General features: G+C 44.4%; 89 protein-coding genes, 3 tRNA genes and 2 pseudogenes (1 of these 94 cut by a window edge). 40 read left to right on the top strand and 54 right to left on the bottom strand.

All coding sequences use genetic code 11. The features are described 5' to 3' along the window. The 3 genes in view from lipB to H3S83_RS06820 are tightly spaced (at most 10 nt apart) and all read left to right on the top strand, a layout consistent with a single transcriptional unit that may run on beyond the window. On the top strand, positions 1-219 hold the 3' portion of the coding sequence (gene lipB / locus H3S83_RS06830; protein ID WP_370541341.1) for a lipoyl(octanoyl) transferase LipB. The gene continues 516 nt to the left of window position 1, outside the view; 219 of the gene's 735 nt are visible here — the last part of the coding sequence; its start codon lies off the left edge, out of view; the stop codon is at positions 217-219. 10 nt (positions 220-229) lie between these two features. Continuing rightward, on the top strand, positions 230-1,780 hold the full coding sequence (locus H3S83_RS06825; protein WP_198239254.1) for a glucosyltransferase domain-containing protein: 1,551 nt from the start codon (positions 230-232) through the stop codon (positions 1,778-1,780). Then, a complete protein-coding gene (locus tag H3S83_RS06820) occupies positions 1,752-2,216 on the top strand; it encodes a GtrA family protein (RefSeq protein ID WP_198224649.1) in 465 nt (154 codons plus the stop codon). Before H3S83_RS06825 ends, H3S83_RS06820 begins: the two co-directional genes overlap by 29 nt. Before the next feature lie 14 nt (positions 2,217-2,230). On the opposite strand, the gene H3S83_RS06815 is transcribed toward H3S83_RS06820, so the two are convergent. Both H3S83_RS06815 and H3S83_RS06810 read right to left on the bottom strand, forming a co-directional pair. Continuing rightward, positions 2,231-3,130 (bottom strand): ChbG/HpnK family deacetylase, encoded by a 900-nt coding sequence (locus tag H3S83_RS06815; RefSeq protein ID WP_198239253.1) that lies wholly within the window; start codon positions 3,128-3,130, stop codon positions 2,231-2,233. Next, positions 3,127-4,086, bottom strand: a complete 960-nt coding sequence (locus tag H3S83_RS06810) for a glycosyltransferase family 2 protein (protein ID WP_077971434.1) — start codon at positions 4,084-4,086, stop codon at positions 3,127-3,129. The genes H3S83_RS06815 and H3S83_RS06810 overlap by 4 nt, the downstream gene beginning before the upstream one ends. Positions 4,087-4,410: 324 nt before the next feature. On the opposite strand from H3S83_RS06810, the pseudogene parE reads away from it, so the two are divergent. Beyond that, positions 4,411-6,339 (top strand): annotated as a pseudogene (gene parE / locus H3S83_RS06805) (DNA topoisomerase IV subunit B); the annotation flags it as partial. Positions 6,340-6,866: 527 nt separating this feature from the next. On the opposite strand, the gene recJ reads toward parE, so the two are convergent. Further along, positions 6,867-8,651: a single-stranded-DNA-specific exonuclease RecJ gene (gene recJ / locus H3S83_RS06800; protein ID WP_198239251.1), complete on the bottom strand. Its 1,785-nt coding sequence runs from the start codon at positions 8,649-8,651 to the stop codon at positions 6,867-6,869. Positions 8,652-8,822: 171 nt separating this feature from the next. Beyond that, positions 8,823-10,106, bottom strand: a complete 1,284-nt coding sequence (locus tag H3S83_RS06795; RefSeq protein WP_198239250.1) for an O-acetylhomoserine aminocarboxypropyltransferase — start codon at positions 10,104-10,106, stop codon at positions 8,823-8,825. A gap of 1,483 nt (positions 10,107-11,589) precedes the next feature. Between H3S83_RS06795 and rplM the strand changes: the two genes are divergently transcribed. Further along, the gene (rplM, locus tag H3S83_RS06790) at positions 11,590-12,054 is read left to right on the top strand and encodes a 50S ribosomal protein L13 (protein ID WP_198212777.1); all 465 of its coding nucleotides are present in this window, start codon (positions 11,590-11,592) and stop codon (positions 12,052-12,054) included. A 2-nt stretch (positions 12,055-12,056) separates the two neighbouring features. After that, complete coding sequence (rpsI, locus tag H3S83_RS06785) at positions 12,057-12,545, top strand: 30S ribosomal protein S9 (RefSeq protein ID WP_075870719.1); 489 nt, start codon at positions 12,057-12,059, stop codon at positions 12,543-12,545. Positions 12,546-12,629: 84 nt separating this feature from the next. On the opposite strand, the gene H3S83_RS06780 is transcribed toward rpsI, so the two are convergent. Continuing rightward, positions 12,630-12,995: a response regulator gene (locus H3S83_RS06780; RefSeq protein WP_198239249.1), complete on the bottom strand. Its 366-nt coding sequence runs from the start codon at positions 12,993-12,995 to the stop codon at positions 12,630-12,632. A gap of 74 nt (positions 12,996-13,069) precedes the next feature. Here H3S83_RS06780 and H3S83_RS06775 point away from each other — a divergent pair, with 74 nt between their 5' ends. Both H3S83_RS06775 and H3S83_RS06770 read left to right on the top strand, forming a co-directional pair. After that, on the top strand, positions 13,070-13,363 hold the full coding sequence (locus tag H3S83_RS06775) for a DUF3572 domain-containing protein (RefSeq protein WP_198232085.1): 294 nt from the start codon (positions 13,070-13,072) through the stop codon (positions 13,361-13,363). Next, complete coding sequence (locus H3S83_RS06770; RefSeq protein ID WP_198239248.1) at positions 13,354-14,673, top strand: DNA polymerase IV; 1,320 nt, start codon at positions 13,354-13,356, stop codon at positions 14,671-14,673. Before H3S83_RS06775 ends, H3S83_RS06770 begins: the two co-directional genes overlap by 10 nt. Positions 14,674-14,995: 322 nt before the next feature. Here the strand turns inward: H3S83_RS06770 and H3S83_RS06765 are convergent, their stop codons facing one another. The 6 genes from H3S83_RS06765 to H3S83_RS06740 all read right to left on the bottom strand — a co-directional run bounded on the left by H3S83_RS06765 (position 14,996) and on the right by H3S83_RS06740 (position 21,581). Next, positions 14,996-15,400 carry an SUF system Fe-S cluster assembly protein gene (locus tag H3S83_RS06765; protein ID WP_198238186.1) on the bottom strand — a complete coding sequence of 135 codons (405 nt, stop codon included), beginning with the start codon at positions 15,398-15,400 and terminating at the stop codon, positions 14,996-14,998. Beyond that, positions 15,393-16,637, bottom strand: coding sequence for a cysteine desulfurase (locus H3S83_RS06760; protein ID WP_370541340.1), 1,245 nt, complete (start codon positions 16,635-16,637; stop codon positions 15,393-15,395). The genes H3S83_RS06765 and H3S83_RS06760 overlap by 8 nt, the downstream gene beginning before the upstream one ends. Positions 16,638-16,646: 9 nt before the next feature. After that, positions 16,647-17,927, bottom strand: coding sequence for a Fe-S cluster assembly protein SufD (sufD, locus tag H3S83_RS06755; protein ID WP_198239247.1), 1,281 nt, complete (start codon positions 17,925-17,927; stop codon positions 16,647-16,649). Next, positions 17,920-18,693: a Fe-S cluster assembly ATPase SufC gene (gene sufC / locus H3S83_RS06750; protein ID WP_198239246.1), complete on the bottom strand. Its 774-nt coding sequence runs from the start codon at positions 18,691-18,693 to the stop codon at positions 17,920-17,922. The genes sufD and sufC overlap by 8 nt, the downstream gene beginning before the upstream one ends. A 58-nt stretch (positions 18,694-18,751) precedes the next feature. Continuing rightward, entirely contained in the window at positions 18,752-20,263 is a 1,512-nt protein-coding gene (gene sufB, locus H3S83_RS06745) for a Fe-S cluster assembly protein SufB (RefSeq protein WP_198238183.1), read from the bottom strand. Positions 20,264-20,435: 172 nt separating this feature from the next. Then, entirely contained in the window at positions 20,436-21,581 is a 1,146-nt protein-coding gene (locus H3S83_RS06740; protein WP_198239245.1) for a cysteine desulfurase family protein, read from the bottom strand. A 181-nt stretch (positions 21,582-21,762) separates the two neighbouring features. Between H3S83_RS06740 and H3S83_RS06735 the strand changes: the two genes are divergently transcribed. After that, positions 21,763-22,437, top strand: a complete 675-nt coding sequence (locus tag H3S83_RS06735; protein WP_077971403.1) for an alpha/beta hydrolase — start codon at positions 21,763-21,765, stop codon at positions 22,435-22,437. Between the two features lie 222 nt (positions 22,438-22,659). Here H3S83_RS06735 and H3S83_RS06730 read toward each other — a convergent pair whose 3' ends face one another. Further along, positions 22,660-23,817, bottom strand: a complete 1,158-nt coding sequence (locus tag H3S83_RS06730) for an anhydro-N-acetylmuramic acid kinase (RefSeq protein ID WP_198239244.1) — start codon at positions 23,815-23,817, stop codon at positions 22,660-22,662. A 111-nt stretch (positions 23,818-23,928) separates the two neighbouring features. Here H3S83_RS06730 and tyrS point away from each other — a divergent pair, with 111 nt between their 5' ends. Next, positions 23,929-25,182, top strand: a complete 1,254-nt coding sequence (gene tyrS, locus H3S83_RS06725; protein ID WP_198239243.1) for a tyrosine--tRNA ligase — start codon at positions 23,929-23,931, stop codon at positions 25,180-25,182. A 367-nt stretch (positions 25,183-25,549) separates the two neighbouring features. Here the strand turns inward: tyrS and H3S83_RS06720 are convergent, their stop codons facing one another. After that, positions 25,550-28,975, bottom strand: coding sequence for a DUF3971 domain-containing protein (locus tag H3S83_RS06720; RefSeq protein ID WP_198239242.1), 3,426 nt, complete (start codon positions 28,973-28,975; stop codon positions 25,550-25,552). 144 nt (positions 28,976-29,119) lie between these two features. Between H3S83_RS06720 and bcp the strand changes: the two genes are divergently transcribed. Together bcp and H3S83_RS06710 are read left to right on the top strand one after the other, a co-directional pair. Beyond that, entirely contained in the window at positions 29,120-29,590 is a 471-nt protein-coding gene (bcp, locus tag H3S83_RS06715; RefSeq protein WP_077971396.1) for a thioredoxin-dependent thiol peroxidase, read from the top strand. A 70-nt stretch (positions 29,591-29,660) separates the two neighbouring features. After that, positions 29,661-29,882, top strand: a complete 222-nt coding sequence (locus H3S83_RS06710) for a hypothetical protein (protein ID WP_078039477.1) — start codon at positions 29,661-29,663, stop codon at positions 29,880-29,882. A gap of 186 nt (positions 29,883-30,068) precedes the next feature. Here the strand turns inward: H3S83_RS06710 and prfB are convergent. The 4 genes from prfB to H3S83_RS11575 form a co-directional block, all read right to left on the bottom strand. Then, positions 30,069-31,197 (bottom strand): peptide chain release factor 2 gene (gene prfB, locus H3S83_RS06705; RefSeq protein ID WP_149867424.1). Its coding sequence is split into 2 segments (ribosomal slippage): positions 30,069-31,127 and positions 31,129-31,197, totalling 1,128 coding nucleotides; the frame shifts between segments, so codons are not numbered across the junction. Positions 31,198-31,355: 158 nt separating this feature from the next. Beyond that, on the bottom strand, positions 31,356-33,827 hold the full coding sequence (locus H3S83_RS06700; RefSeq protein ID WP_198239241.1) for a penicillin-binding protein 1A: 2,472 nt from the start codon (positions 33,825-33,827) through the stop codon (positions 31,356-31,358). Between the two features lie 166 nt (positions 33,828-33,993). Further along, the gene (locus H3S83_RS06695; protein WP_198239240.1) at positions 33,994-35,232 is read right to left on the bottom strand and encodes an N-acetylmuramoyl-L-alanine amidase; all 1,239 of its coding nucleotides are present in this window, start codon (positions 35,230-35,232) and stop codon (positions 33,994-33,996) included. Between the two features lie 48 nt (positions 35,233-35,280). Then, positions 35,281-35,403: a hypothetical protein gene (locus H3S83_RS11575; protein ID WP_255520569.1), complete on the bottom strand. Its 123-nt coding sequence runs from the start codon at positions 35,401-35,403 to the stop codon at positions 35,281-35,283. 480 nt (positions 35,404-35,883) lie between these two features. On the opposite strand from H3S83_RS11575, the gene H3S83_RS06690 reads away from it, so the two are divergent. Both H3S83_RS06690 and H3S83_RS06685 read left to right on the top strand, forming a co-directional pair. Further along, positions 35,884-38,625 (top strand): Rne/Rng family ribonuclease, encoded by a 2,742-nt coding sequence (locus tag H3S83_RS06690; protein ID WP_198239239.1) that lies wholly within the window; start codon positions 35,884-35,886, stop codon positions 38,623-38,625. Positions 38,626-39,608: 983 nt separating this feature from the next. After that, positions 39,609-40,382 (top strand): hypothetical protein, encoded by a 774-nt coding sequence (locus tag H3S83_RS06685; protein ID WP_198239238.1) that lies wholly within the window; start codon positions 39,609-39,611, stop codon positions 40,380-40,382. Between the two features lie 340 nt (positions 40,383-40,722). Here the strand turns inward: H3S83_RS06685 and H3S83_RS06680 are convergent. Together H3S83_RS06680 and H3S83_RS06675 are read right to left on the bottom strand one after the other, a co-directional pair. After that, positions 40,723-40,799 (bottom strand) — tRNA-Arg (locus H3S83_RS06680). Between the two features lie 715 nt (positions 40,800-41,514). Beyond that, entirely contained in the window at positions 41,515-41,898 is a 384-nt protein-coding gene (locus H3S83_RS06675; protein WP_198239237.1) for a DUF1090 domain-containing protein, read from the bottom strand. A 185-nt stretch (positions 41,899-42,083) separates the two neighbouring features. Between H3S83_RS06675 and H3S83_RS06670 the strand changes: the two genes are divergently transcribed. Beyond that, positions 42,084-42,908, top strand: coding sequence for an NAD kinase (locus H3S83_RS06670; protein ID WP_198225748.1), 825 nt, complete (start codon positions 42,084-42,086; stop codon positions 42,906-42,908). A gap of 153 nt (positions 42,909-43,061) precedes the next feature. Next, positions 43,062-44,205 (top strand): annotated as a pseudogene (locus H3S83_RS06665) (DEAD/DEAH box helicase); the annotation flags it as partial. Positions 44,206-44,687: 482 nt separating this feature from the next. Here the strand turns inward: H3S83_RS06665 and gltX (H3S83_RS06660) are convergent. From gltX (H3S83_RS06660) to rpiA, 7 genes are all read right to left on the bottom strand, one after another. Continuing rightward, positions 44,688-46,058: a glutamate--tRNA ligase gene (gltX, locus tag H3S83_RS06660; RefSeq protein ID WP_198234239.1), complete on the bottom strand. Its 1,371-nt coding sequence runs from the start codon at positions 46,056-46,058 to the stop codon at positions 44,688-44,690. A gap of 9 nt (positions 46,059-46,067) precedes the next feature. Further along, positions 46,068-47,744 carry an NAD+ synthase gene (locus H3S83_RS06655; protein ID WP_198239236.1) on the bottom strand — a complete coding sequence of 559 codons (1,677 nt, stop codon included), beginning with the start codon at positions 47,742-47,744 and terminating at the stop codon, positions 46,068-46,070. A gap of 44 nt (positions 47,745-47,788) precedes the next feature. Beyond that, the gene (locus H3S83_RS06650; protein ID WP_198224692.1) at positions 47,789-48,142 is read right to left on the bottom strand and encodes a diacylglycerol kinase; all 354 of its coding nucleotides are present in this window, start codon (positions 48,140-48,142) and stop codon (positions 47,789-47,791) included. Positions 48,143-48,188: 46 nt separating this feature from the next. Next, the gene (locus tag H3S83_RS06645) at positions 48,189-49,562 is read right to left on the bottom strand and encodes a class II 3-deoxy-7-phosphoheptulonate synthase (RefSeq protein ID WP_198225749.1); all 1,374 of its coding nucleotides are present in this window, start codon (positions 49,560-49,562) and stop codon (positions 48,189-48,191) included. A 200-nt stretch (positions 49,563-49,762) separates the two neighbouring features. Further along, positions 49,763-51,151, bottom strand: coding sequence for a glutathione-disulfide reductase (gene gor, locus H3S83_RS06640; protein ID WP_198239235.1), 1,389 nt, complete (start codon positions 51,149-51,151; stop codon positions 49,763-49,765). 177 nt (positions 51,152-51,328) lie between these two features. Next, complete coding sequence (locus tag H3S83_RS06635; RefSeq protein WP_077971336.1) at positions 51,329-51,910, bottom strand: DUF2059 domain-containing protein; 582 nt, start codon at positions 51,908-51,910, stop codon at positions 51,329-51,331. Between the two features lie 83 nt (positions 51,911-51,993). Further along, on the bottom strand, positions 51,994-52,698 hold the full coding sequence (gene rpiA / locus H3S83_RS06630; RefSeq protein ID WP_198239234.1) for a ribose-5-phosphate isomerase RpiA: 705 nt from the start codon (positions 52,696-52,698) through the stop codon (positions 51,994-51,996). Positions 52,699-52,927: 229 nt separating this feature from the next. Here rpiA and H3S83_RS11475 point away from each other — a divergent pair, with 229 nt between their 5' ends. Together H3S83_RS11475 and bfr are read left to right on the top strand one after the other, a co-directional pair. Then, positions 52,928-53,242, top strand: a complete 315-nt coding sequence (locus H3S83_RS11475) for a (2Fe-2S)-binding protein (RefSeq protein ID WP_077971333.1) — start codon at positions 52,928-52,930, stop codon at positions 53,240-53,242. Continuing rightward, positions 53,208-53,702 carry a bacterioferritin gene (bfr, locus tag H3S83_RS06625; protein WP_077971331.1) on the top strand — a complete coding sequence of 165 codons (495 nt, stop codon included), beginning with the start codon at positions 53,208-53,210 and terminating at the stop codon, positions 53,700-53,702. Before H3S83_RS11475 ends, bfr begins: the two co-directional genes overlap by 35 nt. Before the next feature lie 533 nt (positions 53,703-54,235). Here the strand turns inward: bfr and H3S83_RS06620 are convergent. Beyond that, positions 54,236-56,431: a ComEC/Rec2 family competence protein gene (locus H3S83_RS06620; protein ID WP_198239233.1), complete on the bottom strand. Its 2,196-nt coding sequence runs from the start codon at positions 56,429-56,431 to the stop codon at positions 54,236-54,238. A 222-nt stretch (positions 56,432-56,653) separates the two neighbouring features. Here H3S83_RS06620 and gltX (H3S83_RS06615) point away from each other — a divergent pair, with 222 nt between their 5' ends. Further along, positions 56,654-58,075: a glutamate--tRNA ligase gene (gltX, locus tag H3S83_RS06615; RefSeq protein WP_198239232.1), complete on the top strand. Its 1,422-nt coding sequence runs from the start codon at positions 56,654-56,656 to the stop codon at positions 58,073-58,075. Between the two features lie 348 nt (positions 58,076-58,423). Then, positions 58,424-59,716 (top strand): citrate synthase, encoded by a 1,293-nt coding sequence (gene gltA, locus H3S83_RS06610; RefSeq protein ID WP_077971323.1) that lies wholly within the window; start codon positions 58,424-58,426, stop codon positions 59,714-59,716. A gap of 305 nt (positions 59,717-60,021) precedes the next feature. On the opposite strand, the gene H3S83_RS06605 is transcribed toward gltA, so the two are convergent. Further along, positions 60,022-60,789 carry a glucose 1-dehydrogenase gene (locus H3S83_RS06605; protein WP_198234248.1) on the bottom strand — a complete coding sequence of 256 codons (768 nt, stop codon included), beginning with the start codon at positions 60,787-60,789 and terminating at the stop codon, positions 60,022-60,024. A 77-nt stretch (positions 60,790-60,866) separates the two neighbouring features. Beyond that, on the bottom strand, positions 60,867-61,988 hold the full coding sequence (locus H3S83_RS06600) for an ATP-dependent RecD-like DNA helicase (RefSeq protein ID WP_078039465.1): 1,122 nt from the start codon (positions 61,986-61,988) through the stop codon (positions 60,867-60,869). A gap of 86 nt (positions 61,989-62,074) precedes the next feature. Here H3S83_RS06600 and H3S83_RS06595 point away from each other — a divergent pair, with 86 nt between their 5' ends. Beyond that, entirely contained in the window at positions 62,075-63,148 is a 1,074-nt protein-coding gene (locus H3S83_RS06595; RefSeq protein WP_198239231.1) for a nitronate monooxygenase family protein, read from the top strand. Between the two features lie 73 nt (positions 63,149-63,221). On the opposite strand, the gene ilvN is transcribed toward H3S83_RS06595, so the two are convergent. From ilvN to cbiE, 8 genes are all read right to left on the bottom strand, one after another. After that, on the bottom strand, positions 63,222-63,794 hold the full coding sequence (gene ilvN, locus H3S83_RS06590) for an acetolactate synthase small subunit (protein ID WP_077971318.1): 573 nt from the start codon (positions 63,792-63,794) through the stop codon (positions 63,222-63,224). Between the two features lie 11 nt (positions 63,795-63,805). Further along, positions 63,806-65,605, bottom strand: a complete 1,800-nt coding sequence (locus H3S83_RS06585) for an acetolactate synthase 3 large subunit (protein ID WP_198239230.1) — start codon at positions 65,603-65,605, stop codon at positions 63,806-63,808. Positions 65,606-66,240: 635 nt separating this feature from the next. Then, a complete protein-coding gene (locus tag H3S83_RS06580; RefSeq protein WP_077971316.1) occupies positions 66,241-67,056 on the bottom strand; it encodes a methyltransferase domain-containing protein in 816 nt (271 codons plus the stop codon). Then, the gene (locus H3S83_RS06575; RefSeq protein ID WP_078039461.1) at positions 67,040-68,023 is read right to left on the bottom strand and encodes a bile acid:sodium symporter family protein; all 984 of its coding nucleotides are present in this window, start codon (positions 68,021-68,023) and stop codon (positions 67,040-67,042) included. The genes H3S83_RS06580 and H3S83_RS06575 overlap by 17 nt, the downstream gene beginning before the upstream one ends. A 69-nt stretch (positions 68,024-68,092) precedes the next feature. Next, entirely contained in the window at positions 68,093-68,635 is a 543-nt protein-coding gene (locus H3S83_RS06570) for a gamma carbonic anhydrase family protein (protein ID WP_198239229.1), read from the bottom strand. Positions 68,636-68,664: 29 nt separating this feature from the next. Further along, complete coding sequence (hflX, locus tag H3S83_RS06565; RefSeq protein WP_198239228.1) at positions 68,665-70,014, bottom strand: GTPase HflX; 1,350 nt, start codon at positions 70,012-70,014, stop codon at positions 68,665-68,667. A gap of 190 nt (positions 70,015-70,204) precedes the next feature. Then, a complete protein-coding gene (hfq, locus tag H3S83_RS06560) occupies positions 70,205-70,447 on the bottom strand; it encodes an RNA chaperone Hfq (protein WP_077973529.1) in 243 nt (80 codons plus the stop codon). A 128-nt stretch (positions 70,448-70,575) separates the two neighbouring features. Continuing rightward, a complete protein-coding gene (cbiE, locus tag H3S83_RS06555; protein WP_198239227.1) occupies positions 70,576-71,790 on the bottom strand; it encodes a precorrin-6y C5,15-methyltransferase (decarboxylating) subunit CbiE in 1,215 nt (404 codons plus the stop codon). 71 nt (positions 71,791-71,861) lie between these two features. On the opposite strand from cbiE, the gene cobG reads away from it, so the two are divergent. From cobG to cobJ, 4 genes are read left to right on the top strand one after another with little or no spacing between them, the layout of a single operon-like run. After that, positions 71,862-73,229, top strand: a complete 1,368-nt coding sequence (gene cobG / locus H3S83_RS06550) for a precorrin-3B synthase (RefSeq protein WP_198239226.1) — start codon at positions 71,862-71,864, stop codon at positions 73,227-73,229. Between the two features lie 27 nt (positions 73,230-73,256). Further along, positions 73,257-73,883, top strand: a complete 627-nt coding sequence (locus tag H3S83_RS06545; RefSeq protein ID WP_198239225.1) for a precorrin-8X methylmutase — start codon at positions 73,257-73,259, stop codon at positions 73,881-73,883. Then, on the top strand, positions 73,880-74,620 hold the full coding sequence (locus tag H3S83_RS06540) for a precorrin-2 C(20)-methyltransferase (protein ID WP_198238165.1): 741 nt from the start codon (positions 73,880-73,882) through the stop codon (positions 74,618-74,620). The genes H3S83_RS06545 and H3S83_RS06540 overlap by 4 nt, the downstream gene beginning before the upstream one ends. 23 nt (positions 74,621-74,643) lie before the next feature. After that, a complete protein-coding gene (gene cobJ, locus H3S83_RS06535; protein ID WP_198239224.1) occupies positions 74,644-76,047 on the top strand; it encodes a precorrin-3B C(17)-methyltransferase in 1,404 nt (467 codons plus the stop codon). A gap of 60 nt (positions 76,048-76,107) precedes the next feature. Here the strand turns inward: cobJ and H3S83_RS11685 are convergent, their stop codons facing one another. The 3 genes from H3S83_RS11685 to folP form a co-directional block, all read right to left on the bottom strand. Beyond that, on the bottom strand, positions 76,108-76,650 hold the full coding sequence (locus H3S83_RS11685; protein WP_198239223.1) for a hypothetical protein: 543 nt from the start codon (positions 76,648-76,650) through the stop codon (positions 76,108-76,110). A 108-nt stretch (positions 76,651-76,758) separates the two neighbouring features. After that, positions 76,759-77,295, bottom strand: coding sequence for a 2-amino-4-hydroxy-6-hydroxymethyldihydropteridine diphosphokinase (folK, locus tag H3S83_RS06525; protein ID WP_198239222.1), 537 nt, complete (start codon positions 77,293-77,295; stop codon positions 76,759-76,761). Further along, positions 77,286-78,122: a dihydropteroate synthase gene (gene folP, locus H3S83_RS06520; protein ID WP_198239221.1), complete on the bottom strand. Its 837-nt coding sequence runs from the start codon at positions 78,120-78,122 to the stop codon at positions 77,286-77,288. Before folP ends, folK begins: the two co-directional genes overlap by 10 nt. A 105-nt stretch (positions 78,123-78,227) precedes the next feature. Here folP and H3S83_RS06515 point away from each other — a divergent pair, with 105 nt between their 5' ends. After that, on the top strand, positions 78,228-78,854 hold the full coding sequence (locus H3S83_RS06515; protein WP_198239220.1) for a DUF922 domain-containing Zn-dependent protease: 627 nt from the start codon (positions 78,228-78,230) through the stop codon (positions 78,852-78,854). 3 nt (positions 78,855-78,857) lie between these two features. On the opposite strand, the gene H3S83_RS06510 is transcribed toward H3S83_RS06515, so the two are convergent. After that, positions 78,858-79,172 carry a 2Fe-2S iron-sulfur cluster-binding protein gene (locus H3S83_RS06510; protein WP_370541365.1) on the bottom strand — a complete coding sequence of 105 codons (315 nt, stop codon included), beginning with the start codon at positions 79,170-79,172 and terminating at the stop codon, positions 78,858-78,860. Between the two features lie 210 nt (positions 79,173-79,382). Between H3S83_RS06510 and H3S83_RS06505 the strand changes: the two genes are divergently transcribed. Further along, positions 79,383-84,404, top strand: a complete 5,022-nt coding sequence (locus tag H3S83_RS06505) for a hypothetical protein (protein ID WP_198239218.1) — start codon at positions 79,383-79,385, stop codon at positions 84,402-84,404. 1,359 nt (positions 84,405-85,763) lie between these two features. On the opposite strand, the gene H3S83_RS06500 is transcribed toward H3S83_RS06505, so the two are convergent. The 4 genes from H3S83_RS06500 to H3S83_RS06485 are packed head-to-tail and all read right to left on the bottom strand — an operon-like array spanning position 85,764 to position 89,360. After that, positions 85,764-86,375 carry an ABC-type transport auxiliary lipoprotein family protein gene (locus H3S83_RS06500; RefSeq protein ID WP_198239217.1) on the bottom strand — a complete coding sequence of 204 codons (612 nt, stop codon included), beginning with the start codon at positions 86,373-86,375 and terminating at the stop codon, positions 85,764-85,766. After that, the gene (locus H3S83_RS06495; RefSeq protein ID WP_077971287.1) at positions 86,372-87,337 is read right to left on the bottom strand and encodes an MlaD family protein; all 966 of its coding nucleotides are present in this window, start codon (positions 87,335-87,337) and stop codon (positions 86,372-86,374) included. Before H3S83_RS06495 ends, H3S83_RS06500 begins: the two co-directional genes overlap by 4 nt. Position 87,338: 1 nt before the next feature. Then, complete coding sequence (locus H3S83_RS06490; protein WP_077971285.1) at positions 87,339-88,178, bottom strand: ABC transporter ATP-binding protein; 840 nt, start codon at positions 88,176-88,178, stop codon at positions 87,339-87,341. Between the two features lie 12 nt (positions 88,179-88,190). Continuing rightward, the gene (locus H3S83_RS06485) at positions 88,191-89,360 is read right to left on the bottom strand and encodes an ABC transporter permease (protein WP_198239216.1); all 1,170 of its coding nucleotides are present in this window, start codon (positions 89,358-89,360) and stop codon (positions 88,191-88,193) included. Between the two features lie 265 nt (positions 89,361-89,625). On the opposite strand from H3S83_RS06485, the gene H3S83_RS06480 reads away from it, so the two are divergent. From H3S83_RS06480 to H3S83_RS06450, 7 genes are all read left to right on the top strand, one after another. After that, the gene (locus H3S83_RS06480; RefSeq protein WP_077971284.1) at positions 89,626-90,405 is read left to right on the top strand and encodes an SDR family oxidoreductase; all 780 of its coding nucleotides are present in this window, start codon (positions 89,626-89,628) and stop codon (positions 90,403-90,405) included. 16 nt (positions 90,406-90,421) lie between these two features. Continuing rightward, positions 90,422-92,743: an NADP-dependent malic enzyme gene (locus H3S83_RS06475; RefSeq protein ID WP_198239215.1), complete on the top strand. Its 2,322-nt coding sequence runs from the start codon at positions 90,422-90,424 to the stop codon at positions 92,741-92,743. A gap of 228 nt (positions 92,744-92,971) precedes the next feature. Continuing rightward, complete coding sequence (locus tag H3S83_RS06470) at positions 92,972-93,256, top strand: acyl carrier protein (RefSeq protein ID WP_077971280.1); 285 nt, start codon at positions 92,972-92,974, stop codon at positions 93,254-93,256. Positions 93,257-93,265: 9 nt separating this feature from the next. Next, positions 93,266-94,459, top strand: coding sequence for a beta-ketoacyl-ACP synthase (locus H3S83_RS06465; RefSeq protein ID WP_198239214.1), 1,194 nt, complete (start codon positions 93,266-93,268; stop codon positions 94,457-94,459). Between the two features lie 10 nt (positions 94,460-94,469). Further along, on the top strand, positions 94,470-95,747 hold the full coding sequence (locus H3S83_RS06460; protein WP_198224743.1) for a beta-ketoacyl-ACP synthase: 1,278 nt from the start codon (positions 94,470-94,472) through the stop codon (positions 95,745-95,747). Positions 95,748-95,798: 51 nt separating this feature from the next. Further along, positions 95,799-96,827 carry a zinc-binding dehydrogenase gene (locus tag H3S83_RS06455; protein WP_078039447.1) on the top strand — a complete coding sequence of 343 codons (1,029 nt, stop codon included), beginning with the start codon at positions 95,799-95,801 and terminating at the stop codon, positions 96,825-96,827. Beyond that, a complete protein-coding gene (locus H3S83_RS06450) occupies positions 96,827-97,759 on the top strand; it encodes a lipid A biosynthesis lauroyl acyltransferase (protein ID WP_370541339.1) in 933 nt (310 codons plus the stop codon). Before H3S83_RS06455 ends, H3S83_RS06450 begins: the two co-directional genes overlap by 1 nt. 755 nt (positions 97,760-98,514) lie before the next feature. Here the strand turns inward: H3S83_RS06450 and H3S83_RS06445 are convergent. Both H3S83_RS06445 and galE read right to left on the bottom strand, forming a co-directional pair. Next, positions 98,515-98,724, bottom strand: a complete 210-nt coding sequence (locus tag H3S83_RS06445; protein ID WP_078039445.1) for a molybdopterin-binding protein — start codon at positions 98,722-98,724, stop codon at positions 98,515-98,517. A 26-nt stretch (positions 98,725-98,750) separates the two neighbouring features. Continuing rightward, positions 98,751-99,758 carry a UDP-glucose 4-epimerase GalE gene (galE, locus tag H3S83_RS06440; RefSeq protein ID WP_077971267.1) on the bottom strand — a complete coding sequence of 336 codons (1,008 nt, stop codon included), beginning with the start codon at positions 99,756-99,758 and terminating at the stop codon, positions 98,751-98,753. Positions 99,759-99,874: 116 nt separating this feature from the next. Here galE and mazG point away from each other — a divergent pair, with 116 nt between their 5' ends. Further along, a complete protein-coding gene (gene mazG / locus H3S83_RS06435; protein ID WP_198239212.1) occupies positions 99,875-100,720 on the top strand; it encodes a nucleoside triphosphate pyrophosphohydrolase in 846 nt (281 codons plus the stop codon). 190 nt (positions 100,721-100,910) lie between these two features. On the opposite strand, the gene H3S83_RS06430 is transcribed toward mazG, so the two are convergent. Next, positions 100,911-101,282: an iron-sulfur cluster assembly accessory protein gene (locus tag H3S83_RS06430; protein WP_198239211.1), complete on the bottom strand. Its 372-nt coding sequence runs from the start codon at positions 101,280-101,282 to the stop codon at positions 100,911-100,913. A gap of 174 nt (positions 101,283-101,456) precedes the next feature. Between H3S83_RS06430 and H3S83_RS06425 the strand changes: the two genes are divergently transcribed. Further along, entirely contained in the window at positions 101,457-101,855 is a 399-nt protein-coding gene (locus H3S83_RS06425; protein WP_198239210.1) for a cytochrome c family protein, read from the top strand. A gap of 451 nt (positions 101,856-102,306) precedes the next feature. Beyond that, positions 102,307-102,383 (top strand) — tRNA-Pro (locus tag H3S83_RS06420). 283 nt (positions 102,384-102,666) lie between these two features. On the opposite strand, the gene H3S83_RS06415 is transcribed toward H3S83_RS06420, so the two are convergent. The 3 genes from H3S83_RS06415 to H3S83_RS06405 all read right to left on the bottom strand — a co-directional run bounded on the left by H3S83_RS06415 (position 102,667) and on the right by H3S83_RS06405 (position 109,864). After that, positions 102,667-104,121, bottom strand: coding sequence for a glutamate synthase subunit beta (locus H3S83_RS06415; protein WP_078039441.1), 1,455 nt, complete (start codon positions 104,119-104,121; stop codon positions 102,667-102,669). A gap of 46 nt (positions 104,122-104,167) precedes the next feature. Next, on the bottom strand, positions 104,168-108,895 hold the full coding sequence (gltB, locus tag H3S83_RS06410; RefSeq protein WP_198239209.1) for a glutamate synthase large subunit: 4,728 nt from the start codon (positions 108,893-108,895) through the stop codon (positions 104,168-104,170). 480 nt (positions 108,896-109,375) lie between these two features. Then, positions 109,376-109,864 (bottom strand): Hsp20 family protein, encoded by a 489-nt coding sequence (locus H3S83_RS06405; protein WP_077971255.1) that lies wholly within the window; start codon positions 109,862-109,864, stop codon positions 109,376-109,378. 405 nt (positions 109,865-110,269) lie between these two features. Here H3S83_RS06405 and H3S83_RS06400 point away from each other — a divergent pair, with 405 nt between their 5' ends. Continuing rightward, complete coding sequence (locus H3S83_RS06400) at positions 110,270-111,211, top strand: alpha/beta fold hydrolase (protein WP_198239208.1); 942 nt, start codon at positions 110,270-110,272, stop codon at positions 111,209-111,211. On the opposite strand, the gene hisN is transcribed toward H3S83_RS06400, so the two are convergent. Next, on the bottom strand, positions 111,201-111,986 hold the full coding sequence (gene hisN, locus H3S83_RS06395) for a histidinol-phosphatase (RefSeq protein WP_198239207.1): 786 nt from the start codon (positions 111,984-111,986) through the stop codon (positions 111,201-111,203). The genes H3S83_RS06400 and hisN overlap by 11 nt on opposite strands. 217 nt (positions 111,987-112,203) lie before the next feature. Further along, on the bottom strand, positions 112,204-113,115 hold the full coding sequence (locus H3S83_RS06390; protein WP_246741719.1) for an N-formylglutamate amidohydrolase: 912 nt from the start codon (positions 113,113-113,115) through the stop codon (positions 112,204-112,206). 164 nt (positions 113,116-113,279) lie between these two features. Between H3S83_RS06390 and cpdR the strand changes: the two genes are divergently transcribed. Further along, a complete protein-coding gene (gene cpdR / locus H3S83_RS06385; RefSeq protein WP_075870787.1) occupies positions 113,280-113,642 on the top strand; it encodes a cell cycle two-component system response regulator CpdR in 363 nt (120 codons plus the stop codon). Between the two features lie 102 nt (positions 113,643-113,744). Beyond that, positions 113,745-113,819, top strand: a tRNA-Val gene (locus H3S83_RS06380). A gap of 968 nt (positions 113,820-114,787) precedes the next feature. Here the strand turns inward: H3S83_RS06380 and H3S83_RS06375 are convergent. After that, positions 114,788-115,294, bottom strand: coding sequence for a MerR family transcriptional regulator (locus H3S83_RS06375; RefSeq protein ID WP_077971252.1), 507 nt, complete (start codon positions 115,292-115,294; stop codon positions 114,788-114,790). Positions 115,295-115,343: the final 49 nt, after the last annotated feature.

Here is a 115,343-nt window from a genome sequence, read left to right as displayed (position 1 = left end):
GGTATTCGTTTACGTAAATGGGTTAGTTTTCATGGAATTGCTCTCAATGTGGAGCCGGATTTATCGCATTATAGTGGTATAGTTCCGTGCGGAATATCCGACCATGGAGTAACCAGTTTGGTTGATCTCGGCTTGCCTGTCACGATGGCGGATGTTGACGTTGTCCTTAAAAAAACTTTTGAAAAAATATTTGGCCCAACACGTTCTCTAAACCATTAGGTTCGAAATTATGATCTGCGACAATACAGACCAAAAAAAGTTTTTAATTACCACCTCTATTGCTACTGTTTTATTTTATTTCCCACTTGTCATCGGGAGCTATTACTACCGTGATGATTTTGAACGTCTTATCTCACAAAAACCGGGATGGGGCGAATTAGGAAGACCATTCGCAGATATACTCGCATATTTTCTTTCGGCTGACTGGCAGTGGGTGCCCGACTCGTCACCCTTTTTCCTGTTGGTTGCTTTGTTTCTAACAATAATCTCAACATGTTTGAGTTTAAAAATACGTGCGATCCCGTTCAATGCGACAACCGCAGTTCTGGTCGTTACCTATCTTTTTAATCCTTTTCTTTTGTCGGCTTTTTTCTATCGTTTCGATTGCGTCATTATGGCGATGGGCGTTGCCTGTGGTCTGCTGGGATGGGCCTACTACAATCAATCGAAACTAAAATCAGCGTTATTGTGCTTTGTTTCAATGGGATTTTACCAATCCTATATTAACATGTTTATTGTTCTTATCGTAATCGAAGCATTATATGCGATTTATAGCGGAAAACCCGTCTATTCCACTGTAAAATTTTTAATCAAAGCATTCGTTTTCGCTGCCTGTATTTGTATCGCTACCTATTTCTTCGACAAATTGTTCATTAATGAATACGCGACCGGAAAAAGCCAGTTTATTTTTCTCGGTGAAAAAGGTGTTTGGAAATATTTTGCAGTTATGATGGAAAACGTTTTTTCTCGTTATTTCGGTTTTCTATCCACTACCGGTAAAATATTGTATTCAGTGTCTATCTGTCTGGCATTTATCCAAATTCAGCTTCACTTTTATAGACATACAAACTTTGATCATCCGGTTTTGAGAGCCACGATTTGTTCAATTGTTTTTTTATTCATGTTACCCATTTCACTCGGTGTATTATACGGAATTGTTGGCGATGGCGTTATTCCCCCGAGAGTTATGCCAGCATCAATTTTCTTTTCTGTGTTGATCGTTTTTCTGCTATCCCGGTTTATCACGGTTTTCCAGCAACCTGAGCTCGTTGAAAAAATCGGAACATTTGCCAATACAAAATTAATTTGGGTGACTTTACTCCTCTTGCTTCTATGCCCGCTTGTGTTCAGTTATATCGTCAACAGCGCAACCCGAATTCAGAATGATTTAAACCGTTTTTATCTGCAACGCATTGCAACTTCCCTGGAACGCTATCCTGCTGATAAACCTGCTGTGATCATCGGCGGATTAGGAAAATCACTATTTGTTGCACAGACAACGGAAAGAATGCGGCTCGTTGCCGCTATAATTCCTTTTGCCAATTCCTGGGAGCTTTCATCTGAGTTAAAAGAGTTCGGTTATAATAACATAATCAATCTGTCGGATACGCCGAAGGCTCATGAATTGTTAACACAACTATGTGCTAACCGCGCTTTACCGGATACAACCACCCCTTATTACAGGATATTCGATTTAGGAGATTATCTGTTTATATCTCTAGGGAAAAAAAATATGTGCCTTGGGCATTATAATGACAATTACACCGCCGAGACAAAATAATTGGAGGACGGCAATAGCTGTCCGTAGTATCAAATTCTACCAAAGACATAAGACGATTCTGTGGTTTGTATGTTCGGGTGCAATCGCCTTTTGGATTGATTTTTTGACATTCTGGATTTTGCAAACCGCGGGGTTAAACCTTTGGCTCGCACGAGCAGCAGCTTTTATTATTGCTGCTACCTTCACTTGGGTCTTCAACACCAAAATATCATTTCGCGGACGTGAAGCACGTTTTAAGAACCTGAAAGGCTGGTGTACCTATATTGCATTGGCTACAATCGGCGGCAGTTTTAATTATTGCGCAAGTATGGCTGTCATAAAGAGCGTTAGCGAAGTTAATCCTGTAACTATGTTTCTAGCTGTTGCAGCCGGATCTATTGCGGGGTTGTTTGCCAATTTTTTTCTCAATCACATCGTTTTTTTTAAGAAATTATGAAAGTAATTAACAATTTAATTGCTCACATCTACGAAAACAGCGTTATGATTTTTCATAATTTGGATGAGTTCGTCAGATAACAACAGGTCGAGTTCCTCTAGCCGTTCCTGAGTTATGTGAGCCGAGCGATAAAGGCTATCCTTATAAAAACTACCCTCGGAAAAGCCTTCAACAACGGGATGTATCATTATTTCGATTGTTGCATCTTTCCCACCGGCTTGGCGTGATATCATTGCCAAACTTCTATCGATATCGTCCAAAGTTAGCCGGCAACTCGCGGTCGCCCCCAAAAAGAAATCGGCTGTCTCAAGATGATATTGTTGGGCCAAAGTTTTCATATCATTTGCCCACCACCCCAGCAATTGCCGCCGCAAATTACCTTTCATATTTTCAATTGAAAAAGGACTATAGCGATATCCGATTTCATAAGGGGTGCGAATGTAGCAAACAGAATATTTATTCAGGAGCTTTTCGATAACCCCTTTTAACGGCGGTAAAGTATGGATATGTAAATGCCCATCAATCCTTATCTGCTTATTGTCAAAATGCTTGTAAACGGACTCGATCTGGCAACAGAATTCGTTAAAAATCCACTCCTGAAGCAACTTTGTTTTTGGCGAAAACCATAGTTTTCTCAACAAGCCTCCCAAAGATAAACAAAAGAAGTCATCGTCAGTTGTTAATCCGAATTCGCTTCCTCCCTCCGTCAAGGCTTTTCCTTCCAGAAGGTTGAGATGTGCGTTTATGAAAACATCGCCCGCCTCGTTCAGTGCGTTGTAACTTACCTGATCTTCACCTCCAGCGAGAACACTTGTCGCTTGAAGTCTTCCCTCTTTTACTGAAGTGATAATGGCATTCGAACAAGATGCGTTCAGTGCAAAATCATCCGCATTCATAAGGCAATATAGCGTCATTCTTCAATTTTTCTTTTTTTTGGGCCGTATTCTGCGTCCACACCAATTTGATCACTAATGAGATAACGCGGACGATTTTTGACCTCGTAAAATATTTGGCGCACATAGGCTGAAAGAACGCAAAAACAGGAGAGAATTGCCACGCCTGTTATAAGCACAACCAAAATCAAAGTAGAAAACCCGCCAACCGACTTTCCCATAATTTTAGAAATTAAGGCTTCTCCACCAATCACCGTTGCAAAGATCATGAAGAGAAATGTTAAAAGCCAGATAACAATTAATGGTTTTGCTGAAAAACCCGTTAGAGAATCCACTGCCAGTCTAATTTTTTTCCAAAATGAATAACTACTTTTTCCATTTTGTCGATCAGCTGGTATGAATGAAAGGCTTTTTTGCTTGAAACCAATCCATTGAACAACTCCACGATAAAAAAAGAGTTTTTCTGGCAAAGCGTTCAGCGCAGTGACGACTTTGCGGTCCAGAAGTATAAAATCGCAAGATCCATCGATATCATTTTCAGTAATCCAATGGAAAATTTTATAAAAAAACTTGGCTGCCAACCGGTTGAAAAACGATTCTTTCTGACGCTCCTGTTTTACCGCTAAAACAATCTCAGCCCCCTCTTCCCAAAATTTGAGCATCGATTCCATCAATTCTGGGGGGTGTTGCAAATCACAATCAATCGTAATCACTACATCGCTATCAGCCAATGAAAGGCCGGCAGCAATGGCGGCTTCTTTCCCGAAGTTTTTGGCCAAACGTATGCCTAAAAGTTTGAAATTTTCCGGAACAATTTCTTTTAAGCTTGACCAGCTATTATCTTTTGAACCGTCATCAACCATTATGATCGTCAAATCATAATCCAGACCGGCAAAAACATGCGCAACTTTTTCAACAAACAGTTGAAGACCGCGTCCTTCATTATAAAATGGGCTTATCACAGAAACTGTTGTCATTGCTCTATTCCGGAAATATTATAGCCGTGTATATCCTTTCGCACGAATTGATCACAAAGAAAAGTGTCGCGAACATAACACGAACATTCTCGCTTTTTTTCGTTAAATGTGTAAAAATCATACGAATCGCATGAACTGACCTTCTGTTAATTATTGGATATATAATCGGGACCGATGGACGAGAAACATAATGACCTTTTTGGCAACTTGCAAAGCCAAACCGAAACCGTAAAAGAACTTGTCGATTCACCTTCGAAAATCGCAAATTCGGGTAAAAAAGATAGGCAAACTTCGAAGTCTCTGAATATCACCACCGACGCCGAAGATAGCTATGATGCGTCTTCGATTCGTGTGTTGGAAGGTCTCGAGCCTGTGCGTTTGCGGCCCGGTATGTATATTGGCGGCACAGATAGCAAAGCGCTCCATCATTTGTTTGCCGAAGTTATCGATAATTCAATGGATGAAGCCGTCGCCGGTTACGCCAATTTCATCGATGTCACGCTGGATAATGAAGGTTACCTCACAGTTACTGATAACGGGCGCGGCATACCGGTTGAAAACCATCCGCAAATGCCAGACAAATCGACACTCGAAGTCATTATGACCCAGCTTCATTCTGGCGGCAAATTCGACGGAAAAGCTTATGAAACGTCGGGGGGCTTGCATGGTGTCGGTATATCGGTCGTTAATGCTTTATCCGATGATATGGAAGTTGAAGTAGCACGTGGACGTCGACTTTACCGCCAGCGTTTTTCACGTGGAATTCCGCAAACAGGGCTTGAGGATTTAGGCGAAGTTCATAATCGTCGCGGCACGCGCGTGCGTTTTCACCCCGATGCAGAAATATTTGGTCCAAAAGCCGCTTTTGACCCCGAATTGATATATAAAATGGCACGTTCCAAGGCCTATCTCTTCGGTGGTGTCGAAATCCGTTGGAATTGCGCTCCGGAAAAGCTCGTAGGGAAAAATGATATCCCCGAAAAAGCTGTTTTTCATTTTCCGGGTGGCTTGAAAGATTTTTTAAGTTCATCCCTCAATGGAGAATACCAAGTTACTTCCGATATTTTTGCAGGGAAAACTGAGCAACGCGGTGGCCATGGCTCGGTTGAATGGGCCATTACATGGTATGGTGGTGACGGCTTTGTTCATTCTTATTGCAACACCATCCCTACCGGTGAAGGCGGAACACATGAAGCCGGTTTGAGACAGGCGCTGTTGCGGGGATTAAGAGCCTATGCCGAGTTAATCGGTAATAAACGTGCATCGGTCATTACGACAGATGATGTTATGATATCTGCTGCCGTTATGCTTTCTGTGTTTATTCGAGAACCGGAATTTGTCGGGCAGACCAAAGACCGTTTAGCAACAGCGGAAGCACAAAAGATTGTTGAAAACGCTATTCGCGACCCCTTTGATCACTGGCTAGCCAATTCGCCACAAGAAGCGACCAAACTTCTTGATTGGGTTGTGGATAGAGCCGAAGAACGGCTCAAAAGACGTCAGGAAAAAGATGTAAGTCGTAAAACAGCGGTTCGCAAATTGCGCCTTCCCGGAAAGCTTGCAGATTGTACACATAATTCTGCTGCCGGAGCCGAGCTGTTCCTTGTGGAAGGTGATTCTGCAGGAGGTTCGGCGAAACAGGCACGCAATCGCGCGACACAAGCTGTTTTGCCGTTACGGGGAAAAATCCTGAATGTTGCCAGTGCCGGTCGCGATAAGCTCAGCAATAATCAGATTATTTCCGATCTCATTTTGGCACTGGGATGCGGTACCCACTCGAAATACAAAGAAAGCGACCTGCGTTATGATCGTATCATCATCATGACAGATGCGGACGTCGATGGCGCGCATATCGCGTCTTTGCTGATTACCTTTTTTTATCAGGAGATGCCTGATCTCATTCGCAAAGGACACCTGTTTTTAGCCGTTCCTCCTTTATATCGCATTTCACAAGGCGGAATTGTTGCTTATGCACGCGACGATGCTCATAAAGACGAATTATTGAAAACAAAATTCACCGGACGGGGAAAAATCGAAATTGGTCGCTTTAAAGGCTTGGGAGAAATGCGTTCCGATCAGCTCAAAGAGACAACAATGGACCCTAAAAATCGTACTTTGTTAAGAGTTGATATTGATAGCGAAAGTAATCAGGAAACAAAAAAGGTTGTCGAAGATCTTATGGGCTCAAAACCTGAAGCGCGTTTCCATTTCATACAGGACAATGCCGAATTTGCCGATAATCTCGATATCTGAATAGACAGATTGAAATGTAACAGTCTTTAATTGTCGTTATGGCTTTTTAATTCCCTCTCACGAACAACATCGTTTTTGCAATGGAAATTCCATCTATATAAATTAGTGTTTATTTTGTTCACATCTTGAATAAAAATAGATATTTATGTTGTTGGTTTTAAAAAATTTTTTATTTTCGATATAAAGCAGTTTTTAATTATTCAACAAAGTTCCAATAATATATTTTTGACAAATTCAGGTGATAAAAATATTTCGTCATCGGTAGAAGCTAAACTAAACATTAGTTTAGATTGGTTACCACACAATATGTCTAAAAATATATGCTAATGACGATATTGTTACTTAAATGATCTACATTATCATCCGGTTCTACATGATTTTTTAAATCAAAAAATACGTTTGATAAAACAATCTTCGGAAAAAGAGAATGTTGTTGTTAGATTATAAGACGGTGTCAGCATGGCCCGATGGACGAAATACGCCCTTCCAACCGAAATTTATAACAATCATGATAGCTCAATAATCTATTAATTAGGTTCGGCGGCATCAATGACACGTAATTGGGGTAAAGCTTGCCCGTTCCAATAATTGAGGCTGAGGTTACCGGCGATATGGATGTTTTTTCCAAGATGGGCCATTAAAAAATCCCCCAACTCTGTTCCAACTGCGCGGAATGCTATTGCTTTTAACTTTTTGCCTTCAACATTCGAAATGGACATAAGCAAATGCCCTTTTCCAACTTCCCGCACATCGCTCAAACGGTGTGAAGGCAACACAAATACCGGCAAAGGGTTCCCTGCTCCGAAAGGTCCTGCTTTTTCAATCATTTCGTAGAGTTCTTTTGTAGCACCGGACGCAGAAATGACACCGTCAATCAAAAGTGTTTCATGGGCATGAATATCGTTAACGCGAGCTGATAATTTGTGCTCAAGCCATGTCCGGAATTCTTGAATTTTACTTTTTGACACCGTAATGCCTGCTGCCATTGCATGCCCGCCCCCCTTCTCGAGAAGCCCGAGTTCAACCGCTTCACGTACGAGCTCTCCAAGATTAATTCCGTTAATTGAACGACCGGAGCCGGTAGCAGACCCATCTTCTTTGATTGCTATTGCAAAGGTGGGGCAACGAAATTTTTCTTTGAGTCTTGCTGCGAGAATACCGACAATTCCCGGATGCCAACCTTTATGTGCGACGACAATTACACCCGGGTTTTGATCGATTTTCATTGACTGTAAATCGCCTTCGGCCTCCAGAAGTTGTCGAGCTTCAATATCCTGTCTTTCTTGGTTGAGAACATTCAGCTCTTCCGCAATAGAGTTGGCATCTCCCTCTGTTTTCGTTGTTAACAAACGTGCGCCAAGCGCCTGATCTCCGATGCGGCCTCCCGCATTAATTCGAGGCCCCAGTAAAAAACCGAAATGGAAAACATTGAGCGGCTCGCCTATTCTGGCAACGCGTGAAAGCGCAGCAATACCGGGATTGGACATCATCCTTGCTACTTGAAGTCCTTTGACAACAAATGCCCGATTGATGCCTCTCAATGGCACAACGTCGCAAACTGTTGCGAGTGCCACAAGGTCAAGATAACAAAGAATGTCCGGATATTCTTTATATCTTCCTTGTTGTTTAAGGTGTTTAAGTGTCCAGGCAACAGCAATAAAAACAAGTCCGGCAGCACAAAGATGCCCCTGCCCCGACAAATCATCAGGACGATTGGGATTCACAAGGGCATAAGCTTCCCGATGGATTTCAGACATTTGGTGGTGATCTAGAACAACGACATCAACACCCTTTTCACGTGCCGCTTTTATCGCCTCCGGACTATTTGCTCCGCAATCCGTTGTTATGATCAAACTGGCACCATCATCGGCAAGCATCTTCATCGCTTGCGGATTTGGTCCATATCCCTCAACGATGCGATCAGGTATATAAATCGTCACGTCGAGACCGAAAAATGTCAGAAATCGAAAAAGAATGGCCGACGAACAAGCACCATCGACGTCATAATCGCCAAAAATAGCGACTTTTTCCTTTCGATTGATTGCTTTGACAATGCGTTGTGTTGCTTTTTCCATATCGACAAAAGTCGTCGGATCAGGCGTCAAAGCTTTCAAAGTCGGGTCGAGATAATTTATAACTTCCTCTTCTGAAACCGAACGTGCAGCGAGAACACGTGTCAAAGGTTCGGCAAGACCGAACTTCTGCGACAGAGTACGCGCATTGTTCAGCCCTTCTCTATCAAGGCTATCAATCCACGCCTGTCCAAGCGCGGAATGCGCCACACCGAGAAATTTTTGTTTTGTCTGTTTCATGATTGATTTGATACAACAAAACAGCACTGAAAGCGAAGGACAAAAATCGGATTAAACTAATCCTGACAGAGTGCAAGATTACCATTTTTGCAAAATTGCTTCGAGCCTTCAGCCCTTTTTATTTATTTACGGTTGAAGGCTAGAATATTCGTAATTGACAGAATTTTCCTGTCAAATCTTATTCAAAGCCTGTTCGATGTCGCCAATAATATCTTTTATATCTTCAATTCCAATTGACAGGCGAACAACATCCGACCCTGCTCCGGCAGCAATTTTTTGACTATCAGTGAGCTGACGATGTGTGGTGGAAGCGGGATGGATAACAAGGGATCGTGTGTCGCCAATATTTGCAAGAAGCGAAAATAACTTCAGTGACGAAGCAAATTTTACACCGGCTTCATAGCCGCCTTTTACTCCGAACGTAAAGACAGAACCGGCTCCTTTAGGGGCGTAGCGCTGCTGCAATTTATGATATTTATTGCCGGTCAAACCTGCATAGTTAACCCAGGAAACCTTGTTATGTTTTTCAAGATATTGGGCTACAGCTAAAGCGTTATCACTGTGTTTTTGCATACGTAGCGGTAAAGTTTCCGCACCCGTCAAAATAAGGAATGCATTGAACGGCGAAATAGTCGGACCAAAATCACGCATTCCCAAAACACGGGCGGCTGTTGCGAAAGCAGCGTTACCAGTTGCTTCGTAAATAACAAGGCCGGCGTAATCCGGACGCGGTTCTGTCAATTTTTTATAATGTCCCGATTTCCCCCAATCGAATGTACCGCCGTCAATGAGCAGACCTCCCATTGAATTGCCATGACCGCCTATAAATTTCGTGAGCGAATGAATAACAATATCTGCTCCGTGTTCTATCGGGCGCAAAAGATAAGGTGTTGCAAGCGTATTATCAACTATGAGAGGAACACCATGAGCATGGGCAATCTTTGCAATTGCCTCAATATCAACGACGATGCCACCCGGATTTGCAAAGCTTTCAATAAAAATCGCACGAGTCTTGTCGTCAATCTGCTTCTCGAAGGATTCCGGATCGTCGCTGTCGGCCCAACGGACCTGCCAGTCAAATGATTTGAAAGCATTTGCAAACTGGTTGATGGAACCGCCATATAATTGACGCCCGGCGACAAAATTTTCACCCGGTTCCATGAGTGTGTGGAATGTGAGAAACTCGGCAGCATGACCGGATGCCGTCGCCAAGGCTGCTGTGCCCCCTTCGAGTGCTGCTACTTTTTCCTCGAGAACTGCCTGCGTCGGATTGGTGATACGGCCATAGATGTTTCCCGGTTCTGTCAAAGCAAAACGGTTTGCTGCCTGATCAGCGTCCTTGAACACATAAGCTGTCGTTTGATAAATTGGTGTAATCCGCGCTCCGGTTGTCGGATCCGGAGCAGTTCCCGCATGAACCGCCAATGTTTCTATTCCAGGTGTAACTTTTGTCATTTTCATCTCCATAGAGCGTCGCGCAATATTTATTTAAAATGAGGCTAGAGGACACCGGGAATGAGTACAAGAAAACAATTTCTTTAATCCCTTAATTATTACTCGTTTCATCTCATAATACCCAGACTTTCGATATTTGTTTTCTCTTCAATTTGTTCCGGCCAAATAGACAAGATTTTAGAAAAATAGAACCGTATCCTAATTTTAGCAAAACCCATCATTCTCGCTCTTTCTCGAAGACAATTATGCATTTCATGATATCAATGAGGCTCTCATGATTTATCGGGAAAAATTATTTGTTGCGCGATAAATCATTTTTTGTCTGTGTTTTGCGACGTGAAATTAAAAAACCGCTATCACCTTTAGAGGTTCGCCCGTTCTCAAACCTGACGCGCTTTACTCTGCACTTATGGTCATAAACAAAAACCGCACGTCAATTTTATTTGTTATGGCAATGAAGCTGAACTTTTCCGATCAATCTTTTAAGGAAAAAACAGTAATCGGCACCGCTTTGTAGAAAAAGAGGTCAATTTTGTAAAAGCCAGCTAAATGTTAGCCTACTCCATAGTTTGACAACCTGTTAGCGGTTAAACTTCATGCGCTCTTCTTCAAGTTAAGATTCAGAGAAATTCTATAAAACCATAAAAATAAACGATAATGATAACAGCCTTTATCTTTTATTTGTCATGGATCCCCACGCCGCGTCTTTCATAGCGGTTTGAGAATTGATTAGTGAATTTCAAGTTCACAGCCTCGCCTTCCGTGAAGGCAAAAAGTATTTTACCAAGCTATATCAGTCGGTTTAGCTTTAAATCCATAACAATTGTCTCCTTACAGAATTTACTCCATTGGAAAGCAATCATTTAAAACAGTGGGTCAGCAACGATGGTCATTGATTTCTCTTTGGCCCAATTTCAATCTATCAGCCGCTACACCAAAGCCGCTGCAGACAAATTGTCTCAACTACAATATTTCGTAAAAACCTGTTTTAAAATATGGATTGGTGACTAAACTTACTCCAAAACGAACGCGTTCAATAAGTGCTTAACTACACTCTACTGATCGAACATTCATATTCAGCCGGAATTCAACACCGACCTTGATTGCGGATCTAAACCAATTGTTTTAACCCCGCTTATTTGTTCTGGTCATTAAATTACCCACTTCTTTGATTTCCCGACATATTTCGGATTTTATTGATGATATTTTTTAAAAAGTTTTCATTCTTATGACAAAGTTCGAGAAGTAGCGGTTAATCCTTGTTGTAATCTTGATAATTAACAACCAGATAATAGTGGTATTATATTACCGTTATTGCAAAATATTGGAAATATTGGCTTATTTTTCGATTGACGTAATAGTTGCAAGCCTATAAGAAGCTCGCACGTGTCGTATTCGGCACAATTGTTGCGATATCACATCGCAACGCCAAGCAACAAAAAACGCCCTTGTTTAACAAGGGATTTTAAAAAGGAAAGCTTCAATGGCAACTTTTTCACAAAAGCCCGCTGAAGTGGCCAAGAAATGGGTCATTATTGACGCAGAGAACCTTGTTTTAGGTCGTCTTGCCACACTGGTAGCCAACCGGTTACGCGGTAAACACAAACCAACTTATACACCTCATGTTGATGATGGTGATAATGTTATCGTAATCAATGCCGACAAAGTTGTTTTGACCGGCAAAAAACTTCATAACAAAAAATATTACTGGCATACCGGATATATCGGCAGCGTCAAAGAACGCACAGCCCGCCAAATTCTTGAAGGACGTTTTCCTGAAAGAGTTATCGAGAAAGCTGTTGAACGTATGATTCCGCGTGGTCCTCTTGGCCGTCGGCAGATGAAAAATTTGCGCGTCTATGCTGGAACAAAACATCCTCATGAAGCCCAGCAGCCTGAAGTTATCAATGTTGGTGCACTCAACCGTAAAAATAAAAGGATTGCTTAATTATGGCCGAGATTAGTTCTTTTTCTGAGCTTGGTGCGGCAACCGAAACGGTTGTAGCTCCTGCAGCACCGGAAGCTCCTGTTCATGAACGTAAACTTGACGCTCAAGGACGTTCCTATGCTACAGGTAAACGTAAAGACGCTATTGCACGCGTTTGGATAAAACCCGGTAGCGGCAAAATTGTCGTCAACGGTAAAGATTTTGACAAATATTTTGCACGCCCTGTTTTGCAGATGATTTTGCGTCAGCCAATTCTTGCTGCAAATCGCGACGGTCAGTTCGACATTATTGCTTCTGTTGCCGGTGGTGGTCTTTCCGGTCAGGCAGGTGCAGTTCGTCATGGCATTTCCAAGGCTTTGACCTATTTCGAACCCGGTCTACGTTCGGTACTAAAAAAGGGTGGCTTCCTTACTCGTGATAGCCGCGTTGTTGAACGTAAGAAATACGGTAAGGCAAAAGCCCGCCGTTCTTTCCAGTTCTCCAAACGTTAATTTCTATTTTGTTTTCCGAAAAGCCCCGTTTTTGCGGGGCTTTTTTATTTATTATTGCAGATTGAATAACCGGATTAAGTCGATTTACCCCAAGAACCGTTTAACCATGGACATGAAATTAACGACTGATATCGGCTTTGACATATAATCTTCACAGCCGCTCGCCCTTATTCTTTCTTCATCACCCTTCATGGCAAAAGCGGTAACTGCAACAACCGGAATCGATTTCAATTCATCGTCTGTTTTCAATTGTTTTATAACGTCAATTCCGGAAACCTCCGGTAATTGGATATCCATTAAAATGAGACCGGGTTTACTCTGCCGTGCCAAATCCAACGCAGCCAAACCGCTACGCGTTTCTACTGTTTCATAGCCGCTCGCTTCGACGAGATCGCGGAACAATTTCATATTAAGTTCATTATCTTCCACGATCATAACTTTTTTTGTCATTATATAATCTCCGCTCTTCCAGCTTTGCGCTTTGGAGAGTAAACTTGCTGTGGTTACTACTTGGCTAAAATGATATGAAAAAACACATAACAAATCGCGAAGAAGCTGAAGAATTGGCTGTGGCAGCGCTGTTATTCATTGCAAACGATGCCGAACTTATGCCACGTTTTTTAAATATCACAGGTATAAATGCTTCCGATATTCGCCAAGCCGCCTCAACCAAGGGGTTTCTCGCCGGTGTTTTACAATTCATAATGGCTCATGAACCAACACTTATAGCCTTTTCAACCGAATCTGGCTATCCCCCGCAATCAGTCGGTGAAGCCATCAACTTTCTTCCTGGTGGAGAACAACCTATATGGCTCTGACCCCGTTTAACCAACCTGAATTTGGTTTTTGTCGAGATTGTTTATCCATTCAACATAAGTTCAATAAACGCTGCGAAAAATGTGGTTCGCCGCGCCTTATCCGCCATCCGGAACTTTATTCTCTCACATTGGCCCATATTGATTGTGACGCCTTTTACGCCTCCGTTGAAAAGCGCGACCATCCGGAGCTGCGCAATAAACCGGTCATCGTCGGAGGTAGCAAACGTGGAGTTGTTTCCACAGCCTGCTATATTGCACGGATTTCGGGGGTACACTCGGCAATGCCGATGTTCAAGGCACTGGAACTGTGCCCCGATGCGATAGTTATTCCCCCCGATATTACAAAATATGCCCGTATTGGACGGGAAATCCGTCAGCTCATGTTCGAACTGACGCCGCTTGTCGAGCCAATTTCGATTGATGAGGCGTTTCTGGATATGCGTGGTACTGAAAAACTCCATAAGGCACCGGCTTCTTATATACTTGCAGGTTTTGCAAAACGTATCGAGCAAGAAATTGGCGTTACAGTCTCGATCGGTTTATCATATTGCAAGTTCCTGGCAAAAATTGCGTCCGATCTTGATAAACCGCGTGGCTTTTCGATCATCGGCGAACATGAGGCACTCGCGTTTCTTGCAAAACAACCTGTAACAAAAATATGGGGTGTCGGTTCAGCATTAGCGCAAAAATTATCCCACGACGGAATTACCACAGTGGGCGAACTTCAACAGCTGGATGAAGCATTACTCATCAAACGTTATGGACAAATGGGGCAGCGCCTTTATCGCTTGTCGCGCGGGCAAGATAACCGGCCGGTTCAACCTGAACGAGAAATGAAGAGCATATCTTCCGAAACGACCTTCATGAGTGATTTATCAAATGCGGAAGACCTGATACCGGTTTTACGAATGTTGTCCGAAAAAGTTTCAGCACGACTGAAGACAAGTGAAATTGCCGGGCAAACTGTTGTTTTGAAGTTAAAGACCAAAGATTTCAAAACGCGAACACGCAACCAGAGTCTTGATGACCCGACACAGACTGCTGACCGCATTTTTCGCGTAGGATTACGATTATTACAAAAAGAACTTGATGGAACAAAATTTCGTCTGCTCGGAATAGGTGTCCAGCAACTATCGAAAGCGTCCCATTTACATGATAATGATCTTCTCGACCCATTCCAGCATAAACGGGCAGTCGCTGAAACCGCGATGGATAAACTTCGTGCCAAATTCGGAAATAAATCAATCGAAACCGGTTACACATTCGGAAAAAATATTTCCTTGCGCAAAACACCGGATGACAATTCTTGATAAAGCGGAAATATCTCCATTTTCCGAATAATACAAAGTTTTCAAATTTCGCTCGAAAGGAAAAGCTATGTCGGTTTTACCGTTTAAAACTCCGTCTTTTCCACACGTTTACCCTTAATGCTTAAATCGCATTTTTCTATATCCAAACGAGATAGCCTGAAGAACGTCGGCTTTATTGAACTTTTGATTATAAAGAGCCCTCTTCTTCCGGATTCAATTCTGGAAGAACAACCTTATTTTCAATCACATCGCCGAAACTGGATATATCTCAAAAATTCAATATATTCTTATCCGGCAGCAATTAAGATCAAGACGGAAGTGGTTAATACCAGCCAAGTGCAATCTGGGCTTCTTCGGACATTCTATCCGGCGTCCAAGGTGGATCAAATGTCATATTGACCTCGACATGCGAAACGCCCTCTACCGCGCCCACTGCATTTTCAACCCAGCTCGGCATATCACCTGCGACCGGACATCCCGGGGCAGTCAAAGTCATATCGATTTTTACAGTGCGATCATCTTCAATATCGATTTTGTAGACCAGACCCAACTCATAAATATCGGCGGGAATTTCAGGGTCGAAGACTGTTTTCAAAGCGCTGATGATATCGTCCGTCATACGATCAAGTTCGGCAGGGGGAATCGTTGAAGTGTTTGCTGCAACAACATGATCGTCCCAATCACCTACCGGCTCGGCAGTATGAATTTTGTTGTCGGAATCACTCATTAAAAAACCTCCTTGCCTTTTCCAACGCTTCGGCAAGCTGATCGACATCATCACGATCATTATACATTGCAAAAGATGCACGACAGGTCGATGTGACATGAAAGCGATTAAGGAGCGGTTGGGCACAATGCGTTCCAGCTCTCACGGCTACTCCCTGACGGTCAATATACATCGAGACATCGTGGGGATGAATTCCTTCGAGTTGGAACGAGATAATGCCACCCTTATCAGGAGCACGCCCGAAAATGCGCAACGAATTGATCGCCTCAAGCCGTTCATGAGCATAGGCAGTCAATGCTTTCTCGTGTGCCTCGAGAGCTTTACGATCTTTCGACATAATATATTCGAGAGCAACACCCAATCCGATAGCCTGAACAATCGGCGGCGTTCCAGCTTCAAAGCGATGAGGAGGTTCATTGTAAGTGATCTTGTCGACACTCACATCTTCAATCATCTCGCCACCGCCCTGAAACGGGTGCATCTCTTGCAACCGGTCTTTTTTGCCGTAGAGAACGCCGATCCCTGTCGGGCCGTAAAGCTTGTGTCCAGTCATTACATACCAGTCACAATCGAGATCTTGCACGTCGACCGTCAAATGAACCGACCCTTGCGCCCCATCGATCAAAACCGGAATATTCCGCTCATGAGCGGCCCTTATCATCTCTTTCACCGGTGGAACTGTGCCGAGGGTGTTAGACATATGCGTAACTGCTACAAGTCTCGTCTTTTCGGTCAATGCCTTTTCGAAATCCTCCAAATGGAGAACTCCATCATCGTCAACCGGCACGAAAACAAGTTTTACGCCCTTAACTTCGCGTATAAAATGCCAAGGCACGATATTGGAATGGTGTTCCATAATCGTCAAAACAATTTCGTCCCCTTCCGAAAAACGCGGCATTCCATATCCATATGCAACAGTATTGATGGCTTCAGTCGCGTTTTTGGTAAAGACAATTTCTTCATGGGATGAAGCATTCACGAATTTACGAACGCTTTCTCTGGCTTTTTCATAAAGCTCGGTTGCAGTGTTCGACAAAAAATGAAGGCCGCGATGAACATTGGCATAGCTTGTCCGATAGACCTCGTCCATAGCCTCCAGCACCTGCTTCGGCTTCTGGGCCGAAGCAGCATTATCAAGATAGGCGAGACGCTTACCGTAGATTTTCCGATCAAGGATCGGAAAATCACGCCGTATTTGATTGATATCAAAAGACGAAGACGTTTGGTCAGTCATCATTATTCCTTCTTAAAGGTGCTTTTCCAACCATTGATTAATGAGAGCAACAATGACGTCTTTCATTTGATCGTTTTCCACGTCATCAATCAATTGCGAGACAAAAGCCTTTACCAACAAGCCGCGAGCGACAGATTCTTCGATACCGCGTGCCATCAGATAAAAGAGTTGTTCGCGATCGATCTCCGCAACTGTGGAACCGTGTCCGCAAGCAACATCATCGGCAAAAATTTCAAGTTCGGGTTTCGAATCGAATTCTGCGTCATCCGATAAGATAAGACTGTTGCACGTCATCCGGGCATCCGTTTTCTGGGCTTCTCTGGAAACCTTGATCATGCCCTGAAACGCACCTCTTGCCTTATCAGCTACGACATTGCGGACAATTTCGGTCGAAACAGTATCTTCGCCAATGTGACGGACAAACATTGTAACGTCGCTATGACTGGCGCCTGCAAGGAGATTGATCGTCCTCAATTGGAAGTTCCCTCCCTCGCCCGGCATCTCGATGTCTATTTCCTGCCGGTTAAACTCACTTGCGATATTAACGATGTAAAGGGTCAGTTTCGCTTTCTTATCAAGATTGGCGAGAAACTTGGAAAACTGCGTCGCATCGAAACCACGATCACGAATGATAATCCAGGTTACATCTGCGCCCTCGCCTATTTTGAGGTCTTGCACGGAAGTTACAAATGTGGACTTTTCTCCACCCAATTGCCTTTCAATGAAAGTAACCGAGCTGTTATTTCCTACTTTGATTTGGGAATAGGCATGAGCCTGACCACCCGGATTGATCATTTGCAATTCAACCGGATCAGCAATTTTTGCACCCTCTGCTACTTCAAGAAGCCAGCCATCTGTAACAAAAGCAGTATTGACCTGACCAACAAAATCATCGTCGGCAATATCCGGCTTCAGAGTGAAATGCTCGTTAGCAAGTTCATCGGCCACGCGTTTTGTCGTTACCGATTGCACTTGTGGAGCATCGAGTGTTTTGCCGTTAAATATGGCAAATACAGAATTCTTTGGCAGAAGTGGGTCGCGAGATAATCCGTCACCTTCATCACTGAAGTTCGGAATTGTCTTCAACAAGGTACGCAAATCGGTGTAATGCCAATATTCACGTTTTCTGGACGGTATGCCCACACGTTTGAACTGTTCTACCACGCTATCCCGCGTTGACATAACCTCGCTATTTCCAGGAAAATCACCCAATTTTTGACCAAAAATATCGACTATTGCCTGTTCCGCAGCAGTCATTTCCGGTTTTTTATCGACTTTGGAGGTTTCACTCATGTCCTTCCTCCGCTTCTACCTTGTCGATAATGTCGGCATAACCCGTTTGTTCGAGCTGCATCGCCAATGTCTTATCGCCAGTCTTAACGATTTTACCTTTATAGAGGACATGCACAGTATCCGGCACAATATAGTCCAGAAGTCTTTGATAGTGGGTTATGACCATGAACGAACGCTCCGGAGAGCGCAAAGCATTGACACCGTTTGCCACAATTTTCAACGCATCAATATCAAGGCCTGAATCTGTCTCGTCAAGAATACAGAGCTTCGGTTCCAGCAACAGCATCTGGAGTATTTCTGCGCGCTTCTTTTCACCACCGGAAAAACCGACATTGAGAGGACGCTTGAGCATGCTCATATCCATCTCGAGTTCAGAAACACCCGCTTTTACTTTTTTCAAGAATTCGGGCACTTTCAATTCTTCTTCGCCGCGCGCTTTTCTCTGGCAATTCATTGCGACTTTCAAGAATTCCATTGTCGCAACACCGGGTATTTCCATCGGATACTGGAAAGCCAGAAAGACGCCGGTCGCCGCGCGTTCTGCCGGATCCATATCAAGAAGCGACTTGCCGTTAAAGATAACCTCTCCGTCCGTCACTTCATAATCGTCACGGCCTGCAAGAATATAGGAAAGCGTTGATTTACCGGAACCATTCGGTCCCATAATTGCTGCAACTTCACCGTCATGGATTGTCAAATCCAGACCATGCAGAATTTCTGTCTTGGTTTCGGCTATACGTGCATGGAGATTTTTAATTTCTAACATTTTTAAATCCTATTTTGTGGACACTGATAAGGCCCCCAACAAAAAACAACAGCTTCAGTTAGCCGACACTACCTTCAAGACTGATGCCAATAAGCTTTTGCGCTTCAACAGCAAATTCCATCGGTAATTCCTGAATAACTTCTTTGACAAAGCCATTTACAATAAGAGCAATCGCCTCTTCTTCTGGAATACCCCGCTGCATAACGTAGAACAGTTGGTCTTCGGAAATCTTCGACGTCGTGGCCTCGTGCTCGAATTTTGCCGTCGCGTTTTTCGCTTCAATGTAAGGGGCTGTGTGAGCACCACAATTATTGCCGATCAACAGGCTGTCACATTGGGTGAAGTTACGGGCATTGGTGGCTTTGCGATGGGCCGAGATTTGTCCACGATAAGTATTATTGGAAAATCCGGCTGAAATGCCTTTGGAAATAACACGACTTGATGTGTTTTTTCCAAGATGGATCATCTTTGTGCCTGAATCGATCTGCTGGTGTCCATTAGAAACTGCAATGGAATAGAATTCACCACGTGTATTATCACCACGCAACAGGCATGAAGGATATTTCCAGGTTATCGCCGAGCCGGTTTCAACCTGTGTCCAGGAAATTTTTGAATTGTCACCGCGACAATCACCACGCTTGGTAACGAAATTGAAAATTCCGCCTTTGCCGTCTTTATCACCCGGATACCAGTTCTGAACTGTTGAATATTTTATTTCTGCATCCTTCTGGGCGATAAGTTCGACAACCGCCGCATGAAGCTGGTTCTCGTCACGTTGCGGCGCTGTACAACCCTCAAGATAGGATACATAGGCGCCTTCATCGGCTATAATCAATGTGCGTTCGAATTGGCCGGTATTGCGTTCGTTAATACGGAAATAAGTCGACAGCTCCATCGGACAACGAACGCCTTTAGGAACGTAAATAAATGACCCGTCCGTGAAAACCGCCGCATTAAGCGCCGCATAAAAGTTGTCTCCGGCAGGAACAACCGAGCCGAGATACTGCTTTATGAGATCAGGATGCTCACGTATCGCTTCCGATATCGAGCAGAATATAACACCTGAACGGATCAATTCTTTCTTGAATGTCGTGACCACAGAAACCGAATCGAACACCGCATCGACCGCAACGCGACCGGATGCATAAACATTATCGTCCAATTGTGAAGGTTCTGCTTGCTTGCGTACGCCCGCGAGAATTTCCTGTTCTTTTAAAGGAATACCAAGCTTCTCATAAGTATTCAGCAATGCAGGATCAACTTCATCGAGAGACTTTGGTGCATTCTGACTTTTAGGCGCCGAATAATATGAAATTGCCTGAAAATCTATCTTGGGGATTTCCAGACGAGCCCAATGGGGCTCTTCCATAGTCAACCAATGCCGGAATGCTTTCAGTCGCAATTCCAGCATCCACTCCGGCTCCTGCTTTTTAGCCGAAATCAAACGGATAATATCTTCGTTAAGACCTAACGGGGCTTTATCTGCCTCGATCTTGGTCTCAAAACCATATTTATATTGGTCCACGTCAATTTCACGGACCTGACTTATAGTTTCCTGCACTGCAGGCATGGGCTTCTCCCTCCTGGCCGGGTCAAAAACCGGCAGTTGTCGATTATACCAAAATAAGCACAACTTGATTTAGTGTCTCGGTCGCCGGACTTCAATGAAAACATGATAAATCCAGTCAAGCTTATCTGACCTTGTTTAAAACAGTTCTAAAGAAGATTTCAAGTGCTGTTTTTTAATTTTTTGAATTGCGAATGATTTTTTCGAAAGCCGAGAGAAAATCATCAATGTTTTTCAGGCTTGTGTGTTTGCCTGTAGAAACCCGAATTGCCCCGTCGGGTACATGACACCCCATTGCGGCAAGAACACCACTTTGTTTCACTTTTCCCGAGGAACAGGCCGATCCCGCCGAAACCGCAAACCCGGCAAGATCAAAACCGATTTGCAGCGTTTCCGCCTTTAAACCTTCAACAGCAAAATAGGTTGTATTCGGTAAACGCGGCGATTTTTCTCCGAAAATAACAAGATTGTTACTCAATTGATGCAACCCATGTTCCAGACGCATTTGAAGCGCTTTAGAATGGTCTAAATCCTGAGTGGTGGGTTTTTGTTCCATCGCTGCACCGAAAGCGGCGATGAGCGGAACTGACTCTGTGCCCGAACGGAAACCTTTTTCCTGTCCCCCGCCCAATATAAGCGGTTGTGGCATAAGAGCACTTCCTGTCGCTACAAACGCGCCGATGCCTTTTGGCCCGCCGATCTTATGTGCTGCAACAATATAGAAATCTCCTCCGAAGCTACCAATAGTGACAGGGAGTTTACCAATATATTGGACAATATCGACAATCAAAACACCGCCCGCCTTTTTGACAATATCGGCAATGTTTCCTACAGGCTGGATGACGCCGGTTTCGCCGTTGGCCGCCTGAATTGCAACCATTGGCAGACCTTCGGATTTATCATGAGCCGAGAGTTTTCGTTCAAGCTCGTCCAGTTTGATGATGCCATTTTCATCAACATCAATAATTTCCTGCCGGTCTTTTTCAAATCGACCGCCTTTTCCAATGCAGGGATGTTCGGTTGCTCCTATGTAGACTTTGGAAAAGTGAACATCCGAACGTCCCATTTTGTAATCGGGTGTGAGGAGCGTCATTGCCGCTTCCGTTGCACCGGAGGTAAAAACAACGTGATCCGGCTCGGTATGAAGACGGCTGGCGACCTGCCGCCGTGCTTTTTCCAGCAGGGCTTTCGCGGCTCGCCCTTCCTGATGGACTGAGGAAGGATTGCCATATACGTCAAGTGCGCTCACCAAAGCGCTGCGGGCAGCATCTGACAAAGGCGTTGTAGCATTATAATCGAGATAGCATCTTGAAGATGACATATGGGGGCCTCGTAATTTTTATTATTTCAAACGCATCCATAACGCAATTTCCTTGAAAAGTGCACCCATTACAGACTATCTAACGCTTAGAATAAATTTAAAACATAAAAAACAGTTTGAATTTACCGATATCCATTTATGTCACAACGGAAATTCAAGCTGATGAAGTAAGGAGTACTTGATGCCTGAAGTCATTTTCAATGGTCCTGCGGGTCGCCTTGAAGGCCGTTATCAACCCTCGCCGGAAAAAAATGCTCCTATAGCCATTATTCTCCATCCACATCCCCAATTTGGCGGTACGATGAATAACAAGATCGTTTATGATCTTTTCTATATGTTCCAGCAACGCGGATTTACTACCTTGCGTTTCAACTTCCGCAGTATCGGACGCAGTCAAGGTGAATTCGATCATGGAGCCGGCGAGTTGTCCGATGCAGCGGCGGCACTTGATTGGGTACAAGCACTGCATCCGGATTCGAAAAATTGTTGGGTGGCCGGTTATTCTTTCGGCGCATGGATCGGCATGCAGCTCTTGATGCGTCGACCTGAAATCGAAGGGTTCATATCGGTTGCTCCCCAGCCCAATATATATGATTTTTCTTTTCTTGCTCCCTGCCCTTCGTCGGGCCTCATCATTCATGGCGACGCTGATCGTGTTGCTCCGGTAAAAGACGTTCAGGGCCTCGTGGACAAGCTTAAAACACAAAAAGGAATTACGATAACCCAGCAAATTCTTGAAGGTGCAAACCACTTTTTTGCTGGTCAGGTTGACGAACTTATTGATGATTGCGCCAATTATCTTGACCGGCGCCTTAATGGCGAATTGTCCGAGCCTCGTATGAAACGGTTAAGATAAAACTTTTCATTATCTGCTACTATTTTTCTCGAACAAAAGGTTCATGCGAGAGTTTCCGCATGGACCTTTTTTAATGAGCGTAATCGGTTTCAGAAAAAACTTTCACTGCCCATATCAAACTTCGAAACTCATAATTGAGACATCCGATAAAACAGTTTTTCGGTGACTGTCGAAACGGTGGATTTTTCCGCGCATTGACGCCAATTTTAAAATTTATTTCTATTAATTTCCGCTTATATTGCGATCCGGTGTTGTGTTCTGGTGTCGCGCAAGACGCCCGCCTGATTGTGGTGAGAGACAACCGGTCGTGGTTGGAAATGTTATCGGCAAGTTATAAATTGACCTGATCGCAAGATAAGCCCATGCCTCAGCTTCTATGAAATCCGAAGAAAGACCAAGTGACTGCGCCGTTAATGTGATGATTCCGTATTTTTGCGTAAGGTCCTCTAATGCCTTTATAATTGCTCTGTTATAAGCTCCGCCTCCAGAGAGGACGAGTGTTCTTGGATAGGTCGGCAAATGTCTGAAAGAATTGACGATTCCATAGGCTGTTATAAAACTTAGCGAAGCTGCTCCATCTTCAACAGAAACAGCTTTATCCGTTAAAGGTTTAAAACTACGCCAATCAAGAGAACCCGGCTTTTTCTGATTAAAAAACGGGTGTCGAGAATAGGAATTAACAATCCCCTCATGAACAGTTCCGCGTAGACCGGCTTCACCATTGCGATCCATCGGGCTTCCGGTTTTACAATACATCCATTGGTCGATCAAACCGTTACCCGGTCCGCAATCAAAAGCATAAAGTTCGTCATTTTTACCAACGAACGTCAAATTGGAAATTCCACCAATATTAATAAAAGCTACTGGAAAATCGAGTTTGTCCTTCAATTTCAAAGCCAAAGCCCGATGATAAACAGGAACCAACGGCGCCCCTTGTCCGCCATGTTTTATATCGTTTGATCTCAGGTCGAAAACAACATCAATGCCACACTGTTGTGCAAGCATTGCCCCGTTGCCTATCTGGATAGTTAATCCTATATCGGGTTTATGGAGTATAGTCTGACCATGGAACCCGATTAAATCCACCTTGTTCGGAGAAATAGAATATTTTTTCAATAATTGATTGACCGCAAATGCGTGTTTGATTGTCAACTCGTCTCCGACATTCAAAACCGATCTCGGAAGCTCATCAGCCTTCACAACATTAGTTACTTCATCAAGCGTTGACTTCAATTTTTTACGAAAAGCGACATCATATTCACAAGACGAATGGCCGATGATGTTGACGATTTTTTCGCCATCACTTTCAATCAATGCGGCATCAATGCCATCCATAGAGGTACCACTCATTAGGCCGATCGCCGTTTTTAACGTGCGCATAGCTTGTTCCCCGTACTATGTTTCCTTGTGAATCACATATATTCTATGATAAAGCCCACAAAACAGTTGAATATTCTTTTCCAAATATAAAATTTTCAGGGAAAAAGTCCGATGTCCGGTTTTAAATCCGATTTCCTAAATGTGATGAGTGAACGTGGTTTTATCCACCAAATGTCAGACGAAAAAGGTCTGGACGATCTCCTTTCGAAGGAAATCGTGACTGGATATATCGGCTTTGATCCAACGGCCGCAAGCCTTCATGCCGGCAGTTTGATCCAGATTATGATGCTTCACTGGCTGCAACAGACCGGCCATCGTCCGATCGCACTCATGGGGGGCGGTACCGGCATGATCGGTGACCCGTCGTTTAAGGACGAGGCACGTAAGCTCCTCACTGTCGACAAAATCGACTCGAATATCGCCGGCATTAAAAAAGTTTTCTCCAAATATATCAAATTCGGTGACGGTGCCACAGACGCCATTATGGTCAACAATGCCGACTGGCTTCGAGATTTGAATTATATTGAATTTTTGCGCGATGTCGGTCGCTTTTTCTCGGTAAACAAGATGCTCTCTTTTGACTCTGTCAAATTGCGCATGGATAGAGAGCATTCGCTATCGTTTCTTGAATTCAATTATATGATCTTGCAAGCCTATGACTTTGTTCAACTCAACAAACGTTACGGCTTGCGTATGCAGATGGGAGGTTCCGATCAATGGGGAAATATCGTAAACGGCATTGATCTTGGCCATCGTATGGATACACCACAGCTTTTTGCTTTGACTTCGCCATTATTGACGACAGCGTCAGGCGCTAAAATGGGGAAATCGCTTAATGGTGCTCTCTGGCTCAATGCCGACATGCTTTCTCCCTATGATTTTTGGCAATATTGGCGCAATACAGAAGACGCTGACGTTTCGCGCTTTTTGAAACTTTATACAACTTTGCCAATGGACGAAATAAAACGTCTTTCTGCCCTCCAAGGCTCGGAAATCAACGATGTGAAAAAGATATTGGCAACAGAAATAACCGCCATGCTCCATGGGCGCGACGCGGCTGAAAAAGCTGCCGAAACCGCGCGTAAAACATTCGAACAAGGTGAAGTCAGTCATGACCTTCCCAAAATAGAAGTTCCGGCAACCGAGCTTAAAGATGGTATTGGCTTACTTACCCTGTTGGTGAAGGCAGGACTTGCCAAATCAAATGGCGAAGCGCGGCGTCATGTTCAAGGCGGTGGTATACGGGTGAATGATGCATCTGTGGAAGACGAAAAACGTATAATCAATGAAAATGATGTCAACGCCGACGGCGTCATCAAATTGTCTTTCGGTAAAAAGAAGCACGTTCTCGTCAAGCCAATGTGATGCGTTTGCATTCCCGCTCAGCCATAATTCTGCTCAGTCATAATATTGGTCTTCCGGCAGATCTTGCCGGAAGATTTTTTATAGAAAGATCCATTTGCAATAAACTGCAGGCGTTCTTGATAAAGCATTTCAAAACAGCTCTATAATCCGGATATGAGAAGGTGACTTATGGAATTGGTCTCTTCAGAGCTTACAGTATGTGCCAACAGTTATAATTCACATTGTTAATGTGATTGATGTGGCAGCATTAAAATCCGTTTTTCTCTGCTTCGATCCTGTTCATTCAGTAACATTAGAAAACCGGAAACAGAACCACTCCGTTACCAAAACACGCTGATAACGCATTCTCGCTCTTCAATTAAAAGGCTTATTGGAATTCGAATATCGACCTGAAAATACCGGGTGCGATCACCGAAATCGGATTGACCATAACTTGCGGATGCTTCGCCTTGCCTTCAATCTTAAAAGTAATTCCGATCAATCCACGGTCGCGGCCATTTCCTAACACTTGCCCTATAATTGGCAAATCTCCAAACAATCGGTTCAGACCATAAGCCGGCATAAAAGTACCGGTGATCGACATATTTCCCGCGACATCGTAAAGGACCCCCTGAAAAGTCGCACCGACTGTCGGTCCTCTCAGAACACCTTTATCAAGAACCAAATAATTGTCACCCTTTGCAATATGGGCATAAGCAAGATCAAAACCGATACTCGAACTGTTGATTTTACCTCTTACGGCTTCATTCAAACTTTTACCGCCGCCACTTGGTCGCGAGGAGACAATCGCAGCCAATCTGGGTTCGTCAACCACCGCAAAGTTTCTGATACTGACCCGACCGGACAACGGTTGTCCGGAAGATGACGATAAATCGGCTTTCAGATCACCACCGCGAATCTTGTCATAATAATTCATAAATCGCATTAATGCGCCGGCGTCATTGCTTCTTGCCGAGATCGTTTGTCTCCCTTGACTTTTTTGTGTCTCGACATTGACAGATCTGCGACTATGCGTCGTTCCGGTTAATGAAAACTGCACAGCTTTTTGCTCGGTTATTTCGTAAGTTGCCTTAACGTTATCAAGCTCTTCCCCATAGAAACCTGCAAGGCTTCCTATTGATGCACTCAATGATATAGCCGTTTTATCATTGGAATTCGAATTTTGTGCTTTTCCCATTTGCTGGATCAGGGCGCGTCCATCGTAACTTTTTCCGGTCGCTTCTATATGATAAGTTTTTCCGGAACTGATAATTTTCAATCCCAAATCGTCGTTTCGACTTAAATTGGCTTTGTTGAATTCAGCACTTGCCAGTTGTTTGTCCTTGATATGGATTTGACCAGCTACATCCAAATTCTGACCGGATAAAGAGAAATTTTCTATCGTATAGTCAGGTTTATCCTTTATATTTGATGGCATATCAAATTGGGCACGTGCCGCCATGCCTTTGCCTTTTTTCCAGCCTGCCCATGAAAATTCCAGCTCTGCATTGGTGAGATCTGCATTAAAATGGCGTTTTCCATTATTATCCTGCCCGACCTCTATATTAACCGGCCCTGATAGGAAATTATTGAGGAACGAAAAATGTTTTGCTCGAATTGAATCATCAATATTGAGCGTAATTTTTTCGCTTTTTTGTAAATTCGAGTTATCAAACGGCTGTACAAGCTTGATTTGGGCAGGAAAGTCATTGAGCAGGCCGCTCGCTTCCAGAACAATACCCGATTTCGTGACATTAGCTGTGCCGGAAGCATTGCTGACCAGATTGTTTTCAATCGGGTCCGGAATAGAAAAATTATTGAAATTGACATTAGCGTTATAAGTTATCTCACCTCGTGGATTATCATGCGTTACCGGAAAGCGGAGATCGAGATCAACTTCTACATTGCCCTCAGCATGATCAGGGTTGAACGGCAAACGATGGCGGGCATTGATCGGTGCATAGCCAATCATCTCTCCGGCTGCATCTATCTCGCTACGCGCGGTCAAGTTCATATCGGCATAAACCGGCCGTTGGGGACCCCAAGGAATAACCATTGTTCCGTCCGTCGCTTCGATTTTACGTCCGTCGGATAAATAGCTAATCCCCTTGTCAAGCTTGATAGTTGTCGTCATCCCGTCAATGGCGATATTACCGGACGCATCCCGCAAAGCCGGTAATTCTCCAACAAGATCAGAACGCGTATTCAGGATTTCAGTCCTGATTTTTATTTCATTTCCTGAAAGTGTTCCCGTCGGTATTCCCGATTGAAAGTATCCTTGCGGTAACGCTATTTCGATAGAACCGTTTTTTAACTGACCGCCGAAAATATGGGAAACAACCCATCGCCTTGCGCCAGGAGATAGATTGACAGGCCAAAGTTGTTTTGCTTCAGCCACATCCATTTGAGGAACACGAAGAACAAAGATCGTTTCGGGGGTACCGTTCCCGAATTTGAGACTACCCTGCCCCATCATATTACCATGTGGCGTATTGATGGTTATTTCATCCATCATTACTTTTTTATCGCCAATATTGTACTGGCCCGCGAGCTTCATCTCGAATCTGAGTGCTATATCGGGAACCTCGTTCGAGGCGCTGACGGCATGTTGGGCGACAATTTCGAAACGATAATCGTTAACCGGCTTTCCTGTTTCTTTATCATTGGGTGTAATTCCCAATGCACCGTTGAACGGCAAAGTGAGCCCGCCGATCGTCAATAATGACGTTTCGACTTCGATTTTACCGCTGTGAGGTGTGTGCAGCAGATTTAAATCGATTTTTGAAGGAATATTTTGTTCTGTACCAAAATCCATAACGCCATCAGGCATCACAAGCGATGTGCGCACCACCGGTTCATTCTCTAATGAAACACGATGAGCCTCGACATTGAGATTGGCCTTTCCCTTCAATCTGAAATGCCCATTATTTGTGTGACCGTTCGGTAAAAATGGTGAAACATCATCGGCTGCGCCCAAATGGAGGGGGAAAGATTTGACCTTGAGCGTTATGTCGGTAGCATGCCTGCTGACGTAGTTCGCATTTGCTGTAACGCCAATTTTTTCACCATTCCACGTCAGAGAAGATAAAAGTGTGGCTGTTCTCCAGCGTGTGCGCAAATCAAAATCTTTTATTCCCAATATTGCGCCATTATCGCCGGGCATATGAAGCGAAATATTCTTCAAAACGAGTACATTAATTGACATTGAACGCAATTTATCGGCACCACTATCGAAAGCCGAAAACAGTGCTTTGGACGTTGCGTCGGGGTCAATGCGCCCATATTCATCTTTTGGTAATTGCTCAAACAAGCCCGGTCCGCCAGTTTGCGGCAAAAGGACGTTGGCATCGTGAAGTTCTATCTGGGCTATCTGCAATTTCCCCATAAGAAGAGCCCATGAGGAAAAGCCAACGCGAAAAACCCCGATCTGGTCTACTTTTACGCCATCCTTGATATCATCCAACATGACGTTTTGTGTTTCCAATGCCAGATGGTAATCCTCGTCCAATGAAAGACGCGCATCGGTAATTTTTACACGTGCGTAATCGCCTAATTGCTGGGTAAGCGTTGCCTGCATTTTCTGCGTCAAATATTTGCCGCTAATGCCTACTTTCAATAGAGAAAAGATCAGCCCCAACAATAATATGACGATAATAATAGCCCACAAAACGATATGGAAAAGACGCCTTGCCAATGTTTTGCGTCGACGTGGTGTATCAACCGTCACGCCATTGCTATCCTGTGCTGACGGAAATTGGTCGAGGCTCTTTATCTCGCTTTTTTTAAAGCGAATCTCTTCATGTGGATCTGACAAATTGCAATCAACCCCATTTATCTCTGCAATCACATTTTACGATGTAGGATTAATATCGTAAGACTCTTTATAGCACCGAATAATGTTGATTCTTATGGTTTCTAATTTAATTTTCGTTCTACCCACAGAAGAAAGGTAATTATAATGGCAGGTTTACAAAAAGGCGATGTTGCACCTGATTTCAATTTGCCTCGCGATAGTGGAAAGACACAAACTTTATCCGAATTGCGAGGTCATCCTGTTGTACTTTATTTCTATCCGAAAGATGATACCAGTGGCTGCACACTGGAAGCACATGACTTTACGGAACTTCGACCCGAATTCGACAAAATTGGCGTAACAATTATCGGAATGTCACCGGACAAGGCTGAAAAACACGATAAATTCATAAGCAAACACGATCTTCAGCTTATCCTTGTCTCCGACGAGGAAAAAACGACGCTTCAGAAATATGGTGTATGGGTGGAAAAGTCGATGTATGGACGCAAATATATGGGCGTCGAACGCAGCACATTTCTAATCGACAAAAACGGTAAAATTGCTGAAATCTGGCGGAAAGTTAAAGTTCCAGGCCACGCCAAAACTGTATTGGAGAAGGCAACAACAATCGCCTGAAAATAACAATCATTAGGACTTTGTTAACTTTTTAGTGTGTTAATAAAAACTGAACAGGAAAGATGAAAATATGCACTATTTTGCAAAGATTCTGGTTCTAACGTCGGTTTTGTTTGCAGCAATGTCGGTTGCTACAACAGCAAAAGAACTGACAAAAGAAACAGATGCAAAAAAGCCCTATTTTCATCAATCTCTTCCGGCGATGCCCAAAGTTTCGGTTCCGAAAACCGAAAATATTGCCCTAAAACCTTATGCCGGTATTGACCCTATAATAACAGGTCCACGTGGATAAGCTGCTTTATCTCGGCTTAATGATCTTTATAGGCGACTGTTAGCTATCCGATGGATACCTGCAAGGTAAATCAGGTTCAAAAATACACTTCAATCTGCGAACCGATATAAAAATTCGTCGAATTGAAGTATAATATTACACCCTAAAAGGGTCGTTCCAATTCATGTTAAATTAACGTTGAAGATGTCAGGTAACATCTTCAACATGCTCGACACCACCTTTGATCTTTTGAGCAAGCGCTGCTTCCATGAATTCATCAAGGTCACCATCAAGCACGGCTTGTGGATCGGTATTTTCCACACCGGTGCGCAAATCTTTTACAAGCTGATAAGGCTGTAAAACATAAGAACGGATTTGATGGCCCCAACCGATTTCTGTCTTGGATGCTTCAAGTGCGTTGGCTTCGTCTTCACGACGTTTCAACTCTTCTTCATAAAGGCGCGCTCTTAACATGGCCCAAGCTGTAGCACGGTTTTTATGTTGGGAGCGTTCGGCTTGACACTGTACAACAATACCGGTTTTCAGGTGTGTGATGCGCACAGCGGAATCTGTCGTGTTAATGTGCTGCCCACCAGCACCTGACGAACGATATGTGTCAATGCGTACGTCCGCTTCCGAAACATCCACTTCGATATTGTCATCAATAACCGGATAGACCCAGACGCTAGCAAAGGACGTGTGACGCCTTGCATTGGAATCATATGGAGAAATACGAACCAGACGATGCACGCCAGACTCGGTTTTAAGCATACCGTAAGCGTTATGACCTTTCACAAGTATGGTTGCCGATTTTATCCCTGCTTCTTCGCCATCATGAACTTCCAGCACTTCAACTTTCATTGAGTGTTTTTCCGCCCATCTGGTATACATGCGAAGGAGCATAGAAGCCCAATCCTGACTTTCTGTACCACCAGCACCAGCATGAATTTCCAGATAAGTGTCATTGGCATCCACTTCGCCGGATAACAACATTTCGATCTGGCGTTTATCAAGTTCACCTTTAAGGGCATGTATTGATGATTCGGCGTCTCTAACAATGTCGTCATCGCCCTCTTCTTCCCCCATGGAGATCAATTCAATGTTGTCGTTCAGTGTTTGCGTCAGATGTTTGATATTATTAATACCGTCGTCCAACCGCTGCCGTTCGCGCATAAGTTCCTGCGCTTTTGCCGCATCGTCCCACAAACTGGGATCTTCAGCTTTTTCGTTGAGATATTCCAGGCGTTTTACCGACTGATCCCAGTCAAAGATGCCTCCTCAGCAAGCCGATAGCCTGCTTGATTTCTTCAACCAAAGTTTCGATTTCTGCTCGCATTGTTATGTCTTTTTCCTGATCATTTATTTTGTTGTTCGTTGTCGGGCTTATTGCTCCGTTACAATAGCGAATTCAACCTTTCCGCTCGAAACGTCATTTGTTCGACAACAATTGTGCAGCAATATCCACAAGATGTCTTTTTTGTCAAAAGGCAATTTTCAATAAAGCCCGTTGGCTCCACTTTGAATAGCTTTATTGACTTGAGGAGACGTCGGCGCAACCGGCACCCCTTCTTTGAAGGATGTCGTTCCGCCAATAACCTGATAAACATCGGCCGGACCAGTACCCGGTTTGAAGGCTTCAACAATGACATTGCTATTTCCGGGTTCCGCACGCATACCGGTTTTCCGATCAATAGCTATTTGCATCATGCCATCCGGTATTTTAAAATCAACGTCGGGAACGCCTTTCATAGCGTTCTCCATAAATTCACCAAATACGGGAACTGCAAGAGAACTTCCGGTACCACCATATCCGAGTGTTGAAGGCTGGTCATAGCCGATAAACACACCAACGACGATATTGGGAGTAAAGCCCATAAACCAGGCATCTTTCGAGTCGTTGGTAGTTCCGGTTTTACCGGCAATATGGCGATTAAGATATGCAAGGCGTGCAGCCGTACCGCGTTGAACCACACCTTCCATCATTGATGTAATCTGATAGGCTGTCATAGGATCAAGCACCTGATCCCGCTCATCTATTAATGTCGGTTCGGGTTGGTTATCCCAGTTCTTTACATTACATCCCTCACATTTACGTTGGTCATGCCGATAGATCGTCGCTCCATATCGATCTTGGATGCGATCTATAAGGGACGGTGAAATGGAGCGGCCGCCATTGGCGATAACCGAATAAGCGGTAACCATGCGCAATACCGTTGTTTCCCCTGCCCCCAGAGCCATTGGAAGGTAAGGTTGCAATTTGTCATAGATTCCGAAACGTTCCGCATATTCTGACACAATCGGCATACCGAGATCGTTTGCCAAGCGGACTGTCATCAAATTACGAGAGTGTTCGATACCGTAACGTAGTGTCGACGGGCCGGCAAATGTCCCGCCATAATTCTTTGGTCGCCACACTTCGCCATTCGGCTGTTTGATTTCCACAGGCCCGTCGAGCACAACCGAAGCCGGCGTATAACCATTATCAAGAGCTGCGGCATAAACAAAGGGTTTGAAAGAAGAGCCGGGTTGCCGATAGGCCTGGGTTGCACGGTTGAACTCGGACTCAGCAAATGAGAACCCGCCAACCATCGCCAGAACACGTCCTGTCCTTGGCTCCATAACAACCATTGCACCTTCAATTTTAGGTGGTTGCCGGAGCAAATAACCGTCCTCGCTTCCGGGCTTTTTCTCGACAAAAATCACATCGCCAACCTGCAGAACGCCACCAGGATTTGAAGCTGAAGACCGGCGGTCGTTCTTACCGACCATTCGGTAAGCCCATTTCATATCGCTTGCGTTAATTGTGGCCACGTCGCGCTCGGCCGAAAGTGCGCCGGATACTTCCCGTTTTGGTTGCAAACCGATTTTTACTTTATCCGGCGAAACGGAAAGAACGACAGCCAAACGCCATTCCGGAACATCGCTAAAGCCGCTAACATCTCCCAAAGCGACGCCCCAATCATCTGAAATGTCGATGTGTTTATATGCTCCGCGCCAACCATGGTTCTGATCGTATTTGACAAGACCGTCCTGCAATGCCCGACGGGCCTGAACTTGTAAATTCGGATCCAGAGTTGTGCGAACGGATAAGCCACCCTCATAAAGGGTTTTTGAACCATAACGGTTGATCAATTGCCGACGGACTTCTTCGGTGAAATAGTCTGCCGCGAAAATATATGAATCGTCACCACGCAGCGAGATGCCCAAAGGTTTCAGTTTTGCCTGCTCGCCTTGTGCCTGCGTCGCATAGCCATTTTCAACCATACGATCAATTACCCAGTTTCTACGGTCGAGAGCACGCTGGGTATGTTTGAAAGGATCGTAATTGCTCGGCCCCTTTGGAAGAGATGCAAGATAGGCACATTCTTCCAATGTAAGCTCGTTCACCGATTTATTGAAATATGTAAGTGCAGCAGCGGCAATACCATAAGCGCCACGTCCCAGATAAATTTCGTTCAGATAAAGTTCGAGAATACGGTCTTTGGAATAAGCCCTTTCGATGCGCATAGCCAATATGGCTTCCTTGATTTTACGTTCCATCGTGGCATCGGAACTTAAAAGGAAGTTTTTTGCGACCTGTTGAGTGATTGTCGAAGCACCTTCAGGTCTGCGACCGGAACCGATATTTTTAACATTGCTTACCAAGGCTCGTGCAAGCCCTTCCGGATCAAGACCGAAATGGGTGTAAAAATTTTTGTCTTCAGCAGATATAAAGGCAAATTTCACTAAATCGGGAACCGATTGGATTGGCAGATAAAGTCGACGATTCGTCGCAAATTCTGCCATGAGGCCACCATCTGCAGCGTGAACGCGGGTCATAACAGGAGGCTCGTAATCGGCAAGCACCTGATAATCCGGAAGCTCGTCGCCTTGCTGTTCATTCTCGGCGCTTGCCAAGCCGATTAGATATGTGCCCAGACTGAGAGTAACTCCAGCGGCAAGAAAAATTCTAAAAAACTTCATCATAATAACCGGATGTCGCTTTCTCCCGTACCCGCTTTATGCGAGACCTTTATTGGTAAAACCCGATGCGTGTGCACTGGAATTTCGTTAGAAACAAGGCTAAATGCACTATTTAGTATTTTAATGTCAAAGTTAAGACTATCGCTTCCGTTTTTCTCAAGCATTTTTATCATGGCTGTGGATTATTCCCGTTACGGGTCCTATAATTTGCAAATTGTTGCACAGCTGTTGCAATTGCGCTTGCTGCTTGTCTTCTCCAAACGGGATCCGAAATGAGCTTCTCGTCATCCTTATTTGACAAATATCCGATTTCAATGAGAACCGATGGAATGTCGGGGGCTTTTAGAACCTGAAAACCGGCATAGCGATGCGGATTTTTTATAAGGTTTATATTATCTTCCAAAAGACTTGAAACTACACGATCGGCAAAATTCACCGAAAAAGACAGTGTCTCCCGTCTTGCAAGATCAATCAGAATATCGGTCACCTCGGGAGATTCGTCAGCCGGTAAACCGTCAAGCAGGTCAGCTTTATTCTCTCTTTCTGCCAAAGCTTTTGCCAAATCGTCAGATGCGCGATCCGAAATCGTATAAACTGTTGCGCCACGCATCGATGTCATATTTATTGTATCGGCATGGATAGAAATGAACAGATCGGCACCATAATCACGTGCTTTTTGAACCCGCTCGTTAAGTCTGAGAAAAATATCGGAATCACGTGTCAAAAATACCTGCAAATTGATGTTTTTTTCCAGTTCATCGCGTAATGTGCGTGCAAACGCCAATGTAACGTTTTTCTCAAGCACACCCGACACACTTTCCGCCCCGCTATCAATTCCTCCATGACCGGCATCAATCACGACACGAAAAGGCTTTTGTTGCGCTTTTCTATCGTCTCGTGCCAGCGCATTATTTTCTGTTTGCTGTTTTTGGATTAACTTTTTGAAGTTCTCCTCATTGTCCTTGGTCAAGTCTATGACCAATTGCCAAAGTCCACTATCAAGTTGTTCGATTTTATCTTTTTCGATCACGAAAGGGGCATTCGTCGTCAATATAATTCTTGACGAATTTGGCCCGGACGTTCCGTAACGCAAATCGGTAACCATACCGAGCTTTAATGGAGGCTGTTTTTGTGAGGAAAAATCAGTTCTTGGAAGATTGACAACGAGCCGGTTCGGATGATCGAGAAACTGTAAGGAGTAGTCGGGATTACCCGAAAATACCGCAATAAGTCGTGTTCTCGTTAGATCTCCTACCGCTCTAATGTTCACGAGTTCCAATTGTTCATTGCTAGCATTGCCTTTATCTGGAAAACTCATAAAACTTAAGAGAAATGCAACAATAAAAACAAGCCATTTTGATTGCCCGATATTGCCAATACCATTTGCTTGTTGTCCGGCATGATCCATTGTGGCGTGGCCCTTGTTTCTCTACTACCAGTCTTTGTTTTAAAGCATTTAAATAAAAACTGGCAAATCGCAGGAACGATAATCAGGGTCTTTGGCAATTTTAAGATAATATTTTCTTAAAATAACAGCTGCACCTGTGGACATGAGCGCTGCGCGAACCGCCAAATTCATGTTTTTCCAGCAAATAAAGTAGACGTCTTTATAAAGTTACTTGTGTTCGGCCGGATATCGACTTAAAAGCGTAAATGTCTTGAACGGTTGGAAAAACAATAAATGAACCTTCGGTTAACCGGTTCATTCAAACCATTTTCAGCCAAAAAGTCTACAAACTTTAGCTGTTCCTAGGTCATTTGACGCTATGTTTTCAATGAATAAGGAGCAAGTTTGTAATGATTAAGTTTCGCTGGTTCGGTTGCTCCGAACTATTTTAAAAACGTTTTGCCGGAGACTCGCAGGATATGAGTCGAACACAACTGGTAGTAGAAGTAGTTTTAAGCGCGGCACATGCAAGCGGGGATATGCACGCCCATTCTCACTATAGTTTGTTGGCAAATCTTCTTTCCATCGGCAGACAGTATGCATCGGCATTCATAGGTTTTTCAAAGGCCTCTATCCGTTGTTCCATACGTGTCGCCTGCAGGATTTTCTATAATGTCAAACAAAATGCTTATCGATGCCTCCCACCCGGAGGAAACTCGCGTGGTTGTTGTTCGTGGTAACAGAATTGAAGAATTCGATTTTGAATCCGAACACAAAAAACTGATAAAAGGAAATATTTATCTGGCTCGCGTAACGCGAGTTGAACCTTCTCTGCAAGCTGCATTCGTGGAATATGGCGGTAATCGTCACGGATTTCTTGCGTTTTCTGAAATTCATCCGGACTATTATCAAATTCCGGTTGCTGACCGCCAAGCGCTTCTTGAAGAAGAAGAAAAAGCTGCCCGTGTTGAAGATGAGGATGAACAGGAAAACGAAAAGCCTTCAAGAGCGAATAACAGAAAAAAAAGTCGTTCGTCCGAAGCAAGCAATGAAAGCGAGACAGTTTCTGTTTCCAGTGAGGAAAACGACGATACCGAACAAACAGCAGACGACACAGAAGATAGTGTAGAACTTGTCGGAGCAGAAGACGCTTTGGAAGAGGTGCCAACCCGCGAGCGCACCCCGCGTCGGCAATATAAAATTCAGGAAGTTATCAAACGCCGCCAAATCCTGTTGGTCCAGGTTGTAAAAGAAGAACGTGGCAACAAAGGCGCTGCAATGACCACCTATCTTTCTTTAGCAGGACGATATTCGGTCTTGATGCCGAATACGGCACGTGGCGGTGGCATTTCCCGCAAAATCACCAATGTGCAAGATCGTAAACGTCTCAAGGAGGTTGTTAAGGATCTTCACGTGCCTAAGGGAATGGGAGTCATTTTACGGACAGCCGGCGCCAATAGGACAAAGACCGAAATCAAACGCGATTACGAATATCTGATGCGCCTATGGGAAAATGTACGTGCATTGACACTTGAATCTGTTGCTCCTTGTCTTGTCTATGAAGAAGGTAGCCTTATCAAACGGTCGATCCGTGACCTTTATAACAAGGATATCGGCGAGATACTTGTTTCGGGCGAACAAGGCTATCGTGAAGCAAAAGATTTCATGCGCATGTTAATGCCGAGCCATGCAAAAGCTGTTCAACCATATCGTGAACAGCTTCCAATTTTTGCGCATAACGGAATTGAAGCACAGCTTGATGGTATGCTGCAACCGGAAGTAACGCTAAAATCCGGCGGATATCTGGTTATCAATCAAACCGAAGCTCTCGTCGCAATTGACGTAAATTCGGGTCGTTCCACGAAAGAACATTCTATTGAGGAAACGGCTTGCCAAACGAATCTCGAAGCTGCCGAAGAAGTTGCGAGACAGTTGCGACTGCGCGACCTCGCAGGACTCGTTGTTATTGATTTCATTGATATGGAAGAAAAACGCAATAATCGTCTTGTCGAGAAAAAACTCAAAGATTGCCTGAAAGATGACCGGGCTCGTATCCAGGTCGGCCGCATTTCACATTTTGGTCTTATGGAAATGAGCCGTCAACGTATTCGGGCATCTGTGCTGGAAAGCACAATGCAGCCCTGCCCGCATTGCAATGGCACAGGCTATATACGTTCTGATTCGTCCTTGGCTCTGCACGTTATCCGCTCGATTGAAGAATATCTTCTGCGCAATCCTCACTTTAATATTATCGTCCGTACATCGGTCGCTACTGCTCTTTATGTTCTTAATCATAAAAGACAAGCTCTATCCGATTTGGAAAATCGTTTTGGTCTAACGATCAATATCGAAGCAGATGACGAGGTTGGTGCTCAAAATTTGGCGATATATAAAGGTACACCTGCCGAAGGAACGCCTGCCGTGGTACCCCAACTTCCAGCAGACGATGAAGCGGATGATGACAATGAGGTCGAAGAAACCGCAATCGAGGTCGAGAGCGAAGAAAAAGATAGCGACAATACCGATAATAACCAAAGGCGCAAACGTCGCAATCGCGGAAAATCGAACGATCGCAATGAAGGAAAAAATCAACGCGTCCGGAATGAAGATGATGTTGTACGCAGTGACGAAGACAATAAACGTCGTCGCCGGCGTGGGCGTCGCGGTGGAAGGCGCTACCGTGAAGGCGACTTCGAACGTCGTAGAATTCCTTATGCGGAACCGGTAGGAGATTTTGCTGAAAGAGCGCTTGCAGAGGTTATTGCTGCAAGACGCCAACGCCGAGTTCCTCATGCAGAACCGGTTGGTTTTTCGGCAACGGAAGTTGCAGTTCAGGTTACACCCGTTGCTGTAAAAGAGCCGCAGGAGCTAAAAGCTTCTTCGGAAACGGAAGTTTCTAAGGAAGAACAAAAGACAGAGCAAAAAAAGCCGACAAAAACGCGCAGGAGACGGACGAAAAAAACCTCAGCAGAAGAAGAAAAAGTAGTTTCCGAAACGAATGTTGAAGCAAGTGTTGAAAGTGAAGAAGATAAAAAACCTGCTTCTCGCGGACGCAAACGGAAGACAAAAACGAAAGAAACAACAAGTGAAACAATTTCGGATGAAACTGCAAATGCTGTGACGTCGAAAGAAACCGAGTTAGCACAAGAAACTGAAAAACCTGCTAAAAAGACTGCCAGACGTTCACGGAAAGCTAAAGCCGAAGCACAATCAAATGAGACAGCGATTGATGATGTGAAGGTCCAAACAGAAAAACCGGCAAAAAAATCTTCGCGCAAAACGGCCAGAGCGAAGACAACTACAGCTGAAAACAACGAAACGGTTACAACAGAACCGGTCGTAACGTCATCGGATGAAAATGAAGATAAAAAACCGAAGCGCGTCGGTTGGTGGCAGAGAAAAGGTTTTTTCTGATTTAAGAAATCTGAAGGACTTTGATCGTTTTTCGACCTGAATTATCAGCCTCACAAAACTTGAAATTTTTCAAGCTTTGTGAGGCTATTTGATTCCCCCTTCTCCCAGAGAGAGTTGGGCTTATTCATTTCGAACGCTGCTATCCAATTAACCGTAAATAGTTGTATGTTGTATAGAGCTCGTCCCCGATTACCTGAAAAGCAAAACACAAGGCACTATAAACGGCAGAAAGAACATTGCTTGTTTTAAGATTGCAGATGACCGGGTTGATTTCGAGTTGATTGATTACGAATTCCGGAATTTCCGGATTGATAATGGGCAGGATCATTTGTCAGCAGTCAACTCATATAAACATGAATAGACAGCTAATGGAGATTGGCAAAGGCTAGACCAACAAAACCTCATTTTTCCCTATCAATATCTTGTATGTGCATCTGACAAATTGACGATTGAGAAAATACCACCGGCACTCCGATATCTAAAAGTTTAGACATGATCTGACAGTTTGGACTTTTCAAAGTGAGAGTTGACCGCTTTGCGTGTTTTGATGATGCAAATATTCGAACAAAGGCAACTCTGATGATTGAAAAGAGTGAACGAATTACCAAACACGAGGTCGGATTGTTAAATCTTGCTGAAGAGTTGATGCAATTCATCAAAATTGGAATGTCTGCACACTTAACAACTATTGTCCCCTCCCAATAAGGTGTTATTTCACCTTTAGAATATATAATAGATGATAATCAACGCTCCAAACCTAAGGTTGATCGTAATGAAATAAAATAACTCTTTCAGTAGTGATTGGCACCTCCTCAATAAATGTTAATATTATAAACGTTAAATTTCTTCCTGTTGATAGAATTTTTAATATTGACAATTAATCTTTTTAATGTACCGTTATGATACATTTATGAAGAATGTGAGGGAGCGCTGGAATAGCTATGAGAGCTTGAAAGGCTGCAGTATTCTTAAGGGGATACGACATGAGCATCTCATCTACCGCAGCAAATGGACGAAGTGGAAAAATAGCACTTCAGTTGATTCAATCGATAACGTCAAAGAACAACAATTCAAACAAGTCAAATCCCTCTGACGTTAAAAACAATATTCAAGAACTTGTGAAACAAGCTGATGAACTTCGGGTTAAGTCTCAAGCCGATTTTCGATCCAAATTGATTGAAAATGCCTTGAAAGCAAATAATGCGCAATCTCAAGATAAAGTCAAAGATGATAACAAGGTTAAGATTGCTGTTGCACGGGAAAATCAGGCTTCTGTTGATAAAATACAAAAAATCATAGGCGACGCTATTGATATTACACAAGTAAAAGATGGTTCATCGTCTCGCAGTTTATCAAGTGTTATATATCAAAATTTATATGATTATTTGGAAGACAACCCTTATGCTCTCTCTCAAGATCAAATGAAAGAGATTGTAGTTGAATATTATAAAATCGGTGTTCGTGAAGGTAGAATCGAAGATCGTAACGGCCTTATGGATAAGTTGGTTTCAGGTGATTATCAAATCTATATGGGTGACGAACTAAACGATCCGATGTTTGACCAGGTCAACTACGCTTTTAAGCGAAAAGAGGGGGGAGGCGTAGTCAGTGAACTTGAAGTTGACAAATCGCAACTCGCTCCAGGCACGAACGAACGTGCAAGAAAGCTTTGGGAAAGCGGCAAAACACTTGCAAGTGGCGATCTTTTCTTGAGTGGTAAAAGCGCTCATCGGTGGCGTTATAATATAGTGTTCTAAAAAAACAGATAATATCAGGTAAACACGACTGTCATCATTATTTGTAAAAGTTTAGACATAATCTGACAATTTGGGCTTTTCAAAGTGAGAGTTGCCCGCTTTGGGTGTTGTGACAAAACAAACATTCAAAGTAAGGCAGCTCTCATGATTCATAAATATGTTTTTCCCGAGTTGTTTTTCCATCAGAAAATCCCGAGAGAATGTTCTTCGACCTTGTTTTTCAAGATAGCGGCTTGTTAGAACCTCTATCCGTTCAAATTCGGTTCTTAGCAATTTTAGCCATAAATAGGGGATGATTGAAAATCGTCTTTCAACTTTAAAACAAATTGAAACGAGGAAATGGCGCACCCGAAGAGATTCGAACTCTTGACCTCTGCCTTCGGAGGGCAGCGCTCTATCCAGCTGAGCTACGGGTGCAAAACCGAAAATTGTTTTGCCAAAATCGGATTTGTTCGACGTTTTTCTAGCCGATCATAGTGAATGGTTCAATGGTGAAAAACGTTCTCTATGTCAATAAGTTGAAAAATATTAAAAATAACGAAAACGAACGTCCCGAGAATCCCGCGGAACTATTTAACTATCCGCTCAAAAGCCCTTCGAATTGAGTGAGACAGAGCCGAGGGACTGTGATTGCAACGGATCGGTGCAACATACCTCCCCTTTTTGAATGCAAAGATGTTGCCGACAACGGTTTTCGGGCTGATTATGAAGTGGTTTTAAAAAGCTGTTATCTGCTTGAAGTCGTGATCAATATCAACTTTAAGAACAGGCTCGGGACAGAAATAATATCGTAAAGATATTTACCCCTTCTCGCGCTGTATTTCCAAAAAGCTCCTAAAAAAATATCTTCTGATAAGGAAAGCCTTTGAAATGAGCTTCGCCGAATGATCACCCCCCCCGAAGTTGTCATTTCCGTCAGCAAATGGCAATTTTCGTAACATTCGAATATCTTACTTTGCATAAATCGAGTAGAAACAATACTTCTATAAATATTCTCCCCTGCCCTCAGGAACCGGTTATTTATTTCGGGATTTGAAAAGCGAAAAACATCTAACCTGAACGGACGTTCAGATGTTTCAGGTTTTAACTGTCGTTGACGGGTGAAAAAAATCGCAAAACAAAACTTATTTGATTAGCGATTCAATTCGTCTTGTGCCTCTTTCAACTCCTGTTTTGCCTTTTCCAGTTTTTCCATTTTTTTTGTTGTTTTTTTCCGATTACCCCGTGCTTTTGCATCGTTGAGTTCAGCCTCCCTTTCAGAGACTTTTCTCGTTTTTTCGGATATTTTGGCTTTCCGTTCTGTTCTCAGTTTCTCGTCAGTGCAATTTTCAGAAACATCCTTCAGCGCTTTTTCCAACCCGTTTATTTGGTAGCTATTGTTGTATTTACGGGCATAATCAAGCTGCGTTTCAATACTATGTTTTTTAGCAGCACATCCTTTCAACGCCGGTTCAGCATGGGCAAATGAAAAAGTTATAAATACGAGAGGAAGGGCCAAGAACAATTTCGTTTTCATAAGCGATACCTTTCACTAAACGAGCCGCCAACTATTCAATGGTTAATTTGCACGAACAAGCAATCACTAAAACTTGCCATTATTCTCGAACTTTGTCAGCAAAATTTGTGTATTGTTGAAAAAGCTGTCGTGTCAGATTAGATATCGTATCAGATGAGATATTGGATGCGTTGGTTGATAAAAAAATTGGGCACGAGCACATCCAATTCATTTACTTGAAAAAACGAGCAAACTTGATGGAAAAACCTATAGAGCGATTTCATTTTATCGCGTCTAAAACCGAACAGGCGCGCAACTCTCTTCAAGCGTTGGAAGAGCGTTACGGTCAATCGAGCGTGGATGATGCTGATGTCATTGTTGTTTTGGGCGGCGACGGGACAATGTTGGAAGTTCTGCGCAATTTCATGAATTCCGGAAAGCCTATTTATGGAATGAATCGCGGTTCTGTCGGATTTCTTATGAATGAATATCGAATAGCCAATTTGCCGCAACGGATTTCGAAAGCACATAAAGAAGATATAAAGCCGCTCAGAATGATTGCTGATTCCAGCTCCGAAGGCCATGTTGAAGCATTGGCAATCAATGAAGTATCTTTATTTCGCCAATCTTACCAAGCTGCGAAAATAAAAATCAGCATTGATGGCAAAATCCGTATGGACGAGCTCAATTGCGACGGCGTGATGGTTGCAACACCAGCGGGATCGACAGCTTATAATCTTTCTGCTCAGGGACCAATTTTACCATTACTTGCTCCATTGCTCGCGCTAACGCCTGTTAGCCCGTTTCGTCCGCGCAGATGGCACGGCGCACTTTTACCAAATTCTGTCACAGTCCGTTTTGATATGCTTGAACTAGATAAACGGCCGGTTAATGCTGCCGCTGACAATGTAGAAGTAAAGTCGGTCAGTTCGGTGGTTATTTCTCTGGCAAAGGGTGTAAAAGCGTCAATTTTATTTGATTCCAACCATTCATGGGACGAACGTATATTATCCGAACAATTTCGTTATTGAGAAGAATACACGTTAAAACGCATTGCAAACGATCGTTTTTGTTGACTTTTTTATCAATGCACCTTAACGCGTTTGTTGATAATGTAGAATAGTTGAACCATTTTGACTATTGTCACCTAAGTTAGGCGAAAAAGAGAAAGAGTGATAGCGCCTTTGACCAGTTTCAATGATTTGGGCCTTTCAGAAAAGGTTCTCAAAGCAGTAAAATCTATTGGATATGAAGAACCTACTCCAATTCAGCTTGGAGCTATTCCTCATGTCTTGAAACGCGAAGATGTATTGGGTATTGCACAGACGGGAACAGGTAAGACCGCTTCTTTTGTGCTTCCTATGTTGACGCTCCTTGAAAAAGGACGTGCACGGGCGCGGATGCCACGTACACTCATTTTAGAGCCCACCCGTGAACTTGCAGCGCAGGTGAAAGAAAATTTCGATCAATACGGCATTAATCATCATTTGAGCGTAGCGCTACTCATTGGTGGCGTTTCATTCGATGATCAGGACCGTAAACTTGACCGTGGTGCAGATGTTCTGATTGCGACGCCAGGGCGGCTTTTAGACCATTTCGAACGTGGAAAACTTTTGCTGACCGGTGTAGAAATTCTGGTTATTGATGAAGCTGACCGTATGCTTGATATGGGCTTTATTCCGGATATCGAACGTATTTGCAAACTTATTCCCTTTACCCGCCAAACTTTGTTCTTTTCGGCTACAATGGCACCGGAAATTACAAAATTGACCGAACAATTTCTACATACACCTGTTCGTATCGAAATCGCGAAAGCGTCTTCTACCGCCGAGACGATTACACAAAAGCTCGTCGCTTCCGGTCGCAAACCATGGGAAAAACGAGCAGTTTTGCGTGATCTTATCCATAATGAAGGTGATGAATTAAAAAACGCGATTATCTTCTGTAATCGTAAAAAAGACATTTCAGAACTTTTCCGGTCTCTCGTTCGGCATGAATTCAGTGTTGGTGCTCTTCATGGAGATATGGACCAACGTTCGCGCATGTCTATGCTGGCAAACTTCAAAGATGGGAAAATTGCTTTATTGGTAGCATCTGATGTCGCAGCCCGCGGGCTTGATATTCCTGACGTCAGTCACGTGTTCAACTATGACGTTCCAACACATGCAGAAGATTACGTTCATCGTATCGGTCGCACAGGACGTGCCGGAAAATCCGGTAAAGCTTTCACCATTGTTACAAAGGCCGACAAAAAATATGTCGACGCCATAGAAAAGATGAGCGATCAAAAAATCGAATGGTATGATGGCGACTTATCTTCTCTGGTTCCGGAAGAAAACGGTAAAGACTCCGATCATAAACGTACGAAATCATCGGGGTCAAAATCTCCCGCGAGTGGAAAGCAGACCGAAACCCCCGAACCTAAACGCCGGAAAAAACAGACAAAGGCCAATGGCGAAAAAACCGACAGTTCTGGCGACAAACAGACTGCTACGCCGGTCAACCAACAGCAGATACGGTCTCAAAGACACAATCAAGACAAATACTCGTCAAAAGAGCCCCCCTCACCCAAGGGATTTGGGAACGATATTCCCGCATTTATGCTTATTGATACAAAGAGGTGAATTCTTTTCGTCTGCTGTGCTTAAAATCGTTAGGAAATAGCGCAAACACAACGCTTACTACAGCGCGTAAATGTTGATTAGCGGATAATAAGACTTACACGCCGTTCTACCTCTTAATGAAGAAATATAAAAAGGCAGCTCATAAAACAAGCTGCCTTTTTCATGAATATTCGAAGGATATAATATTCAAGCCTTCAGGCGTTGAAGAACCCTGTTTTTACCCAAAAGGGGCAGCAAAGCAGCCATTTCCGGCCCGTGGTCCAATCCTGTCAATGCTTGCCGCAATGGCATAAAAAGCGTTCTTCCCTTGCGGCCTGTCTGCTTTTTCAAGGCATCCGTCCAGACTTTCCAGCTATTTTCATCAAGTTCGCCATCTGGCAAAAGTGAAGCTGATTGATGAACATATTCACGGTCTTCCGGTGAAACTGCATCGAACGTTTTGTTCACCTCCAAATTGTCCCACCAGTTTTTTGCTTCACACACTTTATCGATATTGCCCCGAACGGCATACCAGAACCGCTTGGCGTCTTCACCTTTGATGCCAATCTTTTCCAGTCTCGCTTTTACTTCATCAAATTCAAGCTCATGCACAATGTGCTTATTGAGCGTCAACAAATCAGCCGGGTCAAATTTCGCTGACGACTTTGATGCGGACGTGAGATCAAAATGTTCAAGCAGTTCCTTTTGATTTCGACAAGCAGTCACATTTTCCGAAGTACCGATAAGAACTGCCAGAGATTCGACCGCTAAAGGCTCGAATCCCTCTTCTCGCAACGAGCGGATAGACAGATCACCTTTGCGTTTAGACAGCCCCTCACCCGAAATCGTCGTCAAAAGATTGATGTGACCGAATGTCGGCGCTTTTGCACCAAGTGCTTCAAAGATAGCAATTTGTACACCGGTGTTTGTGACATGATCGTCGCCGCGTATAATATGGGTTATCCCCATATCGATGTCGTCCACGACCGATGGCAGTGTATAAAGATAACTGCCATCTTCACGAATAAGTATCGGATCGGACATCGAGGCAAGATCTATCGTTTGTGGACCGCGGACCACATCGTCCCAGTGCACATCTGTCCTTCTGGTCTTGAAAGGGTCCGATTCGAAATTAGGCAATTTGAAACGCCAATGCGGTTTTCTCCCCTCCTCTTCGTAAGCCTTGACCTCCTCCGGTTTAAGTTTCAAGGATTCACGTCCATAAATGGGCGGGAGTTTACGCGACAAACGAATTTTACGCCGTCTTTCCAGCTCTTCCGGTGTTTCGTAACAGGGATAAAGAAGGCCTTGCTCTTTGAGCTTTGCTACAACTTCATTATATCGATCAAATCGCTTGGATTGATAATAAATTTCGTCAGGTTTTATCCCCAACCAATCAAGATCGACGCCAATACCGTCAATATATTCCTGTTTCGACCGTTCAAGATCGGTATCGTCAAAACGTAAAACATATTTACCTTGCTTGGCTTTTGCAAAAAGCCAATTAAACAAAGCTATTCGGGTGTTTCCAATATGAATATAACCGGTTGGAGACGGTGCAAAACGAACTTTAATCATAAATATAACTCAATTTTTATCGCGAAAACGATTGGTAATAGGGTAACGCCGATCGCGGCCGAAATTCTTGTGACTGATTTTCACACCGGGAGCCGATTGGCGTCTTTTGTATTCGGATATGTATAACAAATGCTCGACTTTTTCGACTATCTCGCGTGAATGCCCCCGTTGAACAATTTCCGAAACACTCATTTCTTCATCGACGAGGCAACGAAGAATATCGTCCAATACCGGATAAGGTGGAAGCGAATCTTCATCTTTCTGGTTCTCACGGAGCTCGGCAGTCGGAGCCTTTTCAATAATATTCTGGGGTATGACGGCTGCTTTAGGCCCTAAACCATTTATCGGAAAATGGTTGTTACGCCAGTTGGATAGTGCATAAACCTGCATTTTATAAATATCTTTGATCGGATTGAAACCGCCATTCATATCGCCGTAAAGAGTGGCATATCCGACAGAAATTTCAGATTTGTTACCGGTCGTTACCACCATTGAGCCAAATTTGTTGGATATAGCCATCAAAACCGTACCACGCGTACGGCTTTGCAAATTTTCTTCGGTAATATCCGGTTTGCGCCCCTGAAAAAGCGGCGTCAAAATATCCTCAAATGCCTCGACCGGTTTTGCAATTGGTACGGTATCATAACGACAGCCCAGCATTTTGGCGCATTCCTCGGCATCCGTTATCGACTCTGAAGATGTATAGCGATAGGGAAGCATAACTGCATGAACACGCTCCGCACCTAAAGCATCTGTCGCAATAGCTGCCGAAAGAGCCGAATCGATACCGCCCGAAAGCCCTAACACTACGCTTTTAAATCTGTTTTTATTAACGTAGTCACCAAATCCCAAAACGCATGCCTGATAATCGGCAGCTAAGTCATGAAGCAATTTTTCTTGTGGACCTGAAAGACAAAACCATTTCCCATTCTGTTTTTGCCAATTGCTAAATGCCAAGTCACTTTCGAAATGTTTCATTTGAAAAGCATTCGAGCCATTTGCATTGAGTGCGAAAGACGCGCCGTCAAAAACGAGTTCATCCTGACCACCTATCTGGTTGGCATAAACGATCGGCAAAGAAGACTTCACCACCTGTTTTTTGACAACGTCGTATCTCAATTCCGGTTTTTCGCGGCTATATGGGGAACCATTCGGTACGAGAATAATTTCGGCACCATCAGCGGCAAGATGAGCTGCCACTTCGTCGTCGTTCCATATATCTTCACAAATCGGTAAACCTATTTTTATGCCGCGGAAATTGATCGGCTTCGGACGGGGACCCGGAGAAAAAACACGTTTCTCATCAAATTCGCTATAATTCGGGAGGTCGAATTTACGACATTCAGCAATGATCTTTCCCTCATCAAGAAGGAGTGCAGAATTATAAACATGACCTTTTCGACGGAGAGGAACGCCGATAATGATACCTGCACCTTTGGTCGTAACAGTTGCAAGCTCGCTGATTGCTTTTTCGCATGCTTCATTAAAAGACGGTTTTAAAACCAGATCTTCAGGCGGATAACCGCTAATAAAGAGTTCAGTAAACAGTAAAAGATCGGCACCCGCATCGCTTGCTTGCCTGTGGGCGTCAAGTGCAAGTTTTAAATTGCCTTCAATGTCACCAACAACAGGGTTTAATTGTGCAATTGCGAGCGTGAGGTCATTTTCTATCAACTTTTTGGTCATGATCTTGATTTAGCCTGTCATCGTTGCACTTGCAACGGCATAAGTTAAACGAAAAACAAGGTTTGAATAATCACTGTAATCCATATGCATAGTGTTAAGATAATAGAGAGCAAAACTGCTAATGAGCCTGCGTCTTTAGCGATTTTAATTTCTTCGCGATAATCGTGTGTGACGGCATTGCACGCCGCTTCAATCGCTGTGTTTAGCACCTCTACGATAATAACAAAAACAATAGATCCTGTAAGTAGAAGAAAGCTACCCCATTCTTTAGTGATAAAAAAAGCTATGGGGAGAGAAACTAAAAAAACTACAGCTTCTTGAATAATAGCTTTTTCGTGGGTTAGCAAATATCCGAGCGCATGAAGGGAATTCAAAAATGCCTTGAATAATCTCTCCATGCGTTCACCATTCAGTTTGTAGACTAAACTGCTTTTATTCCCGGTTTCATGCCGAAGCCTTTACTGTCTCGGCATCACGTTGTTTTTTCAACAATTCCGCAACAAGAAATGCCAATTCCAGAGCCTGATCTGCATTAAGCCTTGGATCACAATGCGTGTGATAACGATCAGAGAGGTGATCTGCCGAAATTGCATGTGCACCACCCGTACATTCTGTTACGTCACGACCGGTCATTTCGATATGAATGCCACCGGGATAGGTTCCTTCCGCATGATGAACTGCGAAGAAATTCTCCACCTCTTTCAGGATACGCTCGAACGGACGGGTTTTATAGCCGTTTGCGGTTATTGTGTTCCCATGCATCGGATCGCAAGACCACACGACCTTCTTGCCTTCGCGTTCGACGGCGCGAATAAGCTGCGGCAAATGGTCTTCGACTTTATCATATCCGAACCGTGCTATCAGAGTAAGTCTCCCCGGCTCGTTTTCCGGATTGAGTATATCAATGAGCCTTATCAGATCATCCGGATCAAGTGATGGTCCGCATTTGAGACCAATCGGGTTTTTAATGCCACGGCAATATTCGACATGGGCATGATCGGACTGACGGGTGCGGTCACCAATCCAAAGCATATGACCCGATGTTGCATACCAATCACCTGAAGTTGAATCCACACGGGTCAATGCTTCTTCATAACCAAGAAGGAGACCTTCATGGCTGGTATAAAATGACGTTTCCCGAAGTGATGAGTTGGTTTTCGGCGTAATTCCGATTGCCCGCATAAAATCCATCGTTTCCGAAATCCGTTGTGCCAGCTTGCTATAACGTTCACCTTGCGGGCTGTTTGCTATAAAACCCAGCATCCACTTATGGACATTATCAAGATTGGCATAACCACCTTGAGCAAAAGCACGCAGCAAATTCAATGTTGCAGCAGACTGCCGGTAAACCTCCGACATACGTTGGGGATCGGGAGTACGGGATTCTTTATTGAACTCTATGCCATTAATGATATCGCCACGATATGACGGTAACGTTACGCCATCTTTGGTTTCGGTATCAGAAGATCTCGGCTTTGCAAATTGACCGGCAATACGGCCAACCTTTACAACCGGCTTTGACGCCCCGAAAGTAAGCGCAATAGCCATTTGCAAAAACACCCGGAAAAAATCACGGATGTTATCTGCTTCATGTTCTGCAAAACTTTCCGCGCAATCGCCACCTTGTAAAAGAAACGCCTTACCTTCGGCAACCTGGGCCAGCTCGTGTTTTAAATTACGTGCTTCACCCGCAAAAACTAAAGGAGGATAACGACGCAATTCGCTTTCAACATGAGCCAATGCTACAGGGTCAGGATAGGTCGGTACCTGCTTGATCGGTTTTGATCTCCAAGATGCAGGCGTCCAATTTTTAGTCATCATTATCTCGCTTCACAGTATAAATCATAAGATAAGCGCACTTTCATCGGAATATTATGGAATGTTCGCGATGAGGCACTTAACAATTTTCCGATATAAGCAGAATTGTTGTTTAAAGCCAAGACACAGGCTCTTCTAATCAAAAAAATTGATTATTTTTATCGAAATTCAACAATTTTTCTCGTCTATCAGTTCAGTTTTCAATTAAGCTTTTTCCCGTTTTCATAAACATATGTCGGCTTATACATTGTGACCAATTCCTCTGAAGCAGTCGGATGAAGTGCCATAGTTCTGTCAAACACATCTTTTGTTAGATTGCCTTTGAGAGAAACACCAAGCAGTTGTGCCATCTCGGCGGCATCGTGTCCCAATATATGGGCACCGACAACGACCCGCGACGAGCCGTCGACAACAAGTTTGGTGAGCATTTTTTCAGTATTTCCCGAAAGTGTATTACGCATAGGACGGAAAAGCGCGCGATAGACCTCAACACGTTTGCACTTTTGTACGGCTTCTTCTTCTGTCATTCCGACTGTGCCGATTTCAGGCTGGGAAAATACAGCCGTCGCAATCAATTCATGATCCGGAGCGACCGGATTATTTTTGAAAGCAGTTTCAATAAAACACATAGCCTCATGAATCGCGACCGGTGTCAATTGTATGCGGTCAGTCACGTCACCGACAGCCCATATATTATCAGCAGTAGTTTTCATGTATTCGTCAACGATAACTGCATTATGAGAATTGCATTTTACCCCGGCTTTATCGAGGTTCAAGCCTTCCGTATTGGGCGAGCGCCCGAGTGCCAGCATTACTTTTCCCACTGTCAGGGTTTCGCCATTCGAAAGCTCGACTTTAAAGTTTTCCGCTTCTTTCTCGACTTTGTTGATCGTTGCATGATAAACAATGCGGATGCCTTTTTCCTGCATCGCATCGTTTAACAATTGCCGCAAATCGGAATCGAATTTGCGCAAAACAAGATCACCTCTGTAAACGAGCGTTGTTTTCACGCCCAATCCGTGGAAGATATTTGCAAATTCTACCGCGATATAACCGCCTCCGGCAATCACAATTGATTCCGGTAATTGTTCGAGGTTAAAAGCTTCATTAGAACTGATACACAATTCATGACCGATAATTTCGGGATGACGGGAAACATGTCCGCCTGTAGCAATGAGGATTTTTTCAGCACTAATTTCTTCGCCCGTTTTCTCTATCTTCAAGGTATGTGCATCAACAAAAACAACGCGGCTCTCGAATATCTTGACATGATTATTATCTAGCCCTTTACGATAAAGCCCTTCGAGCCGCGAAATTTCCTTGTTTTTGGCTGCGACAAGTTTTTTCCAATCAAAACGGGAACCGCTGACAGTCCATCCAAAACCATGACTATCTTTGAATTCTTGAGAATATTGGGAGGCATAGACAAAAAGTTTCTTTGGAACACATCCACGAATAACGCAAGTGCCACCCATCCGATATTCTTCTGCTATAGCAACTTTTTTGCCGAGTGCACCGGCCAAACGCGCTGCACGCACGCCACCCGAGCCACCACCTATTACAAATAAATCAAAATCATAAGATGACACAGGCTATTCCTTTCAATTCGGTTATGCAGTTTTTTATATGGTGTAATCGCACCAAAATTGTAAGCCAACGTAATGCAATTCACTTTACTCCAGTTCTGCAATACCGAAATTTTGGAATTTTTGCCAAAAAAAATAGCGGCAAATATGCCGCTATTTCCAAGAATCACCGAAAAGTTATTATTGAGCTGGTACCGGAGCTTTTGGTTTAGCTGTCGAAGGCGCTGTCGGTGCAGCAGGCGCGGCGCGTTTTTGAGGGCCAACCTTTTGAGCCATTGCTTTACCAACATTTGTCGCTAAATCTTGAGCAACTCCTTGACGCCATACGTCATAGGCAGAAAGAATATCCTTGACAGCAACCGGTCCTTCTGTGAGCAATTTCTTGCCTGTATCAGACGTGTAGAAAGCGGTAATTTGGTCAAGTTCCGCTTGGGAGAAATGCTTGGCATAAGCACGCGCTGCTTCCTTTTCAAGATCGGCACGACGTTTGACCAACGCCATGGCCTGCTCGTCGACCGTATCGGAAATGATATTCGAAAGATTAGGGTCTTTGCGCATGAGCTCGTCTTTCAAATCACGAGCGGTGCTTGGCAGAAATTCATCAAATTGGTCTGTTGCATGGATTGCTGCGATTGCTTTTTGTGCTGATTGCAAGTGGGCTTCGCTAATATCGTCAGCATGGGCAAAATTGATTCCGATACTAACAATGGCAACCGTTCCCAGCGTTGCAGCAAGGCGGCGAATGGAAAATGCCGTATTCATTCAGTGGTTACTCCATAATTGTGGTCAATAATTCTTAGCCATTTTTTTCGTCAAGAAATATCCCGATGACAAAGACATTTACTCTAAAAATCCGACTCTTCCAAAACTTTTATTTCACCATTAGCCATTGCGACCACTGATTTGTTAGCCAAATTCAAAAATAATCCGTGCTCGACAACGCCGGGAATAGAGAAAAGCGCATTCGACAAACTCTCTGGATCAGAAATACGGCTAAATGATGCATCAAGAATAAAATGTCCACCATCAGTAACAAAAGTTTTGTTATTTTTGACGCGTAAAGAAATATTACCTGAAAGGCCAAGGCTTTTTGCAACGTCGACAATGGCCAGTTTTGTTGCTTGCAAACCGAATGGATTGACTTCAATCGGTAACGGAAATGCGCCGAGTGTTTTTACAAGTTTGGACTGATCAGCAATGACCAACATTCGGGCGGATGCAAAAGCCACAATTTTTTCCCGCAACAGAGCCCCTCCTCCACCTTTGACAAGCGCCATCTTCGGTCCGATTTCATCAGCACCGTCAATATCAAGGTCGAGACTGGGCATTTCATCAAGGCTGGCAACCGGTATTCCCAACTCACGACACAATTGTTCGGAGCGTTCCGATGTCGCAACACCTGTTACTTTCAGTCCTTCTTTTACTCTAAGAGCCAGTAAACGAATAAATTCATTAGCCGTTGAACCGGTACCAATTCCCAATTTCATTCCGTCTTCGACAAATTCGACGGCCTTTGCGGCAGCGGCTTTCTTTAATTGCAGAGAATCCATGACGATCAGTTTTTCCTCAAAAATGCTATTTACCTCTTACGTATCGGTCCAAAAATTGCAATCACTACGCGTAATGAAACTGCTCTTTTGGACAAAATTCGCCGATTTATACCCCGTTTTTATAGTTGATAAAAAATATCCAGTTTATGCTTGATTTCGGCTCTAAAGTTTCATATGTTTGTCATGTTTATTTGAGTCGTATGGGTTAATTTGGACTTGGTTATCGATAATGATTGTTTGTTCGTGTAACGTAATAACTCAATCAGAGATCGAAGATGTGATCAATTCTCTGTTGGAAGAGGATTGTTGGCAATTGATTGTTCCCGGAAAAATTTATAAAGTACTGGCGAAGCGCGGCAAGTGTTGCTGTTGCTTTCCGAATATACTTGAAACTATTATTCGAGTTTCGGAAAATTTTCATCGCCTACATAATCGGGACGAGGCTGAAATTATCTCCTATCTTGATCGTGTGCGCGCATTACGATTGAAATATAGGAGAATAGGCCAACATGAAAGGTCACGAAAAGGTCATAGAGCAGCTTAATCATGCGCTCTTTTTGGAACTCGGTGCAGTCAATCAATACTGGATCCACTACCGTTTAACCGAAGATTGGGGTTACACAAAACTTGCCAATAAGGAACGTGAAGAGTCTATTGAAGAAATGGGCCACGTTGACAAGCTGGTAAAGCGCATTGTTTTCCTCGAAGGTCACCCTAATCTTCAAACGCTTGCACCATTGCGCATCGGACAGAACATTAAAGAAGTTCTCGAATGCGACTTGGCTGGTGAATATGAAGCAAGAGAAGCTTATCGCGTTGCACGTGAACTATGTGCCGAACTTTCCGATCATATTTCGAAAAAAGTGTTTGACGAATTGTTGGAAGATGAAGAAGGACATATTGACTTTCTCGAAACACAGCTTGCTCTTCTCAACAAGATTGGTGAAGAGAAATATGGTCAGCTCAATGCCGGTTCGGCCGAGCACGCTGAAGCAAAAGAGTAATTTTTTTGTTTATTGGCTGGGGCTCAAGAAAAACTTTGCTCCAGCCAGTTTTTATATTTTGTTCTGTTTCAATTATATTTTTTCCGAAAATATAATCACTCTTGCAAAAAAGAGTTTTAATAAAAGTAAGCCATTTAGACGATCGAATTATTAAAGTGGTCGATTTATTAAGTCAATTTTCAGAATGGAAATTTTCGATAACCTGAGCGCGATGCTGTCACGCCTGTAATGTCGCGTCAATAATGTCCCGCCTTTAAATTTCACGTCAGTCATGTTGTTAAAACCGGTGAAATGGGAAATTTGCCTTTCGGATATGTCGTTCAATATTGTAGATTTTTAGCTTGCTATCAAATATCCCGACGCCGGATAGTTGATCGACGCATTTGACGTTTCATGAAGACCAATGAATATTCATCAATAAGATCAGGGCTTGATGTTTTACCTGTTTTTCAGCTATCCGAAACTAATTCTCCAATGCCCTCCGATTGATCAATCCAGAATAACAGGCCACCTACTTTTCTTATTTTTCTAGTTCAAAATTTAGAACCTGACAAACGCAAATATTTCCTGTGTTCGTTCCAGGGGCGCGTTGGTCCACTTTCGATTGCCGATATAATTTTGCCATTGTCTGTTACGACTATGCTGCCTTTGAGATTCAAGGAAGTTTCGGTAATGACCTTTTGTTCCGGTCTGCAATTTATCAGATGAATATTGCTGGAAAGTACGAGTATATCATCATCCGGACAGGTCAAGTCGCTGCTATTTTGCTTTTCAATCACCGCTATTTTCAACCCGCCGTCTTTTTGCGCATGACACGTACCATGATCACAAATGAATTGGGCATTCTTCTGGTGGTCTTCTGACGACGGGCCGACAATTCCGTTCAAAGCATATGAACGCAACCAAACTTCCGTTGTAAATCTGGTCGGTTTAATATCTGTAATATAAAGGGTTTTGTCGTCTATCAATCCGACTGCTCCTTTATCTTCAGATATAAGCAATAAAGGCTGTGTTTGATGAATGACAAAAGTTATACCGGCCAAAAAGAATATTGTGGAAAACAAACATAGTCTTGTTTTGAAAAACAGCAGGATTACGAGGCCGATGGATAAAAAAACCAATGCTATAGGGGGTATCAGCCCCGGATTGACGTCGGGAGAAATCGAAGCCACGCTATAAGCTATCTTTTCGACAATTTTCACCCCTACTCCCATAATTTGCAAGGGCCACCACTCCAGACCAAAAGGCATCAGCAGCGCGGCGGCAAGAGCGAAAGGCATGACAGCAATCGACATAACAGGAAAGGCTAAAGCGTTGCTAAGAACGCCTAAAGGCGCCGTGTTGGAAAAATGATAAGCGGAAAAAATCCCGCTTGCGAGTCCCGCAACAAGAGATGCGACGGCTGTTGAGAGAACCGGAAACAGAACAATTCGCATCACGCCAGCGCCGAAAAACATTGGCGTTGTCTGAAAACCGGATTTATGTTTCCGGCTCCACCAGCCAAATGTTGCAATCAAAGCTCCGGTTGCCGAAAATGACATTTGAAAACTCGGTCCCAAAACTTCATGAGGAAACACAACCAGAGTTATAATTGCTGCGATAGCAAGGTTACGCATTGTAATTGCGGAACGATCAAAAATTATTGCCACAAGCATAACCGCAACCATTACGAAACTGCGTTGGGCAGCAACGTCCGAGCCGGACAATAACAGATAGAAAGCGGATACAAACAACGCCGCCGCAGCAGCAATTTTCTTTGATTGATAGCGCGAAGCAAAAGAAGGAAATAGTGCAAGCAATGTCCGGAAAACAATTAAAACCATTCCCGCCACCATCGCCATATGTAAACCCGAAATAGACAATATATGGGAAAGTCCGGCTATGCGTAATGCTTCATTTGTTGCCGTTAGAATACCGCCCCTCTGGCCAGTAATAAGTGCCGCTGCTATGCTACCTGTTTCGCCGCCTATCGCATTGATTATTCTGTTTGTCATTGCCAATCTGAGACGCGCGACTGCCAGAGAGAACCGTTCCAGTGACGAGGTGGGCGGCTCCACAAAAATCTTTGTCGGTTTACCGACAAAATATCCTTGTGCGCCGATTGATTGAAAATAGTTTGCAAAGCTGAAATCATAACTGTCAGGACGTATCGGTCCGGAGCTTGCCCGTAATTTTGCACGTCCTTCGATACCATCTCCGGGTTCAAATTCGGTGTTGTTACTGGAAAATGTTAGTTTTGCACGTTCGGGAGCGTGGTCGAGATATGGTTTTTCCGTGGAAATTATATCCACGATCAACCGTGATTTCCCTCGCGTTACTTTTTCAACAGAGATAATTCGTGCTTTGATTGTCGAAGAGATATCATTTCCGAGCATTGGTGTAGAAAGACGCCACGTTTCTATTTTCGAACACATAGCTCCAAGAAAAATGCACATTGCCAGACCGGTTATATAAAAGGCCGGACGAAAGTGGCGGGAGAGAATGAAGATCCCGATTGCCATAATACAAAGTGCTGTAAGAGTAGCGCCATCAGGCTCATAAGAAAGTCTGAAATATGTTACAACACCGACAGTCATGAACACAGGTATTAATAAAAATAATAATCCTTGTTCGCGTTCGAAAATGAATGCGGAATACCCCCACAAAAATATATCGGCGAGTTGTTTATAAAGCCGCTTTAACCCTGTTTTATGTGGAACGATAAATGGTATATCATCTGGCAGACTCACGACATGCCGTTCAAGCGGACTGTAAAGCTGCGCAACAGACCTTGTTCTGGTTTTAACGGATTGGCTGTTCAACCTTTGCGCATTTGATTTGCTTTCTAACGCATTTCTCTGCTTTATAATTCTATCCGTCCCCGTTGGTATGGCTGGTGCATGGTGCTGAGTCTATGCTAATGGTTCGACGCCATACTGACAATGGAATACTCATAGAAATCTGGAGACATTATGTCCACGCCTGTAGTTACACGTTTTGCCCCTTCACCAACCGGTTTTCTCCATATCGGAGGGGCGCGTACCGCTCTTTTCAACTGGCTTTATGCCAAACACACTGGCGGCAAGATGCTGCTCCGCATTGAGGATACCGACCGCGAAAGATCAACAAAAGCTGCCGTCGATGCAATTATTGACGGATTGAAATGGTTGGGACTGACATGGGAAGGCGATCCCATTTCACAATTTTCGCGCGTTGACCGGCATCGCGAAGTAGCAGAAGAACTCGTCAAAAAAGGTCAGGCCTATTATTGTTATGCAACGCCGGAAGAGTTGACCGAAATGCGTGAAAAAGCGCGCGCAGAGGGAAAGCCTCCGCGTTATAACGGCATATGGCGTGACCGTGACCCATCTGAGGCTCCCAAAGGAGTGAAACCTGTTATCCGCATCAAAGCGCCCCAACAGGGCGAGACAATTGTGCATGACCGCGTTCAGGGCGATGTACATTTTCCGAATAAAGATCTCGACGATTTCATTATTCTTCGTTCGGATGGCACGCCGACATATATGCTTGCAGTTGTTGTAGATGATCATGACATGGGGGTCACTCACGTTATCCGCGGTGATGACCACCTGACCAATGCGGCCCGCCAGACAATTCTATTCAATGCTATGGGCTGGGATGTTCCGGTTATGGCTCATATCCCGCTCATCCATGGGGCAGATGGTGCGAAACTTTCAAAAAGGCATGGTGCGCTCGGCGTAGATGCCTATCGTGCCATGGGTTACTTGCCTATTGCCTTGCGCAATTATCTTGTTCGTCTCGGCTGGAGCCACGGAGACGATGAAATTATGTCGACCGAAGATATGATCTCGTGGTTTGATATTGACGACATTAACAAAGGTGCAGCGCGCTTCGATTTTAAAAAGCTCGAAGCGATCAATGGTCAATATATGCGTATGAGCGATGATAAAGATTTGTTTGACGCTGCGCTTTCTATTCTGCCCGAGATTGAAGGTGGTAAAGAACTAGAGGCCAAACTGAACGAGAAAAATCGTTCAGAATTCCTAAAGGCAATGCCGGAGCTCAAAGAGCGCGCAAAGACACTTGTCGAGCTTATTGATAATGCTGCTTTTATCTTTTCTGACCGTCCATTGAAACTCGATGAAAAGGCAACCAACCTATTAAGTGACGAGGGCAAGGCCATCCTCAAGGGAATTTATTCTTCTCTCGAATCTTGCACCGACTGGACCAAAGAAAAGCTTGATCATATTATCCGGAACTATGCTGAAGAGGCTCAATTAAAGCTCGGTAAAGTTGCTCAGCCATTGCGTGCGGCATTAACCGGAAGAGCCGTTTCGCCAGGCGTTTTTGATGTTCTTGTCATTTTAGGACGTGACGAGTCGCTTGGACGAATTCGTGATCAGATTGCTTAAGGAAAAATCGTAAAACAAGCTTTATAATCTGAAAACGAGTTTAGTATTTGATGTTTAATTTTGTGCCACAGCCTTTTTTTCAAAGGGCTGTGGCTTTTTTTCTTAACAGTTTGAATAGAAATCAGAAGTTGCAAGAATTCCCCTACATTTTTACGCAATTTTTCAAAATTGAATCACACAAGATTGACACCGGTAACGTAAAAATACGCAACTTAGACATTGCAAGCCGGCTCTTTTCGGATAATCTGGAAAACAACACAGGCATTGGACATGAGCCGCAGTCATTACCTGTAATGCGAACGCGGTACCTCATCGTTTGTGGGGTGGAGGCTCTGAAAGGGAAGACACATGATAGATAATAAAGCACATATAACTGTTGACGGTAAAAGCATTGAGCTTCCGGTACGTAAAGGCACTATGGGGCCGGACGTTATCGAAATTGCTCCGCTCTATAAAGAAACCGGAACATTCACTTATGATCCCGGTTTTACGTCAACAGCTTCTTGTGAATCTAAAATCACTTTTATCGACGGAAACAAAGGCGTATTGCTGTATCGTGGCTATCCGATAGATCAGCTTGCAGAACAGGGCGATTTCCTGGAAACCTGTTACCTGCTTCTATACGGTGAACTTCCGAGTAAAAAACAAAAAGAAGATTTTGACCGCACAGTGCGCGAACATACAATGGTTCACGAACAGTTTTCGCGATTCTTTCACGGCTTCCGCCGCGACTCACACCCGATGGCTGTGATGGTGGCTTGTCTTGGAGCAATGTCGGCCTTCTATCACGATTCACTTGATATCGCTGATCCCCGTCAAAGAATGATCGCATCAATCCGGTTGATTTCGAAAGTACCGACTCTCGCCGCTATGGCCTACAAATATTCAATCGGCCAACCGTTTGTTTACCCACGCAACGACTTGGGCTACGCTGCTAATTTCCTGCAAATGTGCTTTGCTGTTCCTTGCGAGGAATATAAAGTTAATCCGGTGCTGGCACGCGCTATGGATCGTATTTTCATTCTTCATGCCGACCATGAACAGAATGCTTCGACATCAACTGTTCGTCTAGCCGGTTCTTCGGGTGCCAACCCGTTTGCATGTATTGCTGCCGGCGTCGCCTGCCTGTGGGGTCCTGCTCACGGCGGTGCTAATGAAGCCTGCTTGAAAATGCTTCAGGAAATTGGTTCGGTTGATAGAATTCCTGACTTTATCGCACGCGCCAAGGATAAAAACGATCCTTTCCGCCTGATGGGATTTGGTCACCGCGTCTATAAAAATTACGACCCTCGTGCAAAAATCATGCAAAAGACATGTCATGAAGTTTTGACCGAACTTGGTATCAAGGACGATCCGCTTCTCGACATCGCTATGGAACTCGAACATATTGCTCTTAATGATGAATATTTCATCGAGAAGAAGCTTTACCCGAATGTTGATTTCTATTCCGGCATTACATTGAAAGCTCTCGGATTCCCGACCGATATGTTCACAGTTCTGTTTGCCTTGGCACGCTGTGTCGGCTGGGTTGCACAATGGAAAGAAATGATTGAGGATCCGGCACAGAAGATCGGCCGTCCGCGTCAGCTCTATACCGGAGCTGCACGTCGTGACTATGTTCCTATCGACAAACGGAAATAATTTGCTTCGGAAATATTCAATTTTCCGAAAGATAAAAATTCTAACCCCGCCACAACATTTTGTGACGGGGTTATTTTTAATTCAAACATTACGTTAGAGACCGAGGTAGCGTCGTTAAAAAAGTCGGCTATTTAGTGTCTTCGACGAATTCCATAAATTCACTCAACTCTGCTAACCGACATTCGCCGCCGGTCACACGCCGCTCACAACCGGCATAAGACGCATCTTCAGCCGGTTGCCTGCATTCGCGTAGCGTTTAGCGACTGCCTATAGTCTGGCTGGGCAATGGCATGATTTAACGCACTTTATTGGGCAGTATAGCCGCCATCAATAACCAATTCCGAACCGGTGACAAAACCGGATTCATCGGAAGCAAGATAAAGAATACCGTAAGCAATATCGTCCGGTACTCCTAATTTTCCAATCGGGTGGAGAGCTGTTAACTCTGCTTTTCTTTCCTCGACATTGCCGCTGTCTATGGCATTTTGTTCAACCATCGGTGTCCAGATATAGCCAGGATGGACGGAATTGACGCGAATTCCATAACCCGATTTTGCGCAATGCAATGCAGCAGACTTCGTGAAAAGGCGAACCCCGCCCTTACTTGCGTTATAGGCAGCAAGCGTTGGGTCCCCAACCAAGCCTTCGATCGATGACAAATTGATAATCGAACCGCTCTTTTGATTTTTCATCACACGTATCGCTTCGCGGGTACCAAGAAAAACCGCATCAAGGTTGATTGATAAGAGAAAGCGCCATTTTTCCAAAGTTTCGTCTTCAGCCGAAGCCGAATGCCCAACGCCTGCGTTATTCACCAGAATATCCAGCCGGCCAAAGAGACTGACTGTGTCATCAACAACTTTTTTCCATTGGTCTTCCTTGGAAACGTCATGTTTCATATATTTTGCAGTACCGCCGGATTTATTAATTTCCGCCTCTACTTTTTTGCCTTGCACTTCATCAAGATCAGTCAAAACAACCTTCGCACCTTCTTTGGCTAGAAGACGTGATGTCGCCTCGCCCAAACCTTTTGCACCGCCTGTAACGATTGCAACTTTGTCTTTCACCCGCATAGTAAATTCTCCTCATAGCTACATTGAAATAGTATTCAATTTTAATCGCAATTATCGAATGTTATCAGAAGAATTGATTATCGTACAATTGTCAATTTTTCGGCTGCACGCGTAATTGCTGTATAAAGCCAACGTTCGCGCGTATCACGAAAAGCAAAACTCTCATCAAATAATACAACATTATCCCATTGCGAGCCTTGGGCTTTATGGACCGTTAAAGCATAGCCATAATCAAAATCATCATAACGGCGCTTCATTTGCCAGGAAATCTCGCTTTCCGGGTCATCAAAAACTGCTTTCAGTAACTTGATTTTTGCAACACCGCGATCGTCATCTTCAGGAGTGACGAGCAAACTTATACCGGGTTTTACGGTTTCCTTGGATGCCGTCATTACCCTCCATAACGACCCGTTCAACAAACCTTTGGCCGGATCATTGCGCAAGCAAACAAGCTTATCGCCGGCTTGCGGGTAATCGGCTGTAAAACCTTTGAGTTCTCTTAAACGCTTATTATAAAGGCGACGTGTTCGATTAATGCCAACGAGAACCTGATCGGCGTCGAGAACCAGTTGCTGGTCAACCTGCTTCCGCGTTATGACTTGAGCCGCACCATAGTCGCCATAGTCAATATCGCGTCCTTCACGAACATCCATTGCCAGACGGATAATCGGGTTATCCCGTGCTTGACGGTGAATTTCCGTCAAAAGGAAATCCGGTTCATGTTCGGTAAAAAATCCGCCTCCCGATATTGGCGGCAATTGTCCGGGGTCTCCCAACACAAGAATAGGGGTTCCAAAGCTCATGAGATCACGGCCGAGCTGTTCATCAACCATTGAGCATTCATCAATGACAACAAGCTTGGCCTGTGCAATCGGACTTTGACGATTGAGTGAAAACATCGGTGCCATCGAAGTTTTACCTGTGTTTTCGTCGGCAACTTCTTCTTCACCCCTTGGGCGATATATCAAAGAGTGAATAGTTCGCGCATTGCTCGCGCCTTTTGAGCGTAACACCTGCGCCGCTTTACCGGTGAAAGCGGCAAATTGCACCGTACCATCAACGCTTTCGGCAAAATAGCGTGCCAAGGTTGTTTTTCCCGTGCCCGCATAGCCAAACAAACGAAAAACCTGAGACTGACCATTTTTAAGCCAATTTGCGACGCTGGTCAGTGCTTTATCTTGCTGTGGTGAAAATTGCATAACTTATCCAAACAGGATTCGACGGTTCAGAGCAAGTCCATTATAGTCCTTTTAAAAACAGCACCTGTGTTTTTAGGGAGGAAGATATGTCCTACATCGATTTCTGTCATCATTTCAATCTCGAAATCCCGCTTATTCAAGCTCCAATGGCAGGAGTTTCAACACCGGAGCTTGCGGCAGAAATCTGTAATAATGGTGCTATTGGCTCTCTGGGATTGGGCGCATCCTCGCCTGATGCTGCATCTCGGGCAATAGAAACATTAAAAAAGGTCACAAGGCGACCATTTAATATCAATTTTTTTTGCCACAAGCCTGTCAAGCCCGACGAACAAATTGACGACGCGTGGCTTCAGAAATTAAGCCCCCTATTCCACAAATTTAACGCCGAGCCACCTCGAACTTTGCGGGAAATCTATAGCAGTTTTTATATGAACGACGAATTGTTCGAGCTCGTTATGAAAGAAAAACCGGCAATTGTGAGTTTCCATTTCGGACTTCCCGAAACCGAAAAAATCTTGGCTATGAAGCAAGCGGGAATATATCTCATAGCAACAGCAACCAATCTTGATGAAGCTTGGGCTATTGAAAAGGCCGGCTTGGATGCAATTATTGCTCAAGGTTATGAGGCCGGCGGTCATCGAGGGACATTTGATGAAAATTTAGCGGACTCATGTCTTTCTCTCAAACAGCTTTTAAAGGTAATTTTGAAAAATCTTTCCATCCCCGTCATAGCGGCTGGCGGATTGATGGATGGTCAAGATATTGCAGAATGCATTAAAGCCGGTGCGAGCGCGGTACAAATGGGAACCGCTTTTATAGCCTGTCCCCAATCTCAAGCCGATAGCGGATATAAACAAACTCTCGCCAGCCAATCAGCATATCATACAGTTATGACACGTGCTTTCTCAGGGCGACCAGCGCGTGCGCTTTATAATTCTTTTGTCGATTTCACCTGGCATCAGCCGGATAAAGATGTACCTTCCTATCCCTATGCCTATGACGCGGCAAAACAAATTGCCAGTCTTGCCAAAGAAAAACAGGACTTCGGATTCGGTGCCTATTGGGCTGGCCAAGGTGCTCCCTTTTCCCGGCCGATGGACGCAAAGAAACTCCTTGCTTGCCTCAAAAAAGAATTTCTTGCTGCTATGCAATCGTCATAAAAATAGCGTTTAAAAAAAGCCCCTACCTTGCGGTAGAGACCTTCAAACTGGTTTATCGTTTAGCTTTCCGTTATCACATGCCGTCCGGACCACGGTTCATCGCCGAAACACCTGTACGACATATTTCTACCAATCCCAAAGGCTCCATAATGGAAATAAACTGATCGACTTTGGCGGTGCGGCCGGTAATTTCGAAAATAAAATGTTCGACCGTTGCGTCAATCACCTTGGCGTGGAATGCCTCGGCCAAACGCAATGCTTCCACACGATCGGCACCTTCACCTGTTACTTTTATAAGTGCCAATTCCCGCTCGATAGGTCCATCTTGCCCCTGCTCACGTGCACGAACAGTCAAATCGACCACGCGATGAACCGGTATAATCCGTTCCAACTGATGACGAATCTGGTTAAGAACTTGCGGCGTTGCCCGTGTCACAACCGTAATACGGGAAAGCTTTTCTGCATGTTCTGTTTCCGAAACTGTCAAGCTTTCAATATTATAACCGCGTCCAGAAAACATCCCGATAACGCGCGCAAGCACGCCCGGCTCGTTATCAACGAGAACTGCAAGCATATGCGTTTCCATCGGGTCATTATTCGGCTCGATAAAATAAGCCGAACCAAAACTTAAATTCTGTGCGTTCATCATTCTATCCCTTATACAAGCGAGCGACCTTTTGCGTCGATAGCATTCTGAATTGTTTCATCATTAGCTTCGTCAGGAAGAAGCATGTCATTATGTGCCCTACCCGATGGAATCATCGGAAAACAATTTTCCTGCTTGGCAACCACACAATCAAAGAAAACCGGCTTGTCGCATTCAAGCATTTCTTTGATTTTCCCATCCAGTTCATCCGGTTTTGAACATCTGATACCAACAGCACCATAAGCCTCGGCGAGTTTGACAAAATCCGGCATAGCATCTGTGTAGGAATTCGACAGCCTGTTTCCATGGAGAAGCTGCTGCCATTGGCGCACCATTCCCATATAATGGTTGTTCAATATAAACACCTTGACGGGTGTTTTATGTTGCATTGCCGTTGCCAATTCCTGAATGTTCATCTGGATCGAGGCGTCGCCTGCAACACAAATAACCAGCGCATCAGGATGCGCAATTTGCACGCCGATCGAAGCCGGAAAGCCATATCCCATCGTCCCTGATCCACCCGATGTCATGAAATGGCGTGGTTCCTCGAAGCCATAATACTGAGCTGTCCACATCTGGTGTTGGCCAACTTCCGTAGTGATATATGCGTTTTTGTCTTTCGTCAGTTCATAAAGGCGTTTTATCGCATATTGCGGCATAATAACATCGGATCTGTGCTTATAAGCCAGACAATTACGCGCTCTCCAGTGATTGATTTCATCCCACCAGACTTTTCTTGCTTCTTTGTCCGGCACCGGTTTCAGAGCACGCAAACTGCGCGTCATATTTTCCAGAACATGCGCAACATCGCCGACGATCGGGACTTCAACCTGAACAGTTTTGTTGATTGATGAAGGGTCGATATCGATATGAATAATTCTTGCTTTCGGTGCGAAAGCGTCAAGACGACCGGTAATACGATCATCAAAACGTGCACCGATGGCCAACATCACATCGCAATCATGCATTGTCATATTGGCTTCATAAGTACCGTGCATACCGAGCATACCCAGCCAATTTTTTCCTGATGCCGGATAGGCACCCAATCCCATCAGTGTTGATGTGATAGGAAAATCACCGAGAGCAACAAGTTCCCGCAACAATCTTACCGCATTGGCACCGGAGGAAATAACACCGCCGCCGGTATAAATTACCGGTTTTCTCGCTTCAGCAAGCATTGAAACTGCATATTCGATTGCTTTGGCGTTACCGTCCAATTGGGGGCGATAGCTTTGGCGTGGCATGGACCGCGGCGCGGTATAAACGCCCGAAGCAAATTGTACATCCTTCGGTATGTCGATCAAAACCGGTCCCGGCCGTCCTGTTTGTGCAATATAGAACGCTTCATGAATGATGCGGGCAAGGTCGTTTACGTCTTTTACCAACCAGTTATGTTTCGTGCATGGGCGTGTAATACCGACGGTATCGGCTTCCTGAAAACCGTCTGTACCGATCAGCGTTGTAGGAACCTGCCCTGAAAAACAGACAAGCGGAATAGAATCCATCAATGCGTCCTGTAATGCTGTAACGGTATTTGTAGCCCCCGGACCAGATGTCACCAACATAACGCCGACTTTACCGGTACTGCGAGCATATCCTTCGGCTGCGTGTCCTGCTGCCTGCTCATGGCGAACAAGAATATGTTCGAATGAATTCTGCTGATAAATTTCGTCAAAAATCGGGAGAACTGCTCCTCCGGGGTAACCAAATACACGTTCTACCCCTTGATCGATAAGCGCTTGTACGACCATTTCCGCACCAGACATTGTTTTTCCGTCGAAACTGTCTTTTGGTTTTGGTTCTTCTGTCATTTTTCCTACTCGTCAACTGAATTCTTTGGCTAATAAAAAAGGCCCCCAAGGGAGCCTGTTTCGCGTATGAGTGGCTATTAGCCGAATGGTTACACCATTTGCCCCATACGCGTTCGCACTACTAGAATAATCTGTTTCATGCACGAAACATTATTATGCCTATGACAGCCCGTCAATCCAAAAGTTTCAATTTTTATCTAATATGTGTAGTTTATTAAGCAGAAACTTGATTTTCCGATTGCATGTTTTTGTATAAGCCGCTTCTGTTATGTACATGTTATAGAAATCAACGTTAAAAGGCACACGGATCTGACAGACGACTTCAATCGTCAGAAAAATACAATTTCCTGAACCTTTGGAAGTTTTTACCGCACCGTCTACGGCACGTTTGACGAATTACAAGATTATTTTTCATATGATTTAGAAAACCGGCATATTTCCCACTTCGGTTCAACCCATGGCAAACCTCAATTCCATATCCAGCTTATGAGGTAACAAAAACGGTTGGAGCACGAAGCAAGCGAGCTCTGAAATTCCTCAACAATATAGATGATATAATCGCCGGTTCATTCGTTCGATTAAATGGACAATGAGAACAAAGAGCCCAGTTCTGTTACCAAGATCCGGTCGAAAAGTCAGGATATCTTGCGAGTGACATATAATTGTCCCGGCACAGGCTCACCCTGTTCGGCACGAACAACTATATTATTGACGCTTACACATTCAATATTGTGTTTTGCCAATTCATTCCGGATATAATCCTCGTTGTGGGCAAAACGTTGATGAGGTCCTACTTTATAGCTCAGTCCGTTAAATGCGCTTTCGGAAAGTGTTTCGGTTGAAAAACCGAAAACTCCATGTTGTGCAAGACGTTCAGAAACTTTGTCAAAAAACAATCCGATGTCCCCCATATAGGGTAGAACGTCGGTAGCGACAATCAAATCCCACTGTTCGGCAGAGCGTGTAACAAATTCCACGGCATCGCCCACAAACAGATGCTGGTAATCACCTTTTTCATGTGCAATCTCGATCATATTTTCGGAAAGATCGACACCGGTCTTGTCACTTGCCAGATCATCAAGTGCATCAGCCGAAAGTCCTGTGCCACAGCCAAGATCGAGCATTCGGTCAAATTTCAAGTCGGGAAAAGCTGCTAATAACTGTTCTCGCAATTGTAACGGTACGTCATAGCCCAATTGATCAACCAGAATATAATCGAACATATCGGCATTTTGGTCGAATAAAGTTGCCACATAGGCTTTTGGAGCAGTCTTCGGCGTTTCTCCCCGATTAATAGAAGCAAGTCTCACTCTAATCCCGCCATAATCTTCGGGATCTGCTTCCAATGCCCGCCGATATGCTGCGGCTGCTTCATCAAATTTTCCCTGTTTTTCAAGGGAAAGCCCGAGGTTATAAAAATGTTCCAATTCGGCTTTATTCGTCTGTGCCACTTTGTTTTCTTCTTTCCGATAAATGACGGGCAATGATCGTACATACCATCAATTGTATCTGGTGAAATAACATGAGTGGCAAGACAATTGCGCCGATTGCCCCACCCGAGCCGGCAAAAATGGCATTTGCCATTGGCGCGCCACTTGCGAGACTTTTTTTCGAACCACAAAAAGTAATTGTTATGCAGTCCTTCTCGTCGAAGCCTAACAATTTTGACCCATACCATGTGACGGTCAATACAATCGCTAGCAAAACCACGTCGATAATAATCATCACAATCAGATCGTGCCAGCTTGTGGTGTGCCACAATCCGCTTGTAGTCGCTTCGCTAAATGCAAGATAGACAACCAGAATAATTGACCCTCTGTCGACGATTGAAGTCAAGGATTTGTGCCGCACTATAAAATTTCCGATAAAGCGCTGGCAAAGCTGACCGAGAACAAACGGAATAAGCAGTTGCACCAGAATGCTTTCAAATGCCGTTGCCGATATGGTTGCGTTGCCACTGCCTGCGGAAAACAGAAGTCCGACGAGAAGCGGCGTTAAAAACATGCCAAAAATATTCGATGCTGAAGCCGAAACAATTGCAGCAGGAATATTTCCACCGGCAATGGACGTGAAAGCTATCGACGATTGGACCGTTGAAGGCAAGACGCACAAATAGAGGATGCCCGCATAGAAAGCAGACTCTTTCAACCCCGGAACGATAATGCCTGCCAAAACACCCAAAATCGGAAAAAGAACAAATGTCGCAAGAAACACTGTCAAATGCAGTCGCCAGTGAACAATACCGGCTAGAACCGCTTGCCACGGTAACTTTGCTCCGTGCAGGAAGAATAGTAATCCGACAAAAATCTGGGTAAGCAACGAAAACCAATCCGCCGCTTTTCCGGATATTGGGGCGATGCTGGCAATGATAATTGCCACAATCAGCGCAGTTAAGAATTTGTCTGGCAAAAACTTCATTATTGTTATTCTTCTTGTTGTACGAAGAAAATGGAATAGTTGATGAGTAGCCCCTCGTAAATGGATCTATCATTGTTCTGGCAAAGACAGAGGCACCAGATTATATTTAAATCTTTGTGCATTGTCATAATAATGTGACGCAGATTTCTTGATGCCTTCAATTTCCTCATCGGTCAACCCTCTGACAAAACGTGCCGGATTGCCAACAATAAGTGACCGGCTCGGAAACTGTTTTCCTTGAGTAACCAATGCCCCTGCTCCCACTATCGACTCTTCGCCAATAACCGCGTGGTTCATAATAATGGCACCCATTCCGATCAAGCTGGTATCTCCAATGGTGCAACCGTGAAGGATGACTTTATGACCAATAGTACAATTTTTGCCAATTGACACTTCGATACCAACATCGGTGTGAACCATTGTCATATCCTGAATATTTGTTCCCTCACCAATAGTAATCGTTTCATTGTCCCCGCGCAAAACGCTTCCGAACCAAACACTGGAGCGCGGCTTTAAAACCACCTTTCCGATAATTTCGGCACTTTCTGCAACCCAGCTTGCTGAACTATCTTCAACAACGGGATCTATACCATCAAGCCGATAAAAAGCCATTTGCATTTCCCTCCGGAGATAAATTTCGGTTAGTCCGAATGTTTTGTTTTAATGATATTATCGAAGCGATCATTCGCCTGTACGGTTAGATTTGCCAAAACAATAACCGAACCGTCATCTTTAGACGTCTTTTTGACGACCTCACCATTCTTGTAAAGCCAATCAAGAAGACCATATTCATCCGGCTTGAGAACAATTTGCCGTTTGATCATTTCGCCAGATATTCGTTTTTCAATAATCGCGAGAAGTTTGTCAACGCCTTTGCCGGTTAGAGCAGAAACAGCCACAACCGGCGTGAGAGAAGTGCGGGCAGAATCCTGCAAAGCAGCCAGTGACACATCGTCGAGCAAATCGACCTTGTTCCAGACTTCTATAATGTGATGAGGATCATCTGTATCTACACCGAGACTTGATAAAATATTCAAGACATCCTGCGCGTGGGCGTGGTTTTCGACGTCCGACATATCGCGCACATGAAGGATGAGGTCAGCTTCGACAACCTCTTCCAATGTGGCTCTGAATGCTGCAACGAGATGGGTTGGAAGATCGGAAATGAATCCAACGGTATCCGACAACATCACCGTCTGTTCGTGCGGCAAGATTACTTTGCGCAATGTCGGATCAAGTGTTGCAAAAAGCATGTCTTTGGCCAGCACATCCGCGCCCGTCAAACGATTGAATAATGTCGATTTACCGGCATTGGTATAACCGACAAGTGCTATAACCGGATAAGGGACTTTTTTTCTTTTCGCCCTATGGAGTGCTCTTGTTCTGACGACTGTTTCAAGTTCACGCTTAATGCGGACAATTTTGGCCTGCAAAATGCGCCGGTCAGCTTCAATCTGTGTTTCACCAGGTCCGCCGAGAAAGCCGCTGCCACCGCGCTGTCTTTCCAAGTGGGTCCAACTTCTGACCAATCGACCCTTTTGATAATTGAGGTGGGCAAGCTCCACCTGAAGGACACCTTCTTTTGTTCTTGCCCTATCGCCAAAAATCTCAAGAATAAGAGCTGTGCGATCAATAACTTTGCAGTTCCAGGCTTTTTCAAGATTTCTCTGCTGGATCGGCGTCAGGGAAGAGTCCACGACCGCAAGGTCGATTTTTCCATCAGAGACAATTTTGCCGATTTCTTCGACTTTTCCCTGACCTAACAAGGTTGCCGGGCGCGGTTTTTCAACATTAACGGATATTTTTTCAACAACATCCAACCTGATGGCTTCGGCAAGCCCGACCGCTTCGTCGATACGCGTGCGCGACGAAGCTTCATAATTTTTTTTTGAATTCTCCCGATCATATATGACGGGAACGATAACAATTGCTCGTGTTTCAACTGTTTGTCTTGAAATCAGTTTGTGGGTCTTGTCATGATCGTCCATCATGCCAAGCTAACCACAAAACTCGACATAAAAGTAGGAAGACCGGGAAGTGAAAAGCCCGGAAAGCGGAAAGACCATATTTTTTGACAAGAAAACTTTTTCAACCGAAAACTCTTTTTTGAAGTTTCAACCGAAAATTCCTTTTTAAAAAATGCCCAAGAAGCTATTTCCCCGAAAAACTATTAAAGAGAAGCTATTCAATGTCCTCTTCTTCATCCAGCATCTGCACCGGCTGACTAGGCATTATGGTCGATATCGCATGCTTGTAAACGAGCTGGGAGTGCCCGTCACGTCGCAGCAACACGCAAAAATTGTCGAACGAAGTTACTATGCCGGTAAGTTTGACGCCATTTACCAAAAAGATTGTAAGAGAAATCTTCTGTTTACGTACTGCATTCAGAAAGAGATCCTGCAGGTGCTGCGATCGTTCTGTCATTGTTCTTATACCTATATTTCGAACCGCATAAAATTCTAATTTGTTCATATCGAACAAAAAACCACCAATTGTCAATCCGTAACTACAACCGCGCCCACAGCTTTAAGTAGCATAATATATTAAACAGTTCAGGTTTTTCGGGCAATCATCATGGTGATCGGAAGCGAATTGCGCCATACGTGAAAATTTCCCAAAGGAACCGCTTCGGCAAATGCAAGATGAATGAGGCGCGCATTAACTTTTTTGGAATGCTCTGCAAGGATGGCATTGGTTTCAAGCGTTACAGCATTGACAACCAGCCTTCCACCGGACTTCAAACTTTTCCAGCAGCAGTCGAACAAATCGGGATGGGTAAAACCGCCGCCAATAAATATAGCATCGGGGCTTTCAAGGCCAGCCAGACAAAACGGCGCTTCTCCTCTGATAAGCGAGAGACCGATAACTCCAAAGTGATCGGCATTTTTTAAAATCGTATTTTGTCTACTCTCTTTTTTTTCAATTGCATAAGCACGTGTTCCTCTAGCGGCACGTAACCATTCAATCGAAATCGAGCCGCTACCGGCTCCAACATCCCACAATACTTCACCAAATTTCGGAGCAAGATGCGCCATAGTAACTGCCCTGACATCCTGTTTGGTGAGTTGACCGTCTGTGAAAAAGGCGTCATCAGGCAATCCCGAACAAAAACTAAATCCGGTATCTGCACGATCGGCGTGACATTCAACCGCTACCAGATTGAGATTTTCGCAATCATCAAGGTCGAATTTATCAGCCTTTCGAGCGCGAATGCGCTGTTTTTCACCACCCAAATGTTCCATGACAGTCATTTCGCTTCCACCAAAACCATAATCTACTAGGAGTTTTGCAAGCTCTGACGGACTGTTTTTGTTTTCCGACAGAATAATCAATCGGTTATTGTTCTGCAATTGGCCAAGGATGGAACGAATAGGACGGCCGTTGATTGAAAGGCAGACTGTATCTTGCAAGGCCCAGCCGAGATGGGATGCGGCCAATGAAAACGACGACGGATGTGGCAGAACCAATACCTCGGCTACGGGTACTTTTCGAAGTAAGGTTGCTCCTGCTCCGAAAAACATAGGATCTCCGCTGACCAGCGCGACAACATTTTGCCCTTTTAACGACAATATTCCGTCTACGCCTTTTGAAAAAGGTGACGGCCAAGGAATTAATTTTGCCGGCAAATTTTCAGGCAAAAAACCAAGGTGTCTTTTGCCGCCAAATATATAGGAAGCCGCAGTTAAAGCATTTTGTTGGCGCAGCGTAAGGCCACTCCAGCCGTCATCTCCGATACCAATAATTGTCAGCCAAGGTTTTTTGTTCATTCACGTTGATCGGTAAGCTATTTGTCCCTATTTAGCTTTATTAGAATCTGCCCACTCCGAGAGCAAGCAAAATGATTACCGCCGCACCTACAGAAAATGAAGTTAAAATCAAGGCAGTTCAGGATAGACGATTTGCCTGTCCGGGATTGTTTCGTATGCCGCTAGCTAATGATGGCGGGATTTGCCGAATAAAACTACCGTTAGGCCGTTTGACGAGCGAGCAAATTGACGGCATAGCAGACGCAGCCGAAACCTTTTCGTGCGGCTATGTCGAACTCACAACAAGAGCAAATGTGCAAATACGCGCTGTTGCAAAAAACAACCAACAGAAGTTGATCAACAAAATTCTTGATCTTGGTCTTGGACCTTTAACTCCGGAAGGCGACGATATTCGAAATGTCATGGTTGCACCAACAGCCGGCATTGACGTAGACATGTCGTGTAATACTGTTGAATTTGCCGACAAGCTTCTTGCTATGTTGCAACTTGAAAAAAACTTTGCGAGCCTGTCTCCGAAATTTTCATTTCTGATAAATGGCGGTGAAACAACACAGGTTTTGAACCATAAAGCCGATATCTGGCTTTCAGCCCATCCTGACGGCAAAGCTTACAATTTCGGATTTGCTTCATCGGCGCTCGATATGCCGGATAGCAAATCGCCTACCATTGGCAGCATCACAGAAAAAAAAGCGCTGGAATTTATACGATATGCGCTCGGATTGTTCATCTCCATAACAAAATCCGAACCTTCCATAAGTCGCATGAAGCATCTTTGTGTCAGTGGCAAATTTAAAGATTTTCTTGCCCAAATCTATCAACACTTTGGCAATGATATCTCTAAACCGTTGATGAACCCCGAATTACACGAAAACCTTTCGACATTAACCGGCATATTACCGCAGAAACAGAAAGGCTTTTTTTATGTGGGTGCAAGACCTGCACTGGGACGAATGGCATCGAAAACCTTGCACGGCATTGCAGAACTTGCCAGAATGCGCGCTCGCAACACGCCGATACGCCTTACCCATTATCAGGGGATCATCATACCCGATTGCAGTCGGGATGAAGCAACATTGATCAGAGACGGCCTTTCGAAACTTGGGCTTGCAACCGATGAAAACAACCCTGCACTTTATGTTTATTGTTGTGCCGGTGCGCCTCTCTGTCATTCGGCACTTTCCAATGTTCAACGTGATGGAAAATATCTCGTTGAGCATTTTTCAGGCAATCCGAAAGCGCTCGTTCACTTGACCGCGTGTTCAAAATCCTGCGTGGCAACCGAAGCTTTTCCATTCACGATTCTCGCTGTCAAAAACGGTATTTATAACCTCTATCGTGCAAATTTAACGAATGAGACGGGAAAAAATAAATTCGGGCAACTTTTGTGCGAGAATATGAGCATATCTGATGTTATGCGCTATATTGAAAACGAGAAATAGAAAAATTCCATAAAAAGGCGTGAAGCTATGCTTGATTACTTGAGAGATGGTCAGGAAATTTACAACCGGTCATTTGCAACAATACGCTCGGAAGCTGATCTCACCAATATACCGGCCGATCTCGAAAAGCTGGTTGTCAGGGTTATACACGCCTGCGGTATGACTGACATTGTGAAAGATATTGCATTTTCCGACGGCGCTGGCAGTATCGGTAGGAAGGCGCTCGCCGACGGTGCTACAATATTATGCGACGCCAAAATGGTTGCCGAAGGAATCACACGAAAACGTTTACCGGCGAATAATCAGGTTATCTGTACACTCGCAGATAAATCTGTAGCGGAACACGCGAAAAAAATCGGAAACACGCGTTCAGCAGCAGCAGTCGAACTTTGGAAACCTTATATAAAAAACTCTGTTGTCGTCATTGGTAACGCACCGACAGCACTCTTTCACCTTCTTAACCTCATTGAACAAGGTTTTGAAAAGCCTGAATTGGTTATCGGCTGTCCGGTAGGATTTGTCGGCGCAAAAGAATCAAAACAGGCTTTGGCTAAAAACCAATTTTCCATACCCTATATTGTTGTTCACGGAAGACGGGGCGGTAGCGCAGTGGCAGCGGCTGCTATTAACGCTTTGGCGAGTGAACGCGAATGAACGGAAAACGAGCAAAGCTTATCGGTGTTGGCGTTGGCCCCGGCGATCCCGAACTTATAACGGTTAAAGGAATGAAAGCGATCCAGTCCGCCGACGTTATCGTTTATCACGAAACGGAAACGCATAACAGCAATGCGCTAAGAATTGCCAAGCGTTGGATTTCTGAAAAAGCACATTTACAGCCATTGACCTACCCCGTAACTGTGCAATCGGACAGCCGATCCGATCTTTATCGCGAAAAGTTAAATCAGTTTTATAACAACTCGTACCAAACGATTGATTTATATTTAAAAAATAACAAAACTGTTGTTATTTTGGCTGAAGGGGATCCGCTATTTTATAGCTCGTTTATGTATCTTTATGACCTTTTGGGAAAAAGCTACCCGACAGAAATCATTCCGGGTATTTCTTCAATATTCGGAGCTGCATCTGTTTTACAGGTGCCTCTGTGCTACCGCAATCAAAGCTTTACCGTTTTGTCGGGCGTGTTGGAGAAACAGGCGCTTGTCGAAAAACTCCGCAATGGCGATGCATTTGCTATTATGAAAGTGGGAAGAAACCTGTCCAAAATAAAAGAGGCTTTGGAAATAACCGGCCTGACGGAACGCGCACTTTATATCGAACGAGCGACAATGGACGAGCAGAAAATCATTCCTATCCTTGAAGCTGATAGTGAAAAATCGCCCTATTTCTCACTTGTATTGATACCGGGTATAAAGCATCAGAATAAGACCTGACATAGGCAAAAAGGTTAATTATATTGTTTAATTATTCGTCACAACATATTGGCATATTTATATTTTCCGATTTTTCGAAAGATCGGGCTATTGCTATTTCCAAATTTTTGAAAAACGCAACCATATATGGAACAAGCCGTGTCGAGGGCACCGATATTACCATCGTCGATGACATAGCCAATTCAATTAAAGATGCTTTTACATCCGGCCGTCCGATCGTTGCTTTTTGTGCTTGCGGTATAATGGTTAGAATTCTTGCCCCGCTTTTGAAAGACAAATTCAGTGAACCTCCGGTTTTGTGCATTGCCGAAGATGGCTCTTCCGTTGTGCCATTATTGGGAGCGAATATCGGCGCGAATGATCTCGCTTCAGATCTCGCAAAGCTTCTTGATAGTCATGCAGCAATTACCACCAGCGGATTTTTGCGATTTGGTCTAAATCTTCTTACCCCTCCGGAAGACCTTGAACTTGTCAACAAAAACGATGCTGCAAGTTTTCTTTCTTCGCTTCTTGCCGGAGAAACGGTGGAGCTGGTGGGAACGCATCAATGGTTTGCTACCGCTTCACTCCCATTCGCAACTGACGCTTCACTTAAGATCGTTATTGATGAAAACGGGAGTGATATAACGGGCTCGTCTACCAAGCTCGTTTATCGCAAGAGCAAAAAAAACGGGCTGCTTACAATTGTCGGACTGGGGCCTGGAAACAGCGAAAATATTACCTTTTCTGCCCGTAATGCTTTGGCAGAAGCAACCGATATTTTCGGCTATGATTATTATATAAAACTCGCATCTCCGTTTCTGGCGAAACAAACGCTCCATCCGAGCGATAACAGGCAAGAACTTTTAAGGGCAAAAGAAGCGTTGGACCTTGCCGCTACGGGCAAAAGAGTGGCTATGATTTCTTCGGGAGACCCCGGAATATTCGCCATGGCTGCCGCTGTTTTTGAAACTCTCGACGAGAACTATTCGCCGCTTTGGAACAATGTCGAAGTAAAAGTAGAACCGGGTATCACTGCTGCCCAATCTGCCGCAGCGCGTCTCGGAGCGCCATTGGGGCACGATTTCGCGGTTATTTCATTATCTGACAATCTGAAACCGTGGAAAATCATCGAAAAGCGACTGGTTGCGGCAATAAAATCGGATATGGTGTTGGCACTTTATAACCCCGTATCACGCAACCGCCCGACGAAAATCGTTGATGTCTTGCGTATATTGAACCAACTTTGCCCTACTGACCGGATTGTTATGATAGGCACCGATATCGGACGCACCGGCGAACAGACTTTGATAACGACACTCGCCGACTTGAACATCGGAGACATTAAGAGTCGTTCTGTGGTTATCATCGGTTCAAGTGAAACACGCCGTTTTGAAAGGGCTGGCAAAGTGTGGAGCTATACCCCCCGTTCCTATCCGGATAGGTAAAACCCAGATCACCCTTTCATTAATGGCTATACCGCTATTAACGCTATGCCAGTCAATCTCTTAGTATAAGGATTGCCCTGAGGCTGCTGTCGCTTGTGTCCGTTTTTTAACACCGGTAGAGGTTGTCGATGTCGTTTTCTTAGGTGTCCTGACAACAGTGGTTTCTGTTGTATTTTGCGATAAAGCTTTGGTTCCCACAGCCGCCTGAGCTTCCGCAGCTATCTGATCTGCACTTTTCGGAGATGTGTCAATCACCGATTTTACGACACCTCCTGCACTGACGGTGCAAACAGCATCACGTAAATCAACTTTGAGGATAACTTGTGTCGAGCCATCTCCGGGTTTGCGGGAATCAACCGCTTTGATAACGCGCGTAGGCAAAAAATACTTATTTGCTGCACTATTGATACATGCTTGTGCGAGATCGGGGGCTACGCTGCGTGTCGGAGCGGTAAATGAGGGAAATTTCGGTGCCGGATTGCTTGCAACAGCAGTCGTCAGGGAATTTGTCGCCGTTGTCGAGTTTGGTGTGGTCGTACATCCGGTAACGGACAGTGCAAAACTGGCAAAGATAAAGATGGATTTAGGAAATACGCTTGACATACGGGCACCTCAGCTTAGCTCTTCGATAATGCTTTAAACACGATCGAACTTATAAAGCCCTTTAACGATTTTTTTCTCCTCCGTCATCATTATTATGTGAAATGACAGTCATCTCATCGTGAAGTGTGTCGGAAGTATCACAATGCCATCATCTGCGCAGTCCTTCTTCCATTCCCTGATAGTGCGTCCATTGACAATAAGAGCCGGCGCTATTTCGCATAAAGGGTATAAAACGAACGCTCTTTCAGTCATCAACGGGTGCGGTAATGTCAACGTTTCCGACCGGTAATGAGGGATATTTTCATAAACAAGCAGGTCTATATCGAGAGTTCTCGGCCCCCATTTTATCTTTCTTTCCCGACCATATTTTTTCTCGATATGAAGACAGAATTGTAACAACTTTTCCGGATCAAAAAGCGTCTCGATTTCACAGCAAATATTGACAAACCGGTTTTGGTCTATTTTGCCCCATGGGGGTGTCTGATAAAAAGATGAAACAGATATCAGATGGTTTTCCGAAGATTGTTCGATATCGGCAAGAGCATATTTCAAAGTCGATGGAACATCCCCGATATTGCCCCCTAGCCCCAGCCAGGCTTTTTTGGGAGTATTATCGGAACTTCTTTTCTTATAAGCTAGTTGCATGCCACGCCTTCGACTCCGTCTACAACCGCCAATGCATCCTTATTCATGATCACATTATGTACTCTAAAAATGGAAAAACCTGCTTGTCGCAATAAAACGGAGGTTGCTGTCGTTGCTATATCACGCATTTTCGCGTCTTGCTGACCGGTTAAAGTACCGAGGAAACGTTTTCTCGAAGTAGCAGCCAGTAAAGGAAAACCGAACATTTGAAGTTCCGACGCGCGGTTCAACAACACAAGATTATCATGAAAATCCAAGCCGAACCCGAATCCCGGATCGAGGACAATAGCATCATCGGCAATACCGGACTTTTTGGCAAGCTCCAAAGATTTGTCAAAGAAGAATTTCTGATCTTCGATAATGTCTGTCAAAACGTCGCGGTCACGGGAATTGTGCATGATGACAACGCCCGCCCGCTCGGAAGCAATAATCTCGGCCATTTCGGGTTCCCGCTGCAACCCCCAAATATCGTTGATAATGTGTGCACCCGCTTTCAAGGCAAGATGGGCAGTTTCCGCGTGATATGTATCAATAGATAAAAACGCCCCCTCTTTTCCGGCCAATTTTTCGACAACCGGCAATACACGATTTTGTTCTTCTTTTATGGTGACGGTATCAAATCCCGGTCGGGTGGATTCGCCTCCGATATCAATAATGGAAGCGCCATCATCCATCATTTTTTGCCCAAAGCTAACGGCCTCTTGCAAAGAATTGTGATCCCCCCCATCTGAAAAGGAGTCCGGAGTCACGTTCAAGATGCCCATCAAAACAGACGACGGATGAAGTGAAATTGTTTTATTATGACCAATCGACCAGAAGTTTTTCATATTAATTTCCGCTTGCTTCAAGATTGTCTTATTTTGTAGACGCTTTTTTAGCATATTCATGTAAATGATCACACAAGTTTACTATTTTTAACGACAGAGATTAAAATGTTCAAAAAAACGATCAGTACTTTGGCTGCTACATGTTTTTTCTTGATACCGTTTTCTGTAACGGCTGATGCCGCCAGAATTTATAAAACTGTCAGCTATTACACTTTGTCAGGCACAACTCCTGCGCAACTCGATAAAGCCTTGGCACATAAGGGACCCTATATTAAAAGTACCGGAAGCCGCCATCCCGGAGCCACAACAATTTCGTTTGATCCGCGATTGAAACTTGTTCAGGACGGCCGTTATTGCAAGGTCGCATCCGTAAACGTCGATGTTCACGCGAAAATGTCTCTGCCTAGATGGAAACAACGTTCAACGACCAAATCGATAGAAATGGCACTTGTATGGGACACATTGTCGAGGGACATCCAGCGCCATGAAGAAAGTCACATTGTGATTGCGCGCTCCCATGCGACAAAAATAGAACGCTCGGTAAAAAGTCTTCCCTATAGATCGAATTGCAATCTGTTGAAGCAGGATATCGAAAAGACAACCTATAATATATTGATCGACCATGAAAATGCCCAGCGACAGTTTGATCGTGCAGAGGCTGTCAATTTCGATCACCGCTTTATAAATTTACTTGTCGGACGTTTGCAAAAACTCGAAGAAGCAAAGCAATAATCATCAGCTTTGGCGTTCGGGAATGTAAACAACAAGTCCATCCAGACTTTCATCGAGAACAATTTGACAAGAAAGTCTGGAATTTTCACGTCTGTCATAAGCAAAATCCAACATATCATCTTCCATTATATTTGGCGCCCCTACCTTGCTCCGCCATTTTTCATCTATATAGACATGACATGTTGCACAGGAACATGCGCCACCACATTCGGCAATGATGCCGGGCACGTTATTTTCCAGTGCAGCTTCCATCAGAGTGAGGCCTGATGAGCTATCCACAGCAAATTGCTGGTTGTTTTCCTCACTTATGAACAAAATATGTACCAACTTACAATCGTCCTATATATTTGTTTTATCATATTTTTTTTAGTTTTTTGAGACTCCCCCCGTGGCGCCGTTAACTTTATCTTAAAAGATTTCAAACTTTAGCCAAGAACGTATTCCTTTCTAATTCCTTAAAGGTTAGGATAAGCATGCTTTATTGAAAGTACCACCGTCTTTCAATGTGTATAGAGTAAAGAGGCTAAGATGGCACGTAGAACCAAGGCAGAAAAAATTGATGACGAAGTCGAAGAAGCACTCGAAGAGGCTTTGGACTTCAATTTCGATAATGCCACCACAAAAGAGAGTGCTGCCCAATCGACCAACGGCCTGATCGACCTGGATGATCTCGCCGAGCAAATAGCGCAAGCAACAGAAGAGCTTGCTGCTGAAAATGCTCCTTCGGCTCGTTTGAATAGCCAGAATAGCCCAACTGTTGATGAATCTGTGGCTGAAAGCCTGTTCGGCAAAAAGCCGGATCGCGAATCGACTGGCGGTACCGTGCATGACAGTCTGGTAACCAATCCACCGAAGCCTGCCAATGATGATCTCAATTTAATAAAGGTTTCCGGAAACTATACGGCAAAGCCATCACGTATTTATTGGAGCACCACTGCACTCAGTGCTCTATGGGCGGCAGGCGGTGCATATGTTGCAAATTCATTGGCTCCCGCCGGTCTTGCAGCATTTGCCGCTACTCCTGTCGGACTTGCCGTTGCCGCTGGAACCGCTGTTCCGATTTTAATGTTCTGGGGATTTGCGCAGCTTTCCAAACGATCCACTGAACTCCGCAATATTGCGGCTGCAGTAAGTGATGCTGCCTTACGCTTAGGTCGTCCGCAAGCAACAGAAGAACATGCCGTATCACTTGGTAAAACTATCCGTCAGGAAGTTTCTGCCATGAACGAAGGTATTGAACGGACTCTGTCACGGGCTGTGGAACTCGAAGCACTCATTCAGGGTGAAGTTCAAAATCTTGAACGTGCCTATACAGAAAATGAATCGCGTATTCATAATCTCATTAGCGAACTGAGCACCGAACGGGAGGCAATTCTCGGTCATGCGGATCGGGTGCAATCCACTATTCGCGGCACACAAAATGAATTGAGCAAAGAATTCGACGTCATCACGTCCAATATTTCGAACAACGTCGAGAATGTTACAAAAACTCTTACTCAAACACTCCAAAAACAGGGCGAAGAACTTGTTGCCAGATTGGCAGAGGTGGGTGACGGCGTAAGTGGCGAACTCGCTGAAAAATTCCGTCAGACTGCTGAAGAATTGCAAAGGCAGAATTCCGATCTTTATAACAATCTCGAACAGAGCGTTACTTCTGCTGCAGAACGGCTGGAAAAAAATAGTGAAAAAATTTCCACAAGTTTCAATCAAGGAGCCGAGGAAGCAGAACAGCGCGCAGAAGCACTCAGTCAACGGATGCAAGCTGCTACCGAGCGGGCTTTATCCGATTTCAACGACAAAATTACAAAATTGGGTGACCATGCTTCTACTTTGTCCACACAATTCGACAATGTCGCCACAGAAGCGATTGCGGCGTTTGAAAAACGTCTTGCCGATGTCGACAGTTCACTGGGCGAACGTGGTAATTCAATCATCGCTGCCTTTATAAACCGTGCTCAAGAGCTCGAAGAAAACACTGAAAAGCTGGGTGGCGTTCTTGATGCAAGAGCAAATCAAATCAACGAAACTCTCAAGGCTCGTACTGTCGAAATTGCGAATGCATTTACCGCAGGTCGTAACGACTTCCTGTCAACATTTGATGACGGCAAAAAATTGCTTGCTGATGAAGTCAAAGGGCTTGATATCTCGCTTGGCGATATGCTCAAAAATCGTTCCGAAGAATTCAAATCACAGATAGCCGGAGGACGCGAACTCATAGCAGAAATGCTCGGGAGCGAAACCGACAAATTGGCTCAGACAGTGAAAGGCCAAATGGACGTACTTTCACAGCACGTCAGCAGTATTGAACAAGTTTTGGTCAAAAATGTCGAAACACTTGATCTGCACTCGCGCGAGCATGTTGAAGGCATTGAAAAACGTACCAACGCATTACAGGCTGCTATTGAAAAGAGTTTTGAAACAGCCAACGAACTTATTGATACACAAACCAAAAATATCGACACGAGAGCGGATGCTTTAAGAGATTCACTTACAGTCAACAGTTCCGCTCTGAACGAAGTCCTTGCCGATCAGGCACGTATTCTGGAAGAGCGCATTGATTATATCAAGGATGTCATTGCAAAAGGTGACGCTACATTCAACGATACAGTTGGCAGTCAGGTACTGAAAGTACAAGATTCGATCGCCAACAATAGCCAGGAATTGAAAACGGCGTTCGCAAATCATTTGGACACTCTTAAAAATCATACGCAGTTGCTTGAAAAAGCGCTGAACGAATCAAACGATTCATTGTTAACGTCAATGGATAACCGCATCGGATCCATGAATGAGACATTGACCACCAATTCCAATATCGTCACCGAGCGCGCAAAAGAGTTACAGGATAACTTTACGAATACGCTAGGTGAAATATCGAAATCGTTCGAAGCGCAAAGCAACTTGTTAGAACAAAAATCGGACGAGCTTAAAAACGTGGTAGCCAAAAACAATGAAGGCATTAAAAACACGTTTTCCGAACAGACTGCGATTCTTGACAATCGTACCCAGACGATACAGACCGCACTGGAAACCGGCATACAGAACGTAAAAAGCTCGTTGGAAGGTTCAGCCCTGTCTTTTGCTAGCGACCTTCGCGACAGCATTACTTCTGCGTCAGAAACATTCACCGATGAAGCCAAAAAAGCATCCGAATTGATTACCCAATCGGGTGGTGAGCTGGTGACAAACCTGACATCCCAGACCGACAGAGCGCATTCGCTGCTAAACGAGACAAGCGATAAACTCGTTAACGGCCTGACAGAAGCAACTGACAGAGCGTCGGACATCCTTTCGTCTACCGGAGCCGGTTTGACAACATCTTTGGCCGAACAAACAGATAAAACCAAAACAATTCTTGAAGATTCAAATGCGTCTTTAAAGGATTCACTGAACGATATTGCTGACAAAGCATCTTCTTTGTTGTCGCAATCGGGCAATCAGGTTCTCTCCTCCTTCAATGAGGAAGCAACCAAACTTCAGTCTACCCTCACGAATATCAGCGATGGTATTTTGTCGACGCTGAATAATGAAACAAATAAGGTTCAAACCAAGATTGCCGATCTTGGTCAGGAATTTGTAACGTCTTTTGCCGATGTAGCTGTAAAGGCCGAAGGTGTCCTGTCTGCTTCCGGAAAACGGGCTGTTACAAACCTGACAGAACAATCCGAAACGGTTGGGAAAGCTCTTTCGGCTGCGGGTGACAACATTCTTTCATCTCTTGATGCAAAAATTAATGAAGCCACAACACGCTTCAATGAAGCTGGACAGACGTTGACAACATCTTTTGACGGTGAAATGGCGAAAGCCGAGGGAATTATCAATCAGCAGGCCGAACGTTTCAATTCGGTTATTGTCAATTCAGCACAATCTATAGAACAATCATTAGCTGATCGTTCCAATTTGCTGAACGAAACGATGCAGCAATTGCAAACCAATATCGATTATCATTTGAATAGCATTGGCGAAAACGTCAATAATGTCGTTAGCGGAGCTTCCAGCAAGATTGCAGGTGATGTTGAACAACTGACAAATGTTGCCGAAAATCTCGGACAGGCTGCTCAACAGACGACCCAATCACTCGGTAGTCTGGCAGCCCAGTTCAATGATCAATTGAGCGCTGCAACACAAGAAGCCGAACAACGCATGCAAGCACAAAATGATGCCTTGATGAACGCCTTGGCACAACGCACCTCGGAAACACTTCAAGCGGTTTCCGGTGTCAAGGATGATTTCATCGGCAATGTTTCGGGAGTGTTGATGCAGATGGAGCAATCTGCACAGAATATCAGTGCCAATGCAAATAGCTTGATCTCGTCAATCCAGAATATTGACGGACAGTTCAATGAAGCGGCCAATAGTTTCTACCAGAACAGTAATCAGATTGCTGAAAATCTGAACAATTCTACCCAGATGTTGGGCAACAATGTTGAACTTCTGCAAGGTTTGTCTGGCAGCGCACTTGAACAAATAAATCAAATGTCTCAAAGCCTTGATCAACACGCAAATGTTCTCAATCAGGCTGTTCACATGCTTAATCAATCACAAAACTCGTTTAGTGGTACGATTGAAGAAAAGCAAAATGCATTGGCTCAATTAAGTGACGCATTGATGTCCAAATCGGAAGAAATCAATCAGGTCATTGCCCATTACGAGGAGGCTATCGGGTCGGCATTGAAAGAAACAGACCAGAGCACACGCGATTCAGCGTTCAGACTTCAACAGAGTTTGAACGAGATGGTTGTCGTCGCCTCGTCGAAATTTTCCAACGCTACCGATGAAATTCGTCGAGCAACAGAATCCATCAAGAGCGAGCTTGAAAAAACAAGCAATAATTTGAACACCACTATCCGTCAACTGCCGGCACAAACGAAGGAATCAGCAGAACAAATGCGTCATGCTGTTACCGATCAGATCAAAGCGTTGCAGGAATTGTCTCTGCTCATGCAGCAAAATGCGCAGAACAGCAATTTTTCACGGCCGTCAACGTCGGCTACAAGCTTGAAAGCGGAAACCCCTGTTTTTGACGATAGACCGCGTTCATCCACTTTGTTCAAACAGAATTTTACCACAAATCCGTCGATGACACCAAAGCCAGCCACGGCGCCTGTAAAAGACGGTTGGGTATCAAATCTTTTGGCTCGAGCTTCTCGCGGAGATGAATCGGGTGTTGCAACTCTCACCAAAGTTGACCAACCGCGCCCTGCCGATCATGTGATTGAATCGCTAAATTCTCTATCCGTCGATATTGTCCGGGCAATTGACCACAATGCTGCGGTTCAACTCTGGGATCATTATCGTCGTGGACAGCGGAATATTTACACACAGAAGCTCTACACGCTGAATGGTCAGAAAACATTCGAAAAAATCCGCCAAAAATATCTGGTTGATAGCGACTTCCGCCGTTCGGTCAACCAATATATTGCAGATTTCGAAAAGCTGCTACGCGATGTCTCTCGGGAAACTGGCGACAGAGAAACAATAAGGAAATATCTCACTTCCGATACAGGCAAGGTTTATACAATGCTTGCCCATGCAAGCGGCCGTATCCAGTAATCTCATTGAAAGGGGAACATCAAGTTCCCCTTTTTCATATCCGTGGTCTGCGACTTCATTTCTCGCTATCCGTCTATCAAACTTGATTGACCTTGTCGGGAATTGGCCTCCGCACGATTGGCGTTCCGTCTGTCTCTATTGCCTTATCTTTGCTGATTGTTCATTCCGTTCGTATCCCTCGATTGAGGTTACAGACGTCTAAAACGGGGCATCCAAAGTGAGTTATCCTGTATAAAAGCGGCCATCAACCCGTTAAATTTTTATCGTACTATCGCTATTTTCTTTGCTTTAATGTGGAAAATATCATTCGAACAGATCGGAATTGTACCGTGATTTCTCGGCACATCATTAGCCTGAATGCTTTTGTCAATTGAAGCGGGTAAGGACAGGTTTACGTGATCGGATAACCGGAAGCCAATAAATTGGACAGAAACAAAAGTTTCAGAAAAAACAACCGAACAACCATTATGTGAAAGGGATCACCGTTTTAAAAAATGCTGTTTTTTTAATTGAGACCGTTTCAACTCGTCTCGACAAACAGTCCAAGAACAAACTGTTTCAACAAACAATCAAAGACGGGGATTTCATGTCTACCTGCCTATCTTTGAAAGACAAAGCAATTTTAAAATCATAAATTGTCGAAAAACTACCGGAAAACAATCAATCAAGCGACAAAGGCTCTGATTGAATAACTTGTTAATAGTTATACAATCCCTCCATAGAAAGGTGAAACATCCCCTATCTTTTTTGTTTTCCGAAAATCGGGAAAATTACGTTATATCGATTTTCAATATTTCATTTTTATTTTTAAAAATTGCTATCCGGTTAGCTTCGCAAAATTCATTACAAGATACGAAATTCTTAAACCGCACAAATTTCTTTGCTTTCCTGACAAGCCGTCTTTCTAATAAGAATATCGCTTCAGGCTTTCCATATCAGCTTATGAATTTCGGCTTTTTCTTAAGCGACGTTACTCGAATTTCTGTAACTGTTATCTGCTCAATTGATCGGTTAACTCACAATCAGGCATATAACCGCTTTTTGTGTTTCAAACTGAACTCGCCCGGAAGATGGTTGACGATTATTGAACCCAAAGACTGAAACAGCAATAATGAGAATATCAATAATGGTGCGGTCGTTACTCGCCCTTTTTGGTCAATGCATCGGTTAGTGACTTAAGTGTTCGATGGCGATAAAACAGGTTAAAGCCAAAAATTCTGCGAGAACCTCACCATTTATTTTGCCAATATTTTTTCGCACCGGTTCGGGGTTTGGCTATCTTTTTTGCTTAACCTTACCCCCATGATTGATCATCAAAATTCGCAGGTCTTCGCCATAAAGGCGGATGTTCTACACTTTTCAGATAGTCGAAATCGTCCAATTTATGATGTCATTGGTCATTTTCTTAAAGGCATTATCCAAGGCTGCGGCATATTGATTATTATTTGTTCCTGAAACAGGTGCCTCGGTTTTGAAAACTCTGGACGCCGTTATATTGCCGTTTCTGTCATCCATAATTTTTACAGATATTTCCAGAGTGGCAGTGTTGTGTCCGTTAACAACATTGACATCGAATGACCGGATATCAGTCAGGATACGATAATTGATTGCCAAGCCATCACCGGGGCGTCCAACGCCACCAAAATGATTGCTATTGTCAAAGGCCTGAACAAGACGTGCCTGAACGAGATCAGGAAGACGATCGCTCCATTGTGCCCGTTTAAGGTAAGCGATGGAACCATTCTGCTTAATAACAATATCTTGTCCGTCAAGCGCTTTAACAGCATCCGGTTTTTCAACAAGTATCTGTATTTTTTGATGTTTCGGCGTTCCGGCAACAGCAACATCGTTGATAGAAAGATCATAAGTATCACGCGCGGGCGCTCCACATGCTGAAAGAAGAGAAGCCGTCAACAGAAATCCCAAAGGATACCTGAGAATCCGTTTGACGTGTTTCGTTTCTATTATCATCGACGTGTTCTCCCGTCATATTGTGGCACAGTACCCGAACCTCCGAACAATATCCGTTGAGGATCACGCTCCAGATCGGATATTGCCTTTTCAATACGGTCAACCGAGCGGCGGCTATCACTAACAAGCGCCTCGACATTTCTCAAACCCTGCCCCGAAAATCTTTCAAGATTATTCGCAATCGGCCCGATATGCTCATTTATCGTGTCGGCAGCTTTCTGAATAGAAGCTAAAGTTTGCTGGGCTTGTACAATGACGCTGTTCCGGTTGTCGGGTGAAAGCATGTTGTCAAGCTTTGCCATTATAGAATCTGCTTTTTCCGAAGCCGTATTAAGCCGTGACATCATTTGTCTGGTATCATCAAGAATTTTCTGCACATTATCGGTGTTTTTGTTCAACGTATCCGAGAAATTGCGGGCATTTTTAATCGTTTCCGTGAGCGGTTCACGGGAATCTTTCATAAATTGCTCCATCTCGCCCAGAGTGGAATTGGCGCGAGCAAATATATCTTGCGCTGTCGCCAACAGATTGTTGAATGTCGACGGATCCGCATCGATACGAGCGACTGTATCTTCCTTTTTGGCCTCTTGCAAAAGGTTAGGTTCTTTCAGGCTCCCCCCTTTTAGTTCAATAAAAGCAAGACCGGTTAATCCCTGAAAGCCTAAAGTTGCGACTGTGGAGCGCGTTATAGGGGTGGTACCATTAATTTCGGTTTTCGCTATAACCATGTTCGGATTGGTATCATCGAGCACCAGCCTACGCACCGTACCAACGCGAATGCCGTTGAAAAAAACCTGACTGCTTTCACCAAGCCCCGTTACCGAACCGGGAATACGCACATCCAAAGGTTCGAGCTGATGCGAATCACCCATTCTGGCTATGAAATAAACGATCATAAAAGCAGCGATAAGTGTCACCACAGTGAAGATACCGACTGTCACATAATCTGCTCTGGTTTCCATCTTACTCTGCCGTCTCTTTTATATCAGTTTTCGGGTGTCGATCACGAGGAACAATCTGTCTTGCGCGTTTGCCGCGAAAATACGATTGAACCCACGGATCGTCAAACTTCAACATTTCCTCAATAGTCCCCTCAACCATAACCTTTTTATGACCGAGAACTGCTATTCTGTCACAAACAGCATAAAGGCTATCAAGGTCGTGTGTTACCATATATACAGTTAATCCCATAGTGTCGCGTAAATCTTCAATCAAAAGATCAAAATCTGCCGCGCCAATCGGATCAAGACCGGATGTCGGTTCGTCCAGAAAAACAATATGGGGATCAAGCGCCAATGCACGAGCGAGAGCCGCACGTTTAATCATGCCGCCGGAAAGCTCGGAAGGATATTTTTCTGCCGTATCCGCTTCAAGTCCGACCAACGAGATTTTAAGGCGCGCAAGTTCGTCCATCAATTTTGGCGACAAATCGAGATATTCCCGCATCGGGACCTGAATGTTTTCCAGAACATTCAACGCTGAAAAAAGCGCACCGTGCTGGAATAATACGCCCATTCGCATATCAATCTCGACCTTTTCCTGATCCGAAATTTCATCAATGTCCTGTCCCAGTATTTTTATATGGCCTGATACTTTTTTATTCAGTCCCAGAATGGTTCTCATCAGAACTGATTTTCCGGCACCCGACGGACCGATAAAACCCAGAATTTCCCCGCGATGAATATCCAAATTCAATCCATCAAGAACTTTTTTGCTGCCAAATTGGACTGTAACATCACGAACCGAGATGATTTCATCGGTTGTCAAGTCCAATGTCGAGTGGTTTCGTTTGGCTTTTCTCACCTTGAAAACCTCTTAAAAGTTGATTGCAGCATAGAAGATGGCAAAAAAGCCATCAATAACAATGACAACGAAAATCGATTTAACAACCGAACTTGTCACCCGTTGCCCTAGTGACTCGGCGCTTCCTCCAACCTTCATCCCTTCGACAGATGCGATAATACCAATGATCAATGCCATAAAAGGCGCTTTGATAAGTCCTGCAAAATAGGTTGTCGTATAAACAGCATCATTCAAACGCGTTATAAAAGCCTCATATGAAATATTCGAATAGAGATTGGCAACCACGCCAGCACCCACCAGCGCAGCGAGATCGGAAATAACGGTCAGAAGTGGCAAAATAATTGCCAAAGCCACAAGACGCGGAAAAATCAGGACACCAATCGGATTTAGTCCCATAACTTTCAGTGCGTCCGTCTCTTCACGCATTTTCATGGATCCTATTTCGGCAGTAATCGCACTTCCGGAACGTCCGGCAATCATAATGGCTGTCAAAAGAACACCGAGCTCGCGAAAAACCAGAATCCCGACGAGATCGACGACAAAGATTTCAGCTCCGAAAAGACGTAACTGGAACGCCCCTTGTTGAGCGATAATAGCACCAACAATAAAAGACATAAGAACGATGATAGGAACAGCACCAACACCCATTCGATCTATTTGCGTCACCACAGCTGGAAGACTTACGCCGGATCCACGACCTTTTTTCATTTGCGAGCCACGAATTGTCGCTCCCAAAATATCCATAGCGAGTAAAAAATCGTGATAACTGTTGATCACCCTTTCACCCAGTGTCGAAAAAAAGCGGATATAGGCCGGCAGTTTCGGCTCGTTGAGCGTGTCATCTTTATTTGAAAAACTCTTCCCCACTGTAATAAGCAGCGAATGCCAGGATTGTTTTGTACCGGTAAGTTCGACAGCAATGTTGCGTTTTTTGAGTTTTACATAAAGCCGCTCGAGGACCCAGGCTCCGGCAGTGTCAAGAGATTGCAGTCCCGAAGCATCCAGAACCGCTTTTTGGCAATCAACATTTTCCAGCTCACGTAAATCGTCGTCAATAAGATAGACAGTGTGGGTCGTCCAATAGCCATGGCACAAGACAGACAAAACACCATCGCGGAGCTCATGTTCCACAATTGCCGGTTTTTTCTCTGCCTTTTCCTTCGCGTTTATGCGATCAGTCATTCAACCCGTCCATTACCCCGTTGAAATGTCGATTCCTCTCAATACAATTTTAAGTATCATTCAGAAAGATTAATGTGCCATTAACTATAAAAATTTTGATTATAACACATTCGTGTAAGGAAGGAGCTTTCGTGGATCATGACAGGTGCGTGTCCTTAGACTATAGTTGAAAAAGATGAAACGAAAGCATAACATTCGTCTAAAAAGACGAGATGAGTATTGAATTTCATCTCTTTATCAAGTTTTTTCTGAATGAAAGTATAATATGGATTTGGGTATAAGCGGGCGGAAAGCAATCATATGTGCTTCAAGCAAAGGACTCGGAAAAGCATGTGCAATAGCTTTAGCAAATGAAGGATGCGACGTTATAATCAATGGCCGACATGCGGATAGTCTTCATAAAGCAGCACAAGAAATCAAAGCACTTACCCAGAAAACCGTGATAGAGGTCGTTGGCGACGTTTCAACATCCGAGGGGCAGCATTTATTGCTAGAACAATGCCCTGAACCGGATATTCTCGTTACCAATAATCACGGCCCGCAATTTCGTGATTTCAGAGAGCTCGACCGCAATAAAATTGTCGATGGCGTCATTCAGAATATGATAACGCCAATCGAACTTATCAAAGCAGTGATTGACAAAATGGTCCAAAAAAAATTCGGCCGCATTGTCAATATAACGTCTACATCCGTCTACGCTCCGATAGCAGGACTTGATCTGTCATCGGGTGCACGGGCCGGCCTCACATCGTTTCTCGCAGGCATTGCCCGAACGGTTGTTTGCGATAACGTAACAATTAACAATCTTTTGCCCGGTCCATTTCTGACTGACCGGCTAAAACAAAGCTTTGATGCCGCTTCCGGTGAGACCGGAATATCCGTTGACACGATCATGAAAGAAAGACAATCACAAAATCCGGCAAAACGATTTGGCAATCCCGAAGAATTCGGACAGGCTTGCGCTTTTTTATGCTCGGAAAAATCCGGTTTTATAACCGGGCAAAATTTAATCATTGATGGCGGCTCTTATTTGAGCGCCTTTTGAAGTTTGGAAGAGCAATATGGTACAGAAAAACAAATCTCCTCGTCAGAAAGAACTCGAAGAAGCTGCACTTTTTTATCACCGTTATCCGAACCCCGGAAAACTCGAAATACATCCGACAACTCCGCTTGGAAACCAGCGCGATCTTGCACTTGCCTATTCTCCAGGCGTTGCTGCTCCTTGCGAGGCAATCCACGACGACCCCAAAACGGCTGCGGAATACACCTCGCGAGCAAACCTCGTTGCGGTTGTTTCGAATGGTACTGCGGTTCTCGGTCTTGGAAATATTGGCCCGCTTGCGGCCAAACCGGTTATGGAAGGAAAGGCCGTCCTCTTTAAAAAATTCGCGAATATCGACGTTTTCGACATCGAAATAAAAGCAAGTGACATTCCTCATATTGTCGAAACCGTCGCTGCCTTGGAGCCGACATTTGGCGGCATCAATCTTGAAGATATCAAAGCACCTGAATGTTTCGAAGTCGAAGAACAGCTCAGGGCACGGATGAATATTCCGGTATTTCATGACGACCAGCATGGGACAGCCATTATCGTTGGTGCAGCTGTTATCAATGGCCTCGAACTTGCTCACAAAAAAATCGAGGATGTAAAAATTGTCGCTTCCGGAGCGGGTGCGGCAGCCCTCGCCTGCCTCAATCTTTTGGTCCGACTCGGTGCAAAGAAAGAGAATATCTGGGTCAGCGACCTTGAAGGTGTCGTCTATGAAGGACGCGAAGCGCTGATGGATCGCTGGAAAAGTGTCTACGCGCAAAAGACAGATGCCCGCAAACTCGATGACATCATTGATAATGCCGATATATTCCTTGGGGTTTCGGCAGGAAATGTCCTGAAGCCGGAAATGGTCGCCAAAATGGCCAAGACGCCACTCATTCTGGCTCTTGCCAATCCGACGCCGGAAATTATGCCCGAGGATGCCAGAAAAGTGCGTCCCGATGCGATGATTTGCACCGGTCGTTCCGATTATCCCAATCAGGTTAATAATGTTCTTTGTTTTCCGTATATTTTCCGTGGCGCACTTGATGTCGGAGCAACGGCAATCAACGAGGAGATGAAAGCAGCAGCTGTTTACGCTATTGCTGCACTGGCCAAGGAAGAACCTTCCGATGTTGCTGCCCGCGCCTATTCGGGTGAAGCTCTCAGCTTTGGACCAAATTACCTCATTCCCTCCCCTTTTGATCCACGGCTTATTTTGCGCATTGCACCGGCCGTTGCAAAAGCGGCAATGGAATCAGGCGTGGCGACACGACCGATCAAAGATATGAACGCTTATCTTGATCGATTGAACCGGTTTGTTTTCCGTTCCGGACTTATCATGAAACCGGTGTTTGCCGCCGCAAAAATTGCTGAACGTAAACGCGTTATATATGCAGACGGTGAAGATGAAAGAGTTTTGCGTGCAGCTCAAATAGTTCTCGAAGACCAGACAGCCACACCAATTCTGATTGGCAGACCGGACGTGGTCGAGACCAGACTGAAACGTTTCGGTTTGAGAATTCGTCCGGGTAAGGATTTCGAACTCATCAATCCGCAAAATGACCCCCGTTATCGTGATTATGTCGATCTGTTTCTTCATTATACCGGCCGGCGTGGTGTAACACCGGAAGCCGCAAAAACAATCGTTCGGACGTCAACAACAGCAATTGCAGCTCTTGCTGTTATGCGTAACGAGGCCGATGCCATGATCTGCGGGCTTGGTGGCCGGTTCGGAAGGAATCTTCAACTTGTCGATCAAATCATAGGTCTCGGAAATAATGTCGGTCAGTTTTCGGCTTTGAGCCTGTTGATATCACAGCGTGGAACACTCTTCCTCACAGATACTTATGTAAACACCGATCCAAGTGCAGAACAGATAGTGGAAATGGCAGCACTTGCCGCCGAAGAAGTTCGTGGTTTCGGTATCGAGCCCAAAGTTGCGCTTCTTTCTCATTCGAACTTCGGCTCTAAAGATACCGAATCCGCCAGAAAGATGCGCAAAGCTTCCGAGCTTCTTGCCGAGCGTTATCCCGAGCTTGAATCAGATGGTGAAATGCATGGAGATGCGGCTCTTTCACAAATTTTACGTGATCGCGTTTTCCCCGGATCGCGTTTAAAAGGAGAAGCAAATCTGCTTGTGTTCCCTAATCTTGATGCTGCCAATATCACTCTTAATGTTGTAAAAAATCTGACAGATGCATTACATGTCGGTCCTATATTGTTGGGTACAGCAAGACCCGCTCATATTTTAACACCATCCGTTACCTCTCGTGGTGTCGTCAATATGACAGCTCTTGCCGTCCTTGAAGCCAATACGAAAGGGAATCAAAAACAACTCAATAAGGGATAAAGTCGTAAAATTTGCTTTCCATTTTACTTTTTGACTGTTATTCCGCCTCTATCTCCATAAAAAAGCCGAAATAGAAACGGCTTTATAGTGGAAGAGGCGGAATATTGTTTCCGGGAAGCAATAAGAAATGTTAATTCTGCTTTAAGTCTTTTTTTTAATTGAGAAAGACGCTAGATAGAATCGCTGAAAGGCTGCTCGACGGCCGTAACTAGTAAAAGGAATTGCACATTGTCCTCTACGTTTGACAAAGTTGCCGATATCATCGCTGAAACAAGCGAGATCGATCGCAATACAATCACACCGGAAAGCCATACGATTGACGATCTCGGTATTGATAGTCTGGACTTTCTGGATATTGTTTTTGCCATAGACAAAGCTTTCGGTATCAAAATACCGCTAGAGCAATGGACACAGGAAGTTAATGAAGGCAAAGTAGGAACAGATGAATATTTTGTTTTGAAAAATCTTTGCGCAAAAATTGACGAACTTGTTGCAGCCAAAAACGCCGGATAATCCTGTATAATGCAAAAGAACCATTCTGTTGTCATCACCGGTATAGGTTTAATCAGTTCTTTGGGGGAAGGTGTTGAAAAACATTGGGAGATGCTGAACGCGTCTTCCCTCTCCCCGCGAATTGATAGTGAAAGCTTTTCGCCTTATACCGTTCACGCTCTCGGGGAAGTTGACTGGAGCCAACAAATTCCCAAGCGGAGTGATCAAAGACAGATGGAAACCTGGCAAAGATTGGGTACATATGCGGCCGGTCTTGCCTTGGACGATGCGGGTGTCAAAGGTGATCTTTCAATCACTTCAACCATGGATATGATCGTTGGTGCCGGTGGTGGCGAGCGTGATGTCAATGTTGATGTCGAGATACTCAACAAAGGTCGCACAACAACAGATCGTGGTGTGATGCTCAATGCAACTCTGTCAACCGAGTTGCGTCCAACTCTTTTTCTTGCACAGCTTTCAAATCTATTGGCAGGCAATATTTCGATCGTTCACAAGGTTATAGGCTCCTCACGCAGCTTTATGGGTGAAGAAGGAAGTGGCCTTGCTGCCTTGATGGTTGCAATTGCGCGTATCAGATCAGGCCAAAGCACTCATGCCCTTGTTGGCGGCTCATATAATGCCCAGCACTATGATATGTTGTTGGGGCAAGAATTGGGGCAATTGTTGAAGCGGGATGGTTGGTCGCCTGTATGGCAGCGTGAGAATTGTCTGGGTGGCGGTCTCGTAACCGGATCCGGCGGTGTTTTTCTTGTACTGGAAAGTGCCGAATATGCAAAAAAACGAGGTGCCAATATCTATGCAGTCATTTCGGATTTCGTAGCCGATCAAACCAATCGTAAGAAGATACCGATTGAGAAAACACTGGATACAATTCTGGAACGTGTCAAAGGAAACGCTCTTCTCGGACAAAACGATCTCATCGTATCAGGCGCTTCCGGCGTTAAAGGCATAACCGGAGCCGAGAAGACATTATGGGACAAGAACAAGCTTGCCTATCGAGGTATCTCGACTTTGTTCGGCCATTGGCGTGAAGCGCAATTTCCTCTTGCGCTGGCTCTCGGCGCCATGGCTATGAAGCAAAAACAAAGCTTCAAAGCATTAAGTGATGATGAACAACCATTCGATGGCAACCTTGAGAGCGTTATCGTTTCTACCGTTGGCGCAACAAGAGCCGAAGGCATGGCAAGACTTATAGCTGGCTAAAGGATTCGTAATGGACAAATATACCGATCATCTAGGGCGGCCAGTTGTCGCAATTACCGGAGCTGGTGTCATCAGTTCTTTAGGTCAGGGAAAAGATAAAAACTGGGAAAAGCTTGTCAATGGTGTCAGCGGCATTCACAGGATTACGCGCTTTCCGGTTGAAGGTTTGACCACACAAATAGCGGGCACGGTAGATTTTCTTGAAGAAAGTCACATTGGTGCTTCGGCTTTGTCGGAAAAACTGGCGACAGTTGCCGCAAGCGAAGCAATTGAGGAAGCGGGACTTGATGAAACTGCTTTTAACGGGCCACTCTTTTTAGCTGCTCCTCCGGTAGAACTTGATTGGAAGTCGCGTTTTGCTCTTGACGATGAAGTTAATCGCGAAAAAAATCCGTCCTATCAGGCATTTTTGGAAATATGCGCTAAAACCCCTCATCAAGCTTTCTTCGAGACTACACAATTCGGCTATATCGCCGAACGTTTGAAAGATCATTTTGGAACAACCGGCCTTCCTGTTACTTTGTCTACCGCCTGCGCCTCCGGCGCAACGGCAATACAACTTGGCGTGGAAGCGATAAGACGCGGCGAAACCGATCGTGCATTGACAATTGGTACAGATGGTTCGGTTTCGGCAGAAGCTCTGATAAGGTTTTCTTTGTTATCCGCTCTTTCAACGCAAAACCAGATACCCGAGAAAGCCTCGAAACCTTTCAGCAAAGGCCGTGATGGCTTCGTAATGGCTGAAGGGTCAGGCGCACTCGTTATGGAATCGCTTGAAAGTGCATTAAAGCGCGGAGCAAAAGTTCTGGGTATTCTTGCCGGTTGCGGAGAAACAGCCGACGACTTTCACCGCACGAGGTCAAAACCTGATGCATCGCCTGCAACCGGTTCGATGCGCAAAGCATTGGAAGATGCAGGCATCGGCATTGATGACGTTGATTATATCAACGCTCATGGGACTTCCACACCGGAAAACGAAAAGATGGAATATCTGGCCTTGTCAAATGTCTTCGGCGAACGTGTTCATGATGTTCCGGTGTCGTCCAACAAATCTATGATTGGCCATACACTGACTGCAGCCGGTGCGATAGAGGCCGTTTTTTCACTATTAACTATCAGAACCGGTATTATGCCGCCAACCATCAATTATGATGACCCTGATCCGGCAATTCCACTTGATGTAGTGCCTAACAAGTGCCGGAAGGGTAATGTGACCTCTGTTCTTTCCAATTCTTTCGGATTTGGCGGACAGAATGAAAGTCTTGTCATCAGAGCTTATAACGGGTAACTCACCTTTTAGCGGCATTCTCTGGCACATTATTTTTAAGAAGGAATAGTCATGCGCGCATTGCAATTGCTTGACGACAAACGTCTTGAATTAACAGAAATAGCGCCTCCTCCGGCTCCCGGCAATGGTGAAGTTACTGTTCAGATAAAAGCTGTAGCGCTTAACCATATCGATGTTTGGGGATGGCGTGGTATGGCTTTTGCAAAGCGCAAATTACCGCTCACAATCGGAGCGGAAGCTTCTGGCGTTGTCCAGTCGATTGGTTCGGGTGTTGGTAACCTTCAGGTGGGACAAATTGTATCCATTTATGGAGCAAGAACCTGTGGACTTTGCAAAAACTGTCGTGAAGGACGGGATAATCTTTGTACACATGTCAGCGGTGTTCACGGCTTTCATATTGACGGTTTTGCCTGCGAGGCTGTGAATTTGCCTGCCCGATTGCTGGTACCGGCACCGCTTGATTGTGATGAAATTGATGCCGCTGTCGCTCCAATCACTTTCGGAACTGTCGAACATATGCTGTTCGATAATGCAAAACTTCAGCCCGGCGAGACAATTCTCATACATGCCGGTGGATCAGGCATCGGTTCGGCTGCAATACAATTGGCAAAGCGTATGGGCTGCACGGTTTATACAACAGTCGGCTCTGACGGCAAAATCGAAAAAGCGAAAGCTCTCGGTGCCGATGTCGTCATCAACTATCGGAACGATCGGTTTGAACATGTTGTAAGAAAGCTGACCAAGAAAAAAGGCGTCGACGTCGTTTTTGAACATGTCGGTGCTGATACCTGGGCCGGTTCGATGCTGTCTTTGAAACGCGGCGGACGCCTCGTTACGTGTGGTTCGACATCAGGTGTTTCTACATCAATGAACCTTATGCAACTCTTCCAACAGCAATTGAAAATTTTCGGTTCTTTCGGCTGCCGAATGGAAAATATGGCGAATGCCATGCAAAAAATGGCAGAAGGCATTGTTCATCCGGTTGTTGATACCATTGTCGATTTTGGAGACATTGAAAAAGCATTGAAACGGATGGAAAGCCGCGATGTGTTTGGTAAAATCATCCTGAAAATCAGTTGATGCAAAAATTGCGTTCAAAACTCATTCTTTTTCGTATCCGGACGAAATTGAAAGACTGGTGGGACTGGTCGTGGGCACATTTCGTCGCCGGATTGATGGCGCTTATTCGCTATCTTCCGGCAAAAGCAGGAATCGGCTTTTTTGCTTGGTTTGCCCGAACTGTTGGGCCCCTACTCCCACGTCACCAGATTGCGCTCGACAATTTGCGTCAGGCCTATCCGGAAAAAGATCCCGAATGGATCCGTAAAACCGCTCTTGAAATGTGGGAAAATATGGGGCGCTTATTTGCGGAATATGTATTCCTTGATAAAATTTTCGACTTTGATCCGAATGCCAAAAAGCCCGGTCTGGTTGAAGTCGATGGAATTGATATCTTTGTCCGGCTCCGAGACGAGAAAAAACCGCACATTTTCTTTACAGCCCACACCGGTAATTTTGAACTTTTACCCATTTGTGCTGCAACATTCGATCTCAATGTAACGGCACTTTTTCGCCCGCCGAATAATCCCTATATCGCAAAACGGGTTTTGAAGGCCCGGCGCACTGCTATGGGGCATCTTGTACCCTCCAAAGCCGGTGCTGCTTGGGCGCTTGCAGGCAAATTGGCAGAAGGTGAAGATGTCGGCATGCTGGTCGATCAAAAGTTCCGCCGTGGTATAAAGGGAACTTTTTTTGGTAGACCTGTCAGAACCAACCCTTTATTGATCAAGCTTGCCCGCCAATATAACTGTGATGTCTACCCTGCCCGCTCTATCCGCTTACCGGGTGGACGTTACCGGCTGGAACTTTATGAACGCATGGATTTGCCAAAAGATAAGGACGGCAATATTGATGAGGTTGCAGCCGCCCAAAAGCTGAATGACACTGTTGAAACATGGGTGCGCGAATATCCTGGTCAGTGGATGTGGTTCCATAAACGCTGGGACGATTAGTATCTCTTATAACGTTCCCCGAAAAACGGATTTCCCATTTGTTGCACCCGCTGGATATCTATTCGGCATTGCGGATTATCATGATAACGCATAACTCCACATTAGGCTTCCAACACAATAATGACGGCAATATTGACAAAGTCATGGGTTCACGAAAGCGACGCTCCAGCGAGAAGCAAGCTATGTGATTATCAGTAAAATAGCGGCATTTTGATAGATATTGACTTCCGATCGCTTTCTCAACCATTGGGAAGCTCGTAAGTTAAAAAGCACAAAGCTCTAAAAGATGAGTGCTTTGAAGATAACATCAATAGGCTTTTAAAGCTTTTGTACGAGCAACAGTTTCCGGCTATTTGCCAAACTTCCCGAGGACGAAATAGCAAACGAGATATTATTCCCTTTCAGGCTTTATCGCGACTGAAAAAGAGAGTGGGTCCGGGGGCGTTTGTTAGAGACCAAATTCAATGAACGGTTCTATCGCTTTGACGAGGCAAATTCCGATTTTTTTAATATCAAAACTTGCGTCCGCACACGGCTGTCAAATTTATATGCTTTTGCACCGTTCTTTAATTGAAGCTCTCCTTAATAGAGGAGACAAACCTAAATAGCCCGATACACCCCCTCGTTTTTCGGCAGATAATCCCACAAATTCGAAGAGAAAAAATGACGATATTTTCTGTCTCTCGGCACGAACGTTAAGACAAAGCGAAATATCGCATCATCAGCCGTTCTTTATCGTTAGCTGGGAAGCCGCCTTAATCTGCAACTGCAACCATAACATCGGATGATTTTATAACAGCAGCAGCAGGTTCACCGACTTTTAGCTGAAGATCATCAACCGCTTCATTGGTAATGGAGGCTGTTACCACTACACCACCAATATCAATCTGGACATGGGCTGTTGTCGCACCTTTTTTAATGGCGACAATTTTACCTTTAAGAATATTACGCGCACTGATTTTCATTCCTCAATTTCCTTTCCGGCTAAGGTTTATTTATAACCATCTGGGTTCTTGACCTGAAAATTCCACATATCCGCGCACATTTTTTCCAAATCTTTTTCGGCTCGCCAATGAAGTTTATCAAATGCCGTCGACGGATTGGCGAAAAATTCCCCAATATCGCCGGGGCGTCTTGGCCCGACTTCATATTTTATTTTCTTGTTCGATATATGTTCAAATGCCTTTATGACATCCATCACGCTATAACCGCGACCGCGTCCGAGATTGATAACATCGCAACCAGGATGTTCCAGGGTCTTCAAGGCTCGTAAATGCCCCTCGGCCAAGTCACTCACATGAATATAATCACGCACTCCGGTTCCGTCTTCGGTGTCATAATCATTCCCCCATATCATGACTTTATCGCGTTTTCCCGAGGCAACCTGAGCTATGATAGGCATAAGATTATTAGGAATACCCTTGGGATCTTCCCCTATCAGTCCGCTCTCGTCTGCCCCAACGGGATTGAAATAGCGAAGAATGGAGAATGCCCAACTCGGGTCGCTTGCGTAAAAATCGCGTAGCATATTCTCTACCGTCAGTTTCGTGCGCCCATAGACACTCACCGGATTGAGCGGATGTTTTTCATCATAGGGTAAATATTTCGGAGGACCATAAACAGTGGCTGTTGATGAAAAGACCAGTTTTTTCACACCGGTCGACTTCATAGCTTGCAGCAAACGCAAACTTCCAACCACATTGCAATCATAATAAAGATCCGGTTTTTTTTCGGATTCGGCAACAGATTTCAAGCCGGCAAAATGGATGACCGCATCGCATTTATGATGTTCCAAAACATATTCGACAAAACTACGATCACGTACATCACCTGACTCGTTCGTCGGTGCACGTCCTGTGAGCTTCTCAATTCTGCGTAATACTTCCGGATGACTATTGCCAAAATTATCAAGAATAATAACACGATAGCCGGCATTCATAAGTGCCACACAACAATGCGAACCTATGTAACCCGCGCCGCCAGTTACCAAAATATTCATAATGCAACCTATAGACCACAAGACATGTGACTTTTATGAAAGAATTCTTTATCACTGACAAGCCGTTGAATGGAATAAATTATTGCATTTTTTTAATATCAGAAAGATTTTTCATCATGGAACCATCAAACAATATTGACCGTCTGATCGAAATTATGAAAGCCCTGAGAGATCCTGAAACAGGTTGTCCTTGGGACCAGAAACAGGATTTCAAATCCATAATCCCTTATACTGTTGAAGAAGTTTACGAAGTAGCCGATGCAATTGAACGAAATGATAAATATGATCTTTGTGAGGAGCTTGGAGATTTGCTCTTGCAAGTTGTATATTATGCCCAAATGGCCGAAGAAGAAGGCAGTTTCAACTTTGGTGATGTTGTCTATGCTATAACAAAAAAGATGATACGTCGGCATCCCCATGTTTTCGGGTCTCCTGAACAGAGAAAGAAGGGACTTATAAAGGGTGAATGGGAGCGCATAAAGAAAGAAGAAAAAGCAGAAAGGAGCGAGAAGCGAAAATCGGCAAACCTTCCCGACGATACTCCAAAAGGCTATCTCGCAAGCGTAAAATCTGCCCAGCCATTGGAAAAGGAAGCTATTGCGTTACAACAGAGAGCTGCCGAAGTCGGATTTGACTGGACAGACCCCGCCCCTATTTTTGCAAAAATAGACGAGGAAGTAAATGAACTCAAAGACGCTCTTCAATCCAAAAATAAAAAAGACATAGAAGATGAATTCGGCGATGTTTATTTTACGCTTCTCAATCTTGCAAGACGACTTGGCGTTTCGCCACGAACTACGTTAAAAAACGCAAATCAGAAATTCCGCTACCGTTTCAACTTTATTGAAAACGAGCTCAACAAAACTAATAAAAGCCTGAATGATGCCTCTCTAGACGAGATGGAAAAACTCTGGAACGAAGCCAAAGTTGAAAGCCGTCGAAAACAGCCAAATCCCCAATAAACAAAATTCGCAGTAAACGAAATCCCCAGAAAGCAAAATCCCGAGTAACTAAGACTGAACGTTTGTTCTCTGATGATGCGAAAGTTTTAATGGTATCAAATTTTGTGAATAACTGCGAAACGCAATAAAACCCTCCCTATCGCGCGATCAAATCGCGATCAGGTTAGCACAATTGATTTCGTAGTTCTTGTTACTTCTGTGCAACAGCCAAATCAGCCTGGGTCGCAGGACGAATTTCAACGGACATTCCACAACCACAAGCAGACGTCTGATTGGGGTTATTAAAAACAAATCCGGTATGTAAAGTCGTTTTTTCAAAATCGATCTGTGTGCCCAGCAGGAACAGAGTAGCTTCACGAGATACAAAAACGCGTGCACCGTCATCTTCTGCAATATCGGCATTCTTGACAAGGTTTTTTGCGAGGTCGACAGTATATTCCATACCCGCGCATCCACCTTTTTTTACGCCCACAACGATTCCACATGCATCGTTATTTGCCATTATGTCACGAATACGCTCTTTGGCAGCATCTGTCATTGTGATTACTGAAAATCCGGCCATAGATTGCTTGTTCCTTTTAAATTCCGATTGCTAATCTGGTGTTTCAATCGTCTCGCGTCAAGATTTAATCGCGATTTTCAAAAAATCGGGCTCAATCTTTGAATACCAATACGAAAATTTTGGTGCTAATATTCGTCTAACGAAAAATTCTATGAATGAAATTTGATCAAGTTGATGCGTCGTCTTATTATTTTTTGTCTGATAATTTTTAGCATTTTGACACTTGCTCCGGCCTCTTACGCTGCTGATGTCGAGAATGGAAAGATCGTTTTCAAACGTTGTGCCGCCTGCCATAATGCAGATAAGCCCGACAATCGGATCGGTCCAACCTTACAAGGCATTATCGGACGGAAAGCCGGCACACTTCAGGGCTACCGCTATTCTCCTGCTATGGTCAATGCCGGTCAAAATGGCCTTATCTGGAATAGAGAGACACTCATAACCTATCTTCATAACCCGCAAGGGTTGGTAAAAGGAACGCGCATGGCGTCCATTCGCCTGAATAATGATTCGGATATTGATGACCTCATTGCGTATCTGAATTCGGTCTTGCCTGTTCCCGATAAAAAATAAACTATATCCACGTTAAAAATCGGAATTTTGTCGGCTGGCCTATGCTTATTCTGCAAGTGTCGGCATTTGTTGTTTTCGATATAACGCTAGAATTTTTATAATGATAAAAAATCAAATCAATTGGCTTTAGCTTCGAGAAAAAACAGCAGGTTAAGCAATTGTCGGGTTCAAGCATTTTTGAACATAGATTTTACACAGAAACCGAAATCGATCTTTTTTGGGAACACTCCTCCTGAAAACATTTAAATGCCGGTGGAACACAATGATGATCCCATAAGGTCAATAATCGAGGCTACAATAATTTATAGAAATCCGGAGAGAAACATAATTCGGGTTCCCGTCAAATCTGCACAAAACAACGAAATTGAAAAGCGTTTTAGCAATTTTGATCTTTTTTAAGAATTTTTCACTTGCCTTTATAACGCTAGTATTTTAGGCCTTCTTCACGGTTCGGAGCGTAGCGCAGTCCGGTAGCGCACTTGACTGGGGGTCAAGGGGTCGTGGGTTCGAATCCCGCCGCTCCGACCATTCTTCTTTCAATATCTTGATCTTTGTTTTCAGCGACCGGATGTTTTCCGGTTCATCACTGCAAAATGGTGATGTGGGCGCAAAACTATTATTCTTTCCTTATTCCAGTGAATTGATGAAATGCGCATGAAACAATTGTTGCATTCGCTTATCGCCTACGATTGCTTCGGCGCGATTTGCTTAAATAACTTTCATTAAAAACGTTCAATATAAAAAGGCTCCGGAAAGTCCGGAGCCTCGAAATACACGGTCTATCGCGGGTAACCCGCTCTCTGTCGTCGATTTAACGAGGCAGCAATGTTTCGCCCATCAGGAACTCGTCAATGGCACGAGCAGCCTGCCGCCCTTCCCTGATTGCCCAAACAACGAGTGATTGGCCGCGTCTCACGTCACCGGCTGCAAAAAGCTTATCGACACTGGTTTTATAATTATTCGTATCGGCCAAGACAGAATGCGCTCCGCGACGGTCAACCTTCAACTTCAGGCGGTCTCCCAATTCGCTACAAACACCTGCTTCGAATGGTCCGGCAAAACCGATTGCGACAAATGCAAGATCAGCACGAATAAAAAACTCGGTACCGGCTATCGGTTTACGTTGTTCATCGACATGACAACATTTTACATGGGTCAATTCGCCATTTTCAGCAACAAACTCGAGTGTAGCAACCTGAAATTCGCGTTCTGCACCTTCCGCCTGACTGGTCGAGGTGCGCATTTTGGTAGCCCAATAAGGCCAAACGCTGAGTTTATCTTCCTTTTCTGGTGGCTGAGGACGAATATCCAACTGGGTTACCTTCACTGCACCCTGGCGGAAAGCCGTTCCCACACAATCCGAGGCGGTGTCCCCGCCGCCAACGACAACAACATGTTTTCCATCAGCAATAATGGGTGGCGAAGGCCAGCCGACTGATTCGATATTTTCACGCCCAACACGTTTATTTTGCTGAACGAGATAACACATGGCGTCATGCACACCTTGAAAATGGATGCCCGGAATATCGATCTTGCGTGGCGTTTCAGAACCACCGCAATAAAGAACCGCGTCATAATTGGTTAACAGATCATCAACCGCCTTGTCGACGCCAATATTGACACCGCAATAGAAAGTGACACCCTCGCCTTCCAATTGTTCGATACGACGATCGATATGATGTTTTTCCATCTTAAAATCAGGAATGCCGTAACGTAAAAGCCCTCCCGGACGGCTTTCACGTTCGTAAACATCGACCATATGACCAGCACGGGCAAGTTGCTGCGCTGCTGCCATTCCTGATGGGCCTGATCCGATAATGGCAACTTTTTTTCCTGTTTTTGCTTCATTAGGTTGGGGCGCAAAAAAACCAAGTGCAAAAGCCTTGTCAGCCAATGTCTGCTCGATTGTCTTGATTGTTACAGGAACATCCTCAAGATTGAGCGTACAGGCCTCTTCACAAGGTGCCGGACAAACGCGGCCTGTAAATTCAGGAAAATTGTTTGTGGACAGAAGATTGTTAATCGCTTCCTTCCAATTGCCTTTATAAACGAGGTCGTTCCAATCCGGTATCTGGTTATTGACAGGACACCCCGTCGAACCATGACAGTAAGGAATGCCACAATCCATACAGCGCGCGGCCTGTTTCTGCACCTCTGCTTCGGACATCGGAATAGTAAATTCCCGAAAATGGCGGATGCGATCAGAGGCTGGCTGATACTTTTGAGATTGGCGATCTATTTCAAGAAAACCGGTTACTTTACCCATTTTTTGTTTCCGTATCTGAAGTTTGCACTATGGACACCGGCTGCTGTTATTCAGCAGCCGTTTCCATGCGCATCTGTTCCATTTCTTCCAAAGCACGGCGATATTCGACCGGCATAATTTTTACAAATTTCGGACGATATTGATCCCAATTATCCAGAATTTCCTTGGCCCGTGCGGAACCCGTGTAATGCAGATGATTGGCAATCATTTGAGCCAGTCGCTCTTCATCATGGTGAGTCATATTGGCCGAGACATCTACCCGACCTTTATGCATGAGGTCACCACCGTGATGATGAAGTTTTTCAAGCATATCATCTTCTTCGGGAACAGGTTCGAGTTCAACCATCGCCATGTTGCATCTTTTAGCAAAATCACCTGCTTCATCGAGTACATAGGCAACGCCGCCCGACATGCCGGCAGCAAAATTTCTGCCGGTCTTGCCGATTACGACAACGATACCGCCGGTCATATATTCGCAACCATGATCGCCAACTCCCTCAACGACCGCAGCAACGCCGGAATTACGCACGGCAAAACGTTCGCCTGCCACACCGCGGAAATAACATTCGCCTTCAATCCCGCCATAAAGAACGGTATTTCCGACAATAATTGAATCCTCGGCGACAACATTGCTGTCTTCAGGTGGACGAACAATAATTCTGCCGCCAGAAAGACCTTTGCCAACATAATCATTACCGTCGCCAATAAGGTCGAAGGTTATCCCCTTGGCAAGGAAAGCACCAAACGACTGACCGGCTGTGCCCTTGAAATGAACGTTTATGGTATTATCCGGCAATCCCCTTTGACGGTAACGTCTCGCCACTTCGCCAGAGAGCATGGCACCGGCAGATCTGTCAACATTGCGTATGAGCGTTTCAAACTCGACAGGCTTTTTAGTTTCGAGAGCTGCCGAAGCGCGCTCAATCAGCTTACGGTCAAGTACATCCTCAATCGGATGATGTTGAAGTTCCGTGTGTCTTGTCTGTTTCTTTTCGGCATCAGGCTTATAGAAGATACGACTGAAATCGAGACCTTTTGCTTTCCAATGATCGATCGCCGGCTGTTTATCCAACAAATCCGATTGACCAATAATATCGTCGAGTTTTTTGAAGCCCATATGTGCCAGAATAGCGCGTACTTCTTCGGCAAGATAAAAGAAGAAGTTGATCACATGTTCCGGCGTTCCTTTGAAACGCTTGCGCAATACGGGATCCTGTGTCGCAACGCCGGTCGGGCATGTATTAAGATGGCATTTGCGCATCATGACACAGCCTGCAGCAATCAGCGGAGCTGTCGCAAAGCCGAATTCGTCAGCCCCGAGAAGCGCCCCGATAATGACATCGCGACCTGTTCTTAAACCGCCATCAACCTGTAATGCAACACGCGAACGCAAACCATTGAGAACCAGCGTTTGCTGGGTTTCGGCAAGTCCCATTTCCCACGATGAACCGGCATTCCTGACCGAGGTCAAAGGAGAAGCTCCCGTACCACCGTCATAACCGGAAATCGTAATGTGATCGGCACGAGCCTTGGCAACACCTGCCGCAACTGTTCCAACACCGACTTCCGACACAAGTTTTACAGAAATATCTGCAAATTCATTGACATTTTTCAGGTCAAAAATGAGCTGCGCCAAATCTTCGATCGAGTAGATATCGTGATGTGGAGGCGGTGAAATCAAACCGACACCCTGCGTCGAGTGACGCGTTTTGGCAATAATAGCGTCAACTTTATGCCCCGGTAATTGTCCACCTTCACCAGGCTTGGCACCTTGTGCTACTTTGATTTGTATAACATCGGCATTAACAAGATATTCTGCCGTTACCCCAAAACGGCCGGAAGCCACCTGCTTGATTGCGGACCGTTCAGGGTTTTGTGTACCGTCCGGCAAAGGATAAAGACGATCTGGTTCTTCACCACCTTCGCCGGTATTGGATTTTCCGCCGATTTTATTCATAGCACGGGCCAATGTCGTGTGAGCCTCACGCGAGATTGAGCCGAACGACATTGCACCGGTTGAAAACCGCTTTACGATTTCGGTAGCCGGTTCAACGTCTTCGATAGCGACGGGTTTCGCACCACGCTCTTCTGCGCTCTTGATTTTGAAAAGGCCACGAATGGTCTTTGCACGGGCAGTTTCACCGTTTATACGTTGTGAATAAGCCGTAAAAAGCGCCGGATTGGATGTACGAACAGAATGCTGCAAACTTGCAACTGCATCTGGCGTCCAGATATGTGCCTCACCACGAATACGATATGCATATTCGCCACCAACATCAAGCGAATGGAGGAGAACAGGATCATTGCTGAATGCAGCTGTATGGCGTTTAACTGTTTCAGCCGCAATCTGGTCCAGATCGACCCCTTCGATTGTGGTTGCTGTACCCGTAAAGAAACGGTCAACAAAAGACTGTTTTAGCCCGACTGCATCGAATATTTGCGCGCCACAATAGGATTGATAGGTTGATATGCCCATTTTGGACATAACCTTGAGCATACCTTTGCCAATCGATTTTATATAGCGATAAATTACTTCGTGTTCTTCGACTTCTTTCGGAAATTCCCCGCGCTCGTACATGTCAATCAATGTGTCGAATGCGAGATACGGGTTAATCGCCTCTGCCCCGTAGCCTGCAAGGCAACAGAAATGATGAATTTCTCGAGGTTCGCCAGTCTCGACAACCAATCCGACGGACGTGCGCAACCCTTTTCTGATGAGATGATGGTGAACAGCCGCTGTCGCGAGCAATGCAGGAATAGGTATACGATCCGGTCCAATCTGTCGATCGGACAGAATGATAATATTATAACCACCGTGAACTGCAGCTTCTGCACGCTCGCAGAGGCGTTCGACCGCACCTTCAAGCCCTTCTGCCCCTTCCTGAACGGAATAGGTTATATCAATTGTCTTTGTATCAAAGTGGTCTTCCGTCTGGCCAATAGCGCGGATTTTTTCGAGATCGCCGTTTGTCAAAATCGGTTGACGAACTTCCAGACGCTTGCGACGCGAGGTTCCTACCAAATCGAATATATTCGGACGTGGACCAATGAAAGAGACCAGACTCATCACCAGCTCTTCACGGATTGGATCAATTGGCGGATTGGTTACCTGCGCAAAGTTCTGCTTGAAATAGGTATAAAGCAGTTTGGATTTATCGGACATTGCCGAGATCGGTGTATCAACACCCATTGAGCCGATCGGCTCTTGTCCGGTTGTTGCCATCGGCGAAAGTAGAAACTTCTTGTCTTCCTGTGTATAGCCGAACGCCTGTTGACGGTCGAGCAGCGACACATCCTTGCGTAAAGACCTCGGCTCGACGGGAGCAAGATCTTCCAGAATAAGCTGGGTGTTATCGAGCCATTGACGATAAGGATGCTTGGAGGCAATTTCGGACTTTATTTCTTCATCCGATACAATGCGCCCTTCCTCCAGATTGATGAGCAACATTTTGCCCGGTTGCAAACGCCACTTGCGGATAATGTGCTTTTCTTCAACCGGAATAACACCGGCTTCCGAAGCCATAATGACATAATCATTATCCGTCACAATATAGCGCGCCGGACGCAGACCATTACGATCAAGCGTTGCACCTATCTGGCGACCATCGGTGAAGGCAATTGCTGCCGGTCCATCCCACGGTTCCATCAATGCCGCATGGTATTCATAGAACGAACGCCGTTCGACACTCATCAGGCTATTTCCTGCCCAGGCTTCCGGAATGAGCATCATCATCGCATGAGGGAGCGAGTAACCACCCTCATATAAAAATTCCAAAGCGTTATCAAAACAGGCTGTATCCGATTGTCCTTCATAGGAAATTGGCCAGAGTTTTGAAATATCATTGCCGTAAAGCTCTGAATCGACCGAAGCCTGACGGGCAGCCATCCAGTTGACATTTCCTCTCAGCGTATTGATTTCACCATTATGAGCAATCATCCGATAAGGGTGAGCAAGTTTCCAGGATGGAAAAGTATTGGTTGAAAAACGCTGGTGCACAAGCGCCAAAGCACTTTCAAAACGTTCATCCTGCAAATCTTTGTAATAAGCACCGACTTGAAAGGCCAAAAACATGCCTTTGTAAATGACAGTGCGGGACGACAGACAAACGACATAAAAGCCATTATCTCTGCCACCTGTCTCATGGAAGATTCTGTTTGAGATAACCTTGCGCAGCACAAAAAGCCGCCGTTCAAAATCGTCATCCGATTTTATAGACGGGTCGCGACCGATAAAAACCTGTCGATGAACCGGCTCTGTTGCAACAATCGCAGGCGCTTTCGAGAGCGAAGAATTATCAACCGGCACATCACGAAAGGCAATAAAATGCTGGCCTTCCGAGGCAATAACTTCCTTGACAATCTGCTCGATATGGGCACGCATCGCTTCGTCGCGCGGCATGAATATATGTCCGACAGCGTATTGACCGGCTTTCGGCAATTCCACGCCCTGTTCGGCCATAACTTCACGAAAAAAACGGTCCGGTATCTGGACCAATATACCTGCACCATCCCCCACTAAAGGATCTGCCCCAACCGCACCCCGGTGAGTGAGATTTTCAAGCATGAAAAGCCCATCTTCAATGATCTTGTGGGATTTTACATTTTTCAACTGTGCAATAAACCCCACCCCGCAAGCATCATGTTCATTTTTAGGGCTGTACAGTCCTTGCGCGGCCGGAATTCCATAAGCCGACGTGGCCCCTGCGCCCGCCAATGATGACGTTATTGAACCATTTTGAGTAATTTTATTACCTGAAATAACGCTATCCGACATTTAGAAAGCCCTTTTTTCACAAACCAATATGAAAACTACGCCAGAAATTTGCTGTTTTTAGTCTTCAAATAGCATTGTTAGCACGGCGTAATCTCTCGTTTAAGAAGCTATGTCAGAAAGATTCTAAGTTTTCAACTGCTAAACGTAAAAATTGAAATATTATTTCAATAATTGTTAATTCATTTTATTTTTATTATTTTAATTATGATGTTTCGTTTCATTTATTTTTTAGATGGAAGAAAAAGGCTCCTTTCCTTTAAAAAGTTCCGAGAGCCTGTGGCAGGCGAAGTGCCTCTCCGGATAAAGATTGGAATAGTGGTTTTAAAAACGCGCTTCAATTATTGTCGATAAAAACAACAGTGCCGAAAAAGAGAAATTCGTTCCTGTACATTCATTTCAGACAAAAACTAGATAATAAAAAAGCGTGAAGTCTGTCTTTGACAGACCATCACGCTTTCCGAAGTTAACATTCAGGAATAATTATTCCGCTGCTTCAACTTCCACATCATGTTTTTGGACACGCTTGTTGGTGTTAGAAGCTTTTGGAGTCTGCACCGCTATTTTACGCGGCTTCATTTCTTCGGGAATTTCCCGTTTCAATTCAATATGAAGCAAACCATTTTGAAGCTGTGCGCCAACCACTTCAACGTGATCAGCTAATTGGAAGCGACGTTCAAAGGACCGCGAAGCAATTCCGCGATAGAGAAAATCACCTTCATCATTTTCTTCTTCATGTGATTTCTCACCCTTTACAGTGAGTTGATGGCTTTGTGCTTCAATATCAATTTCATCTTCGGAAAATCCGGCCACCGCCATGGAAATCCGATAGGAATTCTCGCTCAACCGTTCGATATTATACGGAGGATAAGCTTGAACACTCTCCGGTTGTGTCATCGTATCAAACATATTGAATAAACGGTCAAAACCGACAGTTGAACGATATAATGGTGAAAAATCTACTTGACGCATAATAATTGCCCTCCTTCAGAGCGACGATTTGTTTGGTTACGGCAATCTCCAAAAAGGCAGATCAATATAACCAACGACCCCATATCGGCGATCGCAAAGCTTATCTGGTTATTAATTAGTCGACTTTCAAGGCACTGATTAAAAATTGTTCAAAATTTTACATCCGCAAAGACACGCCAAATCCAACAAGTGAGGTAGAAAGATTTTTTTCATTCCACTCCCCTTGCCTGAGGTTCTCTTACATTTTCCCAGAATCGGAAATTTATAATTTTCCCCGTTTCAGGCGGGAGTAGATTATGCTTTTGTGATAGATTCCAAATAGGTAAAAAGTCGGAAATGTTTTTTTAAATTTTGCGGACTAAATGGACAAAGGCTATAGCGAGACAACAAGGTGAGATAGTAGAATTGCGCACACCCCTGACAATGCCAAGTGACAAGAATGGAATTTACTTTCTCCACACGTCCTTGATGGAAACTTCGGACAAAAGACACTTGCGCATTGTTTCGAAAGTGCAAAAACACAACTATAAAAAAGGCACTCTGATTTTTCTTCAGGGCATGGAAGATAGTTGTGAAAGATATGGAGAATTGTTTTACGAACTATCCGGCCGTGGCTTCTCTTATGCTTCGTTCGACTGGTATGGGCAAGGTGGATCTGTTCCTGATGCGACAGAGACTAAGAAAAAGTCCAGATTAACCTTCGATATCAATCAGCACATAGGTGATCTTGACGAATTTCTGCAAAAGATTGTTTATCCGGATTGTCCACCTCCCTATTATTTTCTGGCTTATGATATGGGATGCCTTATCGCAATTTCCGCACTCGATATCATCAACAATCAGTGCCAACGCTTCATCGGCCTTTCACCGCTTTTCACTCCATTGGGGTACACGACCGGCAGTTTCCAGAGCAAACTCACGAGCCTCATGAGCGATTTTGGCCTCGGCCGCTTGAAACTGCCACGAGCCAAATTACTGTTTTCAAACATTAGCGGTCCGACAAAAGGAAGAGGTTCTGAAGTTAGTCGGCCAAAAAAATCACAAAATATTCGCTTACCTGACAGGCGTTGGCTTGCACGGGTTCTAGAAACAGTGAATTTTGCAAAGACCCGCTTACAAAAAAACGATTTGCGTTTTCCGACGATTTTTGTTTTGGGACATAATGATAAACTGATCAATACTCAGCAATTGCTTCGTTTTTGCAACAATGTCAGGCTCGCCGACACAATGAGACTTTCTGGTGCCGGGCACGACATCCTGAATGGGTCCGACAATTTAAAAAAACAGTTCTGGGCACTATTTGACACGTTTATTCCTGGCACCAAGGCCTATGATATCAGCTATTGAGGATTAATGTAGCCGCGTCGAATAATTCCGGCGTTGCTGCTGCCACAATATTTCCGGCATCCTCCGCGTTTTCACCGTTCCACTGTTTGATGACGCCGCCAGCCTGTTCGATAATCGGAATGAGTGCCATAATATCATAAGGTTTCAGTTCTGTTTCAACGACCAGATCAACAAAACCCGCGGCAAGCATGGCAAATGCATAACAATCCGCACTGTAGCGCGTTAGGCGTGCTTTTGAGCGGAGTTCGGCAAAACGTGCTTTGTCTCCCCCTTTGAATAGTTCTGGATCAGTTGTAAAAATTGTCGCTTCAGCAAGCGATTTGCATGAGCTTGTGGAGAGCTTTCTGTGTTGACCATCATGAATTGTATAAAGATAACTTCCCTTTCCGGAACTGTAATAAAGTTCGCGTGTGAAAGGTTGTGTCATCATCCCCGCCACTGCTTTGCCAGCTTTTTTCAATCCTACAAGACTGCCCCAAACGGGCATTCCCGTAATGAAAGACCGCGTCCCGTCTATCGGGTCGATTACCCATATATAGTCGTTAAGCCCATTCAAAGCGGGAAATTCCTCACCCGCGATTCCATCATCAGGACATTGCTGATGGATAAATTCGCGCAAGGCAATTTCTGTTTTGCGATCAGCAATTGTTACGGGGTCGAAACCGGTTTTGTCTTTATTATCAATTGAAAGCGTATGTCGAAAAAAAGGGAGAGAAGTCTCCTCTACTATTTTAGCGATTTTTTGAAAAAATTCGAATCCCGGAAGATCACTCATGATTACTCTCGATTGTTTATTATCAGGTCGAACCGGATAGAGCTCATTTAAACTGCTTTTTCATAAAAAGACAATCACTGCCTGATACGTGCTCGCCACCGCAAAATGCTCTCGCATTTCCAATATATGATAGAAATGTTTCATTGGCTTTATCTTTTTGGCCAATTCACGTTCCGTCAGAAAAGTGACCGATTTGTCTTGTCTAACAATAATCACATTATTCGGCAGCTATTTTGCAAAGCGTGAATTCCTGTTCCGGAAAAGCCATAAGATCAGCCGACAAAGAAGTGAGATCATTCTGCAATGAAGCGAAATTATGGTTCGCTTCAAGCGTAATTTCGTCGAGATAGAGACTTCTATTGATTTCAATTTGAAGAGTGTGGATATTTTCGGCGGGTTTTCCGTAATGGGCAGTAATAAAACCGCCCGAATAAGGCCGGTTCAGACTGACATTATATCCCTTTTCTCTTAAAAGCTCGGCGGTATATTCAACAAACGCATTGGTGCAGGATTGCCCGTATTGATCGCCCAGAATAAAATCCGGCTGTTCGCCACCATTAAAAAACTTCAGTTTTCCAGGCATTGAGTGGCAATCTATAAGAACTGCAAAACCGAACCGTTTCCGCATTGAATTGAGCGTCGATTGGAGATGGTTGTGGTAAGGAACATATAGACTATCAATACGTTTCAAAGCATCTTCCAGATGGATTCGCCCGTTATATATCGGTAGATCACTCGCTACGTTTTTTGGTATAGTCCCCAAGCCTGCCATAACACGTGTCGACGGATTTGGAACATAATCCGGCATAGGTTCGAAGAACATATCAGGATCAAGCTCGTATTGGGCACGATTGACATCGATAAAAGACCGTGGGTAATTTGCCGCCATAAGCGCGGCACCAAGCCCTACAACTTTCCCGAAAAGCAAATCGACGAAACAATCTTCCGACATCCGGATCGTAAAATTGTCGAGCACGGATTGTTCCAGAAAGCTTTCCGGATAAAACCTGCCAGAATGAGGTGAATTGAACAAAAACGGCACACGCAGTTCAGCCGGTTCAAAATATTGAAATGCTGTCACGCCGTTTGCATTCATATTAATAGCCTGCCCATTTTTTGTTTGTTTCATAAAAGGTAAACCAGTTTTTATGGCATTCGCAACCGGCAATTAACCATTATAAGAAACAAAGTCCATTCAACATGCCTTTACCGCTTTTTTTACCAATCTAATTTATTGTATGAGTAAGAGTGAGATAAGGTTCCAAATCGAATAAACAACTGCTGGACATTATTATGAAACGAATTTTGCTTGCCGAAGACGATAATGATATGCGTCGATTTTTAGCAAAAGCTCTGGAACGGGCCGGTTACGAAGTTACCGATTTTGATAACGGTGCAAGCGCCTATGAACGGCTTCAGGAAGAACCGTTTTCACTTTTATTGACCGATATCGTGATGCCGGAAATGGATGGTATAGAGCTCGCTCGCCGTGCAACCGAAATTGATCCGGATTTAAGGGTAATGTTTATCACCGGATTTGCTGCTGTCGCACTCAACTCCGATAGCAATACACCACGAGATGCAAAGGTTCTGTCCAAGCCATTCCATTTGCGTGAACTCGTTTCCGAAGTCGAAAAGATGCTTATCGCAGCCTAAAAGATATTTTTAAAAATCCACAATTTCCCGATTTATAAGCGATTTTTTATAAAAAGGCATTGACCTAACGGTCTTGTTGTGGTGTATGCAACAGCGTCAGATGGGCGTGTAGCTCAGAGGGAGAGCACTACATTGACATTGTAGGGGTCACAGGTTCAATCCCTGTCACGCCCACCATCTGTTTTTCAATTAATCCGTTTTCTTGCTTAAAAAAATTTGTTTTTCCGTTTGTTGCTTATCGTCATAAAACGGCAACGAGTTACCTCTTTGTTGAACCAAACAAGCTTTTATCCCCTCTTCATATCGCACTCTATTAATTAGGCCATTTAATCGTTTCTCGTTCATGCCATGTCAATCACATGACAATTGTTCAGAAGCTATGCGTTTCTGAAAATCGGGAATCATTAAATCGGCTGCATATTCGGTTTTTTGATTCCCCACGTGACGAGTGCCTCTGCTTTTTTAAAAAATTTATGAGTGGAATTGTCGAGAAAGACAAAAATTCAATTGGCTATTCGCGTTGAAGCAAAAAACTTTTATCCAAAACTGAAGGCAAAGTTGGAATTATGACAATTCAATCGCCATAAGCTCTGGTGAAGCCAATAATCACGAAGTTAATCTGATTTCCAAAATCGTTCAGATATCTCACAGGAAATAGCACGTAAAAAGCTTCCTGAACATAAAACGGCGCTCCATTTAATAGTTGCGTCCGGAATAAGCTTCTCTCGGGACCAGATGGTGTAAACGTCTTTCCCGTCAGGTTTTAGTTCCATTCAACTATAGGAAAGGAGTGGTGTTAAAAGAAAACATCCTATGACTTTGATATCGGCAGGCTACAAAATTTCTTGATCAAAAATTCGCATAAATAACTAAAACTGCTGCAACAACCTGCCCTCACCGATCGCTTATTAAAAAACGAAACTGTTTTAAAGTGATAATTTTCTATCCCTCCGAAACGCGCAGAATTGAACGAAATGAACTCAAGAAATATCAATCATCGTGACTAACGCGTTCCAATTGTCGTGACCAATTGCATATACTGCGTCCTGACAAATCTTAGACATAGTGAATGCCCGCTTTCTGTCAGATGATAATCAACCCCGTCAACGAAATTAAAACTATATTTTTTCAGCACCAAACGAAGCTTAACGAGCGCGATCAAGAACTCTTTTGCATTCAATCAATTCAAACAAAGCTTCCTGAAGCAAGGTTTTGTTATCCTTGCCTTTTCCGATATTGCTTCCGCCCACTTCAGTGTCGGAATCGGATTTCATAAAGCTGAACAGGCCTCTGGATTGTGGTTGTTTTGCAGGAAGCGGCGTATTTTCGGCTTCCTCTTCAGCTTTTTTCTTCCTCGTAATTGCATCAATTGCAGCAACGTCTCCATTGCCCAACGCAATTACAAAGGCTATGCCGTTTTCTTTCAATAGGCGCTGTGCACCTTTTATTGTATAACCCTGTTCATAAAGAAGTTGCCGAATTCCTTTCAGCAAATCCACATCGGCTGGCCGGTAGTAACGCCGCCCACCCCCACGTTTTAACGGCTTGATCTGGGAAAAACGTGTTTCCCAAAACCTTAGAACGTGTTGGGGAAGATCCAACGCTTCAGCAACTTCGCTGATTGTACGAAAAGCATCTGGACTTTTATCCATTTTTTGGCCTTTTCCGAATATAACAACCTCGAACTTTCTGGTAATTGAC

Origin of the sequence: Bartonella sp. W8122, assembly GCF_016102485.1 — a bacterium.
GTDB lineage: Bacteria > Pseudomonadota > Alphaproteobacteria > Rhizobiales > Rhizobiaceae > Bartonella > Bartonella apihabitans.
Note: the sequence above shows the minus strand (reverse complement) of the source record. Positions and strands in the feature narration are given on the sequence as shown.

Coding starts and splice junctions, on each gene's coding strand:
- H3S83_RS06545 (WP_198239225.1), top strand. CDS start 73,257: ATGCTTGATTACTTGAGAGATGGTCAGGAAATTTACAACCGGTCATTT.
- H3S83_RS06450 (WP_370541339.1), top strand. CDS start 96,827: ATGCAAAAATTGCGTTCAAAACTCATTCTTTTTCGTATCCGGACGAAA.
- recJ (WP_198239251.1), bottom strand. CDS start 8,651: ATGAAACAGACAAAACAAAAATTTCTCGGTGTGGCGCATTCCGCGCTT.
- rpsI (WP_075870719.1), top strand. CDS start 12,057: ATGGCCGAGATTAGTTCTTTTTCTGAGCTTGGTGCGGCAACCGAAACG.
- H3S83_RS06390 (WP_246741719.1), bottom strand. CDS start 113,115: ATGAAACAAACAAAAAATGGGCAGGCTATTAATATGAATGCAAACGGC.
- H3S83_RS06540 (WP_198238165.1), top strand. CDS start 73,880: ATGAACGGAAAACGAGCAAAGCTTATCGGTGTTGGCGTTGGCCCCGGC.
- bcp (WP_077971396.1), top strand. CDS start 29,120: ATGGCAGGTTTACAAAAAGGCGATGTTGCACCTGATTTCAATTTGCCT.
- H3S83_RS06430 (WP_198239211.1), bottom strand. CDS start 101,282: ATGGCCGGATTTTCAGTAATCACAATGACAGATGCTGCCAAAGAGCGT.
- H3S83_RS11575 (WP_255520569.1), bottom strand. CDS start 35,403: ATGAATTTGGCGGTTCGCGCAGCGCTCATGTCCACAGGTGCAGCTGTT.
- H3S83_RS06500 (WP_198239217.1), bottom strand. CDS start 86,375: ATGATAATAGAAACGAAACACGTCAAACGGATTCTCAGGTATCCTTTG.
- H3S83_RS06650 (WP_198224692.1), bottom strand. CDS start 48,142: ATGGAGAGATTATTCAAGGCATTTTTGAATTCCCTTCATGCGCTCGGA.
- ilvN (WP_077971318.1), bottom strand. CDS start 63,794: ATGAACGCACAGAATTTAAGTTTTGGTTCGGCTTATTTTATCGAGCCG.
- H3S83_RS06700 (WP_198239241.1), bottom strand. CDS start 33,827: ATGATGAAGTTTTTTAGAATTTTTCTTGCCGCTGGAGTTACTCTCAGT.
- H3S83_RS06765 (WP_198238186.1), bottom strand. CDS start 15,400: ATGAGTGATTCCGACAACAAAATTCATACTGCCGAGCCGGTAGGTGAT.
- H3S83_RS06780 (WP_198239249.1), bottom strand. CDS start 12,995: ATGACAAAAAAAGTTATGATCGTGGAAGATAATGAACTTAATATGAAA.
- cbiE (WP_198239227.1), bottom strand. CDS start 71,790: ATGAACAAAAAACCTTGGCTGACAATTATTGGTATCGGAGATGACGGC.
- H3S83_RS06485 (WP_198239216.1), bottom strand. CDS start 89,360: ATGACTGATCGCATAAACGCGAAGGAAAAGGCAGAGAAAAAACCGGCA.
- gltA (WP_077971323.1), top strand. CDS start 58,424: ATGATAGATAATAAAGCACATATAACTGTTGACGGTAAAAGCATTGAG.
- hfq (WP_077973529.1), bottom strand. CDS start 70,447: ATGACAGAACGATCGCAGCACCTGCAGGATCTCTTTCTGAATGCAGTA.
- H3S83_RS06675 (WP_198239237.1), bottom strand. CDS start 41,898: ATGAAAACGAAATTGTTCTTGGCCCTTCCTCTCGTATTTATAACTTTT.
- H3S83_RS06480 (WP_077971284.1), top strand. CDS start 89,626: ATGGATTTGGGTATAAGCGGGCGGAAAGCAATCATATGTGCTTCAAGC.
- H3S83_RS06645 (WP_198225749.1), bottom strand. CDS start 49,562: ATGACTAAAAATTGGACGCCTGCATCTTGGAGATCAAAACCGATCAAG.
- H3S83_RS06655 (WP_198239236.1), bottom strand. CDS start 47,744: ATGACCAAAAAGTTGATAGAAAATGACCTCACGCTCGCAATTGCACAA.
- bfr (WP_077971331.1), top strand. CDS start 53,208: ATGAAAGGTCACGAAAAGGTCATAGAGCAGCTTAATCATGCGCTCTTT.
- H3S83_RS06735 (WP_077971403.1), top strand. CDS start 21,763: ATGCCTGAAGTCATTTTCAATGGTCCTGCGGGTCGCCTTGAAGGCCGT.
- H3S83_RS06425 (WP_198239210.1), top strand. CDS start 101,457: ATGCGTCGTCTTATTATTTTTTGTCTGATAATTTTTAGCATTTTGACA.
- sufB (WP_198238183.1), bottom strand. CDS start 20,263: ATGCCTGCAGTGCAGGAAACTATAAGTCAGGTCCGTGAAATTGACGTG.
- H3S83_RS06635 (WP_077971336.1), bottom strand. CDS start 51,910: ATGAATACGGCATTTTCCATTCGCCGCCTTGCTGCAACGCTGGGAACG.
- H3S83_RS06495 (WP_077971287.1), bottom strand. CDS start 87,337: ATGGAAACCAGAGCAGATTATGTGACAGTCGGTATCTTCACTGTGGTG.
- H3S83_RS06810 (WP_077971434.1), bottom strand. CDS start 4,086: ATGACAACAGTTTCTGTGATAAGCCCATTTTATAATGAAGGACGCGGT.
- H3S83_RS06515 (WP_198239220.1), top strand. CDS start 78,228: ATGTTCAAAAAAACGATCAGTACTTTGGCTGCTACATGTTTTTTCTTG.
- H3S83_RS06690 (WP_198239239.1), top strand. CDS start 35,884: ATGTCAAACAAAATGCTTATCGATGCCTCCCACCCGGAGGAAACTCGC.
- H3S83_RS06815 (WP_198239253.1), bottom strand. CDS start 3,130: ATGACGCTATATTGCCTTATGAATGCGGATGATTTTGCACTGAACGCA.
- H3S83_RS06575 (WP_078039461.1), bottom strand. CDS start 68,023: ATGAAGTTTTTGCCAGACAAATTCTTAACTGCGCTGATTGTGGCAATT.
- gltB (WP_198239209.1), bottom strand. CDS start 108,895: ATGTCGGATAGCGTTATTTCAGGTAATAAAATTACTCAAAATGGTTCA.
- H3S83_RS06710 (WP_078039477.1), top strand. CDS start 29,661: ATGCACTATTTTGCAAAGATTCTGGTTCTAACGTCGGTTTTGTTTGCA.
- H3S83_RS06445 (WP_078039445.1), bottom strand. CDS start 98,724: ATGAAAATCAGTGCGCGTAATATTCTTAAAGGTAAAATTGTCGCCATT.
- H3S83_RS06585 (WP_198239230.1), bottom strand. CDS start 65,605: ATGACAGAAGAACCAAAACCAAAAGACAGTTTCGACGGAAAAACAATG.
- H3S83_RS06820 (WP_198224649.1), top strand. CDS start 1,752: ATGACAATTACACCGCCGAGACAAAATAATTGGAGGACGGCAATAGCT.
- H3S83_RS06760 (WP_370541340.1), bottom strand. CDS start 16,637: ATGATGACTGACCAAACGTCTTCGTCTTTTGATATCAATCAAATACGG.
- H3S83_RS06460 (WP_198224743.1), top strand. CDS start 94,470: ATGGACAAATATACCGATCATCTAGGGCGGCCAGTTGTCGCAATTACC.
- folK (WP_198239222.1), bottom strand. CDS start 77,295: ATGCAACTAGCTTATAAGAAAAGAAGTTCCGATAATACTCCCAAAAAA.
- H3S83_RS06740 (WP_198239245.1), bottom strand. CDS start 21,581: ATGTCATCTTCAAGATGCTATCTCGATTATAATGCTACAACGCCTTTG.
- H3S83_RS06825 (WP_198239254.1), top strand. CDS start 230: ATGATCTGCGACAATACAGACCAAAAAAAGTTTTTAATTACCACCTCT.
- H3S83_RS11475 (WP_077971333.1), top strand. CDS start 52,928: ATGATTGTTTGTTCGTGTAACGTAATAACTCAATCAGAGATCGAAGAT.
- H3S83_RS06595 (WP_198239231.1), top strand. CDS start 62,075: ATGTCCTACATCGATTTCTGTCATCATTTCAATCTCGAAATCCCGCTT.
- H3S83_RS11685 (WP_198239223.1), bottom strand. CDS start 76,650: ATGTCAAGCGTATTTCCTAAATCCATCTTTATCTTTGCCAGTTTTGCA.
- cobG (WP_198239226.1), top strand. CDS start 71,862: ATGATTACCGCCGCACCTACAGAAAATGAAGTTAAAATCAAGGCAGTT.
- H3S83_RS06695 (WP_198239240.1), bottom strand. CDS start 35,232: ATGGATCATGCCGGACAACAAGCAAATGGTATTGGCAATATCGGGCAA.
- rpiA (WP_198239234.1), bottom strand. CDS start 52,698: ATGGATTCTCTGCAATTAAAGAAAGCCGCTGCCGCAAAGGCCGTCGAA.
- H3S83_RS06605 (WP_198234248.1), bottom strand. CDS start 60,789: ATGCGGGTGAAAGACAAAGTTGCAATCGTTACAGGCGGTGCAAAAGGT.
- H3S83_RS06465 (WP_198239214.1), top strand. CDS start 93,266: ATGCAAAAGAACCATTCTGTTGTCATCACCGGTATAGGTTTAATCAGT.
- H3S83_RS06730 (WP_198239244.1), bottom strand. CDS start 23,817: ATGCGCACGTTAAAAACGGCGATCGGCCTAATGAGTGGTACCTCTATG.
- hflX (WP_198239228.1), bottom strand. CDS start 70,014: ATGATGGACGATCATGACAAGACCCACAAACTGATTTCAAGACAAACA.
- H3S83_RS06475 (WP_198239215.1), top strand. CDS start 90,422: ATGGTACAGAAAAACAAATCTCCTCGTCAGAAAGAACTCGAAGAAGCT.
- H3S83_RS06415 (WP_078039441.1), bottom strand. CDS start 104,121: ATGGGTAAAGTAACCGGTTTTCTTGAAATAGATCGCCAATCTCAAAAG.
- H3S83_RS06505 (WP_198239218.1), top strand. CDS start 79,383: ATGGCACGTAGAACCAAGGCAGAAAAAATTGATGACGAAGTCGAAGAA.
- sufC (WP_198239246.1), bottom strand. CDS start 18,693: ATGTTAGAAATTAAAAATCTCCATGCACGTATAGCCGAAACCAAGACA.
- H3S83_RS06375 (WP_077971252.1), bottom strand. CDS start 115,294: ATGGATAAAAGTCCAGATGCTTTTCGTACAATCAGCGAAGTTGCTGAA.
- H3S83_RS06600 (WP_078039465.1), bottom strand. CDS start 61,988: ATGCAATTTTCACCACAGCAAGATAAAGCACTGACCAGCGTCGCAAAT.
- cpdR (WP_075870787.1), top strand. CDS start 113,280: ATGAAACGAATTTTGCTTGCCGAAGACGATAATGATATGCGTCGATTT.
- H3S83_RS06775 (WP_198232085.1), top strand. CDS start 13,070: ATGAAAAAACACATAACAAATCGCGAAGAAGCTGAAGAATTGGCTGTG.
- gltX (WP_198239232.1), top strand. CDS start 56,654: ATGTCCACGCCTGTAGTTACACGTTTTGCCCCTTCACCAACCGGTTTT.
- H3S83_RS06770 (WP_198239248.1), top strand. CDS start 13,354: ATGGCTCTGACCCCGTTTAACCAACCTGAATTTGGTTTTTGTCGAGAT.
- H3S83_RS06455 (WP_078039447.1), top strand. CDS start 95,799: ATGCGCGCATTGCAATTGCTTGACGACAAACGTCTTGAATTAACAGAA.
- folP (WP_198239221.1), bottom strand. CDS start 78,122: ATGAAAAACTTCTGGTCGATTGGTCATAATAAAACAATTTCACTTCAT.
- tyrS (WP_198239243.1), top strand. CDS start 23,929: ATGTCCGGTTTTAAATCCGATTTCCTAAATGTGATGAGTGAACGTGGT.
- rplM (WP_198212777.1), top strand. CDS start 11,590: ATGGCAACTTTTTCACAAAAGCCCGCTGAAGTGGCCAAGAAATGGGTC.
- H3S83_RS06795 (WP_198239250.1), bottom strand. CDS start 10,106: ATGACAAAAGTTACACCTGGAATAGAAACATTGGCGGTTCATGCGGGA.
- H3S83_RS06570 (WP_198239229.1), bottom strand. CDS start 68,635: ATGGCTTTTTATCGGCTTGATGGTATAGATCCCGTTGTTGAAGATAGT.
- hisN (WP_198239207.1), bottom strand. CDS start 111,986: ATGAGTGATCTTCCGGGATTCGAATTTTTTCAAAAAATCGCTAAAATA.
- gltX (WP_198234239.1), bottom strand. CDS start 46,058: ATGATTAAAGTTCGTTTTGCACCGTCTCCAACCGGTTATATTCATATT.
- sufD (WP_198239247.1), bottom strand. CDS start 17,927: ATGAGTGAAACCTCCAAAGTCGATAAAAAACCGGAAATGACTGCTGCG.
- H3S83_RS06685 (WP_198239238.1), top strand. CDS start 39,609: ATGAGCATCTCATCTACCGCAGCAAATGGACGAAGTGGAAAAATAGCA.
- H3S83_RS06405 (WP_077971255.1), bottom strand. CDS start 109,864: ATGCGTCAAGTAGATTTTTCACCATTATATCGTTCAACTGTCGGTTTT.
- galE (WP_077971267.1), bottom strand. CDS start 99,758: ATGAATATTTTGGTAACTGGCGGCGCGGGTTACATAGGTTCGCATTGT.
- mazG (WP_198239212.1), top strand. CDS start 99,875: ATGGAACCATCAAACAATATTGACCGTCTGATCGAAATTATGAAAGCC.